The organism is Candidatus Phycorickettsia trachydisci (assembly GCF_003015145.1).
Taxonomy (GTDB): Bacteria; Pseudomonadota; Alphaproteobacteria; order Rickettsiales; family Rickettsiaceae; genus Phycorickettsia; species Phycorickettsia trachydisci.
Genome location: NZ_CP027845.1, coordinates 1,252,501 through 1,367,843, shown reverse-complemented (window position 1 = coordinate 1,367,843; position 115,343 = coordinate 1,252,501). Strand labels below are relative to the sequence as shown.

The following is a 115,343-nucleotide window of genomic DNA, read 5'->3' as shown; positions in this document are numbered from 1 at the left end:
GATATTAAGGCAGCTAAAACCCCTCAAGGCACTACTATTATTCTTTACATTAAATCAAATGATGACAAATTGCGAAAATAATAAAATATTAATCATAGATGATCATCCTTTAGGATGTAAGGTAGCTGCTCGTCTCTTGGAAAACATGGGATGGAATGTCAAAACCGCTTACAATGGATACGATGGTTTGAAAGCTGCCCAAGAAGATTATTGTATGATTTTACTAGATTTAAATTTGCCAGATATCCAAGGTCTAGAGTTGGCTCAAAAATTAAGAGATAAAAATCACCTCAAAGAGACAAAAATCATAGCTGTTACCGGAGATGTAAAGCATGGTTTAGATTATTACGCCCTTTATGGCATAGATGCTATTTTATCCAAGCCTTTTACGGCAAAGCAAATAAGTCAGTTAGTCATTTCTAATTAAAAATTACTTGTTTACAAAGTTAATTCATGTAGAATGTGCAAGAATTAAATTTTTATGACAAAGTATGAATATCATCTTTAATAATCACAAGGAATCTAAGGTTCAAAATCATGTCTCAACTTTCAAGTTAAACTCATTAGAACAGATGTTTCCCCCAGAGCTAGATTATTGGAATATCAACAGCAACACTAACAGCGCTGAGGAGTTTATAGATACTGTTAAGAGAAAACTAGACTCCTTAAATGACCGAGTGAATGTTCTTAAGGACCAACTAGAATCATTAAAGGGATTTACTGAAAAAAGTAGACAATTTGATGATTCGATAGGAGTGACCAACATACTTTATGGAAATGGTGGTAAAAACTTATTCCTGGTGCAAAATGGTCGAGGTTTTTCAAATTGGCAACATGCATCAATGGAAGATTCTGCAGATCTTCACGCAAAAATTCTTGACACAAGATTAGCAGCTGCATTAAGAGAAGTGCAGAAGCAAGAAAAAGTTGTACAAGAGTTACAAAATTTTCTTAAAGATAAAAGATCTGTTGACAATTCTCAAATAAAATATTATATTATGGAAGGTTCGGCCGATTATATTACAGATAGTTTTAATTCTTTTAATATAAATTCGAGCGCAAATTCATCAAACCCCAGCAATATGAACTCTATCTTTTGCCCTAATAAGCAAAGTATTGAGCTTATGGGAGAGGAGTGGATGGATGGGTGAATGTGACATTACAATATAATAAATAAAAATAATAAAATGCTCAGCAATTACGGTAGCATAGTTACTCGTGAGCAAGATATTCTTGTCGAAAACCTAGATTCAAAAAAATCATGTTGGAATAAAGTTAAATACTTATTCCTTTCTTGCTTTAAGCGTGAAGCGAAGAAAACATACTCCGCACTTGATATTAAAAATCATAGTGATGCAAGAAGTTTTGAAACTAGAAAGTATGAGACCTTTGATAAACGTCAGAATGATAACCTCAATGACCAAAAGCGTGATACTGGTCATGAGCAAGAGTTAAACAATAAGGATTCTTTTGGCTCAAAGGCTTACCTCATGATGCTATTTACAATGGACGATGATACAGAATCATCGACTTCAGGTTGTACAGGATCTCCTATAAATTGGTTTTTGGAAGTAGATTTTCCAAAACAAAATAATGCAGATGGGGGTGTTGTAGAGGTGCCAGCAAAGTCCGTATCTTCTGAAGAGTGGTTTATTGGGGCAGATTTGGCAGAGTTGAAATCTTCTGACAACTCGATTGTTAAGGTAAATTTTGCAGAATCGGAACATTCTGAAGAATGGTTTGTTGGAGTAGATCTAGCAGAGTTGAAATCTTCTGACGAGTCTGATGTTAAGGTAGGCCTTGCAGAATCAGAATATTCTGAAGAATGGGTTATTGGAGCAGATTTGGCAGAGTTAGGATCTTCTAAAGATTACTTTATAGGATCAGATTCAACAGGAAAATCAGATGTTACAGCGTATTTATAGCTTGAATCTACTATAATCCCAGAATCGCATCAGATAAATAACGTAAATTTTTAGCATCTCTTTTGAGGAAAGGCAATACACCAAGGTCATTTTTAGTGTAAAGTCTTTTTTCGAGATAAAAATTGCCTGCTAATTTCTTGAGGTAGGCATAAATTCCGACCTCAAGCTCATCCATAGAGATGAAATTAAGACACTGAGTAATAAACATCTCTATTTTTCTCATATTTGACTTTAAAAAGCCATTATAACATAAGCTCAGCAATATAAAGTGCATTACATCCTCTCCTCTGTATCCCATATGAGCCTCTTCAAAATCTAAAATACCTACCAAATTATCTTTTGCATTAAATATCATATTTTGACTATGAAAGTCCCCATGTATCAAACATTTGGGATAGTCCTGAAGATGTTTTTTAGGCAAAGCATCGGCCATATGTCGTTTGATTTGGATTAAATCTAAAACGACTTTATCTATATCTGTACCTTTACTGTTAGACTTTACTAAATATATTAATGCATTTATATCTTCGTCTATTTTAGGTTTGTCTAGTAATTTGAGCTGAGTACTATGTATTTGGGCTAGAGACTTGGCAATAGACTCAAATGATTTGGCGCTAAAGAGATGTTGTTTTACATAATCCCCTTCTATTTTAGGGTACAGGCAAACAACTTTATCTTTTATTTTGAGATACTGGTTACCCTGAATGCATTTGATAAAATTTGGTACGTAAAAATCCTTGTTTAAAAGTAAGTTAGAGATATTTATAGATTTTTGAATTTTTGTTTCATCGCTACAATATTTAATGATAACAGGTTTATCATTTGCCAAAGCAAAATAATTTTCAGATGAAAAGCCTCCTAACTTTTTGAGGATCTTCAGGGATTTAAAACCGTAAGCTTTTTTAAGTACAACTATGGACATAAAAATTTCTGATTATAACCCATTATGGCCTAACATTTTTGAGCAAGAAGCATCAAAAATTAAGCAAGCTTTAAGAAAATGTAAGCTGTATCATATTGGATCTACATCAGTACCTAATTTAGCATCAAAGCCCATAATAGATATTATAGCAGAAGTAAATGATATTACATTAGCCGATGTACTTTTGACTCAAATAGGTTATAGGTATAAGGGGGAATATAACCTCCCACTTCGGAGGCTTTATGATAAAAGTGGAAAAATTTATCTACATGTACATAAGACAGGAAGCCCTGAAATAGAATCAAATTTAGTTTTTAGGGATTATTTAAGGCAAAATAAGGGCGCTAGAGATGAATACGCAGCTTTAAAAATTGAGCTTGCAAAAGATAGAGCAAATGCCCAAAAGGCTCCTACTGGAATAACTAAATATAATTTAGGTAAGCATCAATTTATAGCAGATGTCCTCAATAAAGCTGAATTTAGAGGTTTGTGTGTAAGATTTGTAAGTTGTGAGCAGGAGTATTACTATAACATGACTCATATATTTCCCGATGATGCTTCGTGCAAGCATTTTGTCCTATATGAAGGTGCAAAGTTGATTGCAGCTGCATGTTTAAAAATCCAGGGTAATCACGCCAGTATTATTGCTGCAAAAGGTAAAAACCTAAATTATCTACTTAAATTTATACTTAAGTGGTGGGGCGCAATTACCAATTAAAAGCGCCCCTTATTTGTATTTTTTTGAGGTGAATTTGGAGTGATAGGGGGGAGTTTTGTTTTGGCTATTACTTTCCTTGATTCCAACTACCTTAAATATTTGCTTAACTTTGCAAATAAAGTACGTTCTTATCACTTATAAGTAAATTTAGTCTAAACTTAGTCATGAGTCTCTAAAATCTTGCCTAATTCACTGGGCCAACTAGTTACTTCAAAAGCATCTTCTGCACTATCATCACTGCTATATCCCTCACTATCACTCATTGAGTCTTGCGAGTCATCTTTGAGTAATTTGCATCCTTCATTAATAAATTTATCCATTTTACTATGTCTCCATACTTTAAATAAAGTGACTAATATAGCGAAACTATCCTTTGCCCCCTCCTTTTTACCTAAAGGTCTATAATCTTCTTGAGAGATCCAAACTTTACAATATTTGTCACTCAGCCATATTAGACCTTCTGACTTTGAGTCTTTGGCAATACCTTTTTCTTTTAATACATACTCTACTTTACCTAAAAGGGCAGGACGTTTTTTAAAACATTTTTCTTTTATTTGGACATACACAGAATCTTTAACTACTTGAATTACTTTATCTGAGTTGCTGTGAGTACTTCCCCAATTATGTATTTGTTTAATCCCAAATACCTGTTCTTCTTTTAAGGCCGTTTGTGTTTTTTTTAAGTTTTTTATAGTACTGATCTAAGGCTCGGGCAATCTTTGCGCTTTCATCTTCTGTCTCTTTTGGAATTTAGGTTGAGGTTTCAATCTTATAAACACTAGAAATAACTTTTGATTCTACAGCTGGAATACTAACGAGAGTTTTTACAAGATGAAATGTGGCACTTTATTCAGTCAAAAAAAATAAAAAATGAATCATCAAAGCACTGGATCGTGATAGAAGGAGAACTATTGGATGGGTTATCGTAATGTTAAAACCTACCGAAGGTTGTATGATAAAGTAAAGCATCTAAAATCATGTACTTTTTATACAGATGATTGGATTGCTTTCAAGCAAGTTTTGCCCGCCAAACCTCATATGATAGGCAAAAGACATACTGTAACTATAGAGAGGGATAATAGCAATACTCGCCACCATTTAGGAAGTATGGCTAGAAAGGTCAAGGTAGTTTCGAAATCTGTTGATATGGTAGATATGACCTTAAAAATGCGTTGCGCTTTGACAGATGCAGATATTTTTAAAATCTTTCAAACCAGAGCCTTGTCTATCTTTAAGTAAATACTCTCCATTTATAAACAGTTTGATCAAATCTCCTCTTTACCTCCCCTTGTTAGGCATCTTAGCAGTGCCCCCCATACCCTTTAGGGTGTCTCTTATTTTATTCGTATCATAACCTTTATCTCCCATGAACCCTTTAACTTGATCTTTGTGAATAAGATACAACATTTCTTATACCACCTTGGTATCATGCTTCTGCGCTCCTCTGATTTTTAACACATACTAGCTCTTTTATGCCCGTGATAACATGTATTTTTGAGCCCTTACCAACAGCTTTTTACCCATGCTCCGTGGTCCTACTTTTTTAAGCACCAATACCATGACGATTCACTTTAATAGTACTAGAATTCATAAAAATTATATTCACTTTGACTAACTTTTTTTGTTTTAACTCATCTAAAACGGTCAATAATTAACCTTTTTGAGTCGACCTTTTGAACCTTGTATATATAGTGTGACAAGAACCATATTCTTTAGGGCAATCTCTCCATGGAGTAGATAATTTCAGCATAACACGTGTAATGGCTTAGTTTTAGAGATCTGTCACCTAAGGGAGTAGTAATTGGTAATATTCTCTCATTGAAAACTTCTTGGGGTATAGTGCACATACGCTTAAACATAAAGCTACCTTTTTTACCTAAGCTTATCTCATCTTTAGATTTGTTAACAGTACCTAGTAGACCTTTTTGATAAGATACGTTAAAACCTATCTTATTTTGCTCTGTCTAACATACCAAAACAAGATAAGTGATTTGTGAATAGGCTACTCTTTTGGAGTTTCTTGAGATGATTCAGGAGATTTTTCGACAGTAGCTGGAGCTGCTTGTTCTGCATGATAAGCTGTAAGCTGAGAAGAAGCCTCTATATCATTTCTTGCAACGTTAACTAATACATCAGCAACTAGCCCATGAGCTAAAGAAACCTTTACTTTATATACCCCTATCTTTGTTATAGCCTCAGATAGTTCAACTTGATCGCTTCTAAGCTTGATATCATATTCTTTTTCTAAAGCAGCAGCTATAGTTTTTGATCTGACTGATCCAAATAACTTACCATCTTCTAAAGCTTGCTCTAAGAAAGTTAAAACTTTACCCTCCAGATTAGCAATTTTAGAAGCAGCTAGCGTACTTTCTTTCTCTTGCTTCAGTGCAAGCTCAACTTTAATTTCTTCAAACTTTTGCTTATTGTTCGCAGTTGCGACTAAAGCATATCCTCTAGGTAATAAAAAGTTTCTTGCATAACCTTTTTTTACTTTAACTACTTGACCGATATTTTTGAGTTTTCCTACAGGTTGTACTACAATTAAATCCATAATAAATCTTAATCAAATTTTGTTACAAAAGGCATCAAAGCAAGCATCCTAGCAATTTTAATAGATTGAGTAATTTCTTTTTGATGCTTTGGACAAACGCCTGTTATTCTTGCTCCAAGTATTCTGCCACCTTCAGAGATGAACTTAGACAAAAACTCAGAATTTTTATATGTAATATTTAAGTCTTTATCCTCATGTAAAGGACATCCACTTCTTTTTCTAAAAAAAACTTTTTTATTTGCTCGATCTGCAACTCTTTGTGTTGCTTTTTCAGGTAATGCTTTTAAATCTTCTGACATATATCAAATGTTAAATTGTTACGTTGATAGCTGAAACTTCAGCGTTAGAGCTTTTAAACATCTGAGGGGGAGTTTTATTAATTTCTTCCACTCTTAGAACCATGTGCCTTATAATCTGAGAGGAAATTTCTATACCGCCAAGCTTAATTTTATTTTCTACTTCCTCCTTACATTCCTTAGTCATTTGAACACCTAAGAAAGAATAATGACCTTTTTTATTGTTACCAATTTTATAAGCAAGGTTTTTTAAACCCCAATATTCATTGGCAATTACTTTGCCTGAATGACGCTCTATTATTTCTAAGAAATTAGCCATTAATTTATCAAGCTCAGAAGATGATAAATCTGGACGCACAATAAAGATTAACTCGTAAAAGTTCATAAGTATAAATTTTATAAATTTTTTAATCTGCTCGCACAACTAAAGCCTTGACTTACATACATTTTCCCTAATCAACTGATCTTATGTGCGGCGAGTTACAAATTTGAAAGACTTTTTAGTCTCAAAGCTAGTTACATATGCTATCATAAAATCTAATAAAAACAAAATGTAAATTTGATGATAATAAATATTTTCGATCAAACTCTAACATCAGCGCTTAAAATTAAAGCTTGGACCGCTGCTAGATTAAGAAAAATTAACATCATCACCGTAAGGGATATGCTATTTCATATTCCCTATTCTTATATAGAACGCAAAGTTGAGCCTGATTACAGCAGTTTATCAGAAAATGATCATATAGTAACTACCATATCCATCACAAAGTCTCCCTCAAGCTTCAGAAGACTTAAAGTATTAAAATATGAAGGTATTAATTCTCGTGGTCAAAAGCTGGAGCTTACTTTTTTTCAGATGTCAAAGATCATGATGGCTAAATTTAGAGCAGGCAACAAGATTACTATTTGCGGCAAGGTTACAAACCCGCGCTTTAAACCAGAAATGGTTCATCCTGAAATTGTTTTTACCTCCCCGCACAAAATTCAACCAATCTATCATCTAACCCAAGGTATTAATAACAACCAGATGCATCAGTATGCATTATACTGCCTAAACTTATTACCCAACCTTAAAGATTGGCATAACTTAGCAAACAACATGCCCTCAATTTATGAGAGCTTGCAACAATTACATAATCCTAAGGAGCTCAAGGATCCAAGTATTTACAAAAAACGATTAGCACTAGAGGAAATATTAATAAATCAGATATGCCTAAACAATTTACGTACCTCAAACAAACTTGAGCGATATGGTATCGAAGATATTGCTCATGATCATCATGCAAAAGTTTTTGCTACTCTTGGTTTTATGCCAACAGAAGATCAACAACACTCTTTAGAAGAAATATATAAGGACCAAAAAAGCTCCAGTAGAATGATCAGAATGTTGCAAGGTGATGTTGGAAGCGGAAAAACTTTCGTTGCCTTACTTTCTATTCTAAACATAGTTGCAAGTGGTAAACAATGCTGCCTTATGAGCCCAACCGACATACTAACAGTCCAACATTTCAACTTTTTTATTAAAGCGCTAGATGGCATGGATTTAAAGATTGAGATAATCACCAGCAAAATTAAGGGCAAAAAACGAAAAGAAATTTTAGAAGATCTTGCGGCAGGTAATATAAATATAATCATTGGCACACACTCTCTAATTCAAGAGAATATCAATTTTGCCAACCTTGGATACATCGTAATTGACGAGCAACATAAGTTTGGCGTCAAACAACGCGCAACTCTTTTAGCTAAATCTCAAGACGCCGATCTTCTCTTAATGAGCGCAACTCCAATACCTAGGAGCCTTAGCATGGTATTATATGGCGATATGGATATCTCATATATTACTTCTAAACCTAAAAACAATTTACCAATAATCACAACCGTTTTATCCAGCAAAAAAATGGATGATTTAATCGCCTCATTGCAAAGGATTTTTGATAAAAATCAGCAAGTATACTGGATCTGCCCATTGATTCAGGATAGCGAGAAAAAATCTTTTACGAGCGTAGTAGCTCGTTTTGACTCATTACGCCAGGTTTATCATTATCAAGTAGGCTTCTTACATGGTGCTTTAGCGAAAGATGAAAAAGAACAAATCATGAATGATTTTAAAGACAATCAAATCAAACTTTTAGTCTCAACCACAGTGATTGAAGTAGGTATAGACGTACCTAACGCAACTCTTATAGTTATCGAAGATGCTCAAAATTTTGGCCTTGCCCAACTACATCAATTACGAGGCAGAGTTGGCAGAAGCCATCTGCAGTCTTATTGCATACTAGTTTATGGCGATAGTGCTGTAAGCACTAATACGAGAGAAAGACTCAATATCATGACCCAAAGTCAAAATGGTTTTGAAATCGCCGAAAAAGATTTAGAAATCAGAGGCGGAGGAGATATTATAGGCTTGCGCCAAAGCGGACAAGCTTGCTTTACGTTTATCGACCTATATCAAAACAGAGACCTTATTATTAAAGCAAAAGAATTTTTAGCTAATAACCCAAACTTAAAGCCCGATCAAAAAATCATAGAGTTGTTCGCAAAGCAATTCTTCACTGATGATTTAGGGGCTGCTTAATTTAATTTATTTCTTCATATTGGTAGGTCTTAGTATAAACCTTCTCTCTAATTTGCTTGATCAATGGCAACTTTTTCAACAGATGCAATAAGATCTGATTTAGCTCTAATTAATATATCTCAAGATGCTCTTCCCATACTACGTATTATAGACTCACCTTTTGTAAGGTGATCTGGGGTTGATAAAGAAATTTGTAATGCTTGGTATGCTCGAACTTTTTCAGTATCAATGGCCTTAGACATAGATTCATCAATGGGACCCGAAAAACCTTCACTTACTGCCAACATTTCTTTAGCAGCTTTAAAAGTAATAAGATATGCAACAGTACCGTATACTAAATGAGAGTTAGGTCGAAACTTTATTATATGAGAGTTATTTTTTATTTTAATTTTTTTGGCGGGATCCACAACAGCATATAAATAAATTACACCCCATTCATTAGGTAAATTATTTATTAGGTCGGTAAATTTTTTTTGAAAGTCTGTTGGAAATATTATATCATCCTCTAGAACTAGGGCATATTCTATATTATGGGAAACTATCTTGTGCCATATCTCTCTGTGACTACAATGACATCCAAATTCTCCTGCCGTGAATATTCTGCCACTAGAAAAATAGCTAGATTTACTCGATGGACATAAAATATCGTAGCGTTCATTGGGTAATATGCTTATTTTCATATCTTTGAGATCTTTGCCACAAAATTTATCACCTGTCTTAGAATGAACAATATTGAGATTATATCCATCGACTGCGCTAAATTTTTGATGTATTATGTCATTTGCCTGAAGTTGATTTTTCATTGTTTCATACCTTTCAGGAGTACGATCTAAACTAATAACAAAAACTTGTATGTCTTTCTTAGAAATTGAGTTAAATTTAGTTTGAAAGATCAATTCGTTTTTAAAAATACGAGAAGATATTTTAACTTCTCCATTCATAAAATTGCGGTTTATATAGAGATATATTATTATTGCCATGATAATAGCTGTTAAGCAAATAATAGTTTTAGATAGAAAATTTTTCATTTAATTCAATAGAAATCTGTTAGTATTAAGATAATTTTTCACAGTTATATATAATAACATACATAAAAATATATGTTAAAATCAAGTTTCAACGCAGAAGAAAATTATCAAGGAACACTACCCTTAGACCTAGATAGCCCAACCTTATCTCTTGAACATCAAAAAGATCCAGATATTGAGCTACCAATTATCAAGGTATGCGAAGATGGAACGTTGACAACCAAAATACGCCTTCCCAATGAAAAAGAAGTTTATCTTGGTCTAGAAAGGATAGAAAATCGTGAAGAAAGTAACAAATGGATTGTATATACAAGAGCTAGTGGTAGAATAGGTGCATATTTATCAGATGTCGCGGAGGATTTAGGCTGTTTTTCCGAACAATATCATAGAAAATTGTTAGGAAATTACGGGATATCCACAGAGGAGATCGAAGTATCCGTAAATAAAATCAGAGCAAAATTTTTGAATAATCACATTTTTCAAAAAGATAGTGGTTTTAATGATCAAGATTTTAAACCAGGATTCCAAGAATCTATTGGTTTAGAAGGAGAAAAATTAGATGATTTTGTAAATAGATTTAAAAATGCCTTGAAGAAACGCCCTAAAATACATGAAATTTTACTCAATACTCGTGGCGGAGCAGTTGGTTTTGATTCTAATTGGATAACATATGCGTCAAATCTACCTATAACAGGCAAATTACAAACTAAATCAGATCCATTGCCATATGGTACCTTCAAACTTTTAGCTGAAGATTTTGGTAATGTTATTATATCAGTTGGCACAGCCGAATACCCCAATTTGCCCGTATACCAAAATAGAGGAATTTTTAAAAACCCTTATTGGGTTATCCAGAACGAATATGATCAACTCTCAATGGTACTACATTCATTTACTGGTAAAATAGCGCAAGAATTCTGGAAAGATAAAATATATATGACAGTTGCTCCTTTACCTGGAATGCAAAAGATAATTTTAAAATCTTTGAAAGAAGGACAGCTTTTCATTGGAGACAATAAACACAAACCATATTCTGATTTTCCTCCATTAGCTCATGAGTATAATAGGGTTTTTAAAATAGCAAAAGAGGGACTTGATACCTCAGAATTTTTAGATTCTGAGTTGCCAGATGAACTAACACAATTTTCTCAAATTCTTGATTACACAAGTCCATCACCAAGGCTGAAACCTAATATGGAAGGTACTGGTGGAGATAGTGGTACAGAATATATAAATTATATAAAAGTTAGCGCTCTTGCTGATATCTTTGAAAAGATTTCAAAAACAACGCCTTAATATATAATTCTAATCAATATAATAAACAATGTTATTATTGAGGCAAAGACATACCATAATACGGAACATTAACTTGCAAAGTGGTTGCAGGAAGCTTAACAACTTCCTGAGAATTGCCGTTTTGTACACTAACTTGCCCCTCGCCCGTTTCAAAATCAAAATTAGAGTCTAAAACTTTATAGTACACGGCCTCATTGTATCTAGTACCACCTCCTACATTTATCTCCTTACCCCATATGATACTTTCCTTAAATACTTTTTGGATGTCTGCGGTGAAGTAAGGTATTTTTTGCTGCTTGTAGTTTAATTTTGTACTCTTTCCTAAAAGGTAATTAGTAAAAGTAGTATTATTTACATCCGTAATTAAACTAGTAATTTTCTGTTGCTGCTCATCTGTTAGCACATTACCTGCAGCATAAAAAAACGTCTCAGGCGTAAACTTGCAATACGTCTTATCCTGCTTACACAACTGTATTAAGTTTCTCATAACGCCATCTAGATCAATTATCGAATCAATCTGCCCAGCTATAACGTACCCTTTCGTATAGGGTAAATGTTCAATTTGAGATATCTTGAAAAAATAATCATCAGCCGTCTTATCGTCTAAATAATGGGCTAAGGAAGTAAAGTAATCAGCAGCTTTTGCATTATATAAATCTGTAAATTTCATCCAATTCTGATCAAAATGCAAGTTAATTTTATCTGCATAATACTCTGTAAACCCCTCTACAAACCATTCAGTTCCCGTTAATAATTTACCTATCCTAAAATGAGTATTTTCATGTCTTACTAGATGATCTAAATCGTCTTTACTAGTATTGTCTGGTACTATAAAAAATAAGATCGTACGCCCAATCACCGTACCACCAAACCTTCTGATAATGTTTGAGATTGGAGCTTTGATTATAATAGACAGCTTATGAGCTGGTTCATTGGTAGAAGAGGCTTGCCAAAACTCCTCATGCTTAGCAAATATTGGAGCAGCAACCGAATCAAACATATCCTGCAAAGCTTGATCAGGGGTCCACATAACTATATCAACACCATCTTTATAGTAATATTTCATGTCATTGCTTGCCACTATAATTAAGCGATCTAATTCAGATAACTTAGTGGTCATAGTATTGCTTTGATAAAAGTATGGATGTGTGCTGAAAGCTACATTTGGTATATTGCTCTTAACCTGAATAGTAATGTTGTCATTATAAAGAGGTGGAGTTATAAACAAACCTATACCCATTAGGTAAAATCTCTCGCCACTTATGAAGTGGTCGTAATGATCGGAAAACCTATTTATAAGCTCTTCATTATCAACACATAAAATATCGTATTCTATACGTAAATCAGTTCCAGGATTCAAACCGATACTCTTCGTTTGAGGATCATATGTACCATTGGACCTAATATTAGTAATCTGCTTATTATAAGAGGTACCCCAAATGACATCCGGCACATAAAGGCTAATATTGCCTTCGTTATTTTGCACTTCGTTTTGGTCAAAGGTAGCAGTAATGTGTATCTTATCAATATTATGTTCAATGAGAAAGTAAGATGCGAAGGAGAGATGGTGTATTAAGAAGAAAAAACAGATAAAAATCTTTTTCATATGAGCCTTTTGAATGTTCATCAATTATCTCATATAAAAAATATCTGCTTTAATTCTTTTAACTTCACGCCCAAGGATATTCAATTTGGTTGCATGTTTGCTTCGCATCAAGCCAAAAAACTTAATATCACTTTTTGTAAAAAAGAATAAAAAAGTAACTTAAATATTATTAACAATAATGCATGGTATTTTTACCACATTTCAAGTACATAAATTTAAACTAAAAGATTTATTACAGAAGACTTACCGCGCTCAATATGGTATAATTAAGTTAGGCTCTATCAGAGTCAGAAGGTACGTTTTAACTAATTAAGGTAAGGCTTATGACTAAACTACACAAAATACTTTTACCATTGCTAATCACAACTACAGCTCAAGCTAATCATAACTTTTATTTACATGGAGCCGTAGGAGCTATATCACAACATAAACCCTCACTTCCTGAAATATCAGATGATTCTGTATATAGAATTAAAAAAACTACTCCAGCGCCCGAAATAAGTTTTGGAGTTGGTTATCAATTCAGCCCAAGAACAAGGGGTGAGATAGTTTTCGTAAAACCTTTTTTCAATAAAAGTAGAATGGTTTTAAAAGATGAAAGAACAAATGAATTTACAGATTACGCTATCATTACTCCAAACGTTAATTCACTACAATTAAGAGGATATGTAGATATTTTTGACATATGCGATACATATAAAGTATATCTAGGCGCAGGTGTTGGAGCATCTCACGTAAAAGGCAAACTTAAAATTGATTATGGTAACGAAGCAAATGTATATAAGTTCAAACATAAATATAATTTTGCTTACATTTTTGCAGCCGGTACCAGCTTTAATATATCTAAAGATTTAAAAATCGGTTTAGAATATAATTATAGCTATCATGGCAAGGCGAGAGATGGATTTTATAAAACACCTCTGCGGTCACATGGAATTATTGCTAAAATCAGGTGGGATCTTTAGGATTTAAAAGCATATAACAAGAATTCTTGATTTCCTTTCATGCCAAGCTGGGAGCAAGGTTTGATACCGACAATATTAAAACCTTGCCCCTCAAGCCAATTAGCAACGCTATCACAAGCTTGCTTGTGCAACATGGGATCTTTAATAATCCCCCCTTCTTCTACCAAATGTTTAGGTAATTCAAACTGAGGTTTAATCAAAGCGATTAATTCTCCACCACTTTTAAGTAGACTCAAAGATGGAGCAAGACAATTTGTTAATCCTATAAAGCTCAAATCACAGCATATTAAATCTAAATCTTCAGGTATAAGACTTTTACTTAAATGTTTGACATTTGTTTTTTCAAGCAGGGTAATTTTAGGGTTATTTCGCAGACTATATGCAAAAAATCCGCTAGCAACATCCACCGCATAAATCTTGTACGCTCCATTTTCAAGCAATATCTGGGTAAAACCACCTGTACTACATCCTAAATCTGCACAAATCTTGCTCTTAACATCAATATCGTAGCACTCAATTGCATCCTTTAGCTTTAATGCAGAGCGAGCAACATATTTATGATTCTTAACTTGCTTCACTTTGATATCACTTCTATTTAAGTTCACCTGCATTCCAGGTTTGAGTAATTGACTTGAAGAATCATGAACTAAACCTCTAATACACAAACTCGCGGCTTCTTGTAAATTACTAGCCAAGCCATTTTCAACTAAGTAATGATCTAAACGCACCTTAGACAAATTATTTACCTATACAAAATGATGAAAATATTTCTCCTAAAATCTCATCTGCTGTAATTTTGCCTGTAATAAGGCTTAAACGACGAGCTGAAAGTCTAATATCTTCAGCAGCAAGCACCAAGTCTTTTTCTAAAGAAAAGTTGTTTAATAAACTTAGAGCCACCTCAACGTTTTGCCTATGACGCTCCCTAGTGATATAGGGATTTTGTAAACTTGGTGATATTTTTTTAATCTTATCTAAGATCTTTTCCATAAGTTCTTCCAGATTTATTTTTTGCTTTAAAGATATGTATATAGCATCAGAAATTATTGGAATATTAGGATTTAAATCTACCTTATTTATAACCAGGATTGTTTTGTCGTCTATCAAATCTTTAATGCCTTTATCCAGATTATTCACATCTATTTCAACATCCACAACTAAAAGCTTAATATGCGCCGCTTGAGTTTTAGTTACAGCACGCTTAATACCTTCAAGTTCTATTACATCATAAGTATTATTTCTAATTCCCGCAGTATCCATTACACATACAGGATAGCCTTGTATGTCTATAAAAGTCTCTATGCTGTCTCTCGTAGTCCCGGGCATAGGAGAAACAATAGCTACATTTTTATTTGCAATATAGTTGATTAAGCTTGACTTACCAACGTTTGGGGGACCAAATATACTTAGGTTAATACCCTCTCTAATTACCTCTCCCCTATTGTGGTCATCCAGGTGATTTTTCATCTGCTGCTTTAAAGTTTGGATGTTCCTTTCAATCTCTCCTAAAACTTTAGATGAAATACCTTCTTCGGGAAAATCTATATACGCCTCTAAATAAGACATAACTTTTAACAAAGACTTGCGCCAAGACTCGTATAAACCGCTAAGCAATCCAGATGATTGTTGCATAGCCTGTTTATGTTGCATCTGGGTTTCAGCATTAATCAAATCCACTAATCCTTCAGCCTGGATCAAATCAAATTTACCATTGATATATGCACGCTTGCTAAACTCTCCAGGATTAGCAATCCTTACTCCTTGAATTATAGCTAAAGATTTGTACATAAGCTTAGAAATTGCTAGACTTCCATGTAAATGAAACTCAATAATATCCTCCCCTGTAAAACTTGATGGAGCCTTAAAATATAACACTAAGCCTTTATCAATTAATTCATCTGACACTGGGTCAAACACATCAAGCAAATAAGCTTTTCGAGGCTCAAAAAATGCCTTTTTGGTCAAACATTGTGCAGCATAAAGAGCCCTTGGTCCCGATATGCGATACACAGCCACACCAGCTTTAACAAGTCCCGAACATTGTGCAAAAATTGTAGTCATAAAAATACAGATAGCCTCTTTGTTTAGTTTTTAGTATAGTCTTAAAATATGATTTGATTTTAATTGATTATAACAACTTTTGCTACAAAATATTAATAAATTATGTTTAACAAGTTAATACAAATGTTCTCATCAGATATGGGAATCGACCTAGGCACCGCTAACACTCTAGTTTACGTCAAAAATAAAGGCGTAGTTTTAAATGAACCCTCAGTAGTTGCTCTAATCAGGGATAGTAGTGGTTATAAGCCTTATGCTTTTGGCCAAGAAGCTAAAATGATGTTGGGTAGAACGCCATCTGAGATAGATGCTAAAAGGCCCATGAAAGACGGAGTAATCGCAGATTTTAGAGGGGCTGAAGAGATGATTAAACACTTTATCAGGTCCGTGCACAAACGTCGTAGCTTTGTTGGTCCGCTGATCATAGTATGCGTTCCATCAGGATCTACCCCAGTTGAGCGCAGGGCGATACAGGAAGCAGCAGAAAGTGCTGGAGCTAGAGAAGTGTTTTTAATTGAAGAGCCTATGGCAGCAGCAATAGGAGCAGGACTCCCTGTAACTGAGCCAAAAGGTTCTATGATAGTTGACATCGGAGGAGGTACAACAGAGGTAGCAGTATTATCACTTGGAGGGATTGTTCATGCAAGCTCAGTACGCGTTGGAGGAGATAAATTTGATGAGTCTATTATTTCATACATAAGACGCACTCATAACCTTTTAATAGGCGAACCAACTGCCGAAAGAGTAAAAAAAGAAATAGGCACTGCAAAAGTATCTCCTGAAGCAACTGATAAAAATCATGTATATATAAAGGGACGTGACTTAATTAACGGTATTCCTTTAGAGATTAAATTGGAACAAGAAAGCATCGCCGAAAGTTTATCTGAGCCGATTAATCAGATTATTGATACTGTAAAAAATGTCCTTGAAGTAATACCGCCAGAGTTATCTTCCGATATCGCAGAAACTGGTATTATGCTAACAGGAGGAGGCGCAATGCTGCGTAACTTAGATCAGATGTTAAAAGATGCAACGCAGTTACCAGTATACGTGGCAGAGCAACCATTATTATGCGTTGTTCGAGGTATTGGCCAGGTACTAGAAAATTTCAATACATTAAGGTATGTATTATTTAAACAAGACTAATTTATATGATCTTATTCGAAAATAGAACAAAAAGAAGCTCAAACGTCAATTTTTATCGCAAAGTTTTATTAGTATGTAAAAAGTTTCTAATAGTACTTATTTTAGTCGCTCTATTAGTAAACTATCTACTTAGCAAAAATGCTTCAAGCAGAAGTTTATCAATAGATATTTCAGGAACTTTGCATAAAGCTGTAAATAGCTCATTTGACTATTTTGGTAATTTCTGGAGCAATATTATTGGGTATTTTGGAGATGTTAAAACTTTAAAGTTAGAAAATCAAAAACTCTCTCAAAAAGTCTTGCAATTAACTCAAGAGATAAATGATCTTTCAGTAATCCAAGATCAAAACCAAGAGCTTCGTAAACTACTGAATTTTATTTCTGGATATAAAGCTCAGAGCATCACTGCTCAGTTAATTTCAATTACTACTAACCCTGAAGGACAATACGGCCTTATTAATTGCGGGAAAAAACACTCTGTTTCATTAGGTGATACAGTAGTATGCGACCAAGGATTTATAGGTAAGATAATTCAAGTTGGAGATTACTATTCTAAAGTATTATTAATTACAAACTCAAAACTTCGTATTCCGGTACGCTCATCTTCTGGACAAAAGGGAATACTGAAAGGCGACCCAGATCAACCCTATATTTCATATATCGCACGTCCTGATAAAGTTAACACAGATGAGCTACTATTTACTTCACTTGATTCAGCAAACTTAATAGCAGATATTCCGATTGGTCGCATTGCACACATGAGTAACAAGGTATTAGTCAAGCCAAATACAAAACTTGAAGATTTGCGCTTCATCAGCGTACTTAAAAAACCTTAAGGATAAAACCAATTGTTCATATTTGAAAACTATTATATTCTAACAATATTGTAATTTTTGACTATGAAATTATTATGAAAAAAGCCTATGAATCTTTACCAATTAGTACAGAATATCAAAGCCCTAATTATACTCACAAAATAGAGTGTATAGTACAACACCATACAGTTGCAGATTTTCGAGGAACTTTGGATATCTTTTTAACGCCAGATAAGGTATCTGCTCACTACGTTATAGATAAAACCGGAAATGTTTATAATTTAGTACCTGATACAGTAGCTGCATGGCACGCAGGAGTTGGAGAGTTTACTAAAGGCAGTAAATTTAACCCAAAAGGTCGTATAGCATCACTTAATCTTCACTCTATTGGCATTGAGAACGTAAATACAGGCAATGAGCTTTTTCCAGAGGAACAAATGAGGTCTAATGCTTACTTATTAAACATCTTGCATGATAAATATAAATTTAATCCCTTATTAGTTGTAGGACATTCAGATTGGGCACCCGGCAGAAAAATTGACCCTAGTCCCTTCTTCCCATGGGCTAAATTTGCTCGCGCATCACATTCAGCTGAAGGGTTTGGAACGGAAATGGACTTTGGAGCTTGGGCATTTATAGATAAACGTAGTAATGTGGACATTATTTCTTGGCAACAAATTCTCGCAAGTCAATCCAAAGATGAAGTTGAATCAACCTTAAAAGCGGACATTCAGTCAAAATTATCTACTCTAGGATATGTATGCGACACAGATCAAAAGTTACAAGATGCGATTTTAGCATTTAATATTCACTATGGCAGCGAAGAAATTGTTAAATTACCTCACTTTGAAGACCATTGGAACAAAATATATGAAAGTAATACTTCAGAAAATCGTGAACCTTTAGTGTATTGGTCTGACACTAATGATAAAATTATGGGGGAAATTTTTAATCAATTTGATGCAGCTTAAAAGTTGTGCAATTTGAAAATTACATAAAAGCCTAACAAGCAAGTTTATCTTATCATCTAAATCGTTGACAAAACTTGCTATGTTTGTTACTATTACTCTTTAGAATAATGATAGATTTTGATAATGAATAAAACTTACTCTATAAAAGCTGGCGATATAAGCAAGCCATGGCTTCTAATTGATGCAAAAGACCTGGTTTTAGGTAGACTTGCATCTGAAATAGCAAAAATTCTAAGAGGAAAGCATAAACCTACTTTCACTCCTCATATGGATTGCGGCGACAATGTTGTTGTTATTAATGCAAAAGATATCAAATTAACGGGTAATAAAGCTGCAAGAAAAGATGGTAAGATTTATTACTGGCATACCGGTCATCCAGGAGGTATTAAAGAAACAACTGCAGGTAAATTGTTAGAAGGCAAGTATCCTGAAAGAGTTTTAGAGCTGGCTGTAAAACGTATGATTAGCAAAAACACTTTGCGCAATAGACAAATGAGTAATCTACATATATACGCAGGATCTGAACATCCACACAGCGCTCAAAAGCCAGAAGTATATGATTTTGGTAGCAAAAACCCTAAAAATAAAAGATAAAATATGGAAGCTATACCTCAAACAGAAACAACTAAAATTGCAGACTCATCTTACGGTACAGGAAAGCGCAAAACTTCTATAGCCCGTCTATGGCTTCGTAAGGGATCTGGCTCATTTAAGGTAAATGGCAAATTCATGCAAGAATATTTTACCAGAGAAAGCTATAAGCTTGATATTTTAAAGCCTTTAGAAGTAGCAGAAATGCAAGGACAGCTTGATTTTAACTGCACAGTACAAGGTGGGGGATTAAGTGGACAGGTTGGTGCTATTCGTCATGCATTAAGTAAAGCAATTGATGCACTTCATCCATCTAAAAGAAAATCTCTAAGACAAAATGGTCTTCTTACTCGTGACTCTCGTATTGTAGAGCGTAAAAAATACGGTAAACGTAAAGCTCGTAAGAGTACACAATTCTCTAAGAGATAATATTTATCTCAACAATTTTCTAAGGCCCCTATGTTTAGGGGCCCACAATTTTTTAATAACAATCCCAACCTCAAATACAAATCCAAATTAATTATTACTTCTTTTAATGTATGCGAGATCTTCGTTTAGAATCGAAGAATCTTGACTTGAACAGCTTATTAAAGCATTTGTGGGATTTTCGCATCAAAAAAAGACATTTTTTAATTAATATTGGTTTAAAAATTAAAAATTATTTGATATAGCTAGAATTAGAATATAATCAAGCTCAAAAAAATTTTTATGGATAATGTAGATAATAAATCACTAGCAAAGACTAACAAAACCGTCTTTGATTTCTCTGAAATTAATGAAATTTTAGAAGACGGTTTTATTGTTCCGCAATCTTTAATGCGGCAAAGTAATTCATATAGCAGCACAAAATTTGAAGGATCTAACAGCTTCGTCTCAACAGAATTTTTGAGTAATACTGACACAGAGCCAGGAATCCTATTCCCCTCTACGTATACTCATTGTACTTCCTTTGAAGAAGCATTAGACGCAGCTAATCAACTAGAGATAGATATCGTAGAATTGCTCGAACAGCATACAGAATGCGAATTCATTGAAATTATCAATCACCATCTACAAGATACAAGAAGCACTCCATGTTATGAACCAAAATTACAGGAATTATTCGCTGTAGCTAATGACCTAGGGATTAATACAGATATAATACTCGAAAATGCCAACATGCTAGGAATATTCTTGCATGAGGCTTTAGAAAGTGCAATATTTGAGTCACAAAATTACATGCATCAAAATGTAAGTCCTAAAAATTCTTCAGAAAGTTTCTTAGAATCTAAAAAATCAGCACTACCTAACAATAAAACAAGATATCGCAAAGACCTTATAGATGATATACCCAACAGTTCAATAAATCCTTCCCACCAGTTAAGGAAGAATGCACTAATCAAAGAATTATCTCTTCAAGGAATAGATAAATTAACTGCCCAGGCTATCGCAGAAGCAAAGTTTGAAAATAAAAAATTCACCCCAAAATCAAAGGTAGATGAAATAGAAGATATAAAATCACCCGAACATATTATACTAGAAGAAAACTTAGACTGCTCTGGATCTGATTTGGGTACTTCAGATACGATGGATTAAAATATATCAGTAGCAATAAATCTTAATTAATCAACTCTAAGGATAATTTATTACTAACCTTAGATTGATTAAATAATTATGTCACTCAACTTAAAATTTACTAACGGCTGCCAAATATAATCAATACAAAAAAAGTATTTTTTTAATAGATTTTTAATTTTAATTTTTGTAAGATCATATATAACAGTTGCATTTTTTATCATAATACAACTGTTATGTTTATTGGTTAACCCTCTAAATGTGGTTATAGTTATGACAAACAATATTAAACAAGTTATTAAAGCTCGAAATGATGACCTAAAAATGGGAATCAAAAATACGGCTCTGATTTTAGGAAGTATTTTTCCAAGCTATAGTTTAATTATATTATGGCTAACTTATAGAGTAACACACAATTTAGCCCAAGCAATTATAGTATCTGGATTTATTTCTATACCTTTGCTATGGGGACTGTGCAAAATTTTTCAAGATCGACCGTGATGAAGTAAAACTTTTGAAATCCGCGCATATGCCACATAGGTATACTATGTCTTGCCGTCATTTCTTAAAGAGAATAATTTTGCAATCAAGTTCTTTGACGGCTATTTCATAATTTTGCGCATTAGTCTCCTCTCGTAGTTTTGACAAAGTTTGCTCCTCTATAAAGCCTTTATGCAAGTTAACTGCCTCAAGTAAATCTTGATTGTCCGTATCAATTGCAATATCTATATGTTGACTAATCTCGCACTCAGCATCTTTTCTTGCCTGCTGTATGAATCTTATCAAGTCTCTTGCTAGCCCCTCTAAATAAAGCTCATGCGTTATTGTTAAATCAAGTTTTATAATGCCATTTATATTACTTAGCACTTTAATGCCCTTATCCCCATCTTTCGGTTCAAGTTTTAAATCAAACTCATTTTGTTCTAAAACCACATCCGCAATCCTAATTTGCTGCCCTTCTTGCTTCCAGTTACCCGACCTACTTGCAGCTATTATATCTTTTATTTTAGCTGGAATACGTTTGGCTATTATAGGTAAATTCAGACTCAGTTTTAGAGAGGCAAATTGATCTACGTCGCTTTCAAATGCAATGTTTTTAACATTAACCTCAGCCTTAATAATATCCTCAAATTGCTCTAAGTTATGGCTTTGATCGGATATTATACTTAAAACGCCCAAAGGCTGCCTAATACGAACATTTTGAGAATTTCTTATAAATAGCGCGCAATTGCAAATATCTAATACCGCGTCCATGCTTTCAACTAACTCAGGATCGACTTTAATATCTAAGTTACTTGGGAACGATTCTAAATGAATGCTCTCTGCTTCCTTATGAAGCCCCAAATATATCTCTTCAGAAAGCAGTGGTATAAGCGAACTACTTGCTCTTATTATATGATCTATGCAAGTAAATAAGGTATTATATGCCGTAATTTTATCCTCATCTTTTTCTGATTTCCAAAACCTTGGCCTACTACGCCTTATATACCAGTTATTGAGCACCTCAAAAAAGTCAAATAAACTTTGTGCTGCTGTTTGAGTATCAAAATTATCTAACGCCGATTCAATCTGACCTATTGCCAAAGAAAGCTTAGATAAAATATATCTATCTAAGACATTTTGAGATGAATAATCTATTTCAGCATTTATTTGATCAATGTTTGCGTACATAGTGAAAAAATGGTACGCATTCCATATCGGCTTAATATAAAGCCGCAAAGTTTCGTATATGATTTTGCCTTCTTTATCAATTAAAAACTCTTGACCTTGCATAACTGAGGAGCAAAGCATTGTAAGCCTCATTGCATCTGATCCATACTCAGCAAAAAGCTCCATAGGATCTTTATAATTATTTAGGCGTTTAGAAAGCTTTTGACCGCTGCTATCTAAAATAACGCCATGGCAGATACAATTCAAAAAGGGAGGCTTATCAAAAAGCGCTGTAGATAAAACCATTAAGGTGTAAAACCAACCTCGCGTTTGTGCTACATATTCAACAATAAAATCTGCAGGAAATCTTTTTTCAAATTGCTCCCGGTTCTCAAAAGGATAATGGATTTGCGCATAAGGCATAGAACCACTCTCAAACCAGCAATCAAAGATATCAGGAATTCTACGCATCATTGATTTGCCTGTCGGATCATCTGGATTAGGACGCATAAGGTGATCTACATAAGGCCTATGAAGGTCTGTAATTTTAGTTTTAAAGTCTCTTTCTAATTCAGCGATAGAACCATAGACATCTATCCTCGGGTACTTTGGATCATCAGATTGCCATATTGGAATAGGTGTGCCCCAAAATCTATTACGACTTATAGCCCAATCTTTTGCTCCTTGTAGCCAGTTATGGAAAATGCCATCTTTAATATGCGAAGGTATCCAGTTAATCTGTTGATTTAGCTCAACCATTCTATCTTTAAAAGCCGTCACCTTCACATACCAAGATGGCATTGCTTTATAGATCAATGGAGTGTCAGTCCTCCAACAATGAGGATAGTTATGTAAATACTGCTCTGTTTTTATCCAATTACCTTGCTTTTTAAGTTTGATGATAATTTTATCATTCGCATCAAATACATTTAACCCTTCAAGATCTGGCACTTGGCTAGTAAATTTACCCTCACTATCAACAGGACATACTAACTCTATATTATGCTTTTGACATAACTCATGGTCATCTTCACCAAAACCTGGAGCAATATGTACAATGCCAGTACCACTTCCTTCGGTTACAAATTCAGCTCCTAAAACTCTAAATGAACTTCCATGATCCGAAAAATAATCAAATATAGGCTTATATTCTAAGTTTTCTAAGACTTTGCCTTTAAAGGTTTGAGCAACTTCTGAAATTTTTAGACTTTCTTTAGCAAAGGAAGCAAAAATATAACACGCATCTCCCTGCAAACTAGCACAATATTCAAGCTCAGGATTTACCGCTAAGGCTAAATTGCTAGGTAAAGTCCATGGAGTTGTCGTCCAAGCAAGTATTCTATAACTTTTAGCAGTAACATTAATAAAATCTGGTTTATTTTTTAAGATAAAGCTAACAGTAACAGCATTATCAGCACGCTGGCGATAGCTATTATCAAGCCTTGTTTCAAAATGTGATAAAGGAGTTTGACAAGCCCATGAGTAAGGCATAACCCGCATTGCCTGGTATACGTATCCTTTCTTATAAAGCTCTGAGAAAGCCCACATAACAGATTCCATGTAATCCTTATCCATGGTTTTGTATGAGTTTTTAAAATCAACCCATCTAGCTTGTCTTGTTACGTAATCTTCCCAAAGGTCTGTATATTTTTGTACTTCACGCTTGCAATGAGCGTTAAATTTGTCTATCCCGTAGTTTGCAATTGACTTTTGACCAGATAAACCCAGTTCCTTTTCTACAGGCATTTCAGCTGGCAAACCGTGGCAGTCCCAGCCAAAGCGACGCTCTACTTTCTTACCTTTAGATGTCTGATATCTAGCAAATACATCTTTAATAAAACCTGTTAAAAGATGACCATAATGAGGCAAACCGTTTGCAAAAGGAGGACCGTCATAGAATCTAAATTCGTTACTTTGTCCATTTTTTTCAGCTGGATTCTTATCAACTGATTTCTTAAAAGTTTGATTTTTTTTCCAATATTCTAAAATCTTTTTTTCAAGTTTCGCAAAATCTGGGCTTGAGGATACTTTTGGATAATTCATACAAACATTCGAATAACAGGTAACTTATGTAAAAAATTATATATTTTTTTCGTTGTCTTGGCAGTTTGGACTATTTGATTTAGGGATAAAGAGATAAATTCTCTGGTACTTGCATGATTTTCAGAGTTGTCAAAGTGATAGCGTCTCTGGCTTGCCAGATACACCGAGTGCAATAGTCCTCTTTTAGAGTAATAGTTAAAATCAGTAGAATTATCACCCGCATATCTCCATATTTTATCTACACTGCGCCAAGTGATTTTTGATGCAAAGGCAATATTAGAAGGCTTGCGATAATACTTAAAATTTGCTTCTGCTAAGGCTTTAGAACAAGAAGTTTCACAAATTCTTGCTGTAAGAGCTGCGCAAATTTTGTTCGTAATTCCCCTTATCTCAGTCATGCTTTCGAGCTTATTTAACATTTCTTGATCATATTTTTCTTCCAGAAATGATAAAATCTCTTGGCTACCGCGACTAAACCATATATAATAGTATTTAGGATGTAATTGCATTTTGCTGCATGCAAGCTCTGGAAGTCCATCGCTCCAGCCGCAGGAAATAGATAAATTTTGAAGCTCCTGCAAGAAAGAGTCGCGTAATTTTTCTTGTGAATTATTCATAATGAAAGAAATTTGTGCATGTATGCAATTATATATTTATTGTAGTAAGTGATCAACATATTAATTAAATTAGGTAACTAAATACAAGTGATACAAGTTCAAGTTCAGCCTTATGATCCTAAGAAATCTTTGCTTGATTTAAGGCGTAAATGTCAAAGGGAGGGTTTATATGCTAAAGTCAAATTATGCAAATTCCATGAGCCTAACCCTTTAAAGAAGGTTCGCAAAGAACAAGAATCAAGGCGCAGACGCCGCAAAACCAGAAGAAGCGGAGATTAGTCATACCAATTAATTGCAAATAAACAGTTATAAAAAATTACTCTAGCTAGTTTAAAATTTAAACATTGTATATTTTCAAAACTTGCTATATTGATTGGTTATGTAAGAATAAATAATAAACATGTCAAATAAAGAATCTTTAGTAGAATACGAAGGAGTAGTGACGGAGCTGTTACCTGGAGGAACTTTTAGGGTCAGATTGGCTCTCGAGAATAATCCGGATAAAGAGCACGTCATAATAGCTCACATTTCAGGCAAGATTAGGAAAAATCGCATCAGAATTCTTGTAGGCGACCGAGTTAAGCTAGAAATCAACGTATACGACCTAACAAAAGGAAGAATAGTCCATCGTTATAAATAACCTTGAAACAGAATTTAATAACTGATAGCAGCCTGCAGAAAGCTCTGAGCAAAATAGGCGCTACCCCTAGTCAAGTTCTAGATATACCAACTATATCTGAGGCAGCAGGCGATAGTCCTATTATTGTTTCACAAAATCTTGCTACACAAAGGGCAGAAAAATTGCTAGAAAATCATAATAGCGATGGTATTTTCGTAGCATCTAGTAAAATCGCCGCTCTTGGAAATCGCATTTTACCTGTTGCAACAAATGATGAGTTAGTAAGGCAAAATTTACAAAAAATATCAGGTAGAAGGCACAAGGTTTATGTATCGGTTTGCTTTATTAAAAAAGAAGGGACTACTATAATCAAAAAAATTAGAACTACAACTAGCATTTTAAAAATCAAACGCCTAACAGAAGAAGAAATTGAAAATTATGTCAAAAGCAAGCAAGGCTTAAATATGCCTGGAGGCCATGATTTTAAAAGGATAGCAGCTAGTTTCGTAATATTTTTTTCTGGCTCTCTAGCACCAATACAAGACTTGCCTCTTTATGAAACTCGTAATATGCTTTTATCGTTAGGTTTCGTACTAATGTAAATAGAGCTATTGCAAGATAATTATTTTTGAGGTATTTTTAGGAATAATCGCACGGAAAACCGGATAATACTCAAATGTATTTGAGAATCCCGCGTACGATTATGACAACAAAAGACCCAAAAAGAATTTCTTTGCAATAGTTCTAGTTTATGGCAGGCCATTCCAAGTTTAAGAATATACAGCACCGCAAAGGCGCACAAGATAAAAAAAGAGCTAAGGTATTTACAAAAGTCCTTAAAGACATAATAGTAGCGGCAAAGCAAGGAGCGCCAACCCCAGACTCAAATAGCAAGCTTCGTCATGCAATTGCAGCAGCTAAAAAGATAAATATCCCGAAAGATAGAATTGATAATGCTATCAAGCAAGTAACTAATCCTACAGGACAAGATCAGTATGACGAGATGAGGTATGAAGGCTTTGCACAAGGTGGCATCGCAATTATTGTTGAGGCCTTAACAGACAATAGAAACCGTACTGCATCAGCTGTCAGATCCACGTTTAGCAAATATGCTGGTAACCTAGGCGAAACTGGAAGTGTAAGCTTCATGTTTGATCACATAGGGATAATCACTTACAAAGCAGATGATGTAAAAGCAGATCCTGATAAAATAATGCAAATAGCAATTGAATCCGGCGCCATAGATGTCGTCTCCGAAGATGATGAACATACTTTTTATACTGAAATAGAAAGTTTCTCAGATGTTCTAGATAATATTGTCAAAGAATTAGGAGATCCTGAAGAGTCATACATTGGGTGGAGGCCAAAAAATTTGGTATCCGTTGAAGATGAAGATAAATGCCGCACGCTATTCAAGTTAGTAGATACTCTTGAGGATTTGGATGACGTCCAACGCGTCTTTGGTAACTACGAAGTGCCAGATCATATATACCAAAAACTTCTTAGCTAACTTTTTTATAATCTCATTTGGGCGTTGAGAGAATGTTTTTGATCATCAAGACCCACTTGAATACGCTCAATTCCTGCCCAGGCAATCATAGCAGCATTGTCAGTACACAATTCTTTAGGTGAGGTGATTAACTTAACGGGAGATATAGCCTTTTGAAGCTCGGATTGGAAATATAAATTACACGCAACACCACCAGCCAGAGCTAAATTAGTTCGTAAATTTAACTCTTGTATAGCCTTTTTAGTTTTTAACACTAAGCTCCTGACGATAGAATATTGAAGAGAGGCACATACATCATTTACAAATTCTTCCAATCGCATTTGTGTTAATAGATCCTGAATTAAAAGACGCGCGGCAGTTTTAAGACCCGAAAAAGACAGGTCACAATTATCGCTTTTTAGCATAGGAATTGGTAGAGGATATTTTGTATGATCACCAGATAGTGCCATTTTTTCAACCACAGGACCACCAGGATAACCCAAATCCAGCCTCTTTGCCACTTTATCAATGCATTCACCTACAGAATCATCTAAGGTGCGTCCTATTACTTGATAATCGCCTGTTCCTTTAACATAAATAAATTCGGAATGCCCTCCAGATATAAGCAGAGCAAGATAAGGATAGTCTAAATCTTTATTTGCTAGCCTTGCCGTCAAGATATGCCCCTCTAGGTGATTGATATGCAGAAGCTTTTTTTTGACAATATGACTAAGACCTTGTCCGTACATCATTCCCACAATAAGACCACCTATGAGCCCCGGTCCAACCGTAACACTAATCGCATCAATCTCGTCCAAAGTCAAATTAGCCCGCTCAAGGGCACTTTTAACGCAATAATCCATGTTATCCAAATGCGCCCGAGCGGCAATTTCAGGCACAACCCCTAAATATGGCCTATGCTGTTCATGTTGAGAAACGATAATGTTAGATAATATTTTTCTATCACTTGTAACAACGCTAGCTGAAGTATCATCGCAACTAGACTCGATACCAAGTACTTTAAGCATTATTTTACTCTTTCAACAAAAGATGAATCTTCTGTTTTAACCACAACCTTATCGCCAATATTTAAATAAGGTGGAACCTTTATAGTAATACCATTTTCTAATAACGCAGGCTTATAAGATGAAGCAGCCGTTGCACCTTTAATCACAGGATCAGTCTCTGATATTTCTAATGTTACAGTTGAAGGAAGTATGAAGTTAATTGGATCACTCTCAAAAAAATCTATTTTAATAAGCATCCCGTCTTGCAAAAATGCAAGCATTCCTTTATCAAAATCACTTTTATCAAGTTCAATTTGATCAAAATCTTGGGTACCCATGAAGAACAATGATTTTTCATCTTGATATAAGAACTGATATTCTTTTTGCTCTAAATGAGCTTTCTCAAGATAATCTGATGAACTAACGCGTTGAACGGTTTTAGTTTTTGTTTTAATATCTTTTAATTCAAGTTGAACATATGCAGGACCCTTACCAGGTTTGACGTGCTCTGGAGCTTTAGCAATAAGCATTAACTTGCCATCTTGTACTATAATGTTTCCTATTTTGAGTGAATTAGCAGAGATTTTCATAATTTTTATTTTTTTTCATACAATATACTTTTTACCCAGTAAAGTCAAAAATAAACCTATCACTTGAGCTATACAAATAGTCGCAGCAACGGAGAAATTGAGTAAGAATGCCAACTTTAGACCTAGCAAATTAAGCACAAGAGAAAAAGTTGCAGCATAAATTAGCATTGTTTGAGGCGTTTTGCTAATAAGCCTTGCAAAAAATACAGGAACAATACAAAGACTGCCAACCATCAATCCTCCCACAATTTTTACAACCATACTGACGTTAAATGCTGCAAAACACAACAAAATAGCTCGCCACCTAGATATATTAATACCCAAACTTGCAGCAATATCCTCATTTAAAGCAGCAACTACAATAGTCTCAAACTTATTCCATATAAGCCCAATAGATAGTAATGCACATATACCCAACATCGTCACTTCTCGTATATTTGTAAGCAGTAAATCTCCAAATAAAATACCCTCAATATCAAGATCTATATTCATACTTTCGGCAATAATAATGCTAACAGCAATAAGAGAAGTTGTTGCAACGCTTAAAACTAGGCTATGATCTTGAAAATGCTTCTGCAGATAGCTACTAGTAGCAACAAATAGCATACTTACAAAACAACTGCACCATTCTAAAGGAATACCGAAAATACCATGCAAAACAGCAGCAAGTAAAAGGACGTGGATAATGCTGTCTGTAAGATAGGTATATCTATTCCATACCATTAAACATCCCAAGTTAGAAAGTAGTATAGAGCTAAATATGCACGCAAGTATAAGGAGCATATTTACTTACAATTATGCTTTAACTTTAAATCTTTCACACTTTTTTTCATGTTACTACTTAAATTTTGAAACTCTTTTTCAAGTTTATCAAGGATTTGACAAGATTGCTCTGGTTGCTTTAATTCTCCCAATGACATCGCAACTTTTAAGAGGGCATCAGGCGCCTTTTGTCCTTTTGGATATTTTTGATAGCACTTCAAATAGTATGATGCAGCATTATAATAATCTTTTTCATAAAACAAGGCTTCAGCATACCAAAAAATCATTCTATCAAGTAAGCTACTTTCTGGATAAGTTGCAATTAAATCAGCAAACTTGATTTTAGCAAGATCATATTTTTTATCTTTCAGTGCGCTCAAAGCAATATCATATTGAACTTTTTCATTAGGCTCTTTTGCTTCCTCTACTTTAGATTCCTCTACTAGAGGTTTTACAGAATCTTCTTCAGATTTGACTTCTTCTTTTGACTCAATTTTAGGAGTTGGATTGTCAGGAATTTGGGGGATAGCATTTTTAGCTTGAATTTTTTCTATCTGCTGCTTGAGAATTCGAATGTCATACTTGAGCATCTCAACTTCCCCCGTTAATTTCTTAATTTCATTAATTAGCATCTCGGTATCAGCTAAAGCAGATCCGCTACATGTTAGCAGAATAAGTAATAAGTAAATTCTTCTCATAATTATTTAATAAAAGATTTTCAAAAATATTTTTTACATTTGCGCCAGTTGATTTTAACTTCACTTCGGCGGCCGTCAAAAGCTTTAGCGCATTAAAAATTGAAGTACAATTTAATGTTGCAACAAATTCTTTAAAATGTTTCACATACATAAAAAATACAGGCGGCTTTAAAAGCTTCATAGCTTCATCGACGCTCATTCCAGCTTTTGTATGTAGTTTTACAGTATACAGGTTAGTATAATATTTGACAAGGCTCCTGATAATCAGCATCTCGGGAATATTATTATGCAGCAAGCACTCTATGTCATTTAGATAATTTTTTAAATCACCCTTAACAAAACTTATAATCAACTGATCTAAAGAGACATTCCTCATTGGTACTATAGCTTCATGCACATCTTCAAGAGTAATTTGATCCTTATCATTACAGTAAATCAAAAGCTTATCCAACTCGCTATATAAGAACTGCCTATCACTATTAAGGTTAGCGCATAAATATTCTAAAGCTTTTGGCTCTATCCCCTTACCCGCAAGGTATCTTTTAACAATAAGTTGCAAATCTATGGCAGACTCTGGATAACATGGAACTAACGCTAGGTTAGCTTGCTTTTGGAATAATTGCTTTAAACTTGGAGCAAGATCATCTGCGATAAAAATTGGAAAATTATGCGTCTGAGTTTTTAGCGTCTGTGCAATCTCTTTTGTAATGTTTCCATTAACTCCAGTGATGATGATAATTTCTTTCGTGCTAAAAAAGCTCAAAGCGTTTAAGGTTTCTGATAACGCAAAGTCTTCTGAATAAGTTATTTTACGCACAGGTAATTCTAAAATTTTTTGCACCTGTGAAACGTAGTAATCTATTAAACCCTTTTCAGAGCCATGAAACATTATGCCATAAAGTTTATCACTTTTTATTTGATGTGATACTATATCAAAGTTTTTGGGGTAAAATATCATATGTCATTATTTGCAACCTCGGCTATTTGCTATTATAGTTTAAACTGAATAAATTCAAAATCAGATGATTAAAATTAATAATAAGCATTTTCATAAACCATTGGCGCTAGTTAAATTAATACCCAATTTACTCACGCTGATGTCCCTGACTATTGGGCTTAGCAGTCTTAAGGCAGCTCTTGACGGTAATTGGGAGAAGTCAGTAGTATGCATAATTATTGCAGCAATCATTGATGGTGTAGATGGAAGGGTTGCACGCTTCTTGAATGCCACTAGTCCTTTTGGAGCCGAACTTGACTCATTATGTGATTTTGCAAATTTTGGTATTTTTCCTGTATTTATCCTGTATTTATGGCTTTTACCCATGGTACACCCAGGTCTTCTTTGGAATGCTACTGTGATTTATGCAATCTGTATGGTTATAAGACTTGCAAGATTTAACACCAATCTGGCATCTAACTCTAACGATCCAGCGCAGAAGATATTTTTCACCGGAGTACCAGCTCCTATTGGTGCCGTTTTAGTTTTAATGCCTCTAATGCTGAGTTTTGAATTGATTAGTAAACTTAATATTAGATCTTATGGCTTTATAATTCCTTTTTATGTAATAGGTATCAGCTTGTTACTTGCCAGCAAAATTCCAACCTTTTCTTTAAAGCACATGCACATTTCTAAAGAACAAGTTTGGCTTGTAATGCTTACGTTCGCGATATTTACGATGGAGATGCTACTTTATCCGTGGTATATTATACCATTCATGCTGATTATGTACGTCATGAGCATACCTTTCAGCATCAAGCAAGCAAAGCGGCTAAAGGTAAGCATCAAGGAAGATAAGAAACAAAACCTCGATCTGACACTGCAAAAATACTCTAAAAAAGATGCTTTAGAAGAAAAAGTGAAATAAATTATGCTATGTCAGTGTGAATATCCCCATTAACATTCGTTTAAGATACGCCAACTAACATACCACTCAATGAGCAATCTTCCAATAGGGGTTTCTAAGCAGCGATCCCAGAGGATAAACCAATTAACCTAAAAAGATTTATATAAAGTTGTTATAAGGCCACTTTCGGGTTATCAAAAAGATCAAGAAAGAGTCAAGATTTGTAATTGATCGCCCCTAAATAAACCCTCATCACTAAAGCCAAATACATATTCCTCAGCTATATATTTATAAATGATATAATATGTGATATTTTAGCCACAGTGTTGTAAAAATATCACACTATATTAATCCTAACCGCTTATTTTTTAATATGTTTTGAATTTTTATGGCGCATACCTCCAAGCAGGCGCTGGCTTCCTTTCGTAGCGATATCCTAGTTGCTTAAGCCAATGTCTTATTGTCCACTTGCTAAATCCAAAATATTTTGCTGCTTCTTCAAGCTTCATATGAGGTTTAAGACGTACGTATTCCTCAAGTGCATCCAAATCTATCTTAGCTTTAGAGTTTTTACGTTGAGCAGGAATAAATGTATCTTTTTTATATTCCTCATACCATCCTTCAACAGTCGAGGGGCTAATATTAAAATTCCTAGCTAAATCATTATAGGTTTGACCTTGTCGCAAACCCGCTATAACTCTTTCTCTAATATCATTACTGTAAACTTGTAGTGATACCTTGCTCTTGGCTACAGCGCTTCTTATATCTAGTTTAATGAAGATCGATGCATATGCTACTGTCACAACAGAGCTAAAGAGTATCCCTATTTTAGCTAAGTCTTGACGTACATGATCTTCGAATGCTAAAAAGCTCATAAATAAGCTCATAGTAAATCCAATACCTGCTAAAACCGATACGCCGTATACTTCAAACCAATTACTTTTTTCAGGCATTTCGGCAATTTTGTTTTTCACAGAGAAATAAGTACACGCAAAAATTCCAACCTGTTTACCTAAAAATAGTCCTAAAATTATGCCAAGTGGTATGGGGTTTAATAAATCAGATATGCCCAAATGTAAGAATGACACTCCGCTTGCAACAAAAGCAAAAATAGGCAATATCAAGAAGTTTACCCAGTGATGAATGGTGTGCGCTAATTTTTTTAAAGGAGAAGAACCATCAGCTCCTAACATTGGGATAAATGCTCCCAACAATACTCCTGACATAGTCGTATGCACTCCGCCGAAATAAAAGCATAACCATAAGGGGATACCTAACACTAAATATATGCTCAAGTTAGCTACTTTTTGACGATGTAAGTAAAACATAATACATACAATACCTATTGCTCCAACAATTGGAAGCAAGTTTAATGCATGATTGTAAAAGATTGCTATGATAAGCATTGCAGCCAAATCATCAAATATTGCAATTGATAATAAAAAGATTTTGATTGCATTACTAAAGTTCTTAGCCACTAGGTTAAATATGCATATTGCAAAAGCGATATCCGTTGCGCAGGGTATTGCAAATCCTGATAAATTATCTGGAGTTCTCAGATTAGCTAACCAATAAAAGATAGCGGGAAATATTACTCCCCCAGCTGTTGCAATTAGGGGCAATATTATTTGGCTGCGCTCTTTAAGGCATCCTTCATAAAACTCCAACTTAAGCTCTAGGGCAATTTTTAAAAAAAATATTGCCATAAGTAGATCTTTAACCCATTCCTCAAAACTAAGCGCTCCTATCTGAAAATGACGCAGGGCTTCATATCCACTTACCAAAGGCGTATTGCTAATAGCTAGAGCCAATAAAGCTGCTAAAATCATTATAATTGAGGCCAGTTGATCTAAGTCTAATTTTTTCAACATGTAGTGATTTATAAATTAGTATATGATAGGTTAATATATCATGTATTAATAAGAAAGTTAAAGAGTGATCAAGGACGATTTTTTTTATATTCTGAAACGTTTAGTAAAAAACCATATAAGGCCATATTTTAAAGAGCTACTTTTAGCAAGCATTTTGATGGTGGTTGTAGCCCTTTGCGCTGCAGCTTTAGTACAAATCGTAAAGCCTGCATTTGATAATATATTTTATTCCAGCGATAGGTCGATGCTGTTTATTTTGCCTTTAAGTATTATTGCAGTTCAATGCATAAAAGCTTTGGCAGAGTTTGCTCAAGAATATTTGGTAAGATCAACTGGGCAAAAGATCTTGATAGACCTGCAGGTTTTATTATTTGAGCATCTAATGCATTCTGATTTAAGCTTCATCAGGAGCCAGCCTCCAGGAAAATTTATATCCAGATTTACGAATGACATACAGCTCATGAAGTCAGCAGTTTCTAGCTTACTTGTAGGCATCGCTAAAAACCTTCTGATGGTGGTATTTTTAGTCATCATGATGTTCAAGATGGATCCAACACTTTCTATAATAGTGTTTTTCGTATTTCCTGTTGCAATTTATCCAGTACAGCAAATTGGAAGAAGAATGCGTAATACCGTATACGCTATGCAAGAGAAGTTATCAGACTACACTGCCACTTTGGATGAAGTGTTCCTATCTATCGAAGTGGTCAAATCTTACATGGGCGAAAATTTAGAAATTTCTAAGGCAAAGGAGCACATGAAGGAGATATATAAAATTTCTCGCAGATCTATACTACTAGATTGTCTTACATCACCTATGACCGAAGCTTTAAGTGGAGTTGCTTTGGCCGTGATTTTATTTTATGGAGGATGGCAAATTATTAATCAAACTTCTACGCCTGGAGCGGTAATTTCATTTATCACCGCCTTTGTTGCCGCATATAGGCCTTTTAAGGACATTTTATCCTTAAACGTACGTCTGCAAGAAGGTATTGCAGCTAGTAAAAGGTTATTTGAGATACTTGATACAAAACCTACAATTATAGATATTCCAAGCGCTATAGATGTGAAGTTAGGAAATCCAAATATATACTTTGAAAACGTTAATTTAGAGATAACAGACAAACATATTTTAAATGATGTAACCTTTGAGATACCAGCCGGCAAGATTACGGCTATTGTGGGGCAATCTGGTAGCGGCAAAACCTCTATCATCAACCTGTTACTCAAGTTTTATGAACCAACTAGTGGTAAAATATTATTGGGTAATCACAGTATTAGAGACATCAAAACGGATTCTTTGCGCGCACAGATTGCTTTAGTATCCCAAAGTGTGCTTCTATTTGATACAAGCGTTTTAGAAAATATTCGATACACCATGGATGCTGATGAAGAAGCTGTAATCAAAGCTTCAAAAGATGCGTTAGCAGATGAGTTTGTAAAGCAAATGTCACAAGGCTACGAAAGTCAAATAGGATTTCAAGGCACAAAACTATCAGGAGGTCAAAGACAAAGACTTTCTCTTGCAAGAGCGTTTGTCAAAAAAGCACCTATCTTGATATTAGATGAGGCAACAAGTAGCTTAGATTCACAGAATGAAGAAGCAATTTTAGATTCCATCAAAAACAAAAAGCAAACAATAATCATAGTAACGCATAAACTCTCATCTATAAAGGATGCAGATAACATAATTGTGCTTAAAGATGGAATGGTTGTGGGACAGGGGAAGCATGATGAATTACTCAAAGATAATATCCATTACGCAGAAATGTATAATAAAGTAGAATGAAAATTAATTTTGACCCTAGATCTGAATATTGCGCGATAATTGCTCCATCTTCTCGTATGCATAGTAGTGATGATTTTACACGTCTTGCAAAAGTCTGTTTCAAAACAATGGATGCACACAGCATTAAAACCAAATGTAATTTTCAAGTACTTCATGATACTTCACATCTTTTTTACGCAGCTCCTTTAGAAAAACGCACTCAAAACCTCATAGATTTCTTGGAAGATGATGAGGTGAAATTAATTTGGTGTTGGCGTGGAGGATATGGAGCAAGTGAGGTTGCCCATGAGCTACTTAAAAAAAATTTTGAGCTTAAATCACCTAAGATATTGATTGGATGCAGCGATATTACTAGTTTGCATATATTATTTAACAAAAAATTGGGCATTCCTTCTATCCATGGCGAAGTTTTTAATCAAATTTTGAGAAAATCTGAGAAAATGCCTCCTATCCTAGACTTGCTACAAGGTAAAAGTTCTAGTTTTATTCTTACTCCTTTAAATAAACTTGCAACCAGGGCCATCCAAGGCGTGATAACTGGAGGAAACTTAACAGTTATTACAACCATCATAGGAACAAAACTTCATCCTAATTTTGATAATGCTATTTTGATGTTAGAAGAAGTCAATGAAGCACCATATTCAGTTATGCGCTCTTTAAAGCAAATGGAATATGCTGGATTATTAAAGAAAGTAAAAGCAATAGTGTTTGGTGATATTATTAGCGATGCTGAGCATATGAAAGACGTACTTAATGTATTTGCTAAAGAAATTAAAGTGCCTGTATTTAAAACAGATGGCTTTGGTCACGGTGATATAAATAAGCCTTTTTGTATGGGAATAAAAGGCACAATTGATACAAAGAATTATACTTTAGAGATACCCTCTCCTTTTAGAATGGATATAAAAAGCCAGCCAGAGACATAAGCTCTGGAAGACTTTGGGCAACTAAATTTCAAATCTTAGTTTTGCTAAGATGCTGTGTCCACGAACAGGAGTTCTGTAGAAAACGCTGCTATCTTTTTCAGTTTTAGCTTTACCGTGATCAGAGTAATTATACTCTACACCTAATTTGGTATTATTTGCTACTTCAAATTCACCTCCTACTCCAACAGCAAAAGCAAGATTGTATCTGCCGTTAAATTTGTAGGTATTTGTACCATCTGTTAATTTACCTCTTAAGTAAGATACGCCAACACCGGCACCTACATATAATTTTCCGAAATCTTTAACATCAGTTAAATCGTAGTAACCCCTTAATTGTACTGAGTCAAGGTTAGTTTTAACAGAATATAATTTTGAAAAATCTGCATCACCTGCATCTTTCTTTTGTATTTTACTATTATTTAAAAGAGGCTTTACGTATAATGCTTCAACTCTTAAGTTGTCTAATACGTGATATCCAGCTCCAACACTAAATTCTAAAGCAGTAGAAGCTCTTTTAATTTGAATTTCGCGAGTATCGCTATTTAAGCCTGATTTAGCATACTTATTTGGTATTAAAGCGCCTGCTGAACCAGTTAAATAATAACCACAATCTGCGCTTGCGAAAGAAAGAGCACTTGCAGTTGCTAACATTGATAAAAATATTTTTTGCATTTTTGTCATAAATAATTACCTTTAAATTAACATTTTTTTAAACTTACGGTTTAACTAAGTGGTAGCCACTTATTGATGGCAGGATAACCAATTTACCTTGGATATCTCATCTAATTTGGACTTATTTTAGAAAAGAAAAATATGTTAGAGTGAAAAAAGTCACAATTTAATAACATAGTAATTAATTTATCTTTAATACAATGTGCTTTTCGTGTTAAGAGGTGTTGAAAATATATGACAGACTTTATAGATGTACTTGATGAGGATGGATTTAGAACTGGCGAAGTATTGTCTCGTAAAGATATTCACAGTTTAGGCAAACTTCATCGAGCCGTGCATTTATATTTATTTGACATGCAAAACAATATTCTATTACAGCGCAGGACTGATCTGGTGGATCACTACCCTGGCGCTATTAGTATCTCGGTAACAGGTCATATAATGAGTGGGGAAGCAAGCTTTGCAGCTTTAAAAAGAGAGATAAAAGAAGAATTAAACCTAGATGCTGATAACTTAGATATACAATTTATGTTTTCATTTAGGCAAGATAAGATATTAGATTTTAATTATATAGATAGACAGTTCAACGATGTTTATTTTTGTCAGCACGATTTTAAGCTAGAAGAGATTAAATTTAATGCACAAGAAGTAGCTAGTTTAGAACTAATGCCTTTTCAAGAATTTACCGAACTAGTTCAAAGACAAAATTTGCCGTATAAAAGAGCTGTAATAGATTTGGCTTATTTTTTAGGCTTTGATTAGTAAAGGTATTCGATAAGGTTGATAAATCCTTTGTTTATACCATTATGTTAGATGATCTAAAATTATTCTGCATACTTCAGTAGCATCAATAGGAGCTTCTGGAAGTGCTTTTTTTTTTTGACTAATCAATATAGGATAATCATCTGGATCTTCAAAAATTCTGCCGTGTGAGCCTTTAACAAGAGATGTATCTAATGGAATAAAATTCATCAAATAGCGAAATCCCATCTTTTTTTTCATTAGAGTCGCAAAGATTTTGAATTGACTCCATTTTATTTGAGGATTTATAAAAAGCTCAGTTGGATCGTATCCAGGTTTTCTATGTATATCTACCGTGCGAGCAAAATCAGGTGCATATTTATCATCTAGCCAGTAATAATAAGAAAACCAAGAACCTTTCGATGCAACAGCGACCAAATCACCAGATCTTTCATGGTCTATATAGTATTTTTTTTGAGCTTGTTTATCTAATATGTAATCTATACTATCAATTTGGACTAATGTATCATAAATTTTATTCAGCAAACTTTGGTCATTTACGTAAACATGAGCTATCTGATGATCAGATACAGCAAAGGCAGCACTTGCACCCGCATCTAATATTTCTCCTCCATTTTCATTACGTACTTTTAAATATCCCTTTTCTCTTAAAATTCGGTTAATATGAATAGCTTTATTTACTTCCTCAATTCCATATTCGGATAATATAATGATATTTGCCCCCTTTTTAAGGTAAAAACTGATTAAATCTTCGCAAACTTGATCTATTTCTGTTAAGCTTTTGTAAGTTTCTAAACTATCAGGGCCATTTTTTTGCAAGCAATAATCAAGGTGAGGTAAATATATGAGGGTGAGAGTTGGGTTGAACTTTTGTTCAACAATTTTTGAAGCCTCAGCTATCCATTTTGATGATTTAATAGATGTATTGGGGCCCCAAAAATTAAATAAGGGAAATGGGCCTAATTGTGATTGCAGCTCATCTCGCAAATTGCTTGGGTTAGTGTAGCAATCAGGAATCTTTAAGCCATCCGCAGTGTATATAGGTCTTGGCGTTACTGAGTAATCGACATTAGAGTACATGTTGTACCACCAAAACATATTTGCGCAGGTAAAATTAGGATCACTTTTTTTGGCAATATCCCAAATTTTAGGTGCTTCTACTAGTTTATTAGATTGATGCCAAAATTTGACTTCGCATAAATCCTTAAAATACCATCCATTCCCTACAATTCCATGTTCATTCGGCCACTTACCTGTTAAGTATGAGCTTTGAACTGAGCAAGTAACAGAAGGAAGCATAGGTTTAATTTTGCTAACCTTTCGGCTACTGCTCCATTTTTTCAAAAAAGGAGTATTTGCTCCTATTAACTTATTAGTTAAACCAACTACATTTAAAACTACAGTTTTTTGCATAACTTTTCTATTACCCATTCATATTCTTTTTGGATCGACGATATCAGATCTATCTGTAGATTTTGAGGCAGTACTTGCCAGGTATAAGTTTCGATTTCTAAACAAGAGGTAATTTGATGATTTTTAAGAAAATTAAGTACGTTTACAATATCGTTGTTAGTAGTTAGGAAATTATCGTACTTATCGACAAATACAGGTAAATGAAAATGCACTCTAAATTCATCTTCCGTCTCTCCTTTTGCTTGATCAAGATCGCGAAATTTCTTTAAAACGCCTTGAGAATCTTTGACTACAGTTTGATGCAGATATATATTATCTTTAAATAGATCAATTGCATTGCCTGCTTTAAAACGCAAGGCTGAGCTAATCTGCACTTTACCAATCCTAATTCCTACTTTTTCCAAGATCTCAAAGTTTTTGATATGATCTTCAAATTGAACTGACTGGTGACATATATCATAGCAAATTCGCACATGCCTTCTAATGTGATTAACTGCCTCTGATAAAGTCATTTGAAAGTCATTAGATAAGCTATGTGCTACTTGTCCAAATATGATTTTTTTAAAGAAAGTTACTGTATCTTCCATTGTTTCTAAGAGACAATCTGCCTCTGGTTCAAAATCTATATGGATTATTTTAGTTGTGTCTTGGAAGATTTTTAGTGACTTTTTTATCAGTAACAATAAATGACTACATACTTTAGCAAAGAATTTTTCATCGTCTTTTTTTTCTGACCAAAACTTATAACTTAAAGGAGAAGTAGAAAAACCTAACTCTCCATTTATAGTACATAATTCAGCTGCAATATCTATGAGATGCACATTAAAATTCAATCTTTTACGAGTAGACCAATCCGGCTCATACACCTTTTCTTTAACTGGTTTATTATGAAAATTTCCATAAACAAAACCATTAATTGTAGCAACGTAACAATTTGTTTGAGTCAACCATGATTTAAAAGCATCCAAGTTATCTAAAAGTTCTTTAGCTGACTGTTTAGAAAGCCTTAGGCCGATACCAAAAGGCATATTTGGGGATAATTTGGATTTTAAGATAGGTATATGAGTTTTCAAGTTTTTAAAAACTTTAGACCACGTATTACCTGCAAATATATTGGAGCAGTATGTTAAGTCAAATTGCTTCTCGATTTTCATTCAATTTTTCAGCAAAGTTTTTAAGTTTTTCTATAGCAATCCTATACTGACTTATGTCTACTGTATTTACTTCCTTACCACATCCTATTTTTTCTAAAAGCATGATAGTGAGATTACCTCCCAAATGCTCTTGAAATTCCTCTAACCCTTTGAAAATATCCTCATTTAATTCGGGCACAAATAAATCAAATCCAATATTTGAGATAGTTCGTAAAACTCTTTTCCAAGATTGTTCATCCAAAAGACCACTGATGTAAGAGTAAGTTGTATCTAATGCTATTCCAATTGCTACCGCTTCACCATGACGCAGGTTGTGATTAGTTAAGTGTTCTAATTTATGGGCTGCCCAATGTCCAAAATCTAGAGGCCTTGAAGAGCCCTTTTCAAAAGGATCGCCATATTTACCTATATGATTTAGGTGCAGTTCTGCGCAAGCGTAGATTAGATGCTTCATTGGCTCCATATTATTCTGATCGCGAAAGGAAAAGGCATTTTCTTCAATAAAGTTAAAAAAGTCTTTATCCTTAATTAAAGCAACTTTAACTGCTTCTGCGATACCTGCAATCCAATCACGTTTATCAAGAGTTTTAAGAAAAGTAAAATCATTAAGTACAGCAAACGGTGGCGAGAAGCATCCTAAGAAATTCTTTTTACCAAAAAAATTTATGGAATTTTTTACTCCAATCCCAGAATCATTTTGAGATAACACTGTCGTAGGGATGCGGATTAGCTTTATTCCTCTATGCGATGTAGAAGCGGCATAACCTACCATATCAATAACAGCTCCACCACCAATGACTATAATGTATGAGTGACGGCATATCTTATACTTCTCTATCAACCCATACACTTTATCCAGATGACTTATATCATTCTTTACCAATTCACCGCCTAAAATCTCTACAGGATCATGAACTAACATAGGAAGAGTATTGGCATAATGTGCGAAATATTCTTGAATTTGTGACACTAAATTAGGATGCGCATGATATACACCTGAATCGATAAGCACTAGTGCTTTAGGTAAAAAAGAAGGATTGGGACTAAAAATATTAGCAAATATTAAATTTGACTTTTCAAACAGCTTTTCAGTGAAGTAGACTTTATATGCAAAATTAACTGCAAATTCTTGATTTAAGGTTTTCATACTTTCATGTTACAGCAAAAAATTTAGATAAAACTACTGATAAAGGCATTAGCAAAAGTAGCACTAAACCCGTAGATAAACTTGAAAAGCTAGCAGCAGTAGCAGCATCCATTAAAATAAAAGATAACACCCCCCATTTCACAACCGATTGAATGTTTTCTGCAATAGGATTATCCATAGCTTTAACTAGATAAAATGAATTTAGAGCTATAAATATACTTAAAAACACAAGGCTATTGCCGAGATTGCTTTTATACAGTTCTATCAAAAACCATAAAGTGACTAACGTCATTAAATAAAGCAAAGCAACATAACTAAGCATTACCTTATTGCCACCTTCTACTTCGCTTTTACTGATATATGTAATTGCTATAGTTAGCCAAAAGGGAATAAGACCAATCAAACATAGTTGGCAAGTTGCATCAGGAGCAAAAGTAGTGCCAAGTAACATATTAAAACCACGACACAAAGCTAATGTAAATCCACCTACCCATGGATAATATTTAGTTTTCAGATTATAGATAAAACAGCAAATACAGATAGTACAAGCTATTACAAATCCTGTAAAAGAAACATTCAAAGCCGAAAATAATCCCATACCAAATAATAAGGCTCCTAAAATGCCAGCATATCCTTTTTTTGCTGCTCCGGATGGTATGGGTCTGTCAGGCCTTTCGCGAGCATCAATTTCTGCATCAAAAAAGTCATTAAATACTATCCCTCCTCCATAAAGACCTATAGTCGATAGTATGAGGTATCCTAATGATGGATAATCAAACTTGCTATCTAAAAAATATAAGGCAACTATATAACCTGCTATGACGTTCGATATAGCAGTAATTATGTTTGCAGGACGCATTAATTGAAGATAGGGAAATAGCATATTAACGAATGATTAAACTTGAGATAGATTCCTGACCACGCAAAACTGAGTTACCCTCATAAAATTCACCTTCCTTATGTTGCGTACCATTTAACCAATCTTCTTCTTGCATTTGCTTGCTTTGAGAGTAAGCTTCCAGAGCATTGTGATAGCAAACTTTTTTAACATCTGCCTTAGAAATACCTTTTTCAAGCATTAAAAGAGCAGTTTTAGGAACAGCTAGTGCATCGCTGTATCCCCAATCAGCTGAACTATCGACTATAATCTTTTCGCTGCCGTATTGCCTCACTATTTCTACCATTCTTTCATTACCCATCTTAGTCTTAGGATAAATAGTAAATGCAGCCCAAAATCCCCTATCCAAAACTTCCTTAACTGTTTCCTCATTATTGTGATCAATAACAACCTTACTAGGATTTAAACCATGTTCTATACATATATCCATGCTTCTTGAAGTACCTCGTTTTTTATCCCTATGAGGAGTGTGAACCATAACCAACATATCTAAAGATTTTGCAAGTTCTAGCTGCAAGCGAAAAAATCTTTCTTCTAAAGGAGTTTGCTCATCAAATCCAATCTCCCCAATAGCAACTACTCCTTCTTTTTGTACATAAAGCGGCAATATTTCCATCACCTCTTCTGCTAGCCTCTGATTGTTTGCTTCTTTGGCATTAAGACCGATAGCACAATAATGCTTAATGCCAAATTGACCAACTCTAAAACGCTCCCAACCAATCAAACTGTTGAAGTAGTCCTTAAATGTTCCAACGGATGTGCGTGGCTGTCCTAGCCAAAATGCTGGCTCAATAACAGCAACAATTCCAGCTTTTTTCATTGCTATTAAATCATTCGTAGTTCTAGAGGTCATATGAATGTGTGGGTCAATAAAATATATGCTATCTTGTCTCATAAACAAACCTTTTTAAGTTAATACGTTTTATATTTGCAAAGCTCAACGACTTTCCATATTTCTGGATTCACACGTCTTTTTGCCGCTTGTTTCTCAATCACAAAGTCACTTAACATATCTGCTAAAGTATCATTAGCTCTTTCCCTAAGCCCTATAACTTGATTAATGTCCTCTTCAATAAAAAAAACTTTTAAAATCATTTGATTCCAAACATCTTGATCAAAAAAATTCATGGGGTAGGTATTATTAAGAGCTATTGCCTTGAATATGGAGCTCATATTACTACGCACTCCTTCAGTTGCTCTAAACAAAAATTTTGTTGGCTCTGGTAATAAGTGCAAGCTTTTGTATAGAGATATCAATTCAGAAAGTCCAGCTGTATCAAATAATTGGTTAATAATATCGATATGTTCTTGTTTAAATTTATCGGCAATATTGAGGAGAAAATAAGCGCGAGCTAAATCTAAATTAGTCCAAGTATTTCTGCCAGTTATATGTTCAGTCTCTAGAAGTTGATGATCTGTTAAAGGTGAACTTGTGTAGTATTTAGATAAATTATTAAACGCAATAGAAAATGCTATGTAAGTTTTAGGATTTGTAAGCACCTCAAGATTTCTAGATAATTCTTGATATCCTTCAAGATTATGTCTAACTATAGAGTCCAAAAACAGTTTAGTATCCATTGATAAATCTATCTATCACTAAGTAAACCAATATAACTATATTTTAATTTATTAACTGAAAATGAAAATATGATTCTAGTCTACGATAATTTTCATCAAACTTATACTACTTTTTTAATGGTATTGCTAAAGATTAAAAAATCATAGTCCATAAGGAAGAGTTGTGGAAATGTTGTAAGTTAAAGAAAAACAAATGCAACATAGTCTATCTAATCTATTGTGCAACAATTTATTAATTTATTTTAACTTAATCTTGACAATATTAAAAATAAATATAATATTTAATGTATATAATCTAATTAATCTTAAATTTATGGGCAAAAAACGGAAAGGCACTAAAAAAGTAAATAAAATAAAACTGGAGCCTGAAATTTTGACAGGCACAGCAGAATTACAATCTATCCACTTTAAAACTCTGAAAGCAATCGGAGATGGCAATTTTGACGAAGACGATGCACTTTGGCCATACAAAGGTCCTTATTTAAATATATTGACCGTTCTATTAGTACAGGGAGTATGTAATGAGGATTACTTGAATTTAGGTATTCATATATTTAAGTCTCTTATACCTGTATTAGATGGACAAAATGCAATATCCCGGAATTTAAAAAATAAAATTTTGATAAATATAAAGATAGCCGCTGAAAATATCTGTTACATGGTTAACTACCGTGCAGATGCGAAAGTGGAAAATTTTGTAAGATTATTAAATTTATTACTTGATCAAGCCGATAAGTTAAAAGACCTAGATGAAAGTACTCAAGGAATTGACCCAACCAATGAATTAAAAGCAATTTTTCAAAATAACATCCTGCCAAGAAAAATTGAATTTATTACAAAATGTTATGAGAAATTAGGTATAAATTACGTTAAACCCAAGAATATTAGAGAGATACAATTAATTAATCGGAATATTGAGAAAAAAGAAGATGATCTGAGCAAACAAATGGGACTATACTGTTCTGATATCGATACTAGTATTGCTAATTTAGTTTTTCACCTATCAGTAGGGCATCAACCAAATGCATCAGATATACTTGCACTCTATAATCTATCGAACATAAAACGTTTAGATGGAAGAAAAGAGTATACTCATTCCGAAAAAGTAGAACAACAAAAATATAGATTGAAGCAAATAACTCCTTTTTATCTCTACGAAGCTGATTGGCGTTCATTGAAAACTTTTGCTCAAGTACTACAAGACAATAATATACAAACAGGATATAACGATTCCTTTCTAATAAACGGTCTTAACTCTAGTTCTTATTTTATTATAGACCAGCCTACAACGGAGGATAATATCAAAGAGGCATATGAGATAAGTCAATTAGCATTTGATTGCAGTGCTAAAGATAACCTAAAAGAAAATAATAAAACTGAGATAGCTGAAAGTTTATATGGAATAATACGCTTTTTTTATGCTGCACGCGATATTCCTAAAGCATCTGAGTGCCTTTTCGAAGCCCTACGTTTATGTCCTGATCTTGATTCACCCCAAAAAATACAGGAGTATATATTCAAATTAGCTGAGATAATAAAAGAAGATACCATTAGAGAGTATTGGTTAAAAAAGCTTTGTTTAAAGCTCCCTTTAGAAAAAAGCTTACACGAAGAATTTTATAATTATCTCAAGATGAGTTTGAATCTTGGTGATTCAAGCGATCATGAATATTTGAAAACTTATCAGGAAGTTCACCAAAAACTGGAAGCCGAAATTGATAGTCCAGAAATGAAGACCTTGATAAACTTTATCTTCCACAAGAAAAGCGCTACCTTTTATGCTAGTAATTGTCAATTAGACGAAGCAATTAGAGCTTTATCAGACTTGGAACAAATAAATGGCTTCTCACGTAATACAAAAACAAAGGCTAAGTTGATAGCTTTATATTTTTTATCTTCTTATCCTGAAATAGCTCCACTGGTAGATAATCTAGATACTGATTGGGTAAATTATCCACCATCGTTTAGTTCTGTTATGAGTCATATATATTTTAACTTATCTCAGGTTATACCCGACCAAAATGAAAAATATCTAGCAAAATCTCTTGAATATTTAAGCTTATCTAATACTATACCTGCTCAAAGTGTTCAGCCATATGTAGTATATTTAAATACCGTTGTAATAATGGAGGCTGTGAACCAAGGGGTAGAATATAGCCAACATCTTCAAGCTTTAAAAAGCCTCGATAAAAAGACTTATCATTATATTACAGGGCTAATACGTAAGAAAAAATACTTAGAAGAAGTCAATAAGATACCTCAGAAAGAAGGTGAGAGCGAAAGTTTAGCATCTTGCATTTCTACAGAAAAGCTTGAGGAGAAGAAAACACAGTTGCCTAGCCTACCATTTGAGCCAGAGGAGCAAAGAGCATTAACTGACTTGGGTATAATGCTACAATCAGGTAGTAAAGATGAACTATTAGATAATAGCCCTACCACATCGCCTCTTTCTACTTCATCAGAAGAATATGATGATGATTCGGATATGAGTGAAGCCTTTCATGAAGGCGCTTTAACTTGGGATCAAGTAATGAAAGAATGGAACGAATATCACAAAGCTCTCAAGTTTCAAATAAAATCATCGAAAGAAAAAGAAATTTTTGGCATCGATAACCAAACGACCATTCCTGGTGCTTGGGAGTTTAATGATGATATTATATTAGAACAAGACGTAGAAAAAATACACGATAAAAAAGATTCGTTTGTATTTTTTTATAAGTTAGATAAACTACCAAAGATTACTAAACAGAGGATATTAAATTCGCTTAAAGAAACAACCTGTACTAGTAAAAGTAAAGTAGTAAGAGATTCAAACAGTCTTGAAAAGGCTAAAACCAATACAGATGGAAGAGCCATAATAGAATATAAGATTACGGATGCATATACTAATAAAGAGCTAATAGTGATAACCGAGTTTATAAATCATCCTACAGTAAGTAGATTAAGTCGTAGCAAGAAGTCTACATCAGAAAGCTATAAGAGTTTTGTATCTCTAGAAGATAGACAGCAAGCTATAGGTGAAGATGAGGCTTTAAACATTGTCGATAAGAACGATGCTGCATTTGAAAGTTTTGTGGGGGAAAGGTTTTCACCTGATATATTCAGTAGTAAATTATCGGGTGAAGTAACAGAACATGACGAGGCTTTACCTGTTTAAACTGTTAAAATTACATGTACTGATTAACGTCCTATCGAATCTATTTTGAACTTTATATTTTGCGTCTTTTGCTATTTGGAGGCTTGTTATTTGTTGTTTTAAAGTCAGATTCAATAAGTTACACCTTTATCTAAAGCTAATTTAATACATAATTAGTACTATATAATGTAAACTTGAGGATATTTTATAGGGTTAATATGAATCAGCAAGCTCCTCCAAAAAATCCTCAAAGTAAAAAACCTAGTTTAAAACTTTCCTTAAGTGAAAGTTCTGATATTACCCAGAGCATAGATAAACTTACAGGACAAGAGGAGCAAGATTTAATGCCAAGTATCACTATCAGGAATAAAGTAGGTTTAAATCCTTTGACAAGCCTTGCAAGCACTATAGATAATATAGATAGTTTGGAAAGTCCTAGGGCGTACTCACCTACTCCCAAAGCTTATTTACCCACACCAAACCGTTCTGATCAAGCCACTACCAAAGGTAAGGCTAATAGATTTTTTAGCGAAGAATCTGAGGCTTATTTTAAAGAGATAGAGAAAATTAGATCCGAAATGGATAACTCAACTTTTGCTTTATCTAAAACTTTAAGTAATACAATAAGTGATTTGGATCCTGAAGGCATCCTACACAAAACCATACGAGCAAAAACTCGCATCCCAAACATTTCAGATACGCTGCAAGATCAGAGCTTTAATCCTAAAACAACAACATCTGAGTTATCAGGTTTTAAAATTCTTACACAAGAACAGATAGTAAAGGAATATAATTCTAGATCCGAAGGAGAAAAGGAATTTAATATCTCAGATACGAGCATTAAGAAGCTGCAAGACATTGCCAAAAGTAATGAAATAGTTATTATAACAAGACCTGTCAATTCAACTGCTTTAACTTTAATGAAGGAAGAGGAAGTTGATGCAGTTGGTAAAAATATGTTTGTACACGGCAAGTCTGCAGATAATGGTAGCCTTGCTGAGGGGCTGATTCCCGTAAACTCTGGTTCAAGCAAAGCTGGCAAAGATGATGATGCAGATAAAATTAAAGCTTATAATGCAGAAAATCGTAAATCTCTTGAAGAATCTTTAGAATTATTTGAATTAATTCAAGCTAAACTGCAAATAGTAGCTCCAGAAAGACGGGCTAGGTTAGGAACAGAGTTAGACAATTTAAATAAAAAAACTTCTTTAACAAAGGAAGAAATAAAGCATAAATCAGAAATAGAGATAGAATTGAGAGAGGGGCCAACTCCTGATAAATTACTGCAAGAAGCAAAGATTCCCGCAGAGTATTTTGATCAAATAATTTTTGCCTCTCCTGTATTAGACAAAAATGGTAACCAAATATATGTATTCGAGGATGAGTCTGGTATTGTTAAAAAAGATAATAAAAAGCAGATACACGCAATCCAGGAAAAAGATGGAAAACTATACTTTATAGACAAAAATCATAATCACAATTCTATTCCTCAAGAAATTCCAGCTGGATACAATAAAATTCCACTTCAAGTTATAGGTAAACCGGAAATCATTATCTGCAAAGATGGTTCGTTAAATATCGGTAAGGTAAGACCAATTACGGCAGATATTGACGTCTTAGCTTATGGGGCTAAATTAAATTTACAAGAATTTGATAAGATGCATTCTTATCACGAAGTTGTATCTAAGGAAAAGGAACAGCTACTAAAAGACAGTCCTTTTCAATTAACACCAGAAGCAAGAAATGCTTTGATAAATGACAAAATTGATGATGTTTTAAAGAAGCCAGGAGTAATACCCAGCAGTTTAAAACAAGATCAAGAATTTATGAAGCTTGCAGATACCTTTAAGAGTATCGAAGTGCAGAGGGAAAATCTAAAAGGTATGGGTCATGCGCCTGATGCTATAATAGCTATTACTGGAGCTATGAGAGCTGAATTTAAAGATTCTGTAGAGATCTCACATGCCTCAGAACAGTTTAATACAGTATTTACTCAGCCTTTGGATGATAAATGGGTTTTAATCGATCCAAATGGCTCTGTCAAAAGTATTAAAGGAGAAAAAGAACTGCTTGAAACCTTTAATCATTTTAAAGATCAAGGTTTAAGTATGCCACCAAACCCTAACTGGGGATGGGAGCTAAAAGAAGGAAAATATGAAAAAAATAAAGATTTAGTTGATATCAGCGCTAGTTGTCAGCAGCTATGTTTAAAAATGTATTCTTTAAAAGAGGAACATGAAAAAGCTGTAGGAACACAAAAAGATAAAATAAATCAAGATATTAAATTCGTTTCAAACATTCTTAAGTTACAAACTGAAATCGGTTTAACAGCTCTTACAGAACCTAAGGATGATAAGGAATTTGCTGAGAGTATCAAAAATTTAAAAAGGCAAATAGAAAGAAATTCAATTCTAACGATAGAAGATAGAAATCAAATTAAGAACAATAAAAAATCAAGAGAAAATATTTACGAACCTCAGATACAGCAAGTAGCACAAAAACAAGAAAGGTCCGAAAAGGAGCATAGCCATAATACATTAACATCTTTAAATGATCCTTCCGTAGTCCCAAACCATATTCAAGAAACTGATAAATCCCTTTCGTCACAAAGAAAAATACCATTGCCAGCTGGAGAAAATAAAATTCCAGATAAAGTAAACTCTTATAGAGTGCAAAAATTTAATCAAACTCAAGGCAGCAATATTTCAAGAGATACTCAATCGACAGATGAACCTAAAATACCTCTCAATGCCACCTTAAGGACCGGAAATACTGCCACCATACCTCCATTGAGAAATCAAGGTAACAGTGTGTCACAAGGTAATCAATCCATAGATAAACCCGAGGTACCTCTAAATGTAACTTTCAGGACTGGAAACAATCAACCCTTACCATCACTAGATCGAAAATCAGACATCTCTGATTTACAAGCTAAGAATAGTCAATCCTTAAATCCCGATCAAGATGATATTAATAGAGCCGCTTCTACTATACAAAAATTTCTTATTTCTAGCGGTAATAAATTAAGTGCACCCAGAAATATACCAAGAATTCAAACTCAAAATAAAAATAAAAATCGAGAGCGTTAAATATCATTTAAAAATCCAATTATGCAAGCTTAAAGTTATAATGCAAATTTACTATTGCTTAATACTAAAACCCTCACATATACCTCAAAATCTTTACATCCGAAGCAAAGCTATGTTAAACTTTAAAACAATATATTAGTAAAATAATTAATTATGGATGAAGGGGTAAAAGTTATGGGAGAAGATCCACAAGAGAGAATTCCTGTCGAAGCTTATGCACAATTGATACGAGAATGGGTTGAAGAGGTTGATAAACATAAAGAACAATTCGACTTTTTTAAGTTATTAAATAAAGATCCAAAGGAATTACGAAATGCAGTATACGACAAAATCGATGAACTGAGCTTGAGTGAGACAGCAAGAGAAGACTTACCGATAGCTTTAGAAGCTTTAAGTGCGGCCCTTAGAGGCGAGAAAATATCAGGACTCTTGCCAGAAGGAATATCCAGAAAGCATGCTTCCTCCAAACCTTTTGAGACACGCGAATACGTTAAATGAGAAGTTACTAAAGCCCTAGGGGATAGATTAAAGGATCAATCCAGATCTCGTTAATTAGTAACTCGATAATTTGCTAAAACTACATACCAATTTCCAGAGTGCATTCAGAAACCTTAGACAATCTATAAATTAGTTATAGGACTGTTAACAAAGCATGTGCTGTAAAGACATAACAAAATAACTAAAATAAAGTTCATTTTATTACTCCATAAATATCTCACGTTTGCCTGAATGGTTCGGCTCTGATATGATCCCTTCTTTCTCCATTCTCTCTACAAGAATTGCAGCTCTGTTATATCCTATCCTAAGACACCGCTGAATGTAGCTCGTAGAACATTTGCGATCGCGTTTAACAATTTGAATCGCTTGAGCGTATAACTTATCATCATCTCCACCATCTCCCTCAAAAAACATATCTGCTTCGCTTTCTTCATCCAATGCCGTCACTGCACTGACATATTCAGGAGTGCCTTGAGACTTTAAGAATTCTACCACATCCTCTACTTCCCTATCACCCACAAATGGCCCATGCACCCTAGTGATTTTAGAGCCATTTCCCATGTAAAGCATGTCACCCATTCCAAGCAACTGCTCAGCACCCATTTCTCCTAAAATGGTTCTACTATCAATTTTAGATGTCACCTTAAAGCTAATGCGGCTAGGAAAGTTTGCTTTGATAACACCAGTAATAACGTCTACAGATGGCCTTTGAGTTGCAGTAATAAGGTGAAGGCCTGCAGCACGTGCCATTTGCGCTAAGCGCTGGATGTAGCTTTCTATCTCTTTGCCAGAAACTAGCATTAAATCTGCCATTTCATCGACAATAATTACAACAAATGGCATAGTTTTTAGTTTACCTTCGGGCAAATATTTACCCCCCTCACTCACTAATTCCCTATAATCATTAGAGTTTTCACCTTTGTTTATCGCATCAAGTACTCGTTGGTTATAGTTTGTAATATTTCTGACGCCAATTTGGGACATCAACCTATATCGCTGCTCCATTTCTCTTACAGCCCATTTTAAAGCTTGCACAGCCTTACTTGATTCTGTAACAACTGGCGTAAGCAGATGAGGAATATCATCATACACAGATAGTTCAAGCATTTTAGGATCTATCATGATTAGCTTGCATTCATCTGGTGTATAACGATAAAGCAAAGACATAATCATAGTGTTAATACCAACAGACTTACCAGAACCCGTAGTTCCCGCAATAAGCAAGTGGGGCATTTTTGCTAGATCTACTACGAAAGGTTTGCCGCCTATATCTTTGCCTAAAATAATCGGTAAGGTATTTTTATGATCGTTATATTCAGTGGTTTGTATTAACTCTTTGATACCAAAAAACTGTCTATTTGTATTTGGGAGTTCTATACCTAAAGCATTACGTCCTGCAATGGTGGATATACGGGCAGATACTGCGCTTAAAGACCTTGCAATATCTCCTGCAAGACCTATCACCCTTGAAGATTTAGTCCCCGCAGCTGGCTCAAACTCGTATAATGTGACGACTGGACCTTGGCTGATGGATATAATTTTTCCTTTAACTCCAAAATCTCCTAGAGTTTTTAATAAGTCAGCAGCATTTTGTTCAATCTGAGCTTTAGTTTCTTGTTTATGGTTTTGTGTATCGTGTTCGTGAAGCAAATTTAGATCTGGCAATTGAAAATCTTGGTCAGTGCGTTTCTTAAATGCTTTAGGAGGACCTTTTTTCTCGGCTTGATAAATCTTGCTAATTTTAGTTTCTTTTGGCAATTCTTTTCTTATTGTCGCAAATCGCTCGCTACGAGGTATATAAAGCACAAAGCTTAAAAATAATATAAAATTAAGTAGCGCAAAGTACTTAATCATTAAATCAGAATCTTTGGCCAAGCTGCCAATTAGTCCCCCAGAATTGTACCAGCTAAGCATTACGCAGCATGAAGTCACGCACATTAAAAGCGAAAATAGCTTAAGGGTAAAGTATTGTAATTGCTTATTTTTGAAGACAAAAATACTCCAATAAATGAAAGTAAAAGCGAAAATATATGAGCTTAATCCAAAAAATTGCATAAATATATCTGCAACGCAACTGCCAAAAAATCCTAAGAAATTTACTGGAGGCTGACCAGTTGCTACATTCAAAGAAGGATCATATGGATCGTGCGTCAAGCATGAAATAAGAATTATTACTCCTAAACTAAAGGCAAAAAGCGCTCTTACTAAATGGTATCCCGTAATTTTGTTTATTAATCTAAAAAAATAACTCACGATCGTTATGAACTTTTTGCATTATGGAATTAACAAATGCGACCTCATTTTTTTGTAACATAAGGCCAGCAATATCTGCAAACTCACTTATTATAACTTGAAACGGAGTGTTATTAGTATATAAAAGCTCTCCAATACCTATTCTAATAATCGATAAAAGAGTTAAATGCAAGTTATCTATAGTCCATCCTTCTTTGAGATTGGCCGAAATTCTTTTATCTATAATATCGGCATTACCTAAAAAATTGTTTATTAGTTCTTCAAAATGGTCATGCTGAAGATTGCTCGTAAATATTTCGTGATCACTTTCTAAAGCCTGATTTGGATATAAACTTTTGATATCTTGTTGGACCTTATTTATATCAAAACTTGTAGAATGATAATAGTAAATACACTGAACCGCAGCAATTCTATTTATTCGACGCGCACTTTTAAAGGGCATAATTTTATTTTGTAAAGATTAAATAGTTGGTTATAATACCTCTTAACTCTACGATTTTAACGCACGAGTCTTACTTGTGCTAATAATTTTTTAAACAGGACTATATAAAATGTTCAAATTTAAGTCACTAATTGCCCTAAGCTTGCTTGCGACAAGCGCATTAGCAGAAAAAGTACAATCTATTAAAATAGAAGGAAATTCTCGTATTGAAAAGGCAACAATTAAAAATTATCTAAAAATTAATGTAGGTGACGACGTTACTGATAAAAGGCAAGACAAAGCTATACAAAACCTATATGCTACATCTTTTTTTGAACGCGTAAGTATTAATCTCGCTAAAGGAGTACTAACTGTCAAAGTTCAAGAATATCCTGTTATTTCAGACGTTGTAATCGAAGGAAACGTTAAAATTAGTACGCACGCATTAAAAAAGGAAATATTAACTAACTTTGGTACAACTTTAAGTGATTTTATAATCCATTCAGATATTTTAAAGATCAAAGAGCTGTATAGAAAACAAGGAAGCTTTTTAACCAAGGTTGAACATCAAGTAGAAAGACTTCCTAATGATAGAGCTAAAGTTATCTTTAAAATCACCGAAGGGCCAAAAGTAGAAGTACGCAAAATTGGATTTGTTGGCAATAATAACTTCACGGACTCTTCTTTGAAGTCTAAGTTGGTTACGAAAGAAAAGATGTGGTTGAAATTCTGGGTACAAAATTCATATAGTCCAGAAAAGATTGAGCATGATCAAATGATGCTACAAGCATTCTATAATTCTCAAGGATTTGCTGATTTTCATGTGGTCTCAGTTAATACTCAAATATCTAAAAATAAAGATTATTTCGACATTATTTATGTAATAGAGGAGGGTAATAAATATTCTTTAGGAGATATAGATATCTCTAACAATATAAAAGAAATTAATACAGATGAGCTTAAAAGCTTGCTTAATGTCAAAAGAGGCGACACATATAATGCTGAAGAGTTAGATGAACTGGCAAGGGCTATTTCAAATTACATTGAAAACAAAGGATATCCTGAGGTAAGCGTTTCAGCACAAACAGTCTCAAAAGATCCCAAAAAATCTATTATTAATATATCTTTTATCGTAGAAAAGGCATACAAAGCATACATCGATAAAATTAACATTAGAGGCAATACTAAAACCCGTGACAAGGTCATTAGAAGAGAATTCAAAATTTCTGAAGGAGATATTTTTAATCGCGATCAAATTGAGCAGTCTAAAAGAAACTTAATCAACTTAGATTACTTTGAAGCAGAAAAATTAAAAATATACACAACGCCTTCAGGTAAAACCAATAAATATAATCTGGAAGTTGAAGTAGAGGAAAAATCGACTTCAGGTATTAACTTGCACACAGGATATAATACTGGTTCGGGTTTTCAAGCTGGTATTGGATATAATGAAAGAAATTTCCTTGGCATGGGTAAAACTCTTGATGCTGGTATTACCGGTGGTAGCCGTTACAAACATTACTCTTTAGGTTTAACAGAGCCCCATTTCCTTGACCGTAATATGAGCTTAGGAGTTACTGGATCCATTCACACAAGTAAAACAGATAAAAAGAAGAAATTTGCTGCTTACAGACCTTATGACTTAATTACTTATGGATTGAGAGTAGATCTTGGATATAGTTTATTGGAAGATTTATACCACAACGTATATTACTCATATAAATTTGATAACATCTCTATTAACAAAAATACCCAAGCTTCTAAGTATGTTCAAGAACAAGCTGGTAAGGTTGTTACTTCTGCAATTGGTCATTCTTTATTTTATGATAAGACAGACAATAGGATATTTCCACGTAATGGCTACAGCATTTCGGGAACACAAGAGTATGCTGGAGTTGGAGGGCATAATAAGTACTTAAAACATGAATTTGATGCCAAATACTTCAAATCATTCTTTAAAGACTCTTACAGAATTAAAATTGCTGCTTCTGCAGGTATTATAAACGGAGTTGGAGGCAAAAAAGTAAGAATTCAAGATAGATTCAACTTGGGTGATGCTTCATTTAGAGGATTTGCGTTTGCCGGTATTGGACCTCGTGACAAAACTGGTGATAAAGAGGCTTTAGGAGGACAAAAATACTATGTTCTTACAGCAGAGCTTAATTTTCCACTAGGACTTCCAAAAGAACTCAATTTAACAGGTAATTTATTTGTAGATTATGGTGCTTTATGGAACTTTGATTTAAAACCAGGCAGCTCTTACTCCAAGTCTGATGTATGGGATAGCAAAAGACCTCACTTATCAGTTGGTTGCGGGATACTTTGGATCACAAGGCTTGCTCCTATCAGAATAGACTTTGCCAAAGCTCTTGTTAAAAGGAAATACGATGAGAGACAAAATTGGCATTTAAGCTTTAGTACGAATTTATAGTATGTTAAAAAAATTAATTTTTGTTCTTTTGTTCTTGCATCAAACATGTTTTGCAAACCAGATTGCAGTAGTAGATGTACAAAACATTTTAGATAATTCACTGGCTCTTAAGGATCTCAGCACTCAAGCTGACAAAAAAATGCAAAGTCTGCAAGATGAGAGTAATCAAAAGATACAAGAATTAAAAAAGGAAGAAGAAGCTTTGCTCCAAAGTAAGGGCAAAATACCAGCTGATGATGTCAGAAAAAAGTCCGCTGCTTTTGAGAATAAAATTCAAGATGCAAAAAAATATGCTCAAAGTCAGAAAACTAAACTGGATAAAGCTTATTCTAATGGTATTATGCAAATAAATAATGTTATTACTCAAATAATTGAAGATATCTGTAAAGTTAAAGGCTGCATTGTGGTCCTTCCCACCTCCCAACTTTTATATGCAAATCCCAACTTAAATATTACTCAAGAAGTGCTCGATAAGCTGAATACTACAATTAAAAACATTAACCTAGATTTTTAACGATGCTGTCAAATCTGCGCAAATTACAAGATAGTAATGCAACTAAATTCATTATCTTGCTAATTGTGGCCGCTTTTTTAGGACTCGGTTTATCTGATTTAATTCGTGGAAGCCGTAATGCGTCAAACTCTGACGTGGTCTCTTTTAAACAAGCCCCAAACATCACAAGACAGGATGTTTTTTTAAAGATGCGTTTCTTTGGTGTTGATTCAAATACGAATCCAGCTATTATGGAGCAAATAATTTTGCCAGACCTAATTAAGGAAAAGTTATTACTATCTGTTGCCAAAAAATTCGGATTATCTTTTAATGATCACTCTATTGCTGAATTTATCAAACAAAACCCTGCGTTTCAAAATGAAAATAAGGAATTCGACGAAGCAAAGTTTAAAGAGGCAACTCACCGTCTTGGGTTAAGCCAAGAGCTATATCTAGCACAAATACATAATTTACTCATTCAAAATACCTTACATTTCTGCTTTACAAGCATATATGTACCTCAAATTTTAAGACGCGGGCTTGAAAACTTTTACAGTACAGATAAAAACATAACTCTAGTTAAGGCGGATGCGTCTAAGTTTAAGATAAAATCTTCTCTAAAGCAGGAGGAAATAGAAGAGTTTTTTGATCAAAATAAGGAAAGCTTCACCTTACCTGAAATGCGCGATATATCTTATGTAATCTTAGATAAAGATTTTATCAAGAAACATATGAATGATAAGGTAAAAAGCATTGAAGAGTGCACTCAAACCATTGAAGATGAAATAGATTATAGCGGTTCTCTTGAACTAGCAGCAGAAAAATTTAACTTTAAGCTCATAAAACTAAAGAATCAAAGTTTAGAAGCCTTATCGAGTAATAAGGAGCTAGCCCCCTTAGCAGAGCAGTTATTTACAATCGACATGGTAGATATTCCTGAAGTATTTAAAATATCAAAGGATCAACATATCATCTTCAGTGTCAATAAAATATCACCAAGTCACCTCCCAGAATTAGACATAGTAATAGAACAGGTGAAGGAAAGGCTACATAAAGTAAAGTCTTTAGAAGCTATGGAAAAAGCTTTATCCAACCTCAAAACTAAACAAGAATTACTAAGATTTGCAAAACAAAATAAATTTGAGATCAAGGAGGAAATAATTAATATCAGAACTGAACTAAAACTACCAACTGAACTTGCAACATCTATAATCAACACCCCAAAAGCTGGAACCATCTTACCTCCACTAATTAATGGAGATATGGGATATGTAGCCTATATCAACAGCATAAAACCTAATGCAAAATTAAAAGAAGAAATGCAGAAAGCTATAATTAAAGAAGCACGCACAAGCTATATAGGCGATTTACTATTTTATCTCAACGATATTAACGAGGTCAAAATTAACTATGCAGATCCTATGCTTAAACAGTAATTTTAATAGTTAATAACTGGGAGATAAAAATCGAGCAATGTTATTATAATCATTTTTATTAATTCATCCTTCGTTTTCCATAAAATTCGATACCAAACATCTTACTACGGCACCGTAAAATGGGCGGTAATCTCTCGTTTTGATAAGGTGAAATCCGTTTTTGGGGGCTTTTTTGCTATGGTTTTTGTCAAATTAGAGGTTCACAGTGCCTATATTTTTCGCATCCAGGTTGACCCATTAAGTAAATGATTTTGCTTGTCATAAATACCCAACATTGCTTATTATTTTTATCTAAATCTTCTATATGGACATTATATTTAAAAGATAATATATTTAAATTATATAAAAGTTAAAATAGTATTCTAATGTTTTATTATATTTCATATATCACATCTTATGCCGTAATGTTTACTCTAGAGTTTTTTATTATGCCAACAATAGATGTTATTACTTACATTAGAGGCATAATTAATCCTGATTTTAGAATAAAAACATATTGTACGAAAGGCAAATATGAACAGTGTAAAAAACTGTTAGATAATGATGTAACAGATATTAATTATAAAGATTCCTCAGGAAATAGCCTTTTACATCTAGCTATAGAAGGGGGAAATAAAGATCTAGCAGAATATCTTATCGATAAAGGCGCTTATGTAGATTCAAGAAATGAGGAAGGCAAGACACCTTTGCACTATGCTGCAAGTAAAGGAAAAAATGAATTAATAGAAATGTTAATTGACAAAGGTGCGGATGTTAATGCAAAAGATAATTCAGGAGATACTGTATTAGATTTGGCATCAACGGGTAAGGCTACGTATTTATTGATTGATAAAGGAGCTAAAGTGATTGAACCTATCGATGAAGGGACGGCATCAACAATTCATAAAGCTGCAGCTAGAGGTGTTACCAAAAAAGTTGTGGCCTTAGTGAAAAAATATCCTGAGCTTCTTGAAAGTGTTGACTCGGAAGGTCAAACTCCTTTTTATAAGGCCTCACTATATGGAGAACATGAAACAGCATTAGCATTAATCAAGCTCGGTGCTAAATGCGATATTAAAGATAACAAAGACATAGGTCCTTTAGAAGTAGCCGGAGATAATAATGAGTTCTCTTATGTAGAATATATATTTTTTAGTTTTTCATCAGATGAATATGATCAGTGTAAGACGATCATAAATTTAATAAATTATGGAGCGCAACTAACTCCCCAAAATTTAGATACTTTCATACATAAAAAGCTTATAGGAGGTAAAACGTTGCTTGAGTCATTGATTGATAATGAAAAAAAAGAAATCAAAAAAATACCCTCAGGAGAAAAATTGTTAGCAATGAAGTTGATACAACGCAGCATGGAGGAATCATTAGATCGTGTACATAATTTTGTAGCCCACAAAATAAATCAGTCCTTTAATTTTGAGGAACAATTAGCAAATTTTTGTCTTAGTGCTCAAAAACATATTGATAGCAAAGAAACCTACCTAATTGACATAGATATTATGCGTAAAATACACGAATATTTCCCTCATAATCCACAACTGACGAAATGTATGGAGCATGTAAATAAATGCGCTGCTACCACTGTAATTAAATTTTTTTCACAAAAAGAATTTACCGTATATGATGCACAGTCGGTAGTAGGACAAGGTACAGCAGAACAAAATATTGGAGAATATCTTGAACTCGAGTCTCTTGCATCTCTTTTAAAAGCTTCCACTCAGAATGAAGTAGAACAAAACCAATATTTTAGCTTTAAATCTTTATTGTTAACACCATTAAACTTATTAAAATCTTGGATGCCTTCAGCGGATATACACCAAGTAGATAATGATCCAAAACAAGATGATACGTCCTTAGAACAGACAGGAAATGTCTACGATAAAGGGGAAATATCAAGTTGAAAAGTAAAAAATTGAGGTTAATTGACTGCAAATAATTTTAGAGAAGTGTGTTATAAATGTCCAAAAATTGCTTATTTAAAGCTACGTTATGCACTCTGATGTGCTGTACTTGCTTTTGTGCCACATATAGCGATATAACCCCTGTGGCCGCATCTTTATCATCTATGCCTAATAACTTCATGTAGCTTTTGCGAGAATGCCCTACTAAGAGAGGCAAGTTAAATTTATGTAATTCTGCTATATTTTTAAGTATCTCTAAGGATTGAGATGCTGTTTTCCCAAATCCTATGCCTGGATCCAATATCAAATTTGATGATGACAGTGATTCTAGTTTTTTTTCAAACCACATCGATACCTCTTCTATTACATTTAATCCTTCAGGAATCGTTTTAGATGGATCGGCAGGTACTCCCAAATTATGTATTAATACAGCTGGAAGTCCTGAGTTTTTGACTATATCTAACATTATAGGATCGCTAAAACCGCTTACATCATTGATAATATCAATGTAATTTATCGCTCTTTTAATTATCTCCCCTTTAGTAGTATCTAAACTAATAATCACATCTTTTTTGATTTCTTTGATTAATGGCAGTATATCTTTAATTCTGCTCCATTCTTCCTCAAAACCTAAAACGTTGGCGCCAGGCCTAGTTGACTCTCCCCCAATATCAATCACATCAGCGCCCGAGTCGATTAGATCTTGAGCATGCCTTAAAGCATTCTCTAGAGAAAAATACTTACCACCATCAGAAAATGAATCGGGTGTGATATTAATTATTCCCCATATCTTAGGCTTCATTCTTAATAAATTTCTTGCTGCAGTAAGGACAAATCACTTCCTTTTTTTGTGGATCAATTTTTAAGTAAACCTTAGGATGGTCATGCAAGTTTTCTTTGCCATAGCACACTGTATTGTCGCTATCTATGTAACATGTTTCAAAATTTTTCATCTCTGCCCCTTAGTGTTTGATAGACATATGTATATATTACAGTATATCTAAAATTATCGATTAACTTTTTACTAATATTTTATGTTAAAAACTGCAATTGTGACCGGCGCAACAAGTGGTATCGGTTTAGAAGTAGCAAAAGCTTTAGCTGCAAACGGCAATAACATTATAATTAACGGCTTTGGAAAGCCCGAAGAAATTCAAAATGCCGTAAATAGTATTCAAGAGCATGGCGTCAGATGTAAACACTATAACTGTGACCAATCAGATCCAGCTCAAATTAAATCAATGATCTCTCAAGGTTTAGAAGAGTTTGGTCAAATTGATATTTTAGTCAATAATGCTGGTATTCAAAAGGTATCGCCAATAGAAGATTTTCCCGAAGATAAGTGGGAAGCAATAATAAGAATTAACCTTATTGCTGCATTTTATACAATTAAAGGAGTCATTCCTTCTATGAAAAAAAATGGTTGGGGTAGGATTGTAAATATTGCCTCAGCCCATGGACTTGCGGCATCTCCCAATAAGTCAGCATATGTTTCAGCTAAACATGGTATAGTTGGTTTGACTAAAACTGTAGCTCTTGAAGTTGCAACAAATGGTATTACAGTCAATAGCATTTGCCCAGGATACGTTGATACCCCTTTAGTACGAGGGCAAATTCCAGATCAGGCTAGAGTTAATGGAGTTAGTGAGAAAGAGGCGTTAGAAAACATAATATTAGCTCCACATGCTATAAAGCAGCTCATACATCCAAGTGAAATAGCCAGCTTAGCTGTCTACCTATGTAGTGATGCAGCTAAATCTATCACGGGTACAGCACTGCCAATAGATTGCGGCTGGACTGCAAGGTAATCCTATACCGCTAAATCAACTTTTCCTGTCGCTTCAACTGCTTCATCGTGGATTTTTTCTAGAAGTCTATGTTCTTCAGGAAAAGTTGAGATTTTCAAATTTTGCAAAAGTGGCTCTAAAGCATTATCGCAAAAGTACTCTGTAATAAGAGCATGGAATGTATCATCTTTTAATAATTTTAGATTTTTCATTACATGAAAAGCTAGCATATCTTCATCTTGGATATTTCCTATAGCTCCTATTTTGAATAGGTTATATCTTAGAGATTCAAGTTTATAATTTTGATTCGTCACAATAGATTTTTGCAGATATGGAGTAACCTTTCTTAAAGCAACATATAAATCTGGATATTCTATTTTTAGTTTTTCTTTATCGATATCTTTTATACCTTTGAGTAATGAAATATTGCGATCTATGTCTCCTATTTTGCCCCGTTTAAAAACCTCATCTAATATTTTGTAATCAATATTGAGTATAGTAATTACATTCTTTACCAGAGGATCAACTAACGCACGAACATTATTGATGAATTCCATTATAGTGCTATAAGATTCTAGATGATTCAGTTTCATCTGATCTTTGCAGTGTATATATTCCTGATCTAAATTAGCTATTTTATATATGCTAAGTATGCTATGTCTTATATCTGGTCCTGTTAAACCATCAAAAAGCTTTGTGTGGTTTAGATTGAAATGGCTAATCTCATTAAATAATTGATTAGAGATATTGTGTACTAGTTTTTGCCCCTCAGCACTTTCTGGAAAATAGCTTATTAAGTCATATCCGGCACCAAGAACATGCAACAGACCCATTATTTTTTCCAACATATGGATATTATTGACCTTTGTAATTTCATCAAGATTTGTAGTTAATGCGTTCAGTAAATCTAAATTTTGCCGTAAATTGAGACCTGCTCGGCAACTGCATAATAGGAGAGCAACATCAAAGTTATCATTTTTCACGGAGTATAATACATTATCTATACCACTAAAGTCCGCCATTTTATCATGAAGCCATCTAATTATATCAAGGTTTCGGTTTTCTACAGCAAGACTTAAAGCATTTTTACCATCTTGATCCATAGCATTAATATCTGCCCCTAATGCAAAAAGCATTTCCATTCCTTCGATATTCCCTTGATCAGCCATTAAGGCAAAAGGTGTTTTAAGGTGTATGTTGCGTCTTAGCCCATCGGCACCATTATCTATAAGAAGTTTTAAAGTTTTAAGTTGATTATTTTGAGCTGCCCAAAAACAAGCATTTTCATCCCATCGGTTTAAAAAATGCAAATTTGCTCCTTTTTCTATAAGTAAGGTTGTTGCTTCATAACTAAAGCCAGCAGCATAATGCAAAGGAGTATTACCCTCTGGATTTGATTGATTAAGATCTGCTCCATTATCAATAAGCAGATTCATCATTTTAATATGTCTTAAACGTATTGCAGTTTGTAAAGGTGTAATATTGAACCCTAAATTTACTGCATACACAACATTTGTATTAACTTGAGCACCTTGATCAATTAAGCTTTGGGCTGCTTCAAGGTTATTAAATTGTACAGCTTGACTAAGCTTGAAATTTATTTCATCCATAATTTTATGATTTAAATTAACTTGAATGCTGTTAGCAAATTTTTTAAATTTTTATGCTAAGAATTTAAAAAATTCAAGCTCTTAGAGCACGTGATGAAAATAAAAATTTTAATAGCATCTACGTTGATTATAAATTTATCAAATTATTTAATGTAATACTCGATGTGTTAATATACCAATGAGATTGAATCAGTGATTTTAAAGTCAAAAGTTCTCGTTATATTGGTTAAGCAAAAGAATCTATTTAGTAAGTGGTAGTTTTTATCTTATATGGATCCTAAAATCTCTTTTACTAGATGCATGTAAGCAACTGAACCACTGCATCGATGATCATATATGATAGCTGGTTTACCATAAGAAGGCGCTTCAGATAGCTTAACATTCCTAGGAATTACAGTGTTGAATACTAACTTACCAAGACAATTGCGCACATCTTGTTCTACAAGCTCAGTAAGTTTATTTCGCTTATCGTACATCGTAAGCAAAATACCCATAATATTTAGGGATGGATTGAACTTTGCTTTGATTATCTTGATGATCTCTAGTAGATGACTTAAACCTTCTAATGCTAGAAATTCGCATTGCATAGGTACTAGTATATCTGTTGCAGCAACTAGTGCATTAATAGCAATCATTCCTAAAGAAGGGGGGCAATCTATAATGACGTATTCATGGTCAGTGTTGGCAATTTTGTCTTTAAAAATATATTCTCTATTACGTAAAGATTGAAGCTCGATATCAAGAGCAGCTAAATTAACATTTGCTGGTAATAAATCGAGCAATTCAAAATTTGTCTTTGTTAAGATTTCTTCTAATGTAGTATTGCCCGTAAGCAAGTTATATACAGTGACCGATCTATCAGCAAGGCTATTTCCTAAACTGCTACTTGCATTACCTTGAGGATCAAAGTCAACTAGAAGAGTTTTTTTTCCGATAATACTAAGGGCTGCTGCAACGTTAACAGCCGTAGTAGTTTTACCTACTCCTCCTTTCTGATTTACAACCGCAATGATTTTTTTACTCATTATTATGCTTCACTAACACTATTTTACTTAGAGGACTATACCTACTTTGCTCAATTTGAAAATTAAAATCTTTCGTATCTGGAATTTCGTTAGCAACCTCTGGCCCTTTAAGCAGTAACATAAATTTTTTAAACCTCACATATTTTGTGCACTCAAGAAGCTGATTTATTGATGCAAAAGCTCTTGAGGTTATTATATCGCACTCTATTTGCTGTTTTTCGATTCTATCATTTATTATACGCACAGGAAAGTTACTAATTTTAGATGCTTGCAATAAAAATGCAGCTTTTTTTGAATTAGACTCAATTAAAGTAACATTTTGCATTCCTAAAATAGAAAGAATAATCCCAGGCAGTCCTCCTCCAGAGCCAAGATCTATTAATGAAACATCTTTATTATTAATATACTTCATTAACTCAGCGCATAAAATAATATGTTTATTCCAAATATCAGGTATATCATTTTTGGAAATCAAATTAATTTTTTCATTCCATTTAATCAGTAATGCAATATATTCTTCTAGTTTTGATATTGTTTCACGTGAAACGTTTAGATCTTGTGATAACTTTTGTTTCACGTGAAACATTTTAACAGTGCGTTTTAGCGTGAATAAGAATTGCCATTAGTGCAGCTGGCGTCATTCCTGAAATATATTTTGCAGCGGCAAAAGTTACTGGATTTACTTTTTTTAGCTTTTCTTTTAGCTCTGTAGGTAAAGCCTTGATTGAATCGTAATTAATGTCTTCAGGCAATTTTGCCTCCATTTCCTTTTTTAAGAGCTCAATATCTAAATTTTGTTTTTCTAGATATTTTTCATACTTAGATTCAGTAGTAAGAAGATCTAAGTACTTTTTAGCTACATTCGCTATGTCTGGAAAAATAGAAATTACTGATTCTAAGTCGAAATTTGGAAGACCTAATAATTCGAAAGCAGTTTTTTTACTACCGTCTTGCGCAATTTTAAAACCTAAGCTTGCAAGACGACTTGAAGTTATAGAGTAATTTTTCAATACCTCTCTAGAAGTAAAAAGCTTTTCTTTTTTTTGCTCAAATAATTTATAACGTTCATTTAAAATGCAACCTACTTCAATACCTTTTTGTGTAAGGCGTAAGTCTGCATTGTCTGCCCTTAACGTAATTCTATATTCAGACCTTGAAGTAAACATACGATAAGGCTCTGTTACTCCGGTTGTAATCAGATCATCAATCATTACTCCGATATACGCATCTGATCTATCTAGTATAAACTGTCCTTGCTGCTTTGCTGAAAGAGCCGCATTGATGCCAGCGATAATACCTTGCGCGCCTGCTTCTTCATATCCTGTAGTGCCGTTAATTTGTCCAGCTAAGAAAAATCCTTTAACTTTTTTAGTTTCCAAAGTCATTTTTAGCTCACGCGGATCTACATAATCGTATTCAATTGCATAACCGGGACGAAGCATTTGGGCCTTTTCTAAACCAGGTATAGTTTTTAAAAATTCTTTTTGTGCCTCTTCTGGTAAAGACGTAGAAATACCATTAGGATATACCCAAAAACTATCCAACCCTTCTGGCTCAAGGAAGATTTGATGGCTTGTTTTTTGTGCAAACTTCACAATTTTATCTTCGATTGATGGACAATACCTCGGACCAACACTTTGGATTGCTCCTCCATACATTGCGGATTTGCCAAGATTAGCTCTAATAATTTCATGCGTTTCTTCAGTAGTGCGAGTTATAAAACAAGGTATTTGTTTCACGTGTACTTTTTCTATCATTTCAGAAAAAGGACTCGGGATGCTATCACCATACTGTGTTTCTAGATTACTATAGTCAATAGTTCTGCTATCTATTCGAGGCGGCGTCCCCGTTTTCAGTCTTGCAACTTCAAAACCGCAACTTTTAAGGGTATTGGACAGACCATAGGAAGGCTTTTCATTAATCCTACCTGCTGGAAAATTTGTAAGACCTATATGAATAACTCCAGAAAGAAAGGTTCCCGTTGTAAGCACAACGCTTTCTGCCAAGATTTCAGATCCATCTTCTAATACTACGCCACAAACCTTTCCCGCTTTAATAATAAGATCTTCTACGCTTGCAAAAAGGCATGAAAGGTTAGGGTAATTGCACATCTCTTTTTGCATTGCAGCTTTGTAAAGACTTCGATCAACCTGAGCTCTGGGACCCCAAACGGCTGCTCCTCTGCTTTCATTTAACATCTTATAATGAATACCAGCTTGATCAGTAATCCTCCCCATCACGCCATCTAAAGCATCTATTTCTTTCACAAGCGTGCCCTTACCAACTCCTCCTATAGCGGGGTTGCATGATAGTTCGCCTAAGTTGTTAACGTCTTTAGTAATAAGTAAAGTTTTGGCCTGCATGCGGCTACTAGCAGCTGCTGCTTCAACACCAGCATGCCCTCCTCCTATTACAATTACGTCGTAATGATTCTTATGCATTTATGAGTTTTAAAAAGATGTCTGCTTTATTATAGCATAAAGTTATTGCTATAATTAATTCCAGCACTTAAATAATACTAAATAAAGCCTGCTAAAGCAAGGTGGAAGGTTATTTAATATACTTAAAAGGATTAAATTGAGAAAGAGAATTTTATAGACAGGTCCTACTAGAGCTTGTAAGCCCTAGCAAGATCTGTGATGCAAAATTAGATATCCAATCTTAATTTTGCTAAGATACTATGACCACGTACATTGGTTTTATAAGGTGTCCATCCGTCAGTAGCATCATCAGGTTTTTTCTCCTGCGCTTTTCCATAATCTTTCCAATTATACTCTAAACCTAATTTTATTCTATCTGTAGCATCAAACTCAGCTCCTACAGCAACAGAGTAAGCAAAGTTATATCTATTTTTAAACTTGTAGCTTTTATTGTTTGATGTATATGTTCTTTTACCTTGAACGTTTGCTAAACCGACACCCCCCCCAGCGTACAATCTAGCTGAGTCGGAAATTTCAAACAAATCAACATAGCTTTTTAATTGTAATGCAGCAACCTTCAACTTAACGGTAGCGTAATCCTTAAAACCTGCATTTAACCTATTAAACTGCTGGGTACTCTTGTTTAGAAAAGGTTTGTTAACTGCTACCTCTACTCTAAAGTTATCTAATGCATAATAACCAACGCTAACACCCATATCAAAAGCTGTATTAGGTGTTTTGGATTTATATCTTAAAGAATCGGTATCTCCATTTTTAGAAGCAGCAACTTTATTTTGTAAAAATCCTCCCAATTCGCTACTGAAATAGAATTTACCTTCTTTTACATTTTCTGCTGATGCAGAGAAGGCAACAGCTGTTGCTAAAAGTGCTAAAATTGTTTTTTTCATATGTAATCTTCAAATTAATATTTATTAAGGCTCGTGTGTTTTGCGTACTAATTATCCACCTCGTGCTTAATATATATTATATTTATAAAAATAATTTGTCAAACACATGATATAATATGTGATACTTTAGCCACAGTGTTGCAAAAATATCACACCATGATACTTTTAGCAAAGTTTTTATGGCATTGCGCTACTGCAAAGATAGTTAGGATTCACACGAGAAATAACAAGAAAGTTCAACTATTTCTGCTGATTTTGAATAACAATGAGGCCTTCTTCTAAACGGGCTAAGTAATGTCTGACGTGACGGTTAATACTTTCCAACTACATTTGTTTGTTTCTTGCTTTGAATAAGTTTCCCTTCGGGTATTAAGTCCCTATAAATCTTGCAGTGATCTGTACAAAATGTTCTAATTTTGTACCTATCAAGCTTCGACAGTAGACTCCTTAATGTTTAGAGCCAACTTCAATGGACAGGATCTTTTGCATGGCACGAAAGACAGCAAATCATATCCATATTTTTCTTTATTTTTTTTAGGCATAATGCCACATCTCATCAATTTCAACTACGTCAATCACTTTAATCTAATCAATACTTTGGTTGTTAATAGTTTGTTTAATAACAACAGCTTTGTTCTAAAGTATTTCTGACGACAAACTCACTTTAATTAGCAATAGCTTTAAATGCTATCCCTTCTTTGATTAAAGACAAAGCTTGTCATTTTATGCTAGAATCAATTCCTCTGGACATCAAATCGATGATGAATTGCTAATGATTTAATAGTATTATCATTTAGGCAAAATATACATTCCATATAATTTATCTATTTTATTGTTCTAGTAAAAATTATATGAGTATTGCAGCTATCTTCTAGTATGTAGTGCGAGATGTTTGAGATAATGACTTAATAAAAAGTCATTATCATTATTTTTAAGTCTGGAATCAAGAATTTTAGTTTAAGCAAACAGCTCCTACATCTGAATCCACATGATCTCCCATTACAGGAATATAGTGATGTGATTCTACTGATTTAGCTGGCATATATTCTTTAACTTCATCTACGTGCATAAATTCGTGAGCTAGATTGTTAACAAATGCCAATGCTGTAACAATATCAATCATTTGTTGACCTTGAGGAGAGATTGTATAGCCGAAGGCTTTATTTAAGATATAAATACATCCTTTAAAACCAAGATATGGTAAACTGTAATGAGTTGCGCCATATGCTTTTTTAAATGTATTTGACTGATTGTTTAAAAAAGAACCTTTTATTGTCGTCAATCTCAACAAGAATGAATAAGCACTGCATGTATAAACTGCATTATTGAATTGAGCTGAGCAATTTGCTATTTGAGCAAACATATATTTTTAATTCATAAGTTAATATTGCGGTAACTATGCCATTCTAGCAATTTATAAAATAATTGTCAATAGTTCTTAATAAATTTTTTAAATATATACTTTAAGCATGGTATATTTTATTAAAATCAATAAATAAGTCAAAGTATTTTTGGTTCAGTTTAATTTTGTTAGAACGTTTTTTAAAGTAGCCTAAAAAAACACTTAACTTGGATACTCCTAAACCGATAATATTAAATATCAAACAGATTGTTGAACTCAAAGCTTGGAAGCATTTCCGTAAGAATATAAGATATACAAGATTTTTCTTTGAGAAACGTAAACAGTTTAGATAATGACTTAATAGGGATGTTTAGTTCCATATTGTGATGGTATAAATAATAATGTTATGTTATTAATTGATCCATCTAATAAGGAATCATTAAGGGACAGATTCTACACGCTTGCGCCAAAACGACAGAGGCAGTACGTAAGTATATCCAGAGTAGTAAAGAAAGCATAAATTCTTTAGCTGCCAAATATTCTATTAATCCTAAGACTGTAGCTAAATGGAGGAAACGCAAGTATACATGTGATGCTGCTATGGGGCCTAAAAGCGTTAGGTCTACAGTTCTTTCTGCAGAAGAAGAAGCTGCTTGCATCGCTTTCAGAAAAACAACACTATTGCCTCTTGATGATTGCCTGTATGCTCTACAGGCAACAATACCTCATTTAAGCAGATCCTCTCTTCATCGCCTGTTTCAAAGACACGGTATCAGCCAACTACCTAAAACTGGAGGGGATAAAAAGAACAAGGCAAAATTCAAGTCTTACTCCGTAGGATACTTCCATATTGATATTGCAGAAGTTAGAACCGAAGAAGGCAAGCTTTATCTTTTTGTAGCTATCGATAGAACTTCAAAATTTGTTTATGTCGAACTTTTAGAAAAATCAGGAAAAGTGCAAACAGCTGAGTTTTTAAGAAACTTAATCAAGAAAGTGCCTTATGAAATCCACACTATTCTTACAGATAACGGTATTCAATTTACCAACAGGACTCAAGATAAATATGCTTTTATGCATATATTTGACAAAGTTTGCAACGATACCAACATAGAGCATAGGCTTACAAAAGTGAATCATCCTTGGACTAACGGTCAAGTTGAAAGAATGAACAGAACTCTTAAAGAAGCTACAGTTCATAGGTATTACTATGATAATCATGATCAGCTTAGAGAGCATCTGAATATATTTGTGGATGCTTATAATTACGCTAAACGACTAAAAACTTTAAAAGGCCTTACCCCATTCGAATTTATAATAAAAACCTGGCAATCTAACCCAAAATCTTTTATCGTTAATCCTAACCACCTCATAACGGGACTAAACACTATAGTTTATATTCTTGTTCCGCTAGACCCTGAGCATGCTTATAGTCTGCTTTCTACACTGCCGAGTACACTTTGATCACTATATTCAAGCTGCTCTTCGTGTTGATCAAGAGGGCTTTGTTGGCGTTTGGAATATATAATATCACTTTCTTCTTCATATTTTGCATGCCTTAAACAGAATAGCTTTCCTTGCTCTTTTGTATCAAGAAATTTCCAAAAATGGGCAAATGGATTTTTATCGATCTTCCTAAAATTGGAATTAGGCAAACCTGCTACGACATCATGGGTTAAATCAGAACCAATAGCAGGTATATTAGGTAAAATCTTTTCTATTTTTTTTCGCAGTTTAGTTATATCTTGACGAATTTGTTTATTATGCACCTTATTCGACGTAAAATTTTGACATGCATTTATTAAATCAGGCAGCACAATTTTATCCTTTTCTAGCTCTAATATAACAGCAATGTTGACCTTATCTACAATTGCTCTATGTATCTCTTCTAGCATCTGAATACTAAATCTATGTATCTGGTCTTTTATGTCTAGGTCTGAAAATAATTTCAATGCATTTAAACCTCCGGCAATCTTATAAATTCTGTTCTTGACTTGAAAAATCTCATGCTTTTTTTTAATAAAATAAGCGTTGGCTTCATCAAGTGATTTTGGCAAGACTCCAAAACTATAAAGTAGCAATATAACTTCTCTTGAATATTTTTTAGAGATTGATATATCTAATAAGGATAAGCCTTTATCATTTAGGACATTAAAATTAGCCCCATACTCTCTTAATAGCTTCATAATATCTGTATTATTGTTTTTCAAGGCAGCTTGTATTGGAGTTATACCTTTTAAATCTTTACTATTGAGGTCAGCTTTTTTATGGGATAAAAGCATTTGTGTTACTTTTATATGACCACTACTTGCAGCTCTATGTAAAGCTGTTTCTCCACTTGAATTTTTGATATTCACATCAATCTCTCTACAATCTAAAAGCAACTTTAGTACCTTAATGCGGTTATTTGCTGCAGCCATATGGATAGCGGGAACACCCCAAATTTTCGCATTATTTATCTCAAGCTCATCATATGTTAAAAGTAGCTTGATTATATTATCTTTGCCAAACTCAGCTGTTCTAGCAAAAATAGCACCTAAGGTATCTGAAGTAATTTGAGAAATAGGTAAAAGAAATTTTACTGTCTCAAGATGCTCATTTTTAGCTGCATTAAACAAAATCCTAGGCCAGGTCTCATCGGTAATCTTCACTTTTTGATGAGCTAAAAGTATTTTTAAAACCTCTATATGACCGTTTTGGGCAGCTAAAGTTAAAGGTGTGTTATTATAATAAGTTTCTGTATTGCACTCGATTTCATCATGGCTTAGAAGTAACTTAACTATATTATAATGACCATCAACAACAGCCCCATATAAAGGTGTATTAGAAAAATCTTTGCCTTTGTTTACTTTTATGCCCTTCTGTCCTAAGAGTAGTTCTACTATCTCAGCATATCCATCACATGCAGCTCTATATAGCGGCGTCCCCCCCATACTTTCATAGTTAATATCAATGTTATCATAAGTTAAAAGTAATTTAACAGCTTCGTATTTTCCTAATTTAACAGCTAAATATAGCGGAGTTCGATCACGACTATCCTCTTCTGCGTTAATATCTATCTTACTTAAAGACATAAGTTCTTTAATAACCTCACAATGACCACCTTGAGCAGCTAAGTGCAAAGGCTGTAATCCATCTCTTTCAGGATAAAGCTCAATCTTATCATTCAATAACAATAGATGAACAGTCTCTAACTGTCCTTCTTGAGCAGCTATGTGCAATGCTGTAAATCCTTCGTTTGTTTTATGATTTATGTTAGCGCCTCTTTCTAAAAGTATGTTCACTATTTTGACGTGCCCTTTCACAGCAGCTAATCATAAAGGGGTGACGCCATCTTTATCCTTAGCATCCACAAGGGTTTCATCAAAATCTAAAATAAATTTCACAACATCAATTGCCCCATTTAAAGCTGCCACATGTATAGCCATCCTTCCCCAATTATTTTTCTCATAAATAACTACTTGATTGTAAGCTACGATCACTTTTACAACTTGTAAATGGTTCTTACCAACAGCTAAATCTACAAAATTATGACTATCTTTTGATCTAGCCTCTGTATCTATCTCATCCTGATCCAAAAGAAGCTGCACAATTTGCTCATGACCTTCAAAAGCAGCTAGATGTAAAGGAGTAATGCCTTTCTCATTTTTTACGTTGACGTTAATCCCATCTTGGGCGACAAGAGCTTTTACTATATCCTTATGGCCTTTAAGGATTGCAATATGAAGGGCTGTAAGACCAAGCTTACTTGCTGCATTAATATTAACAAAATCATTTTTTAAAAGCCACTTTACTACCTCCAAATGTCCGTATGCCGCAGCTACCCTCAAAGGGCTTTCTACTAACTCATTAATCGGTCTAGCTCCACTTGCATACAGCTTTGCTAACTCTTTAACATTTCCCCTTTTTGCCACCTCAGACATAGGGTCAGTATAATTAGTATTAGCATCTTGGATGGTTTCTTGTTTCATGATCAAAGAAATTTAAATAAAATTATATAGCACTTCTCCTTTAATATATTTAACTATAACATAAAATGAGTAAATGAAACTATAGAGTAATAGTTTGCATAAAATTTATAGTTTATTACTTTTTATTAAAATACAAGCATCGCTAAAAATTTAAATCATCATTCGAGAATTTTCTCAAGAGAATATAAAATCTTAGTTCATGGCCTCCGTGTTGATTAATTGGGTTCGTGATATTTTTTTGCAGATAGGTAGCGATATTGAATCCCTAAAAATATTAATATAAAATAGTATATATAACTACATATAAATAAAATGAATAAGGACCCTAATAAAAATTGCTCAGACTATTTTGCGTCTTTATTAAGTTCTCTAGCTATTAAAACTGATCCTGCGGTTGATGAAGCCAGTAAGTTAATAAGCGACTTATCTTGGTCTACTTGTTTTAAAAAAAACGAAGTAGCAAGAAGTTTAATCTTAACTATTCTGGAAAAGTTTGGAACCGAGGTTCCAAACCATTGCGGTAGAAGAATTTTGCATTATGCTGCTCGGATTGGTGATGTACAAGCAACACAATTAATTCTAGATAAAAAAGCAAATATAAATTGTAGAGCTAAAGACGGCGAAACTCCCCTAATGGCAGCTGCTGTTAATGGTCGCTCAGATGTTGTACAGCTGCTCTTAGAAAAAGGTGCAAAAGTACATTACCAATACTGGAGTGGTAGATACGATGCTTTAGATCTGGCGATGAGGTCATCATATTCAGATTATAGGTATGAAGATCATATAAAAATCATAAAATTACTCATCAACGCCGGCAGTAATATTAATTCTAATAAACCTGATTGTAAGACGGCTTTAAAGTATGCAGCATGCCATGGATCATTAGAATTAACTAGATTCTTAATAGAAAAAGGGGCGGATTTGAAGCTAGAAGGAAATAAAATAGCTTTAATCATAGCTGCTCAAAAAGGTCATACAGAAATTGTAAAATTACTTTTAGAAAAAGGAGTTGATTCCAGATTTCAAGACCAACATGGAGATAGAGCTTTGTATTATGCATTTAAGAATGGACATAAGGATACTGTAGATGCTTTATTAAGCAATAAGAGAATAAATTTAAGCCATTTATGGTATGCTATCCGTAAGGAACAAGTTGAATTAGTAGAACTGTTATTAGATAGCCAGACAGATATAAATTATCAAGATGTATCGGGGAGGACATTTTTGCACTACGCTGTACTTGCTAAGAGCAAGATGATGGTTGAACTTCTGATTAATAAAGGAATTAGGGTTAATATTAAAGATAAAAATAATGAATCCCCTTTAAGCTATGCCTTAAGAGATTCTAGTTACTTTAAAGTCATAAAGCCCCTTCTAGATGCTAATGCTGATATTCAATTCAAAAATAAAAAAGGAAATAATCCACTTCATATAGTCTTAAGCGAATTTAAAGATCTTACCCCATATTATTCAGCTGGATTCAAAATTTTAAGAATGTTTTTTGATAAAGGTAGTAGCGTAAAAGAAAAAAATAACTATGGCAAATCTGTTTTAGATTTATGCAATGATCCCAAACTACTATTCTTGTTATGTAGCTCACCAGATGTTATTCAGAGTATGGTAAATAAAAAAGCTAATTTATTAATTAAACATGAAGATACTGTTTGTGGATTAATTACAGAAAATTATTTTTGCGATCGCGAAAAGCTAAGAGCTGGAGTGAAAATCTTTAAGGTGTTTCAATCTAATTCAAATAAAGTTAAATCATACAATATTCATCGTTTTGCAAATAACCTTTTTGACATCTTGATCTATTACGACGCTCTAATTGCTCTTGAACCTCACACAATATCTGAAGTAATGTGGTATTCAAGTTTATTAAGCACATTAGGAAAATACTGCTTAAAATCCGGCATTATTAAAAATAAAATAGAGTTTACTATTTTTGACAGAAATGCTAATCAAGAACTAAGAAAATTAGGAACAAAGCTAATTGCTAAAGTTTGGTCGATAGCTCCTGATGAAGAAATGCCCGCTAGAACTTGCGCATTAAATCAAACAGAAGTTATTGAAGCTATATGGAGTTATTTAAATCTGCGTGACCAAGTTAATTTTGCTTCCATCAGACCCCCTAAAACTCAAGCAATCAAGATCAATACCGAAATAACAATTAAAGAAGAGCAAGATATGCTTGAAAATTTAGGTCAAACGGCCTATGAAAAAAATGCTGAATGTCACTTGATGTAGCAAAATGATATTTGGTTAAGCTTTAGCATATATAGCATAGTTTCTCTAAGGCTCCCTATATTAAGCTGGATCATAAGACTCTATAACTTTTTTATCGTCTCCAGATAAATACAAATCCAAAATATTTGCTTCCTCTAAAAAACCTAATATATTTTCTAGCACTCCTTCGTCAAGTTTACCGAATAATTTATTTTGGTTCAGTATAGGTTTAATGAGTTTGCAAATGTATCTAGATGTATCTTTATATATATTCTCTGCTTTTAAAAATAAATTTTCTGTTCCTGCACCTTCAAATTTATCGCATTTAAGAACTTTTTGAGAAAGTTCTAGCCTAGATTTTAAAATTAGGGTTTCTTTTATATCGCCATTTGCTTCAGGTCCAATATTATCCACATATTCTCTAAAAGCACTCTCTAATACCTTTAACAGGCTTTTATCATATTCAAAGATTTTGAGTATATTCATAGTAGCCAGAGGAAAATTGCTAAGATCTTCTAACTCGATTTTTGTAATGTTTGCTAGATTTTTCTTCATGTAGTTAAATAAATTTTCGTATTTACTATTTTCTACAACCTCTTTGTAAGAGCATAATAATTTTACTGTCATCAGATTGCATTTGCTAATAGCTGTATCAAGAACAGTTTCTCCAGAATCGCTTGTTATGTTAACATTTGCTCGTCTTGAGATGAGTAGCTTTACAACGTTATCAAAACCATTTTCAGCCGCTTTATATAAAACCGTTTTACCATGTGGATCTTTTTTGTCAATCTCGGCCCCTTTGTCTAATATCAGTTTTACTAAACCTTCATCTGGATGGTGATGAGACTTTATAGCTAAATGTAAAGAAGTTTGGCCATCATCACCTGATGTATTAACATCTGCACCCTTATTTATTAAAAAGCTTGCTACTCCGATGTTATCGACGTCTTTTAAGGAATCGCTATGCCAATAACTTTGTTTAAATAAGCTTTTTAAAACTAAATTTAGAGGTGTGTAACCCTCATTATCCGGTGCATTAATATCAGCACCCTTATCAATTAAAATACTCACTATATCTTCATCTATATAAGCAGCAAGATGCAAAGAGATACTTCCCTTATGATCTTTTAAATTAACATCTACTTCTTTAGATAATAGAATTTTTGCTGTCTGGCTTCTATTAAAACGATAACAACGTAAAGCAAGATGTAATGGAGTAGAACCATCGTTGTTAACGCTATTGACTTTTGCTCCTTGGTTTATCAGTAACTCAGTCACCTTATCTCCTCCATAAAGCTTCGCAGCTAGATGAAGAGGAGTATTACCATCTTTATCCTGAGCATTGACGTTGGCACCATTGATTAACAATAATTCTACTTGATTTTCTCTATTATCTTCTACAGCCCGATGCAAAGGAGTCTTACCACAACTGTTTTTAATCTGAAAGTCTGCGCCTTTACTTATTAATAACGGTATTAATTCTTCGCTGCGATAAGATATACGGCATTTAGCCGCTAAGTGGATAGGAGCATTACCATAATATTCATTTTGCTTATTAATATCAGCACCTTTATCAATTAATAAGCCCACTACATCCACGTCTCCATTCAGAGCAGCTCGATGTAAGGGGATATCCCCATCTTTTCTTGCAATATTAACCTCTGCTCCATGATTTATTAAAAATTCTATTAGTTCTTTAACGCAAAAATTTCCTGGCCTATAAAGAGTGGTTGCTAAATATAAGGGGGTGTTACCTCTTTCATCTCGGGCGTTAATATCCATACCTTTTTCTAATAAAAACTTTATTACCTCTTCATTTTTTCCTTCTACTGCACAGTGCATAGGCGTTTGCTCCTCTTTGTTTTTGATATTAATATCTACCCCATTAGACATCATATGGTTAGTTAATAATTTAACAGCTTTTATGTGACCTTTTAATGAGGCTAAGTGTAGTGGTGTTTGTCCTTTATAATGATTTTTAATAGTAGTATCAGCACCCTTACTTAAAAGAAATTGTATTGTATCCAGACGATCATATTCAGAAGCTGCTTGCAAAATGGTGTCACCTTCATAAATTACAAGATTAATATTCTCTTCAGTTGCCAACATTTCAACTATATCCGTATGACCATTTTGCGCTGCTATGTATAATGGGGTTATAGATATATCATTCTTGATATCAGTCTCAGCACCTTGCTCTATCAAAAATTCGACTACCTTCTTATAACCGTTTAACGTAGCTAAATGTATAGGTCTCATACCACCCTCATATTCAACATTTACATCTACATCGGAGCCTAAGTATTCTATTGAAGCATCTTGCAATTCTTCTAAGGTCATGCAATAGCCTTCTTGTTGCACTATCAACATCTGCGTTAATTTATCACCCGAACACAAGGCTTTTAATAATTCTTCATTTTCTTCAGTCATATTTGCTTTGGTATAGCTTAATTAATTATATTTTAACCAAAAAATAATAGATTACAAATAAGCATCTATTTAAATATTACTATAATATATTGTTTTTATTAATAATTTTATGCTATTGTAGAATATAATAACTTTAATATCCAAAAATTATGTATAGATTGATGGTAAGGAGTTATGATTCTCCTTTACGCGCAGCTGTAAAAACAAATAATCTAACTGAAATTCAAAAATTATTAGAAGAAAGTGATGATATAAATGATGATATTGGCCAAAAGGATAAATATGGTCATAATGCTTTGCACTTAGCAGCTTTACATGAAGATCATAGGGCTTTAGAGCTTCTCTTAAATGCTAAACCTAATAAAAAGATAGTTAATGCTGGAGATGAATATGATAACAAACCTATTCACTTTGCTGTACGAGAAGGCTGTGTACGTAGCATTGAGCTTTTATTAGATCATGGAGCTGATATTGACGCTATGAATCCTAAAGAACAAATGGCGATACATTTAGCCGCTAAAGATAATAAGTTTGATGCAGCAAAGCTATTAGTAGACCGAGGAGCTGAGCTAGAATGTGGTGATACTGAATATAATACTCCAATGCTTTTAGCAGTCAAGAATCAATCAAAAGAGATTGCCAAACTTCTCTGGGATAACAAAGTTAGAGATTCAGATATTCCTTTTTTGATTATACGTAATTATGCTTACCTAGACATTTTTAAACTTTTTCTAGAAAATTCTACTCCTGAGGATATGTATGAATATCTAGATCTTTCAATAAGATGGGAGCGGAAAAAAATAATAGAACTTGTATTTCAAAAATTCCTATTGGCTATTGAGCATGAAATATTTAAGTTTACAACTCCTTTAATTAAAGCTGCAGAGAGAAAAAATTATGGAATTGTAGAACTTTGTATAAAAAATGGGGCTAATGTTAACGCAAAAAATTCACAAGGTAAAACATCTATAGATTTCCTTATGGACGATTCATCTGAGAAAGCCATGGAGAGTGTTGCTGTGATACTTAGTACTGGAGTTGCCCAATTAACAGAACAGAATATAGAATTTTATGTTAAAAATTTTGAAGTACTTTTGCAGGCTGATTATGGCCTTTTAGCTGGTGCTTACATTTTCTCTCATATTAGCCATCACTACGATTCGCAAAAGCATATTGTTGATGATTTAGCTCTTAAGTTATCTGGTGAGTCCAAAAAAATGAGTGATTATTACAAACAAAGAGAAATTCCACAAGAAATAGATCATAAATTATTTTTTTATTTAAATGATTACATTTTGTCTGTTAATAGATCAAAACTGATACTTAAACAGACTAATCCTCTCGTATATAATCCATTGAGTAGCCTTTTACCTCAAATAGAAAGTCTTAAACAAACTTTAACAAATAAGGTAACAAACGCTATAAGCACAAATTTTATTGAATTACCAGAAAATAAATTGCATAAAATTTGTCAAGGTATTTTTTTACAAGACGTACTTAATTATTTTGCTTGCCCGAAAGATTCTACTACATCTGTTAACAAAGGTTTTAAAGACATTTTATGTGAGCTATTCTCTTATTTTGGCCCTAAGGATTTGGAAGAATTTTACAAAATCAGCCAGGGTTCTATGTATAAAGAAGAAGATACTGAGCATGAAGCTAAACGCGTTAAATTAGAAACCGAGGACGTTAAAACATCAGGAGAGTTATTAACTGATCAAGTGGCATAAGTTATGGATAAAATATATATTAAGGATTATAGATTACATAAAGCTGTCAAGGCAAATAATTTGGATGAAATTCATCAATTATTAGCAGAGAGTGATTGTATAAGCGATGATATTGGCCAAAAGGATAGATATGGCCATAATGCTCTTCATTATGCTGTTTTGCATGAGGATGGTAATGTATTAGAGCTTCTCTTAAATACCAATCTTGATAAGGAAATCATCAATGCGGGAGATGAATATGAAACTACTCCTCTCCATTTTGCTGTGCGTGAAGGTTGCTTGCATAATATTGGATTGCTTTTAAAACATGGCGCTAATATTGATGCAAGGGATTGTAAAAATCAAACAGCTTTGCATCTAGCTTCTAAAGATAATAATTTGTTTGCAGCAAAATACTTGTTGGATAATGGGGCTGATAAAGTACCTCGCGACTGTAAGGAGGATATCCCCATGTATTTAGCAGTCAAAAATGGCTCTAAGGAGACTGCAAAATTACTTTGGGATTATAAAGCATCAAGTTGGGCAGTTTATGATATGATTATAAATGACAATCCGTTGATGGACTTTTTAGAGCTTTTTTTAGAAAATTCTAACGAACATAATCGTGCACATTTTTTACATGCAGCAATCAAGCAAGATAAGCTTGATGCAGTCAAACTTATATGTCAAAAGTCCTCTCCTCCTATTAAAGGTCTTTATGATGATCCCTTATTTGATGCCATAAAACAATCAAGATATGACATTGTAAAATTTTTTATAGAGAATGAAATTAATATATATAATAAAGATCAAAATCGTGATACGGCTTTACATTTAGCCGCGGAACAGGATACTAAATTAGTAAGCTGGTTTTTACAACCAGATTTAATTAATGCTAAGGGTTGCAATGGCCAAACTCCATTGCATGTAGCTCTAAAAAAACGGCATTTTAGTCATGAAGTAATAAAACTACTACTTGAAAATGATGCAGATGCTTGCGCTGTAGATAATTTTCATAGCGCTCCGATTCATTGTTTCATCAGGAGTATATCTAATGAAGATTATTCTAAAAATGGAATTAAAAAAATAATAAAACATCTAGTCCTCCATGGTGCAGATATTAATGCAAAGGATCTCGGAGGAAAGACACCTTTGGATTTGACAATTTATAGTCCTTATTGGAAAGGGACAATTAATACATCAGCTTCGATATTAAGTACGGGACTTGTTAACTTAACAGAACAAATCGTAGAATTAGATAAGCAAAAGATTGGTGCGCTTTTGCTAGCTGAAGACGGGATACTAGCTGGAGCATATATCCTTGCTATAGTTAGAGAGAATTATGATTGTAAGTATATAGAATATCTGTCTTCCAAATTATCTGAAAAAGCACAAAAGTTGATTAATGATTTAAAGCAGAAGGTTATACCAGGTAGAATAGATTATAGATTGTTTGACGAATTAGATGATTGTTTGTGGTTTATTCAGAGAGCTAATCTGATTAGTAAAAAAATAAAAATTGATAATCCTCTTAGTCCTTTGTTGCCTCATGTAGAAAAATATAAATGCATGTTAACAGATAAAGTTGCGTATTCGATAAGCTCGAATTTTGTTGCGTTGCCAGAAAGTAAACTTAGTAAAATCTGTAATGGTATTTTTTTGCAAGATTTACTTAATTATTTTGCTAGCCATAAAGATTCTACCGCATCTATTAACAAAGGTTTGAAAGACGTGTTATGTGAGCTTTTTTCTTATTTTGGTCCTAAGGATTTGGAAGAATTCTATAAAATTAGCCAAGGTTCTATGTATAAAGAAGAAGATGTTGAGCATGAAGCTAAACGCGTTAAATTAGAAACTGAAGGTCTTAAAGTATCAGGAGATCTATTAACTGATCAATTGGTATAAGTTATGAATAAAAGAAAAATATACCTTGAAGATTATAGATTACATGAAGCTGTAAAACTCAATGATATACCTGAAGTTAAAAGGCTTCTAAGAAAAGGGTCTTTCCTAGGTTTAAGGGATAAAGATGGAAGAACTCCTTTACATTATGCAGCCTTACACGAAGATTCGAAGGCTTTAGAAGTATTATTAGACACTAATCCTGGCGCTAAGATCCGCGAAGCATACGATAAAGAAGGAAATAACTCTTTAGGTTTAGCCGTGCAGAAAGGTTTATCCCGGAATGTTGAGATGCTTTTATCAAAAATTGATACGCGAATAGTATTTTACGCCAAGAGAGATGCGTTACATTCTGCAGCTATGGCAAATCAACCTGAAATATTATCATTACTAGCTGGCAAAGATGTTGATATTAATCATAAAAATTCTCAAGATAATACACCTTTGCATGAAGCAGTCAAAGTTGGAGCTGTAGAAGCTATAAAAAAGCTGATTGAACTAAAGGCAAACCTCACTGCAAAAAATGGAGAATATAAAACTCCGCTACATATAGCGATCGAAAAAGGTCGGGCGGAGATTATAACATTACTTTTAAATAAGGGATCAGAATTTGAACAAGAAAAAAGCGAAATGCCTAATTTAGTGATTTTACATGATGCAGCAGAGCGGGGAGATTGCAATATAATAAGGTGCATATTGCAAAAATCACCTGAATTGGTCAATCTTACAACATGGACACATGATACCCCTATAGTTCGTGCTATTGAGCATTACCAGTACGATGCTGTAAAATTGCTTCTAGAGTTTGGTGCTAATTATCATTACTACAGAGGTACTATTCTGCATTGCGCTGTAAGTAAAGGTCGAATAGAAATAATAAAATTAATTTTAGATAAGTATCCTCAATTTATTAATGAAGTTGACGAATGTGGTTGTACACCTTTGTATTATGCTATAGATAATCTTAAAGTAACAGAATTGCTTATTGCACGAGGTGCAGACGTAAATATAGCAAATAAATATGGCAATACACCTTTGCATTATGCAATAAAGCAAAAAAGCTTGAGCTACTCAGTTGATGCAATATTACATGTTTTAGAAATAATGGAAACACTAATTAGTTCAGGAGCAGACATCAATGCTAAAAATAAAAAAGGCGATGTGCCAATGAATATGGTTCTGGAAGCTGATAAGTGGGGCAAAAAGATTCCGCCTGTTATCCTATTATGCAATAAAGAAGCAGAAATCGACCTTGCCAGTAGTGGGATGAGAAGGTTTTTTATTAAAAATACTGCTGAAATCTTAAAGAGTAAGGGAGGCGTATTAGCGACTTTACGTATTTTAGATGCATTTAATGCTTTAACAGAAGATCAAAAAGATTTAGAGTTTACTGAAAAATTATCAAAAGCTTTATCTGGCAGAATTTCAGGATTAAATAAATTCCTAGAACAAGAAATTAAAGATTTACCGACTAGGGATAATATTTTTATATTTGGAGATTTACATGAATGGCTAGATTCTTATTTTAAAGGTATTGCGATTAGCAGCAAGATAGATGTTCCGCCTGAATTTGAAAAAACGTTATTAAATATCAAACTCTTTAATCAAGCAGCAGCAGAAAAAATTGCTTGTGATATAAGTTCAAATTTTTGTGCTCATGAACAAGTAATGCATACAGGTATTTTTTTAGATAATGTTATGGATTATTTTAGCTCCAATGAAGCTTACAAAGAGATTTTGTCAGAGATTTTTTCATATTGTACTCCTGATGATTTAGAGGAATTTTATATAATGAGTCAAAAAGGGGTTGAGATTGTTGCAAAAGAAAATAGTAATTCGGAGATGATTTTGATATAAATAAGTTTATTTTAAGCCTCTTGAGGATTATCTTGTCCTAGTTCTTTAAATACACCAATTAACTTAGCTGGATATATTCCAGAACCAAGGCATACGTTTTGGCACTCAAAAGGTACCTCATGAGTTATATATACATATGGTATTATAAGACCAGTGTAAGAAAAACCTCCTACCAATTCTCTTAGAGTAGGTATAACTCCAGGCTTTGTAGCATCTCCACGTTGAAGCTCTTTGTGTATAGCAATGATTTCTTTAAAGCTATCATGTTCTATGAAAATTTTTATCGTCTCGTAACAAAAAACGTGGTAATTATGAAAGTGCAAATTTGCTACTTCCATCATTGCTGTAATTAATCTCTCTTCCAGCACCGAAGGATATATATGATTTTGCCTTATTTTGATCCTATTTTGGGGGCAAGGTTTGCTTTTTCCAAGGAGCATAATTTTTACCTATTACAATTCTATATTATATCAAAATTTTTATAAAAACTTTAGCTTAATTCGTAATTTAAAGCTATAATTTAAATAAGTCCCTTTTGAAATTTGGCACATGACCCCAGAAGAAACTGATATATTTAACTCTATTATTGAAGATTGCAAAGAAATACTACCATTTCTAGAGGAAAACAAAGAGGTTTTGCATTTTAGCCCTTTGAGGATGAAAAAAATTATAGCTCTTGAAGGCTTCTCTGATGATTATAAAGATTATTATAAAATAGGTAAAGCTTTTAAAGATTTGGATATTGCTCTGTTCAATGCAAAATATAAATTACTTCAAAAAGATCAAGTAAATTATATCGGGAGCATTAACCCTTTTGCACATTTAACCCAATGGATAAAATCTTGTGAGCCAAAACTTAAAGAGTTTTTTACATTAAAACAATCTCAAAATCCTAATTACTTTCGTTATCGCAGTAATTTAGATGAAATAGAGAGCGCAATAAGAGAAAAAGACATAGATTTAGTTAGAGAGCTTTTAGAAGAAGATGAATCGTTGATCTATCGCTGTAACGTGGATGAGTGTTGTCCTATACATTTTTGTGCTAAAGAGGGTAATGCAGAAATAATGAAAATGCTAATAGAAGAGTTTGGAGGTGATGTGAATAGTAAATCTGGAGATTTTTACACACCTCTTCATTTGGCAGCCAAAAAAGGTAATATATCCTGCTTAATAGAACTATTAAAACATGGAGCTGACACCTCTCAAACAAATGTTATAGGCAAGGATGTAATAGATTTTTTAGCTGAAAATAATGATCATTTAAAGTATGTTCTTAGCCTTGCGCCTGATGAGGCTACATTTGAACTTCAATATAAAGACGGAGATTTAAAAATTGTAGGTGATCGTGGCATAAAAATCAGTGAACATATATTTGTGGAACTGTCAGATTCATAATACCCCTTGCATATGTTGTTTAGCCTAAGTTTTGAACTAGGCTTTGCTCTTCCTTGATAATTATTTCAGGATCAATTTATTAATTTTTATATCCGCAAAAATATTTTTCTGTGATTAACCCCGCTTCCTCTCTAATTTTAAATCCGCTTCTTTTTTATTCAGAACTTGGTTAATAAGAAAGAACTACACTCAACTATGCTATTGAGAATTTTGGCTGTGAATTTTATGGCCCTTTATTTATACTGTAGTTATAAGATGATCGAGGCCATTCAAAAGTGGTTTCATATTACGATGAGGATAACAGTAATGAACCAAATGCTTAGTGTTCTATCTGATGACTGCTGGGATCAGTTATCTAAGCAATTAGAAAGTATAAAGTGGAATATATGGCATGGTAATGTTAGCAAAGCCTTAGACAAAATAGAGTCATTCTCTGAAGATTGTTAAGAAGAAGGATTAGACAAAGGCAGCAAAAGATAATGGAAATATGCAGATGAATTTTAGACTTACATAAAATCAAACAGCTGCTATATTACTAATTATGCAGAAAGACACAGATATGGTGAAATCATTTCTACAGCTTTTGTAGAAGCCGCAGTTAATGAGGTAATTAGTAAAAGAATGGTTAAAAAGCAGCAAATGAGATTGACGCAGGAAGGAGCTCATCAGATGATCCAAGTCAGAACTGCTAGGCTGAATGATGACCTAAGGGATCAATTTTGTCGATGATATCCAGGTATGAAGAATGTTAATGATAACCAAGTATTACGAAGTGTTGCATAATATAATTATAGTTTTGAGAGATCAAGCATCTGTTAGATTTGACTATTTTGGTTGTTAAAAAACCATAACCTTAAAGGGATTAAAGATGTTATATTTAGTCTGAGAGTTAAGGAATATACATGCAAGAGCGTCAACCAAAAATCTCTGAGAATCACTTGACAAATTCAAGTCAGTTATATCAAACGAAATGGTTCTGTCGCATCTGCAAAAAAAACATAAGAAATTCTGATAATTTTTGCTCCTGAAGTTGGCATAACGTCGTTATAATTTTTTACAAAATTTTGCAGATGCGACAGAACCAGCTAGCAAACTTGATTACCCACCGCTGTAATGTAGCATGATCTATCCCCCTGATAATAGTCCATTTCTTCTAAATCACGATAACTTAGGAAAATTAAATAATTAGAACTTTATTTTACAAAATGCGTTGCCTTGAATTATACGAAACATACATGTTATAATTGCGACACATGCTAATTTTAGTTTGTTTCTTAAAATAGTTTGCTGTACCTTTTAAGAATAGTGATTAGAGATAAATAAGAATGATGAAAAGAGCACTAGAGCAAAACGAGAAAGATGTAGAGAGGGAACCTCCAACTAAAAGAGAAAAAACGTCTCCTAAATTAGGAATATACTGTGGTGGTGGTTTTGAAAAATTAGTAACAGAAAGTAGTATCTTTGTTGATAAAAGCTTGTTTATTGAAGAAATAATGAATAGCAAAGATGCGGTGACTCTTATAACTATGCCAAGACGTTGGGGTAAATCATCAAATCTTGAGATGCTTAAGAAGTTTCTTGAAATTCAAGTTGATGAGAATGGGAGGGTAATTAAAGATAAAAAAGAAACTTTAAACTATAAGCTTTTTGCTGGTGGTAAAATTCAAATTAAACAAGGCTTTACAGACCAGATTATAACTATCAAAACCTCAAAATTAATAGAAAAGATACCTGAAGCGTTAAATTATCAAGGACAATATCCAGTAATATCGATAGACTTTAAAGATTGTAAAGGTAGTAATGCTAATGATATCAGATCCAAATTATATACTAATATTATTGAAACAGTTAGAAATTTTAGTTATTTGAAAGATAGTGAAAAATCTTATAAGGAAACCACGGTTGGCTTAGAATATAAAAAGCTTTTAAATAAAAAACAAACTGATAATTTTAATACGATTATAAAAGATTTATGCTCATTACTTCATGCTTATCATCAAAAAAAAGTATGGGTATTAATTGATGAGTATGATGCTGCTGCAAATCAAGCCTACAGAGAATTTAGTAGTGAATCAGCTAAAGTAGTAACAGAATTATTCAGAGGTATTTTTGAGGCTAGTTTTAAAGGAAATGATTATTTAGAAAAAGGCCTACTAACTGGAGTTCAGTACATTGTACAAAGTGGTATGCTATCTGGTGTAAACAACCTCTCCAAATATAACATAACAAATAAAAAGTATAGTCAATATTATGCAATAAACCCAGAAGAAATGGATCTGCTATTAGAGCATTTTTCAATAGAAGAACCTAACAGCTCTAAAATCAAAGATTGGTATAATGGTTATCAAGAAAATATAGGGAGTGATGAAGAAAAAAGTTTTATAGATAAGTATAATATTTGGTCAGTTGTTAATTACCTTAATAGACAGGATGATGGCTTCAAGTCATATTGGGAAAAGAGTGGTAGTATTGACTTCATCAGTCATTTGTTTAAGAAGCAAGAATTTAAAGAACAAATAGAGTTATTAGTAAGTGGTGGAAGTGTTCATATCAGCTCTTTAAAAGAAGATTTTACAGTCGATGATTTCAACACATTAAAAGAAATAACTAGCACAGGTAATAACTCAAAGATAAACGTCCTTGGTTTAGAGTTAATATTTTCTTATTTCTTTATTACAGGTTATCTAACTATCGTAAAAGAAAATCCTACTAAATATCAATTACCAAACAAAGAGATAATTAAAGAATTTGGAAAGAAAATCGAAGAATACTATAAAACGATATTTAACATTGATACTAGGAAATTCTTAGACCTTACTGATATACTAAGTAAAGTATTTGATACAGAAGCGCTTCAAGAAATTAAATCGATTTTTAAAGATCAGTTTGCACCAACTTTAGCTGATTTAATCAGAAACGTAAGTTTATACACACAAACCAGTACTACAATAAAAAATAGCGGCTTATTTGCTAATGAAGATTTAATGCACTCATTATTAAATAATATAGTATTGCAGGTGGTTAATAGTAAGTTTGCTAGCGAAAGATATACTACAAAACCAGATGGTACAAAAGGTAGAGCCGATATAGTGATTGAAAAAAACAATATTGGTGTGCTGATAGAGATGAAGTATAACGGCATCGCTGAAGAAGCTCTTAGACAATCAAAAGACTATGAAAGACTTATAGACGAAAGCGCAACAAAGATATTTATAGGTTGTAATATCTCTAGTGAACAGAAGGTCATATTATCAGGAGAGATAGTAGGGAATAGTGAAACAATATCATTTGAATATCCATAGTTGTCACAACTTGATTTCATAATAAGGCTGGGTGAGTAGGCCAGCAGAACTTCCCCGCTAGCCCCTCGCAGAACAGTGCATGAGCTTCTCAACTCACACTGCTCCCATTAGATAACCACAAATCCTTTGCTTTGATACCAATGTGCAAACAATTTTGGATCATTTTGAGCTATTTTCTCAATGTATTGAATAGCTTTTATTTTATGTCCTTTGAGCCTCAGATACTTTCGCATTGCCCATTTGATTAGAATAGAATTAAAGTATCTTGCAATAGGTTTTAATGCCTCAGGGGAATATTTCCCAAAATAGTTAATCCATCCTCTTAGGACTGAATTAAAGTTTTCAGAGATTCCTTCCAAAGACAAATCGCTACGCAAGTGCCACTTATAACTCTTAATTTCTTGTCGTATTGCTTGAATAGATTTCTTACTTATGGCTGGAGTAAATCCTATAAATAAACAATTGTCTTTACAGTTATTCACCAGCCTTGGTTTGAATGTGTATCCTAGAAAGTCAAAGACCTTGTTAGAATATTCCTTATTCTTTACTTTACAACAGATAATTCTCGTTTTATCTGGATGCAATTCTAACCCACATTCTGCAAAGCGTTGTTGCAAATTTTCCAACAATTTCTCTGCTTCTGCAAGTGTATTGCAGTGTACCAAGCCATCATCAGCATATCTACACCAAGGTAATTGAGGATATTTTCTGCTCATCCATATATCAAATACATAATGAAGAAACAAATTGCTTAAAATAGGGCTTATTACTCCACCTTGTGGGGTGCCTTTGGTTCTAGCATTGCTAGTTCCATCTGGCATCACAATAGGAGCTTTAAGCCATCTTTCAACGTAAAGTATTACCCATTTATCATTCGTATGCAGCTTCACAGCTTTCATCATCAATTCATGAGATATGTTATCAAACAGCCCCTTTATGTCAAACTCTAGTACCCAATCGTACTTCCAGCACCTTTGGCGTGTAATTCCGATTGCATCTAAAGCCGACTTATTAGGCCTATACCCATAAGAATCATTCAAGAAACAAGGTTCTATCTCTGGTTCCAGTATGAGTTTTACGACCATTTGGGCTATTCGATCAGATACAGTTGGTACACCTAATATTCTTTGGCCTCCCGACTTCTTTGGTATGGCTACCGCTTTAACAGGCGGAGGAAAGTAACTTCCCGAAGACAACCTGTTCCATAATTTGTAAAGATTGTCTTTTAGTTTCACCTCAAAATCAGAAATTGATTGCTCATCTAGCCCAGCAGCTCCAGCATTAGCCTTCACATGCTTGTAGGCTTTGAATACCAAATCTTTAGGTATATTAAATGGTTTTGTCATCTCTCAATAATTCCTTCTTGTTACAGTTGATTATCAACATTGACTATCTAACTGAGTCCCTTCGCTCCATTTTCATTACAAAGACTTCAACACTACTACGAACTCATCCGCCCTTGTGCTTTGCATCGGTACTCTCATCCTTGTAATTTTAGTTACTTGGATTTCTCCCTTATCATCAAAACGACAAATTCCCGCAGTTCCATAAGAGAGCCTAAATTAGAATCACGCCTTCTCCACACCGAACACCACCTACCCAACGTCCAGAGTTGCCGATAGGTTTATCCCAAAAGAATGAGCCGCCTTTGGTTTTGATGTTATACTAGCAACCTTACGATGCGTCATCGAAGGTTCACTTACGTTCGTCTTTCTAATCCATACCTCGCCAGCTCATGCTGACTTTCCTCATGCGCTCACGACCATTACTCTTAATAACAGCCGCCCAAGGTGGTTTGAAGGCAATTTCTGGTAATCGACTTCGGCAGACCTACTGCCATCTCTCCCATAGCTTCGCTACGGCACACGCTCAGTTTATGTGATTCTATAAAGTAATAAATTCAAAGAAAGTATGAGAGAATCTGATCTTATACTGTGAGATTCACAGACATTGTTTCAACTTTTTAATAGCAGAAAGTCTGCGATAGCCAGGTGCTAAAATTTCTTCTTTGTGAGGATCATATTTGCTACTTAGGGTTCAGGGGTGCAAAGGTACGTAACGCGCAATAGGGTATCTGAAAGTTAACGTAATTGATATATTTGGACTAAGATTTTGCCCCATAGCTATGAAAGTCTGATTGGGAACAAAAAGTTTACTTCTATTGCCAGAATTATCTCTAAGAATCATGAAGTAGCTTTGGTAGGCAAAATTCCACACGAGTCCCTCATCTTTTCTTCTGAAAAATCATACTCACCAAGCATATTAATATGTGCCCATGACATTGGGGAGTGACTTTTAATAGCTTCTACTATTCTGGTCTGTAGCGTAACATCAGATTTTTCAATTTGTTTTTCTAAATACATGTAATTCCAGCATATGATGGAGTTTTTGATTAAACGATTACAACCTTCGGCAATTTCTTGTTCTTCTTTAGTACCAAAAACAAATTCTTTTGGATTACCTACTGCTACAGCTCGTGAAAAGCGGTTTGATAACTCTACTTTGGGTCCAGCGGGACAAAGGAACGAAACGCGCAATAGACTAAAATAATTACAAGGTTATTAGACTAAAATCGCAATGAAGGCTTCAATATAAGTTTTTAAGCTTATTTTAATAGGCTAAGAGAGGTTTTATTCCTAAATCATAAGAAAACATAGCAGTGCAATAAAAATATGCGTAAAACTAGAAAATGATTCATTTACCGAAGTTACGGCATGTTTTTTGACTAAATTTGGTAGGTAATACGATACCTTCTTTCCTGCTACTCTCTCAAGATATAACAGAAATCCTATTGCGCGTTTCGTTCCTTTGTCCCGCTGGACCCTAACGTCAGGATGTATATTATATACTCATTGGGGCATGTGCACCTCAGAAGAAGTGACAAATAACCCTTATAAAGGAGCAATAGTTCTACCCAAAACAAAATATTGTCTGAAACCGGAAGAAAGACTGACGCCAGAAGAAGAGATTGAAAGCAAACGCAAATGCTTTATGGTCGAAAGAAAAATTTCAGAAAAACACAACTTTATAAAAACACACATGATAGTTGAAGATATAATAGCAAGAGAACAAGGTATTCCTAATTATTCTAGCGAATTTTTAATCAGTAAAGGAGATAATCAACTTACATTAAATTTGGCTACATCATTAATATCCGTAGAATTTCATCCAGACACTGTAGCAGCCCGAATGGTTCATGAGCTTAACGGACTGTTTGATGGAATAGAAATAGGATAACAAATCGCGCTAATTTTCATTCTATATTCATAAAATGATAATTAAATATAGTTTTTCTATATAATTTTCATTATTATATGCTATAATGAAATCATAATAGCTATGACTATGTAAAGTTATCAGTATTTTACCTTAAGATGAAATTATTTATGCGCAAAACCGGGCATTACCAATTATTAGGCGATCTAAAGTATTTCATACCCAACCCCCTCCCTCCTTCAGAGCCTAGCTTAAAACTTAATAGCCAGATTATAGACCTATACGGCCAAGCTAGTTTTGCTTTAGGCAGCTTAAATGAAATGAGCGCTAGACTACCTAATCCAAGCAGTTTTATAAAAGCTTATGTAATAAAAGAAGCTTTACTATCTTCAGCCATAGAAGGTATACATACAACTTTAATTGATGTACTAAGCCTTAAATCAGCTAATATAAAACCCAACAAAGATACTTTATCGGTAGTAAATTATATTGATTCTCTAGAGACTGCTATCAGAATGATCCAAGAAGAAAAATTACCCATTTTAATTCGAGTAATCTTAAAGGCACATGAAGCACTTATGTCAAGCAAAGGCGGCTCTCCAGCTTCTCCTGGTCAATTTCGTAAACAATCCGTACAAGTTGGAAACCTCGTACCACCCCCTGCTCCAGAAATTCCAAGATTGATGAGTGACCTGGAAAAATATATTAATGACAACTCAGATTTACCTCCTTTAATTAAGGCAGGACTTGTGCACGTACAATTTGAGACTATACATCCATTTTTAGATGGTAATGGACGCATAGGCAGATTATTGATAGTCTTAATGCTAATTAATAATCAACTATTAAATCTACCAATTCTATATCCATCTTATTATTTCAAGAAACACCATCTAGACTACTATCAAAAACTTGACAAAGTTCGTACCCAAGGTGATTTTGAAGGATGGATCATATTTTATTTACAAGCAATCAGAGATAGTAGCATAGATGCTCTTAGACGCACTAAAGAAATCGAAAATCTCAATAAGGAGCTTAAAATTATAGTAAGAGAGGATGCTAGCCTTAAAAAAATGCGAGATACTGCAAATCTAGTCTTAGATTTTTTATTTGCAAATCCTATTACTAGTGTGAGTGAAATAAGCAATAATTTAAATAAGGTTTACAATACTGTACATAACATTTTAAAAGTATTTATAAAGCTAAATTTTATATCAGAAAAAATTGTAAATAAAAGAAACAGGATTTATCGTTTTGAACCTTATCTCAATTTATTAGAGAAAGAGTATGACATCATTTAATCAACAGATATTTTATAAACATATGGAACTGCACCCCATGGTTAGGACAGAAAATTCACTAAACTAAGAGAGTCATTTGCAACATCCATGTTCTCAGTCAGCATATTATCTGACGTAAGATTACCCGCTAAAACCTCAGCAGGAGTTTTACCCAATAATCTTATAATTTCTACTTACCCTTTAAAAAATAGAGAACAAGGTGGTGTCATATTTACCCAGCAAATTTAGGAAACATATTGGGGTTCGAAGCAGAGATCCCCGTGGATAAACTAATTGACTTAAAAGCTCATGCATAAGGTTAGGAGAAGGCTTTTTTTCTTATCTAAGGATAGCATATAATTTTGCATAGATTTTGAAGATTTATGGTCCTTAAATTATATTCTTTTTTACTTAGCAAACTAGCTCTTTGATTTTTCTTGATTTGATATATTTATTTAGTGATAGATGATTGGGATAACCAAGATATTTAGCGATTTTTCTTACTGATAAGCCCAATTTTAGTAGTTCCTTCAGTTTATCTATATCTTTGTCAAACTTGCTTTTTTGTATGGTGCCAATAGGTTTTCCAAGAATAACTCCTTTAGCTTTTTTGGCTTTTAAAGCTTCTTTTGTTCTAAGGCTTATAAGATCTCTTTCTAGTTCAGCAAACAAAGAAAAAAATGTCACCATGATTTTAGAATTCATGTCGTATTTTTCATGATTAATGGTCAGGTTTTGCTTTATCACTATAAGCTTTATTTTGGCCTTTAACAGGGCTGCAATCAACTCAATGATTTCTGAAGTACTTCGACCTAATCTACTTAATTCAGTAACAATGATTGTGTCAGCGCTATTTAATTTACTGAGTAGTTCGCTTATTCTTCTTTGTTTAGGTGTTTTTCGAGATGAAATTTGAATTTCTACAAATTCATCTACTTTAAGATTGTTGCTGTTTGTATAAGTCAATATCTCATGACGTTGATTTGTCAAATCTTGTTTGTCTGTTGAAGCCCGAATATAGGCAAAAATTTTGGCATTTGTAGGTGTGTTTACCATAAATCTCTAAAATGGTGTATAAGTAATATAATATGCATATTTATAAGCGAGTGTTTTAAATACATAAAATATATATCATAAAACGACCGTTTAATGCTACACAAAAATTTGAAATTTTTTAGCTAATGTCAACAGGATATAAAAGAATTAAAATTTTAAGTGAAGCTGAGATTCATGATTTATATTCTTTACCTAAGTTTACGCTAGAAGAAAGGGTGGCTTTCTTTTCTTTAAACAAAAAAGAAAAAGCTTTGATTGATAAGATCCCAGATATTCCTTCTCAAGTGCATGCAATACTACAACTTGGGTACTTTAAAGCCAAAGGTAGGTTATTTTCTTTTAATTATGAAGAAGTACAAGCTGATCTTAACTATGTCCTAACCGAATATTTTAGTCTTGAACTTAAGAACAAGAGCATATTGCTCAAAGCTAAAAAAGAAGCAAACAATAAAAGTATACTAGATTTACTAAACTTTAAAGCGTTTGATGAAACAACCCGAGAAGAACTAATAAAACAGGCTTTACTTCTAGCTCGCATTCACGCAAATCATATAGATATTTTCAGAGAGTTATTATCACACATGCAAATAAGACAAATAGTTTTACCAGGTTATACGGTGCTGCAAGATATCATTAGCTTATCAATAAATATGGAACTTAGGCGTATAGAGAGCATCTTACTCAACAGTATTCCTCCAGAAATGCAAGAGTTTTTATCGGACATGCTATACTCAGAGTCTTCAAATTTCTCAACTCTTAAGATTCAGCCTAAAAACTTTAAATATGCTGAATTTAAAAATGAGTCTTCCAAGGCTTTAACATATTCAAAGCTTTATAAAGTATCCTTGCAATTAATAGATCAGCTTGAGATTTCACCTAAATGCGTTAGGTATTATGCCAATATTGCTGAAGGTTATAATATTTATAGGTTAAAAGAAACTAATAAGCACCTTCAAAAGCTGTATTTGATATGTTACATCAAACAACGATATCAACAGATTGTAGATAATTTGGTTACTACTTTCATCCATCACAATAATGGTTTTATCCAGGAAGCTTCTGAGTATGCTCAAAAAGAACTTTTGGATCATACAACCCATTATAATGAAATTTTGCCTAAGGTAAGTAAATTACTAAGGTTCATGGGAGAACAAGATGCAGAAAAGGTTGAACACAAAAGTTTTTGGAAGACGGCTTATGGTATTTTGCCAAAGAAAGAGTATGTACCAACCGCAGATTACATAGCTGGTAAGGCTTTTGATTTCGAAGCTGCTAAGTGGGAATTTTACCTGAAGCATGCAAAACGTATTAAAGCCAATCTTAGGGTATTATTTAAAGCATTAGAGTTTCATAACAACAATACAAAAGGTGAGTTGATAGATGCTATATCCTTCCTAAAACAAACCTTTGAGAAGGGGTTATCTTTGAGTAAAATTGATACCGAGCTATTTCCGGACCAATTTATTCCAAAACATATCAAGAAGTATCTCCGTAATCCAGATAGCCAAAAATTTGTCTACCATCCTGATAAGTATGAATTTTACGTTTACCAATCTATCGTTAAAGAGATCGATAAAGGAAATATTTTTTGCAATGACAGCACCAAATACAAAAGCTTAAGCGCCGATCTTTTATCTGACAAAATATGGCAAAATAAAGAAGAGCTGATCCAAAAGTTAGGATATCCTAATATTGACGTAGATATACTTGAAAAGCTTGAAGAGCTAGAGGAGCGGCTACATGATAAAATTTTGGATGTTAATAAAAAAATCGACAGCAAAGAAAATCAATACTTTAAAATTAAGGAAAAAAACCTTTCAGACATCAAATGGTATTTAACCAACCCCAAAGCTCCCGAAAATGATGAGCACTTTTTCGATGGGCTGCCTAACATTAACATAAGTGATTTGCTATATTTTGTTAATCAGCAAACTAATTTTTGCAGAGCTTTTGAGCACAACAAACCCCGTTATGCTAAACAAAAAGCTGATTATGAAGGAATAGTAGCATGCATTGTAGCTAATGGATTTAGTTTTGGGACTTATCTTATGGCCCAAAGTTGTGATATAAGTTATAGTAGTCTTAGTAATATCGAGAAGAACTTTTTTAGTATAGAAAACTTGAAAGAAGCAAATGACACTATCGTCAACAAAATCGCGGGTTTAAAAGTATTTCGTTCATGGAACATCTTTGCAGATAAACTGCTAGCAGGGGTAGATGGCCAAAAATTTGAGACAAAGATTGACACCATTCAATCAAGGTATTCTTCAAAATATTTTGGGTTAAAGAAAGGTGTTGTAGCATTTAGCATGCTATTAAATCACGTACCTGTTAATTGTAAAATTATAGGAGCTAATGAGCATGAAAGCCATTATGTTTATGATATCATATACAACAATACTGCAGATATTGATCCTGATGTGGTATCAGGTGACATGCATTCAGTCAATAGAGTCAATTTTGCCGCATTAGACTCAATAAGCAAATCATTTATGCCCAACTTCACCAGCCCTGCCGAAGAAGCTAAAAACCTTAAAAGTATTAAGCCTTTGAATTTGTATAAAGGATACATGATTAGGCCTACTAAATTAGCAAACAAAAAGCTAATTATAGAAGAATGGGATAACATACAGAGGATCTTTGTATCTCTTGCAACTCAAGAATCAACCCAAGCTACAATTGTTCGCAAACTATCTTCACATAAAAGATATAGCAGGATCAAAAATGCACTTTGGGAATACGACTCCATATTGAAGAGCCTCTATCTATTAGACTTTATCGATAATGGTATTCTCCGTAGCCAAATCCGCAAAGCACTTAACAGAGTTGAGGCCTATCACCAACTACGCAAAGCCATAACAAAAGTCCATAGTGGAAAGTTCAGAGGCATGAGCATCGTTGAAAACGAAGTATGGAATCAGTGTTCCAGATTCATTGCTAACTCGGTCATACTGTATAATGCAATTATACTAGACACACTCCTTGCAGACCTAGAAACCCAAGGCGACGAGAAAGGCATAAAATATTTACAAAGCATCTCACCTGCCAGGTGGCAACATATTAATTTCATAGGCAAATATGAATTTAGACACGTAAAAAAACGTATCAACATTAATGATATTATCTCTCAGCTTCACGATAATCTGAGGGTGACTATATAACTTGCACCAAATTTCCTAAATGAGTTAGTTTATCAATTGCTTGGATAAATTTCAAAACTCTAAATTTAATATTAGCTTTGAAATTCATAGGGCAGTTCTTCAATCTTACCTAAAATTTCATAATTATCTTTTATGTGCATAACACAAGTGTCAGTAACATCTGCCTTCCACCCCAAAGCCTCAGTAAAGGATGAGTCTGATAAATCCTGCGCTAAAGTAAAATAAAAATCTTCAGGTAAAGATGCCTCACATAGTTTATCCATCATTCCCTTAATTTTCGGCTGAGCCGCCTCCCCTAAAAGAGAGGCTTTATGTCCTAAGTACTTCTGTGCGAGATCAACGTTTTCAGCTTTTATTGCTTTAGAAAAAGGAGTTTCATCAAAAGCACATGGAATAAAGGGATCAGCCTTTAACTCAAGCAGCTTATTGATAACTCGCATACTAGGACAATGTAAAGAGGTTGCATGCATTAATATAGTATTACCCGATTCATCCAAAGCATTAATGTCATCCCTCTTCGTACCTACTATTTTTAATAAGTTATCTGCCCAATCATTTTGTATGCATTCAAGCTTTATATCCTCAATTACTTGGTTAAGGTTATCGTTAAAGTTCTTTACACACATACTCAAAGCTTTAAAGTTTGTAGTATCTTGTTCTGAACGCGCTAGAGCTTTTTCTATAGGTTTGATAAATTTTTGAGCATCTTTTAAATTGACTAGATCAAATTCTGCACTCATGTCATATTCTAGCAACTGGTTTTTGATTTGATTAAGATCTTCTTCTTCAAAATTTAATTTGGTTGTGAAATTCTTTAAATTTTTAAACTCATTTAGTAAACCCTTATAAGCTCCTGGATAATTTTTTTGTCTTAACATAATTATAACCTATTTTTTAAGTATATTTTATTATAGCATGTTATAGTGCAACTTATAAAATATTCTGAATTTAATCGCTGCTAAGAATAAATATGGAACAACCAAGAACTACAAACAGCTTTATCATAAAAGATGTATGCGATCATTGGAAGAATGAGAGTCTTTACATAGAGATAGATAAGTAATAATATAACCATTAGATAACTCAAATGGTATAGTAACATGCAATGCAAAAACTGTTCAGAAAACAAGATTGTCAAGAATGGTAATGTACGTGGTAAGCAAAGATTTAAATGCAAAATTTGTGGCTATAATTTCGTTGAAGGAGATGGAAGAATAAGATATGCAACATCCATCAAAAGAGCTTTTGCAGTAATACTTTATGCCCTAGGTAAAGCATCATATGGTTTTATTGCTAAACTTTTTGGAGTAACCTCACCAGCTGTTTTGAGATGGATAAAAAAAGAAGCAACTACAATCCAAGAGCCTCGAATTAATTCCACAATAAGAAACATAGAATTTGACGAAATGTGGCACTTTATCCAGTCAAAAAAACAAGAAATGGATCATCAAAGCAGTGGATCGTGATAGAAGGAGAACCATTGGATGGGTTATCGGCAATCGTGATGTTAAAACCTTCCGAAGATTGTATGATCAAGTCAAGCATCTAAAGACTTGCATTTTTTATACAGATGATTGGAGTGCTTTCAAACAAGTTTTACCTCCAAAACGTCATGTTGTAGGCAAAGAGCACACCTTGACTATAGAGAGAGACAATAGCAATACTCGCCATCATTTAGGGCGTATGACCAGAAAGACCAAAGTGGTCTCTAAGTCCTTAGAAATGGTAGATATAACCTTAAAAATGTGGTGTGCTTTGACAGATCAGAATATCTTCAAAGTTTTTCAGAGTAGAGCTTTATCTATCTTTATGTAAATACTCTATTCATCTGCTTATCATGAAAAGGGGCGTATTTTTTACGATTCTGGCAAATATGATAAGGCTCTGCAAATGTTTGATAAAGAAATAGAACTAAATCCTTACAGCTCAGATGCTTACCGTAGTAAAGGTTTAGCTTTATCTTTATTGGGTAAGTTTGAGGAGGCAATAGATTCTTTTGATAAGGCTATAAAATTTGATCCTAAGAATATAGATGCTTATTTTAAGAAAGGGTTTGCATTATTTAGACTAGGTAAATACCAAGATACCATAGAATTATGCGACCGTGTTATTGAGCTTGATCCAATGCATTCTGAGGCTTATTATAATAAAGCTTCAGCTTTGTCTAAATTAGGCAAGTATCAAGCATCAGTTGATTCATATAATAAATCTATAGAATTAAATCCTTCGGATGATGGGGCTTATTTTAATAAAGGTATGTCTTTATTTGATTTAGGTAAGTACCAAGAGGCCATAAGGGCATACGATAAGGCGATATTTTTATCTCCTCAAAATCCTCTGGCATATTATTATAAAAGTAGTTGTCTTTATAATCTCAAAAGATATCAAGAAGCGTTAAAAGTTTGTGAGCAATTGATAGATATTAACCCTAAATCCCTTAACGCATATGAATTAAAAATCCTAATTCTAAAAAAATTAAAATCTTAAAACTAATAATTATATCTGATGTATGTTTAAAAAAATCCTATTAATCCTCCAAAGTTTATTTTTTGCATCCAGCGCTCCTGTCGCATCTCATCACAATAGGAACAAGGCGCTAGATTATGTCCAAAAAGGTCTTAGTCTAATGGGTCAAGGCAGGCATGAAGAAGCAATTAAGAATTATGATACGGCAATAGATCTATATCCAAATGATGCTAACTTTTATTATGCTAAAGCGATTATCTTCGGTGAGTTAGAGAAACATGAACGGGTTTTGAGTTATTGTGATAAGGCTATAACTTTAAAGCTAAAAAATTCCATGCCTTACTACAATAAGGCTGTTGTTCTTAGTAATTTAGAGCAAAAACAAGAAGCTCTAGAAGTATGTAATAGACCTACCAATACCTATAAGCTCAAAAATTTTGTCATCACAGTTATGGGTCATACTAATTAGAAAGGAAAAACAAATAGAATGGAAATTATTGTGCAAATTAAGTACGGATCTCACTTATATGGCCTAGATACAGCAGATTCTGATCTTGATATTAAAGGGGTCTATATTCCTGAGGTACGCGATATACTTTTGCAAAGGGTTCCCCCGGTTGTCTGTTATAATAGGCCTAAAGGTCAAGGAGAGAAGAATAATTCTAAAGATATTGATTATGAACTTTACAATCTCCAAAAATTTTTAAATTTACTGTCTAAAGGTCATCCGGTAGCTTTAGAAATGCTCTTTGCACCAGATTTTGCTATGCTTTTTCCTCCAAAAAATGAATGGTTTCAGATTAAAAAACTTGCTCCACAATTGCTAACAAAAAAAGGAGGTGCTTTTGTGAGTTATTGTAAGCATCAAGCTAATAAATACGGTCTTAATGAATCTCGTATAGCTGCATCACGTATAGCATTAGAATTTTTGATTGAGGCAGAAAATAGATATGGTGTAAAAACAAAGCTTAAAGTCATTGAGGAGAAACTGAATAATTTATCTAACGTTAACAGATTCTTATCTGTGATTAAAGATCCGGAAGTAAGTCGAAAGGTTGGCTATTACTTCGATATCTGCGGCAAAAAAATTTTTTTAAATTCAAGTATTAAGTCCGCTCGTATTATTGCTCAGCATCTTGTGGACGAATACAATAAAATAATTATGAAGGCAGAAACAAATCAAGATATCGATTGGAAAGTTCTATCTCATGTAGTGCGTTTAGGACATCAGGCAATTGAGCTACTTACTACCAATCACATAACATTTCCAAGACCAGAAGCGAAACATTTGCTTAAGATTAAACAAGGCTGTTTACCATTTAAACAAATCAGCGAAGAGATAGAACGCCCACTTATAGATATCGAGGCTGCAATGATAGATTCGACTCTACCTAATAATTTTGACCCTATAATAATCGACAATTTCATTGAGCATGTGTACGGCACTAAGGTTAAAAAAAGATTATAATATGATTATTACACCTTTAATTAGTCACGAAGCTAAACTACATATTCAAAATAAACTACAACAAGTAGCAAAAGAACAAGATGTGCAAATTTTGCTTGCGGTAGAGTCTGGAAGTCGTGCTTGGGGATTCCCATCTAAAGATAGCGATTATGATGTGCGGTTTATCTATGTGCGTAAAAAAAATACATACCTTTCTGTTAAAAATTATCGAGATGTAATTGAAGTACCCGTGTTGTATGATGAAGTACTTGGTGTGCCTTTCGATTTGAATGGATGGGATATTCGTAAAGCTTTACAACTTGCCCTAAAATCAAACCCAGTATTGATTGAATGGTTGGTATCACCAGTATGTTACATGTCTGATTTTAACATAATCACAAAAATAAAAACTTTTGCACAAAAAATAGCAAATTTACACACGTTTTGCTATCACTATCATAATGTTGCTAAGAATTCATGGCAGCAAATCCAAGAAAGTCCTGAACAAGTAAGATTAAAACTTTATTGTTATGCTTTGAGACCTATTTTAGTTTTGCAATGGATGTTGATTCATCAGCAAACTCCTCCGATGCACATGCAAGCTTTGTGTAATGGTGTTAATGCTGATCATAAACTACTTGAAGAGATTAAAGATTTAATCAATAAAAAATTGATTGCTAATGAAAAAGACTTAATTAAACGCAATTTTATATTAGATAGTTATATTTCTCATATCTTGGAAAATAAAGCAGGGTATAGTAAAGAAATATTGGAAAATACTGAATTTATAGAACAGGCTGATAATTTATTTCGAGATATAGTTTTTAAATCAACTTAATTTTTTATGCTCCTATTGATTATTTTTATAGCAAATTAGCTAGCAATTTGCCATAAAAAGACTATAAAATTTAAACATTATAATAAATCTGTTTATCAATATGAAGAAATATATAGAAACTAAAGAATATGATGACGGGTCTAGAGGACGTTTTGAAAAATTAAATGGCAAGCATGATGGCCTTTGGCAAATTTTCTATCCAAACGGTAAAATTAAGTGGGAAAGGCAGATGTCTAAAGGACTTGATCATGGTTATTCTAGGAAATTTAACCAAGATGACTACCTTGTAGAAGAAAGGTACTATTTTAAAGATGTTTTAGACGGTTGTTCGAAGATTTTTGACGATATGGGCAGATTAAAAGAAGAAACTTTTTTTGATATGGGATACGCCTTAAGAGAAAAAGTTTATGATGCTGAGGGTAATGTGATAAAAGATGAAACAAAAGATAATTTAGTATCATATGATGCAACAAAGTTGCTCAATCCGCAATGGGGTTTCTTAAAGTTAATATAATAGAAAAATATACGATTATCCTTTTGATGGTGATGACTTACTAGATGCAATTATGCACGCTATAGATGAGGGGGATCATTCTCCTTCAGAAGACCATATGGTAATATTTTTAATTAACAAGGGTACGTCACCGTGTGATAATATATTTTATGTTTCTGATAATGTTTCTGAAAATTTATAGCACCTGCTTAATATACACATGGAAAACCGTCACCATGAAAGCGATAATATAAATGAACCTTTAAATACACCAGAAGAACAAGCGTTGGGTATATTAAATCTCTTAAAATCTTGTGGGCAAGGGTTAATAGAAGTAAGTGAGGAAAGTGATGACCAAGAAGGAAGCTATGTCCAAGAGTTAATGAGAGAGTATAACTCAATGTTAAGAGGATTGAAGAATTATGTGGATAAATTAGAAATAGGAAGAATAATAAAGACTTTTACAGAAAAAGGCTAAATTAGAAACCAATCCTGTAAAAGCTTTCCATAGCAATTTATCTTTCAAAAAATTAGATAAATTATACGATGAATTAGGTAAATTATTAGATGATGGAAGTGACACAGAGTATAACTTAGATGATGTAAGTTATATTTTCAAGAAATTTAAATCTTATGCTAATGAAGTAAAGCAAATAGCAAAATGTGCATCATATTCTTACTTGATACGTAACGCAGACAGTCACAATGCACCAGACTATGAGACGGGTTCATTTAGTGGGCTTCAAGGACATTTGGTCTACTTTTTGGACATTAAGGATCAGGGGGTTTTAGGTGATACTTGCAAGAATCCTTTATTGCAATTATCCGATTATATCAATGAAGGCTAAAGTTGCTAGTCATTTAGTTGAAGCAAGACAGCCTAATTATGAAATCAAGCCGCCACCGCCATAGATAATGGAATAAAAATTGATGCTACTACAACAAGTGGCAAAACTGCTTTATATATTGCTACGCAGACTAGTAACTTACTATATAATATTATAAGTATACAAAACACAATTTAGGAGGTACATAATTATGCAAATTTCAAGGATACAATATGCTTTTATCAATGATCAAGCTGAAATTAAAGAAGTTATAGACCTTACAAAACTTATAAACCGCAAAGGGCAACTAGATACAATAACGTACATTTTAACAAAGATATTCAAAGAATTTTTTTTCCTTGAAATCAATTATAAATATGGCGGTAGAAATGGACATTTGCAATTGGAAAACTATAGAGAAAAAGCAGTTTTAACATTGTATTCCTCTGGTTATACATTAGATCAAGCACGAAAATATATAGAATTAGCAAATTTAGTAATTTCAAAACTTGAATACAAAGAATTCTTCCCCAACTTCAAAGAATCGCTCCCAGTATCACTTTACATTGAGATAGGAGCAAAACTGATCTCACAAGGAAAAGATCTCAATTTACAAACAAGCTCAATCCATTTAATGACTGCTATTCTTGAGTATGATAAAGAACGAGTCAACAAATTGAAACGGGCAGGCGCTAAATTAGATATAGATTTATATGAAATTTATTCAAAATTGCCGACAATTTTAGAATATGATTCAATAAGGAAACTCTTTCAGGATGTAATTACAAAACAAATAATAGAAGAGTTTGAAAATCAACGACTCGAAAATCTTAAAACATTGGTACAATCCAGAGAAATATTGCTAAAACTAAAGCCTCTAAAAGATATAATACAACCAATGGAAAAACTCATCATGCAACACATACAACAAAGAGAGTATTTACATAAAGATAGATAAAGCTCTACTCTGAAAAACTTTGAAGATATTCTGATCTGTCAAAGCACACCACATTTTTAAGGTTATATCTACCATTTCTAAGGACTTAGAGACCACTTTGGTCTTTCTGGTCATACGCCCTAAATGATGGCGAGTATTGCTATTGTCTCTCTCTATAGTCAAGGTGTGCTCTTTGCCTACAACATGACGTTTTGGAGGTAAAACTTGTTTGAAAGCACTCCAATCATCTGTATAAAAAATGCAAGTCTTTAGATGCTTGACTTGATCATACAATCTTCGGAAGGTTTTAACATCACGATTGCCGATAACCCATCCAATGGTTCTCCTTCTATCACGATCCACTGCTTTGATGATCCATTTCTTGTTTTTTTGACTGGATAAAGTGCCACATTTCGTCAAATTCTATGTTTCTTATTGTGGAATTAATTCGAGGCTCTTGGATTGTAGTTGCTTCTTTTTTTATCCATCTCAAAACAGCTGGTGAGGTTACTCCAAAAAGTTTAGCAATAAAACCATATGATGCTTTACCTAGGGCATAAAGTATTACTGCAAAAGCTCTTTTGATGGATGTTGCATATCTTATTCTTCCATCTCCTTCAACGAAATTATAGCCACAAATTTTGCATTTAAATCTTTGCTTACCACGTACATTACCATTCTTGACAATCTTGTTTTCTGAACAGTTTTTGCATTGCATGTTACTATACCATTTGAGTTATCTAATGGTTATATTATTACTTATCTATCTCTATGTAAAGACTCTCCAAAATCCATCGTTACTTTTTCTGCGATCTCTTTAGTAATAAGAGGACATGATGAGCCTCCTGGAATTATAGCCTTTAAGTTATCCCATCCACCTCGCACACCACCGGCATGTTTTTCAATAAGTTCCTTTAAAGGAATGCCCAATACTTCTTCAACATTACAAGGTTTATTTACGTGACCTGAAATAGAAAATATCTTTGTACCATTGCTGTTTGGAACACCTAAAGCAGAAAACCATGCAGCTCCCCGCCGTAGTATACTTGGCACAACCGAAATAGACTCAACATTATTAATAACCGTAGGGCAACCATAAAGACCCACCCCAGCAGGAAAAGGAGGTTTAAGTCGCGGCATCCCCTTATTTCCCTCTAAGCTTTCAAGTAGGGCCGTTTCTTCACCACAAATATACGCCCCTGCTCCGTTGTGAATAAAAATATCTAAATCATAACCAATGCCAAGTAGGTTCTTACCGATTAAATTATTTGCATATGCCTCATCTATAGCTTTTTGCAAAATTCCTGACTCATAGAAATATTCACCTCGCACATATATATAGCAAACGTTTGCGTTAATAGCAAAACTTGCGATCAAAGCTCCTTCCACAAGTTTATGAGGCTCATTCCTTAATATGCTGCGATCCTTACACGTACCAGGCTCTGATTCATCAGCATTGACTACTAAGTAATGAGGTTTATCTTTTTTAGGAGGTATGAATGACCATTTCATACCAGTAGCAAAACCAGCACCACCTCGTCCTCGCAAATTTGATGCTTTAATTTCACTGATTATCCAACTTGCACCTTTCTGTAATAACTCTTTTGTACCGACCCAGTCTCCTCTTGCCATACTCGCCTTAAGTGATGGACCATTACTTCCGTTAAGGTTAGTAAAAATACGATCTTTATCCTCTAGCATAAAATAGCCCTTGAAAAACGTTAAATTTTCTTATATAAAAGTACGTGGATGGATGTCCGAGCGGTTTAAGGAACCGGTCTTGAAAACCGGCGTGCATGCGAGTGTACCGTGGGTTCGAATCCCACTCCATCCGCCACTTATCCGCATCACCAAAACTTCTTTCATTTCTTATCCACTTAAGCACATCACACATTCTGATCACCTACTTTAGATTCGCTTCTAAGGGATCGCTATATGCGTTTGCCTTATCGTATATTACACTCATACCTGAGCTATCGATAAAATTGACCGCTGCATAATTAAAGTAAGAATTCTTAAAATTACAACCCTGAATTTGCGTCTTATCAAAACTGCTTCTAACGAAAAAAGAATTAGAAAAATTTGAATCAATTATGCTCCCACCTTTGAAAGTTGAGTTATTAAAGTTACTTTTAGGAAGCTTGAAATGATTTAATGTAGTATCTGTAAATTTTGAGCTACTTAAATCGTTATCGCTGCCAATCGCCTTATCTAATTTGACCTTGTTCCAAGTGCTTTTGCTTAAATTAACACCTAAAAACACATTATTAGCTATTTGAGTATTATCCACAGCTAAAGTTTGCATACTATTATTCTTGAACTTTGAATTTTTAATTAGGCTTTGAGTAAAGACCGCTTTATCTAAATAAGAATCCTTGAAACTGCAATCTTCTATAGTAGAAACTTTAAAAGCTATGCTAATTAAATCAGCGTGAATCAAAGTAACATTTTTCCAAACTGAAGTATCAAATACTGATCCTTCGAAACTTGAGCCTTGAATATTTACCGATTCAAAGTTAACGCGCACAAATCTACTTGCTTCAAGTTTACTATTTTGAATTTGGGCGTTTTGGAAATTTGCACCTGAGAAATCTACTTGTAAAAAGCTACTATTGATTATTTGTACATTGGATAAATTAATATTAGACAAGTCATATCCCTTAATATTTAGGTTCTCCAACACTGAACTGTAGTTGCTTGCAACGTCAAGGGGTTTTTGATTTGCTCTAGCGTTTTTGATGTAATCTATAAATTCTCTACTTTGATCATTTTGAGAATTAAAACTACATCCTGAAATTAAACTTGATATTAAAAATAGGTTTAGTATTGGGCGCATCAGATTTATCCTGATTTTTTATACCTAATACTATTACTTTTAAGTATAAAAAAATAATTAATATTGCACCTGGAAGAAATTTTTACGTTTGTGTGTCGCGCAAGAGATCTTTTGCTTGTTTCGATGGACCTGTATATATTATATTTTTATATCCTTTGCTAAGAGCATAATAAAGTCCGGCTATGTCATCATCTACTCTAAAAGTCTCTGCCTCAATATGAAACTCAGACTTTAAGGTCTTGAAAATGTAATCTATTGCAATAGGTCCTAAGGATCTAATCGTACCTGGCGCATTGATTAAACTAGTACTTTTTGAAACTTTAGATAATTTTTCTCTAGCTTCAATTAGATTGTGAAATTCAATTTGTTCTTGCATGAAAAATAAGATAATTAGACAAATCAATAATAAAATATAATACACACTATGACAAAACAAATTACATGGATAAACAAAACCAGCTGCTTACAGTCAAGTGTTTGTTATCAGTCATAGCGCAGTTTTAAATATCATCCACCACAGGCACACATCCATCTTCGCCTGTTTTTTGTACTCTTGACTCTGGTTGAAACTCGTGGTTTAAGTTTTGGAGCTTGGAAAATATTGGGGCATCTTTACATATCTCTGTAAATACTATCTGCTTTTTCGGTGGTATAAATGACGAAATTAAATTAAGTAGAGGTTGTTGAGGATATATTTTGGATTGAATGTAAGGAAAAGGCATATCACAAATTATGTTTTTTGAAGCCTTTAAATCTTGTTTAAATTTTGTCTTAACTTCATCTACTAAATTATCAGCCAGCCCTTCAAATCCTACTATAGAAACAAATAATTTAATAGCTTCTTTATATTTTTCTAAGCTATCTTCTGCTTGAGAATTTTTGTTTTTTATAATCTTCTCTAATGCCTTAATAATCTTATCATAACCTTGCTTTAAATAATACTTGTGTAAAGTTTCTCTAACACCTTTTTTAATTTTTTCGTTAATGTTAAGTTTGAAACAAGCCGTGGATATATTCATTAAAGCTCCTACAGCCACACTTAAATCATATTTAAAAGCTTGTTCACAAATTTTCGGGACAAGTTTATCGCGATACATGTGAGAAAAGGTAAATATATCTATATATATTCCAGAGTTTAGTAACTTGATAGCAATTTCAAACTCAGTTTGCCCCTCAAGAGCAACTCTTAATAAATCTTTAGGCAAACTAGTCAATGCCTTTCCCTTGTCAATTAAAAAGTTTACTATATCTGGGTGTCTATCTGTGACTGCGATATATAAAGGTGTCTGCTGATCATCATCCATGATATTAACATCTGCGCCAAATTTGATAAGGAGTTGTACCACATCTGCATGGTTTTGACGTGCAGCATAATGCATAGGAGTCTCAAGTAAATTACCTGTTCGGCAGTTAAGATCTAGACCTTTTTCTTGCATAGTGTGTATCGCTTGCTCTCTACCTTGCATTATAGCCTTAACTATATTTTCGCTATCACCTTGCATTACAGCCCAAAGACCATATTTATTACCTTGAATTTGTCTCTCAAGAATATTAAAACCCTTTCTGTGAAATAAATTTATTACTTCTTCATTTTGGCTACACAAGGCATAATCTAAGACGTTGTAGCCATGTGGATCTACATTATTAATATCTACTGCTCTATTTAACAAAGTTTCTATCACCTCGATATTTTCCTTTAATACGGCAGCTTGGATAAGAGTAATACCTTCATGATCTACTCTTTCCAAATCATAACCCTGTTCCACTAGTAACCTTATCTCCTCCTCAGCTCCAAATTGATCTATAGCGATAACGAGAAATTTGTTACTAAACTTAAATTCATCCCTGTGTACCAACAACTCCCTTAAGAAATTCATAAAGCCCTCCGCCTCTAGGACGGGTGTTTCATCTGATTCATAATCTATCGAAGCACCTTCATTAAGGAGATATTCTACAACATTATACTGATCCCATAAAAAAGCATCTGATATAGGTACATCATCATAAACTCCATCAATAGGAAAACCTTTTTCAATAAGCCACTTTACTATCTCAAGATGACCTTTACGAGCAGCCTTTGTGAGAAGATAAGCTTTTTCTGATTTATTAGTGTCAACAAACTCAGGAAGTCCATTTTTCCACAATTCTTTTAATGCTTCTAGTTGATTATAATATATTGCCCATCGTGAAGGTGTTTCACTGTCACTACCGGATTCGTTAGGAATGTCAGGATAGTACCATGTAGCCTTGGCATCAAAGTCAGCCCCATGATCTAACAAACACCTTATAACGTTAATAAGACCTTGTTTGGCTGCATAGTGTAATGGCGTTGGAACAGGATTATTGCCTGGATTTAGGGGTGGAAGTCGATTACCAAAATCAAAACCGCTTTCTCTTATCAAGCGTATTGCTAACTCTTCGTTTCGAGCCTCTATGGCATTAATTATTTCTTGCATAACAATTCCTTATTGATTTAATAATAATTAAATCATATTTATATACAAAAAGCTAGATATCTTAAATGAGAAATTTACTATTCAATGCAATTTTATGCATAGTGTTAATAAAATAGTTATTTTTGAAAAAGTTTTTAGATTAAAGACTAGAAGAAATCAATAGTATTAATCATACATTATCGAGCCTTAACACTGACCACGCAAACTTTCTATCGAAGCCTCTAGTTCTTGCATTTTTTCTTTAGATGCAATTAGTAAACATTCCTTATTACTAATAATAATCGTATCCTGCATACCTACAACAATCGTGACCTTTTTATCATGTATTACGCAGCAGTTCTTAACATTATTTGTAAAAGTATTATCAGAAAGATGGTTGCTGTTTAAATCTTTGCTGATAACGTCTAAAAACGTACTTAAATCACCAATATCAAACCAATCAAACCTTCCTTCAACCATTGCGACATTTGTCATCTGCTCCATAAATTCATGGTCAATACTTCCGATCCCTTGTATTTGGTTATACTTTTCTTCATCTAAGTATATATTGCGGCCTTTTACTTCCTTCTTATTTTCCCAAATTGATTCAGCAAGATCTAATAAATGACTGTGAGTAGTACGTACTATAGATAAAAATTTAGATGGTTGATATAAAAAAATCCCACTATTCCAGAAAAAACCCCTTTGAAAATAATTGCTAGAAATTAGCGCTGGTTTTTCTACAAACTTCGTTACTTCAAATGCTCCATCTTCAATTTTTATGCCCTTTTTAATATATCCATATTTAGAGCTAAACTTTGTCGGCTTTATTCCAATAGTCACTACGTTATGATCATTAGTGTGCGCAGTTGCTTGCAAAACAGTTTGAGTATAAGCATAATTGTCTTTGATTTGATGATCTGCTGGGATAAGCATAACGGTAGTAAAGTCCTTTTCTTTAGCAAAGATAGCTGCAATAATAGCACAAAGCGCCGTACCTTTTCCCGAAGGCTCAACTATTACATCACACTCAATGCCAAGCTCTGCTATTTCCTTTTGTGCAAGGTTTTTGTGTTTGTTATTGACTATTATTGTTGGCCGTCCAAAGCAAGCATTACGAATAATAGCCTGTTGAATAGGACTTAAATTATTATCAACTTTAATAAATTGTTTTGGTTTGCTATTAATAGATAAAGGCCAAAGCCTAGTGCCACATCCGCCAGCCATTATCACTGGTTTTATCTTTTGTTGCATATAATAAGTTTATTAACAATAGATTTAATATATTTATTATTTAGGTAGCATAATATTAAATAATTCATATAACTTGCAGAAATCTAATTTCTTTAAATTAATTTATATCACATAAACAATAATAATGCAACGTTTTGATAATTTTTTCCCCACTAAATACAATTCAACTAGGCTTTCTCAATAATTAGTTCTAGAATAATTGTATTATCCATATAAGATAAATTTATGAACATCCACGAATACCAAGCAAAACAGCTGCTTGCAGCCAGCGGCTTAAGGATTTTACCGGGCGTAGCCATAACTTCTCAAGATCAAATCAAACCTACTATTGAATCATTTGATTCAGATATGTATGTTGTAAAGGCTCAAGTACATTCAGGTGGAAGAGGCAAAGCTGGAGGAATTATTGTAGCTAAAAATAAAAAAGAAGCAGTAGAAGCATGTAACAAGCTTTGGAATAAAACTTTAGTTACAAAACAATCTGGCCCAAAAGGCAAATTGATTAGCAAGCTTTATATTGAGGGTAGTTGCAGTATAGTTCATGAGTACTACTGCAGTATGCTGATTGATCGAAGCAAAAATTTGATTAGTATTATTATTTCTCAAGAAGGGGGTATGGATATCGAAGAAGTAGCTAGCAAATCTCCCGAGAAAATTTTCACGGTCAATATTGATCCACTGATTGGTATTAGCTCTTTTATTTATCGTAAAATTACACTTATGTTAGGGTTGCCTGTAAGCATGATAAGTGAAGTAAAGCAAACAATTGGCGGAATATATTCATTATTCATGCAAAAAGATGCTTCTTTAATTGAGATTAATCCTTTAGTTCTAACTTCAGATGATAAGTTAGTAGTTTTAGATGCAAAAATTGGTTTTGATGAAAACGGATTATTTAGACATAAAGACATACTAGACTTAAAAGATCCAACTCAAGAAGATCCATTGGAAATTAAAGCAGCTCAGCTTGGAATTAGCTATGTCAAAATGGATGGCAACATCGGTTGTATGGTTAATGGTGCAGGTCTTGCTATGGCAACCATGGATTTGATTAAGCTTAAAGGAGGCAGTCCCGCAAACTTTTTAGATGTTGGAGGAGGGGCTGATAAGAATAAAGTTGCAGAGGCATTTAAAATCATATTATCTGATACAGCTGTGAAAGGTGTGTTAGTCAATATTTTTGGTGGTATTTTGCGCTGTGATGTAATTGCAGAAGGAATTATTGCAGCTACAAAAGAGCTAAAAATTAATGTACCTCTTGTTGTAAGGCTTGCTGGTACTAACTTTGAGCAAGGTAACAAAATATTAGATAATGCCGGTCTTAATATACACTCAGCAAGCGATCTGAATGAAGCAGCAAGCAAAATAGTATCACTTAGTAACAGTTCAATTTCATAAATTATGTCTATTTTAGTTGATAAAAATACCAAAGTAATTTGCCAAGGATTTACTGGAGATAATGGAACATTTCACTCCACTCAGGCAATAAATTATGGTACGAAAATGGTAGGGGGGGTGACTCCTGGCAAAGGTGGCCACACACATTTAGGACTGCCTGTATTTGAAACCGTGTATGATGCTGTAAAGACAACAAATGCGGATGCCAGCGTGATTTATGTTCCCGCTCCTTTTGCAGCTGAAGCAATATTAGAAGCAATAGATGCAGAGTTAAAGCTTGTTGTATGTATCACGGAAGGTATTCCTATACTTGATATGCTAAAAGTTCGCAGAGCCATTAATAACTCTAAAACAAAGCTTATTGGACCAAATTGTCCGGGTATTATCACTCCAGAAGAGTGTAAAATAGGTATTATGCCTGGTTACATACATAAAAAGGGGAATGTGGGGATTGTTTCAAGATCTGGCACATTAACTTACGAAGCTGTAGCTCAAACTACCGCTGTAGGACTGGGACAATCTACTTGCATTGGTATGGGGGGCGATCCTATACATGGCTTAGGATTTGTTGAAATTATTGAGATGTTTCTAGCAGATCCAGATACAACATCTATCATCATGATAGGTGAAATAGGTGGTAGTGATGAAGAAAACGCTGCAGAGCTTATTAAAAACAGTAAAATTAAAAAACCAACTGTTGGATTTATTGCAGGCAGGACTGCGCCAAAAGGAAAACGCATGGGCCATGCTGGCGCAATCATATCAGGTAACTCTGGTTCTCCTGAGCATAAAGTTGAAAAGCTAAAAGAAGCTGGTGTGGTAGTTAGTGACTCACCAGGAGAAATTGGTATAACTCTATCAAACTTACTTAAAAATCTTTAATTAAAATTAAATTTATTAAGATAAAGATCTAATCTTCTTAAAATATCTGTTACGGACATAAGTTTTACCGTGTTATAATAAAACAAAAATAGGTAAAACTATGCAAGATTCTCATTTATTAGGAGCTGATTCATCTAATGAACAAGAAGATATAAAAAATGATACTTATTCTAATGGATCTGACTCAATTGAACATTCATCTCAACTATCACATAGCTTTTCGCTTCTATCTATTATGCTATATGGTTCTGATTATGAAAAATGCGAAACGCTTACCGATCATGAAAGTATCACGATTTTAAAAAACTTATCACCACGCGAAGATGATGAACTAAAAATTAAGGAAGAACTTAGAAGATTTAATAGAGATAAACGTGAGCAAGATCACGTTGTCCTCATGAATGATATGTTATACCTGTCGAATGAGGCCTCAAAACAGAGGGATATAAGGCAATTGAGAGCTTATGAGGACATATATAATACTTTACTTAATCTCAATATTTTTCAAGGCCAAATCGAAGAGCAAACTACTTCAGAAATTCAGAAGAGAGTAAGGTTTATTGAAGCTTTTGAACAAGAAACATTTAAGAAGATAGCTGGCAAATACCCTATAATTAATCAAAAATTACAAGATGCGTTTTCGAGGGAAAGCTCAATCCATTTATTTCAACATTTATTGATTCAGCTGTATCCAGGTTTGAAAGAGGCTAAATCTTTTAATCACAATATATCTGAACACATTTGGAAATATTTAGTTACTTCAGATCTAAATATTATGATTGAAAAACTAGAGGCTAAATAGTACTTTCTCAATTTAGATGTAACTGCTTGATTTCATGTAATGATTTGAGACATCAAAATTTTTCTTCATCCTGCTTTTTTAGGGTACAGACTTTAAGAGGTTTTATTACTATGACTTCTAAAACTTCCCAAGTATCTAAAAAAGCAATGAGTTCTTAAATTATTCAACTAACTTTGATCTAAATTTTCTAAAGTTTTAACAGTTATACAAACTGACTTAAAAAATTTTCGCACAAAACTTCATCTCACAAGGGTTCCATAAGAGTCTACAAAAATGTACTTAATTGCGTTATGATTTAAACATAATCAAATCAAAAAATTATGAAAAAAGCATTTTGGGTAGTCGTATTAATTTTTCATGCATTATTAGTTTGCGCTTGTTATGAATACGAAAGAAAGGTAGATGGACGTCACACTATCCATATAGTTACAATAGATCCTAAAAATTTTGATATTGATATTGTCAAAGCTGAATCATCCAATGATAGAGAAACAATTGACTCAATTGCTAAACGCATTAATGCTGAGATAGCTATTAATGGTGGGTTTTTTGAAATTAACCAGCACGCTAGTAAGCCGAGCGGCACTTTGGTGATCAAAGGAAAAAGTTACAAGATTATCAATAGACCACAGCCTTTAATTATAATTGATTCTAAAGGTTTAAGTATTAAATTCGCTAACCCTATTAATTACGTGAAAGAATCCGTTATTTCAGGTATGCCTATTCTTGTCCAAGATAGTAAAATACCAGAAAACATTGCGCAGAGAAATACTGCATTTTATACTTCTGCTCATGCTCGCACGTCTTTAGGGATAAGGGGAGATGGAAAAATTATCATAGTGATAGCTGAACATAGATATGGACGAGATTTAATGAGTATCACTATGGGAGAAATTCAATCTTTAATTCAAGAAAAGAGAGAAGTACTTTCAAAACAGTTTGGTTGCAAGAACCCGGGATCTATCACCTTAAATGAATTAAAAAACATCCTTAAAGCAGAATTTCAACAAGAAGGTACATTTGTAGGACTTAGTATATTAGAGCTTGATCGTTTTATGCAAAGCTTAGGATGTAAGGATGCTATTAATTTAGATGGAGGGGGGTCATCTACTTTATGGATTAAGGATAAAGTTGTAAATCAAACTTTTGGTGACGAAGATGAAGCTGTGGGTCTAAAAGTGTTGCGTCCAGTACATGATGCAATTGTATTTAAGAAGCCAAAGCCCTAAAACGAATACTTATAGTCTTATGATTTTTGATTTTTTTTACCAAAAAATCTTTCAATAATATGACGCTTGGCTTATAGCTAAGCATTAGCATTGGTTCAAATCTTTGACTCTCTATAACTATAAAGGCATAACGTATACAACTAATAGTATTTATCAAGGCATAGTATGTACAGCCGAAAGTGTTTATAAAGGTTTTATCCATTTGGTTGAAGGAGCTGAAAAGATAATGGAAAATCTGTTTTTTTCTAAAGTCGAAAAATTGGAGGAATATGAAAATATTAATAAAATTTTTTGTGATGAGGTTTCAGAAATTACAGGTAGTTCTTTTGAGATAGATGATAATCTCTAAGATATTCGGATCATACTCTCACGAAAGCTTTTGGCTAAAGATAGAAATTGCCCTGGTATGAACATTGTGAATCCACTTTTTGAACTAATAAGATACCATATTTTTAAATTCAATATTTTTGCTAATTCTAGGTTTTTCTATTAAATCAAACTTTTTCTTTAACCATTTAAACACGGCACCCTAAGTTACTCCAAACAAAACCATACAATACTTTGACGAAAATATACGGTACTTTGTTGGTATGACATTTATCTATTTATATGCACGTAGATCTCAATTATCTATAGTTATCTTTGCAGTGGTGCAATGCTTTATATTGTATCATTTACCGCTTCTTTCCTTTCAGCAA

Annotated in this window: 107 protein-coding genes, 1 tRNA gene and 3 pseudogenes (1 of these 111 running past the window's edge); 59 read left to right on the top strand and 52 right to left on the bottom strand. The window is 33.6% G+C overall.

The window, feature by feature from the left end:
* The 4 genes from phytr_RS05925 to phytr_RS05910 form a co-directional block, all read left to right on the top strand.
* Positions 1 to 81 carry the 3' end of a PAS domain-containing sensor histidine kinase gene (locus tag phytr_RS05925; protein WP_106874943.1) on the top strand. The gene continues 1,017 nt to the left of window position 1, outside the view, so only the last 81 of its 1,098 coding nucleotides appear in the window; the start codon falls outside the window, past its left edge; it ends in the stop codon at positions 79 to 81.
* A complete protein-coding gene (locus tag phytr_RS05920; RefSeq protein WP_106874942.1) occupies positions 59 to 427 on the top strand; it encodes a response regulator in 369 nt (122 codons plus the stop codon). Before phytr_RS05925 ends, phytr_RS05920 begins: the two co-directional genes overlap by 23 nt.
* Before the next feature lie 64 nt (positions 428 to 491).
* Positions 492 to 1,151: a hypothetical protein gene (locus phytr_RS05915; RefSeq protein WP_106874941.1), complete on the top strand. Its 660-nt coding sequence runs from the start codon at positions 492 to 494 to the stop codon at positions 1,149 to 1,151.
* Between the two features lie 36 nt (positions 1,152 to 1,187).
* On the top strand, positions 1,188 to 1,925 hold the full coding sequence (locus tag phytr_RS05910; protein ID WP_106874940.1) for a hypothetical protein: 738 nt from the start codon (positions 1,188 to 1,190) through the stop codon (positions 1,923 to 1,925).
* Positions 1,926 to 1,935: 10 nt separating this feature from the next.
* On the opposite strand, the gene phytr_RS05905 is transcribed toward phytr_RS05910, so the two are convergent.
* Positions 1,936 to 2,847 carry a phosphotransferase gene (locus phytr_RS05905; RefSeq protein WP_106874939.1) on the bottom strand — a complete coding sequence of 304 codons (912 nt, stop codon included), beginning with the start codon at positions 2,845 to 2,847 and terminating at the stop codon, positions 1,936 to 1,938.
* On the opposite strand from phytr_RS05905, the gene phytr_RS05900 reads away from it, so the two are divergent.
* The gene (locus phytr_RS05900; protein ID WP_106874938.1) at positions 2,840 to 3,565 is read left to right on the top strand and encodes a GrpB family protein; all 726 of its coding nucleotides are present in this window, start codon (positions 2,840 to 2,842) and stop codon (positions 3,563 to 3,565) included. The genes phytr_RS05905 and phytr_RS05900 overlap by 8 nt on opposite strands.
* A gap of 158 nt (positions 3,566 to 3,723) precedes the next feature.
* Here the strand turns inward: phytr_RS05900 and phytr_RS05895 are convergent, their stop codons facing one another.
* Positions 3,724 to 4,131, bottom strand: coding sequence for a hypothetical protein (locus phytr_RS05895; RefSeq protein WP_106874937.1), 408 nt, complete (start codon positions 4,129 to 4,131; stop codon positions 3,724 to 3,726).
* Between the two features lie 349 nt (positions 4,132 to 4,480).
* On the opposite strand from phytr_RS05895, the gene phytr_RS05890 reads away from it, so the two are divergent.
* On the top strand, positions 4,481 to 4,804 hold the full coding sequence (locus phytr_RS05890) for an IS1 family transposase (protein WP_106874936.1): 324 nt from the start codon (positions 4,481 to 4,483) through the stop codon (positions 4,802 to 4,804).
* 39 nt (positions 4,805 to 4,843) lie between these two features.
* Here the strand turns inward: phytr_RS05890 and phytr_RS06495 are convergent, their stop codons facing one another.
* The 5 genes from phytr_RS06495 to rpsF form a co-directional block, all read right to left on the bottom strand.
* Entirely contained in the window at positions 4,844 to 4,972 is a 129-nt protein-coding gene (locus phytr_RS06495; protein ID WP_267895091.1) for a hypothetical protein, read from the bottom strand.
* Positions 4,973 to 5,277: 305 nt separating this feature from the next.
* A complete protein-coding gene (locus tag phytr_RS06440) occupies positions 5,278 to 5,424 on the bottom strand; it encodes a hypothetical protein (protein ID WP_158706898.1) in 147 nt (48 codons plus the stop codon).
* A 143-nt stretch (positions 5,425 to 5,567) separates the two neighbouring features.
* Positions 5,568 to 6,116, bottom strand: a complete 549-nt coding sequence (gene rplI / locus phytr_RS05880; protein ID WP_106874934.1) for a 50S ribosomal protein L9 — start codon at positions 6,114 to 6,116, stop codon at positions 5,568 to 5,570.
* Between the two features lie 8 nt (positions 6,117 to 6,124).
* On the bottom strand, positions 6,125 to 6,415 hold the full coding sequence (gene rpsR, locus phytr_RS05875; RefSeq protein WP_106874933.1) for a 30S ribosomal protein S18: 291 nt from the start codon (positions 6,413 to 6,415) through the stop codon (positions 6,125 to 6,127).
* Between the two features lie 10 nt (positions 6,416 to 6,425).
* Positions 6,426 to 6,797, bottom strand: coding sequence for a 30S ribosomal protein S6 (gene rpsF, locus phytr_RS05870; protein ID WP_106874932.1), 372 nt, complete (start codon positions 6,795 to 6,797; stop codon positions 6,426 to 6,428).
* Positions 6,798 to 6,974: 177 nt separating this feature from the next.
* Here rpsF and phytr_RS05865 point away from each other — a divergent pair, with 177 nt between their 5' ends.
* Positions 6,975 to 8,987, top strand: coding sequence for an ATP-dependent DNA helicase RecG (locus phytr_RS05865; RefSeq protein ID WP_106874931.1), 2,013 nt, complete (start codon positions 6,975 to 6,977; stop codon positions 8,985 to 8,987).
* Positions 8,988 to 9,106: 119 nt separating this feature from the next.
* On the opposite strand, the gene phytr_RS05860 is transcribed toward phytr_RS05865, so the two are convergent.
* A complete protein-coding gene (locus phytr_RS05860) occupies positions 9,107 to 9,928 on the bottom strand; it encodes a glycosyltransferase family 25 protein (RefSeq protein WP_158706897.1) in 822 nt (273 codons plus the stop codon).
* 159 nt (positions 9,929 to 10,087) lie between these two features.
* Between phytr_RS05860 and phytr_RS05855 the strand changes: the two genes are divergently transcribed.
* The gene (locus phytr_RS05855; RefSeq protein ID WP_106874929.1) at positions 10,088 to 11,311 is read left to right on the top strand and encodes a hypothetical protein; all 1,224 of its coding nucleotides are present in this window, start codon (positions 10,088 to 10,090) and stop codon (positions 11,309 to 11,311) included.
* A 34-nt stretch (positions 11,312 to 11,345) separates the two neighbouring features.
* Here the strand turns inward: phytr_RS05855 and phytr_RS05850 are convergent, their stop codons facing one another.
* Complete coding sequence (locus phytr_RS05850) at positions 11,346 to 12,917, bottom strand: hypothetical protein (protein ID WP_158706896.1); 1,572 nt, start codon at positions 12,915 to 12,917, stop codon at positions 11,346 to 11,348.
* Between the two features lie 323 nt (positions 12,918 to 13,240).
* Here phytr_RS05850 and phytr_RS05845 point away from each other — a divergent pair, with 323 nt between their 5' ends.
* Positions 13,241 to 13,882: an outer membrane beta-barrel protein gene (locus phytr_RS05845; RefSeq protein ID WP_106874927.1), complete on the top strand. Its 642-nt coding sequence runs from the start codon at positions 13,241 to 13,243 to the stop codon at positions 13,880 to 13,882.
* On the opposite strand, the gene phytr_RS05840 is transcribed toward phytr_RS05845, so the two are convergent.
* The gene (locus tag phytr_RS05840) at positions 13,879 to 14,619 is read right to left on the bottom strand and encodes a TlyA family RNA methyltransferase (protein ID WP_106874926.1); all 741 of its coding nucleotides are present in this window, start codon (positions 14,617 to 14,619) and stop codon (positions 13,879 to 13,881) included. The genes phytr_RS05845 and phytr_RS05840 overlap by 4 nt on opposite strands.
* 1 nt (position 14,620) lies before the next feature.
* Positions 14,621 to 15,943, bottom strand: coding sequence for a tRNA uridine-5-carboxymethylaminomethyl(34) synthesis GTPase MnmE (gene mnmE / locus phytr_RS05835; protein WP_106874925.1), 1,323 nt, complete (start codon positions 15,941 to 15,943; stop codon positions 14,621 to 14,623).
* Between the two features lie 102 nt (positions 15,944 to 16,045).
* Between mnmE and phytr_RS05830 the strand changes: the two genes are divergently transcribed.
* The 7 genes from phytr_RS05830 to phytr_RS05800 all read left to right on the top strand — a co-directional run bounded on the left by phytr_RS05830 (position 16,046) and on the right by phytr_RS05800 (position 21,521).
* Positions 16,046 to 17,089, top strand: a complete 1,044-nt coding sequence (locus phytr_RS05830) for a rod shape-determining protein (RefSeq protein ID WP_106874924.1) — start codon at positions 16,046 to 16,048, stop codon at positions 17,087 to 17,089.
* 5 nt (positions 17,090 to 17,094) lie between these two features.
* Positions 17,095 to 17,925, top strand: coding sequence for a rod shape-determining protein MreC (gene mreC / locus phytr_RS05825; RefSeq protein ID WP_106874923.1), 831 nt, complete (start codon positions 17,095 to 17,097; stop codon positions 17,923 to 17,925).
* A 74-nt stretch (positions 17,926 to 17,999) separates the two neighbouring features.
* Complete coding sequence (locus phytr_RS05820; RefSeq protein ID WP_106874922.1) at positions 18,000 to 18,875, top strand: N-acetylmuramoyl-L-alanine amidase; 876 nt, start codon at positions 18,000 to 18,002, stop codon at positions 18,873 to 18,875.
* Between the two features lie 123 nt (positions 18,876 to 18,998).
* Positions 18,999 to 19,469, top strand: a complete 471-nt coding sequence (gene rplM, locus phytr_RS05815) for a 50S ribosomal protein L13 (protein WP_106874921.1) — start codon at positions 18,999 to 19,001, stop codon at positions 19,467 to 19,469.
* Positions 19,470 to 19,472: 3 nt separating this feature from the next.
* Positions 19,473 to 19,895: a 30S ribosomal protein S9 gene (gene rpsI / locus phytr_RS05810; RefSeq protein WP_106874920.1), complete on the top strand. Its 423-nt coding sequence runs from the start codon at positions 19,473 to 19,475 to the stop codon at positions 19,893 to 19,895.
* Between the two features lie 279 nt (positions 19,896 to 20,174).
* Positions 20,175 to 21,041: a hypothetical protein gene (locus tag phytr_RS05805; RefSeq protein ID WP_106874919.1), complete on the top strand. Its 867-nt coding sequence runs from the start codon at positions 20,175 to 20,177 to the stop codon at positions 21,039 to 21,041.
* A 252-nt stretch (positions 21,042 to 21,293) separates the two neighbouring features.
* Complete coding sequence (locus phytr_RS05800; RefSeq protein ID WP_106874918.1) at positions 21,294 to 21,521, top strand: hypothetical protein; 228 nt, start codon at positions 21,294 to 21,296, stop codon at positions 21,519 to 21,521.
* 57 nt (positions 21,522 to 21,578) lie between these two features.
* Here phytr_RS05800 and ileS read toward each other — a convergent pair whose 3' ends face one another.
* Both ileS and phytr_RS05790 read right to left on the bottom strand, forming a co-directional pair.
* Positions 21,579 to 24,713, bottom strand: a complete 3,135-nt coding sequence (gene ileS / locus phytr_RS05795; RefSeq protein WP_106874917.1) for an isoleucine--tRNA ligase — start codon at positions 24,711 to 24,713, stop codon at positions 21,579 to 21,581.
* Entirely contained in the window at positions 24,710 to 25,330 is a 621-nt protein-coding gene (locus tag phytr_RS05790; RefSeq protein WP_106874916.1) for a COQ9 family protein, read from the bottom strand. Before phytr_RS05790 ends, ileS begins: the two co-directional genes overlap by 4 nt.
* Positions 25,331 to 25,417: 87 nt before the next feature.
* On the opposite strand from phytr_RS05790, the gene phytr_RS05785 reads away from it, so the two are divergent.
* From phytr_RS05785 to phytr_RS05770, 4 genes are all read left to right on the top strand, one after another.
* The gene (locus phytr_RS05785) at positions 25,418 to 25,609 is read left to right on the top strand and encodes a 30S ribosomal protein S21 (protein WP_158706895.1); all 192 of its coding nucleotides are present in this window, start codon (positions 25,418 to 25,420) and stop codon (positions 25,607 to 25,609) included.
* Positions 25,610 to 25,730: 121 nt separating this feature from the next.
* Complete coding sequence (infA, locus tag phytr_RS05780) at positions 25,731 to 25,970, top strand: translation initiation factor IF-1 (RefSeq protein ID WP_106874914.1); 240 nt, start codon at positions 25,731 to 25,733, stop codon at positions 25,968 to 25,970.
* A gap of 2 nt (positions 25,971 to 25,972) precedes the next feature.
* Complete coding sequence (locus phytr_RS05775) at positions 25,973 to 26,551, top strand: Maf family protein (RefSeq protein ID WP_158706894.1); 579 nt, start codon at positions 25,973 to 25,975, stop codon at positions 26,549 to 26,551.
* A 149-nt stretch (positions 26,552 to 26,700) separates the two neighbouring features.
* Positions 26,701 to 27,459 (top strand): YebC/PmpR family DNA-binding transcriptional regulator, encoded by a 759-nt coding sequence (locus phytr_RS05770; RefSeq protein WP_106874912.1) that lies wholly within the window; start codon positions 26,701 to 26,703, stop codon positions 27,457 to 27,459.
* Positions 27,460 to 27,464: 5 nt separating this feature from the next.
* Here phytr_RS05770 and tsaD read toward each other — a convergent pair whose 3' ends face one another.
* The 5 genes from tsaD to holA are packed head-to-tail and all read right to left on the bottom strand — an operon-like array spanning position 27,465 to position 31,453.
* Entirely contained in the window at positions 27,465 to 28,466 is a 1,002-nt protein-coding gene (tsaD, locus tag phytr_RS05765) for a tRNA (adenosine(37)-N6)-threonylcarbamoyltransferase complex transferase subunit TsaD (protein ID WP_106874911.1), read from the bottom strand.
* On the bottom strand, positions 28,466 to 29,035 hold the full coding sequence (gene efp, locus phytr_RS05760; protein WP_106874910.1) for an elongation factor P: 570 nt from the start codon (positions 29,033 to 29,035) through the stop codon (positions 28,466 to 28,468). Before efp ends, tsaD begins: the two co-directional genes overlap by 1 nt.
* Before the next feature lie 15 nt (positions 29,036 to 29,050).
* The gene (locus phytr_RS05755) at positions 29,051 to 29,818 is read right to left on the bottom strand and encodes a metal ABC transporter permease (RefSeq protein WP_106874909.1); all 768 of its coding nucleotides are present in this window, start codon (positions 29,816 to 29,818) and stop codon (positions 29,051 to 29,053) included.
* 2 nt (positions 29,819 to 29,820) lie between these two features.
* A complete protein-coding gene (ybgF, locus tag phytr_RS05750; protein WP_106874908.1) occupies positions 29,821 to 30,495 on the bottom strand; it encodes a tol-pal system protein YbgF in 675 nt (224 codons plus the stop codon).
* A complete protein-coding gene (gene holA, locus phytr_RS05745) occupies positions 30,455 to 31,453 on the bottom strand; it encodes a DNA polymerase III subunit delta (RefSeq protein ID WP_106874907.1) in 999 nt (332 codons plus the stop codon). Before holA ends, ybgF begins: the two co-directional genes overlap by 41 nt.
* A gap of 64 nt (positions 31,454 to 31,517) precedes the next feature.
* On the opposite strand from holA, the gene phytr_RS05740 reads away from it, so the two are divergent.
* On the top strand, positions 31,518 to 32,360 hold the full coding sequence (locus phytr_RS05740; protein ID WP_106874906.1) for a CDP-alcohol phosphatidyltransferase family protein: 843 nt from the start codon (positions 31,518 to 31,520) through the stop codon (positions 32,358 to 32,360).
* Between the two features lie 365 nt (positions 32,361 to 32,725).
* On the opposite strand, the gene nhaA is transcribed toward phytr_RS05740, so the two are convergent.
* Positions 32,726 to 34,210, bottom strand: a complete 1,485-nt coding sequence (gene nhaA / locus phytr_RS05735) for a Na+/H+ antiporter NhaA (RefSeq protein ID WP_106874905.1) — start codon at positions 34,208 to 34,210, stop codon at positions 32,726 to 32,728.
* Between the two features lie 64 nt (positions 34,211 to 34,274).
* Between nhaA and phytr_RS05730 the strand changes: the two genes are divergently transcribed.
* Positions 34,275 to 35,999: an ABC transporter ATP-binding protein gene (locus phytr_RS05730; protein WP_234352489.1), complete on the top strand. Its 1,725-nt coding sequence runs from the start codon at positions 34,275 to 34,277 to the stop codon at positions 35,997 to 35,999.
* The gene (locus phytr_RS05725) at positions 35,996 to 36,925 is read left to right on the top strand and encodes an LD-carboxypeptidase (protein ID WP_106874904.1); all 930 of its coding nucleotides are present in this window, start codon (positions 35,996 to 35,998) and stop codon (positions 36,923 to 36,925) included. The genes phytr_RS05730 and phytr_RS05725 overlap by 4 nt, the downstream gene beginning before the upstream one ends.
* Positions 36,926 to 36,946: 21 nt before the next feature.
* Here the strand turns inward: phytr_RS05725 and phytr_RS05720 are convergent, their stop codons facing one another.
* A complete protein-coding gene (locus phytr_RS05720) occupies positions 36,947 to 37,606 on the bottom strand; it encodes an outer membrane protein (RefSeq protein ID WP_106874903.1) in 660 nt (219 codons plus the stop codon).
* 225 nt (positions 37,607 to 37,831) lie between these two features.
* On the opposite strand from phytr_RS05720, the gene phytr_RS05715 reads away from it, so the two are divergent.
* Positions 37,832 to 38,359: an NUDIX hydrolase gene (locus phytr_RS05715; RefSeq protein ID WP_106874902.1), complete on the top strand. Its 528-nt coding sequence runs from the start codon at positions 37,832 to 37,834 to the stop codon at positions 38,357 to 38,359.
* A 42-nt stretch (positions 38,360 to 38,401) separates the two neighbouring features.
* On the opposite strand, the gene phytr_RS05710 is transcribed toward phytr_RS05715, so the two are convergent.
* From phytr_RS05710 to phytr_RS05685, 6 genes are read right to left on the bottom strand one after another with little or no spacing between them, the layout of a single operon-like run.
* Complete coding sequence (locus phytr_RS05710) at positions 38,402 to 39,772, bottom strand: alkaline phosphatase family protein (protein WP_106875051.1); 1,371 nt, start codon at positions 39,770 to 39,772, stop codon at positions 38,402 to 38,404.
* Positions 39,757 to 40,926 carry a metabolite traffic protein EboE gene (gene eboE, locus phytr_RS05705; protein ID WP_106874901.1) on the bottom strand — a complete coding sequence of 390 codons (1,170 nt, stop codon included), beginning with the start codon at positions 40,924 to 40,926 and terminating at the stop codon, positions 39,757 to 39,759. Before eboE ends, phytr_RS05710 begins: the two co-directional genes overlap by 16 nt.
* On the bottom strand, positions 40,904 to 42,073 hold the full coding sequence (locus tag phytr_RS05700; protein WP_106874900.1) for a 3-dehydroquinate synthase: 1,170 nt from the start codon (positions 42,071 to 42,073) through the stop codon (positions 40,904 to 40,906). The genes eboE and phytr_RS05700 overlap by 23 nt, the downstream gene beginning before the upstream one ends.
* 4 nt (positions 42,074 to 42,077) lie before the next feature.
* The gene (gene eboC / locus phytr_RS05695) at positions 42,078 to 42,956 is read right to left on the bottom strand and encodes a UbiA-like protein EboC (RefSeq protein ID WP_106874899.1); all 879 of its coding nucleotides are present in this window, start codon (positions 42,954 to 42,956) and stop codon (positions 42,078 to 42,080) included.
* A 1-nt stretch (position 42,957) separates the two neighbouring features.
* Complete coding sequence (locus phytr_RS05690) at positions 42,958 to 43,866, bottom strand: TatD family hydrolase (RefSeq protein ID WP_106874898.1); 909 nt, start codon at positions 43,864 to 43,866, stop codon at positions 42,958 to 42,960.
* Between the two features lie 17 nt (positions 43,867 to 43,883).
* Positions 43,884 to 44,549 carry an EboA domain-containing protein gene (locus tag phytr_RS05685; protein WP_106874897.1) on the bottom strand — a complete coding sequence of 222 codons (666 nt, stop codon included), beginning with the start codon at positions 44,547 to 44,549 and terminating at the stop codon, positions 43,884 to 43,886.
* Between the two features lie 313 nt (positions 44,550 to 44,862).
* On the opposite strand from phytr_RS05685, the gene phytr_RS05680 reads away from it, so the two are divergent.
* From phytr_RS05680 to phytr_RS05670, 3 genes are all read left to right on the top strand, one after another.
* On the top strand, positions 44,863 to 47,706 hold the full coding sequence (locus phytr_RS05680; RefSeq protein WP_106874896.1) for a hypothetical protein: 2,844 nt from the start codon (positions 44,863 to 44,865) through the stop codon (positions 47,704 to 47,706).
* 197 nt (positions 47,707 to 47,903) lie between these two features.
* A complete protein-coding gene (locus phytr_RS05675; protein ID WP_106874895.1) occupies positions 47,904 to 50,774 on the top strand; it encodes an anthrax toxin-like adenylyl cyclase domain-containing protein in 2,871 nt (956 codons plus the stop codon).
* A 153-nt stretch (positions 50,775 to 50,927) separates the two neighbouring features.
* The gene (locus phytr_RS05670; protein WP_106874894.1) at positions 50,928 to 51,272 is read left to right on the top strand and encodes a hypothetical protein; all 345 of its coding nucleotides are present in this window, start codon (positions 50,928 to 50,930) and stop codon (positions 51,270 to 51,272) included.
* A gap of 201 nt (positions 51,273 to 51,473) precedes the next feature.
* Here the strand turns inward: phytr_RS05670 and phytr_RS05665 are convergent, their stop codons facing one another.
* The 3 genes and pseudogenes from phytr_RS05665 to phytr_RS05660 all read right to left on the bottom strand — a co-directional run bounded on the left by phytr_RS05665 (position 51,474) and on the right by phytr_RS05660 (position 53,967).
* Positions 51,474 to 53,078: a DNA translocase FtsK gene (locus phytr_RS05665; RefSeq protein ID WP_410519432.1), complete on the bottom strand. Its 1,605-nt coding sequence runs from the start codon at positions 53,076 to 53,078 to the stop codon at positions 51,474 to 51,476.
* Positions 53,079 to 53,525, bottom strand: a pseudogene (locus tag phytr_RS06550) (DNA translocase FtsK 4TM domain-containing protein); the annotation flags it as partial. It lies immediately after the preceding gene.
* Positions 53,509 to 53,967: a transcription antitermination factor NusB gene (locus phytr_RS05660; RefSeq protein ID WP_106874893.1), complete on the bottom strand. Its 459-nt coding sequence runs from the start codon at positions 53,965 to 53,967 to the stop codon at positions 53,509 to 53,511. The gene phytr_RS05660 and the pseudogene phytr_RS06550, both read right to left, overlap by 17 nt.
* 109 nt (positions 53,968 to 54,076) lie before the next feature.
* Between phytr_RS05660 and bamA the strand changes: the two genes are divergently transcribed.
* The 4 genes from bamA to phytr_RS05640 all read left to right on the top strand — a co-directional run bounded on the left by bamA (position 54,077) and on the right by phytr_RS05640 (position 60,204).
* Positions 54,077 to 56,377, top strand: a complete 2,301-nt coding sequence (gene bamA, locus phytr_RS05655) for an outer membrane protein assembly factor BamA (protein ID WP_106874892.1) — start codon at positions 54,077 to 54,079, stop codon at positions 56,375 to 56,377.
* 1 nt (position 56,378) lies between these two features.
* Positions 56,379 to 56,891, top strand: coding sequence for an OmpH/Skp family outer membrane protein (locus phytr_RS05650; RefSeq protein ID WP_106874891.1), 513 nt, complete (start codon positions 56,379 to 56,381; stop codon positions 56,889 to 56,891).
* Positions 56,892 to 56,893: 2 nt separating this feature from the next.
* Positions 56,894 to 58,306 (top strand): SurA N-terminal domain-containing protein, encoded by a 1,413-nt coding sequence (locus phytr_RS05645; protein WP_106874890.1) that lies wholly within the window; start codon positions 56,894 to 56,896, stop codon positions 58,304 to 58,306.
* A 428-nt stretch (positions 58,307 to 58,734) separates the two neighbouring features.
* On the top strand, positions 58,735 to 60,204 hold the full coding sequence (locus tag phytr_RS05640; protein WP_158706893.1) for an ankyrin repeat domain-containing protein: 1,470 nt from the start codon (positions 58,735 to 58,737) through the stop codon (positions 60,202 to 60,204).
* A gap of 37 nt (positions 60,205 to 60,241) precedes the next feature.
* Here the strand turns inward: phytr_RS05640 and folP are convergent, their stop codons facing one another.
* Positions 60,242 to 61,006 (bottom strand): dihydropteroate synthase, encoded by a 765-nt coding sequence (gene folP, locus phytr_RS05635; RefSeq protein ID WP_106874888.1) that lies wholly within the window; start codon positions 61,004 to 61,006, stop codon positions 60,242 to 60,244.
* On the bottom strand, positions 60,996 to 61,157 hold the full coding sequence (locus tag phytr_RS05630) for a zinc-finger domain-containing protein (RefSeq protein ID WP_106874887.1): 162 nt from the start codon (positions 61,155 to 61,157) through the stop codon (positions 60,996 to 60,998). Before phytr_RS05630 ends, folP begins: the two co-directional genes overlap by 11 nt.
* Before the next feature lie 81 nt (positions 61,158 to 61,238).
* Here phytr_RS05630 and phytr_RS05625 point away from each other — a divergent pair, with 81 nt between their 5' ends.
* Positions 61,239 to 62,012 (top strand): 3-hydroxybutyrate dehydrogenase, encoded by a 774-nt coding sequence (locus phytr_RS05625; protein WP_106874886.1) that lies wholly within the window; start codon positions 61,239 to 61,241, stop codon positions 62,010 to 62,012.
* 2 nt (positions 62,013 to 62,014) lie between these two features.
* Here the strand turns inward: phytr_RS05625 and phytr_RS05620 are convergent, their stop codons facing one another.
* From phytr_RS05620 to phytr_RS05595, 6 genes are all read right to left on the bottom strand, one after another.
* Positions 62,015 to 63,601, bottom strand: coding sequence for an ankyrin repeat domain-containing protein (locus tag phytr_RS05620; protein ID WP_106874885.1), 1,587 nt, complete (start codon positions 63,599 to 63,601; stop codon positions 62,015 to 62,017).
* 266 nt (positions 63,602 to 63,867) lie between these two features.
* A complete protein-coding gene (locus phytr_RS05615; RefSeq protein WP_106874884.1) occupies positions 63,868 to 64,626 on the bottom strand; it encodes a ParA family protein in 759 nt (252 codons plus the stop codon).
* On the bottom strand, positions 64,619 to 65,203 hold the full coding sequence (gene rsmG / locus phytr_RS05610) for a 16S rRNA (guanine(527)-N(7))-methyltransferase RsmG (RefSeq protein WP_158706892.1): 585 nt from the start codon (positions 65,201 to 65,203) through the stop codon (positions 64,619 to 64,621). The genes phytr_RS05615 and rsmG overlap by 8 nt, the downstream gene beginning before the upstream one ends.
* Positions 65,204 to 65,213: 10 nt before the next feature.
* A complete protein-coding gene (gene mnmG, locus phytr_RS05605) occupies positions 65,214 to 67,067 on the bottom strand; it encodes a tRNA uridine-5-carboxymethylaminomethyl(34) synthesis enzyme MnmG (protein ID WP_106874882.1) in 1,854 nt (617 codons plus the stop codon).
* A gap of 206 nt (positions 67,068 to 67,273) precedes the next feature.
* Positions 67,274 to 67,954 carry an outer membrane protein gene (locus phytr_RS05600; protein WP_106874881.1) on the bottom strand — a complete coding sequence of 227 codons (681 nt, stop codon included), beginning with the start codon at positions 67,952 to 67,954 and terminating at the stop codon, positions 67,274 to 67,276.
* Between the two features lie 952 nt (positions 67,955 to 68,906).
* On the bottom strand, positions 68,907 to 69,317 hold the full coding sequence (locus phytr_RS05595) for a hypothetical protein (protein WP_106874880.1): 411 nt from the start codon (positions 69,315 to 69,317) through the stop codon (positions 68,907 to 68,909).
* A 417-nt stretch (positions 69,318 to 69,734) separates the two neighbouring features.
* On the opposite strand from phytr_RS05595, the gene phytr_RS05590 reads away from it, so the two are divergent.
* A complete protein-coding gene (locus phytr_RS05590) occupies positions 69,735 to 70,760 on the top strand; it encodes an IS481 family transposase (protein WP_234352508.1) in 1,026 nt (341 codons plus the stop codon).
* Here the strand turns inward: phytr_RS05590 and phytr_RS05585 are convergent.
* Entirely contained in the window at positions 70,724 to 72,601 is a 1,878-nt protein-coding gene (locus tag phytr_RS05585) for an ankyrin repeat domain-containing protein (protein ID WP_106874879.1), read from the bottom strand. The two genes, phytr_RS05590 and phytr_RS05585, sit on opposite strands and share 37 nt — an antisense overlap.
* Before the next feature lie 9 nt (positions 72,602 to 72,610).
* On the bottom strand, positions 72,611 to 73,267 hold the full coding sequence (locus phytr_RS05580; RefSeq protein ID WP_106874878.1) for an ankyrin repeat domain-containing protein: 657 nt from the start codon (positions 73,265 to 73,267) through the stop codon (positions 72,611 to 72,613).
* 312 nt (positions 73,268 to 73,579) lie between these two features.
* Here phytr_RS05580 and phytr_RS05575 point away from each other — a divergent pair, with 312 nt between their 5' ends.
* Complete coding sequence (locus tag phytr_RS05575; RefSeq protein WP_106874877.1) at positions 73,580 to 75,514, top strand: ankyrin repeat domain-containing protein; 1,935 nt, start codon at positions 73,580 to 73,582, stop codon at positions 75,512 to 75,514.
* 60 nt (positions 75,515 to 75,574) lie between these two features.
* Here phytr_RS05575 and phytr_RS05570 read toward each other — a convergent pair whose 3' ends face one another.
* Positions 75,575 to 77,923 (bottom strand): ankyrin repeat domain-containing protein, encoded by a 2,349-nt coding sequence (locus phytr_RS05570; RefSeq protein ID WP_106874876.1) that lies wholly within the window; start codon positions 77,921 to 77,923, stop codon positions 75,575 to 75,577.
* A gap of 149 nt (positions 77,924 to 78,072) precedes the next feature.
* On the opposite strand from phytr_RS05570, the gene phytr_RS05565 reads away from it, so the two are divergent.
* The 3 genes from phytr_RS05565 to phytr_RS05555 are packed head-to-tail and all read left to right on the top strand — an operon-like array spanning position 78,073 to position 83,391.
* On the top strand, positions 78,073 to 79,653 hold the full coding sequence (locus tag phytr_RS05565) for an ankyrin repeat domain-containing protein (protein WP_106874875.1): 1,581 nt from the start codon (positions 78,073 to 78,075) through the stop codon (positions 79,651 to 79,653).
* 3 nt (positions 79,654 to 79,656) lie between these two features.
* The gene (locus tag phytr_RS05560; protein WP_106874874.1) at positions 79,657 to 81,537 is read left to right on the top strand and encodes an ankyrin repeat domain-containing protein; all 1,881 of its coding nucleotides are present in this window, start codon (positions 79,657 to 79,659) and stop codon (positions 81,535 to 81,537) included.
* Between the two features lie 3 nt (positions 81,538 to 81,540).
* The gene (locus tag phytr_RS05555) at positions 81,541 to 83,391 is read left to right on the top strand and encodes an ankyrin repeat domain-containing protein (RefSeq protein WP_106874873.1); all 1,851 of its coding nucleotides are present in this window, start codon (positions 81,541 to 81,543) and stop codon (positions 83,389 to 83,391) included.
* A gap of 11 nt (positions 83,392 to 83,402) precedes the next feature.
* Here phytr_RS05555 and phytr_RS05550 read toward each other — a convergent pair whose 3' ends face one another.
* Complete coding sequence (locus phytr_RS05550) at positions 83,403 to 83,831, bottom strand: hypothetical protein (RefSeq protein WP_106874872.1); 429 nt, start codon at positions 83,829 to 83,831, stop codon at positions 83,403 to 83,405.
* Positions 83,832 to 83,940: 109 nt separating this feature from the next.
* Between phytr_RS05550 and phytr_RS05545 the strand changes: the two genes are divergently transcribed.
* The 4 genes and pseudogenes from phytr_RS05545 to phytr_RS05535 all read left to right on the top strand — a co-directional run bounded on the left by phytr_RS05545 (position 83,941) and on the right by phytr_RS05535 (position 88,088).
* Positions 83,941 to 84,786, top strand: coding sequence for an ankyrin repeat domain-containing protein (locus phytr_RS05545; protein ID WP_106874871.1), 846 nt, complete (start codon positions 83,941 to 83,943; stop codon positions 84,784 to 84,786).
* Between the two features lie 255 nt (positions 84,787 to 85,041).
* Positions 85,042 to 85,233 (top strand): hypothetical protein, encoded by a 192-nt coding sequence (locus phytr_RS05540; protein ID WP_106874870.1) that lies wholly within the window; start codon positions 85,042 to 85,044, stop codon positions 85,231 to 85,233.
* Between the two features lie 48 nt (positions 85,234 to 85,281).
* Positions 85,282 to 85,515: pseudogene (locus tag phytr_RS06545) on the top strand (ISKra4 family transposase); the annotation flags it as partial.
* A gap of 596 nt (positions 85,516 to 86,111) precedes the next feature.
* Complete coding sequence (locus phytr_RS05535) at positions 86,112 to 88,088, top strand: AAA family ATPase (protein WP_106874869.1); 1,977 nt, start codon at positions 86,112 to 86,114, stop codon at positions 88,086 to 88,088.
* A gap of 107 nt (positions 88,089 to 88,195) precedes the next feature.
* Here phytr_RS05535 and ltrA read toward each other — a convergent pair whose 3' ends face one another.
* Positions 88,196 to 89,434 carry a group II intron reverse transcriptase/maturase gene (gene ltrA / locus phytr_RS05530; RefSeq protein ID WP_106874743.1) on the bottom strand — a complete coding sequence of 413 codons (1,239 nt, stop codon included), beginning with the start codon at positions 89,432 to 89,434 and terminating at the stop codon, positions 88,196 to 88,198.
* A gap of 837 nt (positions 89,435 to 90,271) precedes the next feature.
* Positions 90,272 to 90,625, bottom strand: coding sequence for a Tn3 family transposase (locus phytr_RS05525; RefSeq protein WP_106874868.1), 354 nt, complete (start codon positions 90,623 to 90,625; stop codon positions 90,272 to 90,274).
* A 322-nt stretch (positions 90,626 to 90,947) separates the two neighbouring features.
* Between phytr_RS05525 and phytr_RS05520 the strand changes: the two genes are divergently transcribed.
* Both phytr_RS05520 and phytr_RS05515 read left to right on the top strand, forming a co-directional pair.
* Positions 90,948 to 91,325, top strand: coding sequence for a hypothetical protein (locus phytr_RS05520; RefSeq protein WP_106874867.1), 378 nt, complete (start codon positions 90,948 to 90,950; stop codon positions 91,323 to 91,325).
* A gap of 149 nt (positions 91,326 to 91,474) precedes the next feature.
* Complete coding sequence (locus phytr_RS05515; protein WP_158706890.1) at positions 91,475 to 92,605, top strand: Fic family protein; 1,131 nt, start codon at positions 91,475 to 91,477, stop codon at positions 92,603 to 92,605.
* Positions 92,606 to 92,995: 390 nt separating this feature from the next.
* Here the strand turns inward: phytr_RS05515 and phytr_RS05510 are convergent, their stop codons facing one another.
* Positions 92,996 to 93,640 (bottom strand): recombinase family protein, encoded by a 645-nt coding sequence (locus phytr_RS05510; protein ID WP_106874865.1) that lies wholly within the window; start codon positions 93,638 to 93,640, stop codon positions 92,996 to 92,998.
* Positions 93,641 to 93,765: 125 nt separating this feature from the next.
* On the opposite strand from phytr_RS05510, the gene phytr_RS05505 reads away from it, so the two are divergent.
* Positions 93,766 to 96,801: a Tn3 family transposase gene (locus phytr_RS05505; RefSeq protein WP_106874864.1), complete on the top strand. Its 3,036-nt coding sequence runs from the start codon at positions 93,766 to 93,768 to the stop codon at positions 96,799 to 96,801.
* A 71-nt stretch (positions 96,802 to 96,872) separates the two neighbouring features.
* Here the strand turns inward: phytr_RS05505 and phytr_RS05500 are convergent, their stop codons facing one another.
* A complete protein-coding gene (locus phytr_RS05500) occupies positions 96,873 to 97,679 on the bottom strand; it encodes a hypothetical protein (RefSeq protein WP_106874863.1) in 807 nt (268 codons plus the stop codon).
* A 222-nt stretch (positions 97,680 to 97,901) separates the two neighbouring features.
* Here phytr_RS05500 and phytr_RS05495 point away from each other — a divergent pair, with 222 nt between their 5' ends.
* The 9 genes from phytr_RS05495 to phytr_RS05455 all read left to right on the top strand — a co-directional run bounded on the left by phytr_RS05495 (position 97,902) and on the right by phytr_RS05455 (position 103,830).
* A complete protein-coding gene (locus phytr_RS05495; protein WP_106874854.1) occupies positions 97,902 to 98,267 on the top strand; it encodes an IS1/IS1595 family N-terminal zinc-binding domain-containing protein in 366 nt (121 codons plus the stop codon).
* Positions 98,257 to 98,616 (top strand): IS1 family transposase, encoded by a 360-nt coding sequence (locus phytr_RS05490; protein WP_158706887.1) that lies wholly within the window; start codon positions 98,257 to 98,259, stop codon positions 98,614 to 98,616. Before phytr_RS05495 ends, phytr_RS05490 begins: the two co-directional genes overlap by 11 nt.
* On the top strand, positions 98,617 to 99,288 hold the full coding sequence (locus tag phytr_RS05485) for a tetratricopeptide repeat protein (RefSeq protein WP_106874862.1): 672 nt from the start codon (positions 98,617 to 98,619) through the stop codon (positions 99,286 to 99,288).
* Between the two features lie 22 nt (positions 99,289 to 99,310).
* Complete coding sequence (locus phytr_RS05480) at positions 99,311 to 99,736, top strand: tetratricopeptide repeat protein (RefSeq protein WP_106874861.1); 426 nt, start codon at positions 99,311 to 99,313, stop codon at positions 99,734 to 99,736.
* An 18-nt stretch (positions 99,737 to 99,754) separates the two neighbouring features.
* Positions 99,755 to 100,735, top strand: coding sequence for a DNA polymerase beta superfamily protein (locus phytr_RS05475; protein WP_106874860.1), 981 nt, complete (start codon positions 99,755 to 99,757; stop codon positions 100,733 to 100,735).
* 1 nt (position 100,736) lies between these two features.
* Complete coding sequence (locus phytr_RS05470; protein ID WP_158706888.1) at positions 100,737 to 101,552, top strand: nucleotidyltransferase domain-containing protein; 816 nt, start codon at positions 100,737 to 100,739, stop codon at positions 101,550 to 101,552.
* Between the two features lie 100 nt (positions 101,553 to 101,652).
* Positions 101,653 to 102,066, top strand: a complete 414-nt coding sequence (locus tag phytr_RS05465) for a toxin-antitoxin system YwqK family antitoxin (protein WP_106874858.1) — start codon at positions 101,653 to 101,655, stop codon at positions 102,064 to 102,066.
* Positions 102,067 to 102,265: 199 nt separating this feature from the next.
* A complete protein-coding gene (locus phytr_RS05460) occupies positions 102,266 to 102,523 on the top strand; it encodes a hypothetical protein (RefSeq protein ID WP_106874857.1) in 258 nt (85 codons plus the stop codon).
* 560 nt (positions 102,524 to 103,083) lie between these two features.
* The gene (locus tag phytr_RS05455; protein ID WP_106874856.1) at positions 103,084 to 103,830 is read left to right on the top strand and encodes a hypothetical protein; all 747 of its coding nucleotides are present in this window, start codon (positions 103,084 to 103,086) and stop codon (positions 103,828 to 103,830) included.
* Here phytr_RS05455 and phytr_RS05450 read toward each other — a convergent pair.
* From phytr_RS05450 to nuoF, 3 genes and pseudogenes are all read right to left on the bottom strand, one after another.
* Positions 103,813 to 104,172, bottom strand: coding sequence for an IS1 family transposase (locus tag phytr_RS05450; RefSeq protein ID WP_158706887.1), 360 nt, complete (start codon positions 104,170 to 104,172; stop codon positions 103,813 to 103,815). The two genes, phytr_RS05455 and phytr_RS05450, sit on opposite strands and share 18 nt — an antisense overlap.
* Positions 104,162 to 104,527 carry an IS1/IS1595 family N-terminal zinc-binding domain-containing protein gene (locus phytr_RS05445; protein ID WP_106874854.1) on the bottom strand — a complete coding sequence of 122 codons (366 nt, stop codon included), beginning with the start codon at positions 104,525 to 104,527 and terminating at the stop codon, positions 104,162 to 104,164. Before phytr_RS05445 ends, phytr_RS05450 begins: the two co-directional genes overlap by 11 nt.
* Positions 104,528 to 104,595: 68 nt before the next feature.
* A pseudogene (gene nuoF / locus phytr_RS05440) lies at positions 104,596 to 105,510 on the bottom strand (NADH-quinone oxidoreductase subunit NuoF); the annotation flags it as partial.
* A 46-nt stretch (positions 105,511 to 105,556) separates the two neighbouring features.
* Between nuoF and phytr_RS05435 the strand changes: the two are divergent.
* A tRNA-Ser gene (locus phytr_RS05435) sits at positions 105,557 to 105,646 on the top strand.
* Positions 105,647 to 105,712: 66 nt separating this feature from the next.
* On the opposite strand, the gene phytr_RS05430 is transcribed toward phytr_RS05435, so the two are convergent.
* From phytr_RS05430 to phytr_RS05415, 4 genes are all read right to left on the bottom strand, one after another.
* On the bottom strand, positions 105,713 to 106,645 hold the full coding sequence (locus phytr_RS05430) for a pentapeptide repeat-containing protein (RefSeq protein WP_106874852.1): 933 nt from the start codon (positions 106,643 to 106,645) through the stop codon (positions 105,713 to 105,715).
* A gap of 82 nt (positions 106,646 to 106,727) precedes the next feature.
* Positions 106,728 to 107,021: a hypothetical protein gene (locus phytr_RS05425; protein ID WP_106874851.1), complete on the bottom strand. Its 294-nt coding sequence runs from the start codon at positions 107,019 to 107,021 to the stop codon at positions 106,728 to 106,730.
* Between the two features lie 124 nt (positions 107,022 to 107,145).
* Positions 107,146 to 109,101: an ankyrin repeat domain-containing protein gene (locus phytr_RS05420; protein WP_106874850.1), complete on the bottom strand. Its 1,956-nt coding sequence runs from the start codon at positions 109,099 to 109,101 to the stop codon at positions 107,146 to 107,148.
* Between the two features lie 186 nt (positions 109,102 to 109,287).
* Positions 109,288 to 110,334 carry a mannose-1-phosphate guanylyltransferase gene (locus phytr_RS05415; protein WP_106874849.1) on the bottom strand — a complete coding sequence of 349 codons (1,047 nt, stop codon included), beginning with the start codon at positions 110,332 to 110,334 and terminating at the stop codon, positions 109,288 to 109,290.
* 225 nt (positions 110,335 to 110,559) lie between these two features.
* Here phytr_RS05415 and sucC point away from each other — a divergent pair, with 225 nt between their 5' ends.
* The 5 genes from sucC (at position 110,560) to phytr_RS06430 (ending at position 114,994) form a co-directional block, all read left to right on the top strand.
* Positions 110,560 to 111,732 carry an ADP-forming succinate--CoA ligase subunit beta gene (sucC, locus tag phytr_RS05410; protein ID WP_106874848.1) on the top strand — a complete coding sequence of 391 codons (1,173 nt, stop codon included), beginning with the start codon at positions 110,560 to 110,562 and terminating at the stop codon, positions 111,730 to 111,732.
* Between the two features lie 3 nt (positions 111,733 to 111,735).
* Positions 111,736 to 112,614 (top strand): succinate--CoA ligase subunit alpha, encoded by an 879-nt coding sequence (gene sucD / locus phytr_RS05405; RefSeq protein WP_106874847.1) that lies wholly within the window; start codon positions 111,736 to 111,738, stop codon positions 112,612 to 112,614.
* A gap of 100 nt (positions 112,615 to 112,714) precedes the next feature.
* Positions 112,715 to 113,416 carry a hypothetical protein gene (locus phytr_RS05400; protein WP_106874846.1) on the top strand — a complete coding sequence of 234 codons (702 nt, stop codon included), beginning with the start codon at positions 112,715 to 112,717 and terminating at the stop codon, positions 113,414 to 113,416.
* A 320-nt stretch (positions 113,417 to 113,736) separates the two neighbouring features.
* Positions 113,737 to 114,645 (top strand): phosphodiester glycosidase family protein, encoded by a 909-nt coding sequence (locus phytr_RS06435; protein WP_158706886.1) that lies wholly within the window; start codon positions 113,737 to 113,739, stop codon positions 114,643 to 114,645.
* A 103-nt stretch (positions 114,646 to 114,748) separates the two neighbouring features.
* Positions 114,749 to 114,994, top strand: a complete 246-nt coding sequence (locus tag phytr_RS06430) for a hypothetical protein (protein ID WP_158706885.1) — start codon at positions 114,749 to 114,751, stop codon at positions 114,992 to 114,994.
* Positions 114,995 to 115,343 lie beyond the last annotated feature (349 nt).

Bases quoted from the DNA above. Each gene is read 5' to 3' on its own strand.
- phytr_RS05470 (WP_158706888.1), top strand. From the start codon at position 100,737: ATGATTATTACACCTTTAATTAGTCACGAAGCTAAACTACATATTCAA.
- phytr_RS05535 (WP_106874869.1), top strand. From the start codon at position 86,112: ATGATGAAAAGAGCACTAGAGCAAAACGAGAAAGATGTAGAGAGGGAA.
- bamA (WP_106874892.1), top strand. From the start codon at position 54,077: ATGTTCAAATTTAAGTCACTAATTGCCCTAAGCTTGCTTGCGACAAGC.
- phytr_RS05800 (WP_106874918.1), top strand. From the start codon at position 21,294: ATGACAAACAATATTAAACAAGTTATTAAAGCTCGAAATGATGACCTA.
- phytr_RS05570 (WP_106874876.1), bottom strand. From the start codon at position 77,923: ATGACTGAAGAAAATGAAGAATTATTAAAAGCCTTGTGTTCGGGTGAT.
- phytr_RS05670 (WP_106874894.1), top strand. From the start codon at position 50,928: ATGGATGAAGGGGTAAAAGTTATGGGAGAAGATCCACAAGAGAGAATT.
- phytr_RS05595 (WP_106874880.1), bottom strand. From the start codon at position 69,317: ATGTTTGCTCAAATAGCAAATTGCTCAGCTCAATTCAATAATGCAGTT.
- phytr_RS05505 (WP_106874864.1), top strand. From the start codon at position 93,766: ATGTCAACAGGATATAAAAGAATTAAAATTTTAAGTGAAGCTGAGATT.
- phytr_RS05620 (WP_106874885.1), bottom strand. From the start codon at position 63,601: ATGGATGAAATAAATTTCAAGCTTAGTCAAGCTGTACAATTTAATAAC.
- phytr_RS05580 (WP_106874878.1), bottom strand. From the start codon at position 73,267: ATGAAACAAGAAACCATCCAAGATGCTAATACTAATTATACTGACCCT.
- ybgF (WP_106874908.1), bottom strand. From the start codon at position 30,495: ATGAGAAGAATTTACTTATTACTTATTCTGCTAACATGTAGCGGATCT.
- phytr_RS05845 (WP_106874927.1), top strand. From the start codon at position 13,241: ATGACTAAACTACACAAAATACTTTTACCATTGCTAATCACAACTACA.
- efp (WP_106874910.1), bottom strand. From the start codon at position 29,035: ATGAAAATCTCTGCTAATTCACTCAAAATAGGAAACATTATAGTACAA.
- phytr_RS05805 (WP_106874919.1), top strand. From the start codon at position 20,175: ATGGATAATGTAGATAATAAATCACTAGCAAAGACTAACAAAACCGTC.
- phytr_RS05550 (WP_106874872.1), bottom strand. From the start codon at position 83,831: ATGCTCCTTGGAAAAAGCAAACCTTGCCCCCAAAATAGGATCAAAATA.
- phytr_RS05725 (WP_106874904.1), top strand. From the start codon at position 35,996: ATGAAAATTAATTTTGACCCTAGATCTGAATATTGCGCGATAATTGCT.
- phytr_RS05640 (WP_158706893.1), top strand. From the start codon at position 58,735: ATGCCAACAATAGATGTTATTACTTACATTAGAGGCATAATTAATCCT.
- phytr_RS05545 (WP_106874871.1), top strand. From the start codon at position 83,941: ATGACCCCAGAAGAAACTGATATATTTAACTCTATTATTGAAGATTGC.
- phytr_RS05755 (WP_106874909.1), bottom strand. From the start codon at position 29,818: ATGCTCCTTATACTTGCGTGCATATTTAGCTCTATACTACTTTCTAAC.
- phytr_RS05480 (WP_106874861.1), top strand. From the start codon at position 99,311: ATGTTTAAAAAAATCCTATTAATCCTCCAAAGTTTATTTTTTGCATCC.
- infA (WP_106874914.1), top strand. From the start codon at position 25,731: ATGTCAAATAAAGAATCTTTAGTAGAATACGAAGGAGTAGTGACGGAG.
- phytr_RS05865 (WP_106874931.1), top strand. From the start codon at position 6,975: ATGATAATAAATATTTTCGATCAAACTCTAACATCAGCGCTTAAAATT.
- eboE (WP_106874901.1), bottom strand. From the start codon at position 40,926: ATGAAAATCGAGAAGCAATTTGACTTAACATACTGCTCCAATATATTT.
- rpsI (WP_106874920.1), top strand. From the start codon at position 19,473: ATGGAAGCTATACCTCAAACAGAAACAACTAAAATTGCAGACTCATCT.
- phytr_RS05645 (WP_106874890.1), top strand. From the start codon at position 56,894: ATGCTGTCAAATCTGCGCAAATTACAAGATAGTAATGCAACTAAATTC.
- phytr_RS05700 (WP_106874900.1), bottom strand. From the start codon at position 42,073: ATGAAAACCTTAAATCAAGAATTTGCAGTTAATTTTGCATATAAAGTC.
- phytr_RS05790 (WP_106874916.1), bottom strand. From the start codon at position 25,330: ATGAATAATTCACAAGAAAAATTACGCGACTCTTTCTTGCAGGAGCTT.
- phytr_RS05905 (WP_106874939.1), bottom strand. From the start codon at position 2,847: ATGTCCATAGTTGTACTTAAAAAAGCTTACGGTTTTAAATCCCTGAAG.
- phytr_RS05445 (WP_106874854.1), bottom strand. From the start codon at position 104,527: ATGCAATGCAAAAACTGTTCAGAAAACAAGATTGTCAAGAATGGTAAT.
- phytr_RS05740 (WP_106874906.1), top strand. From the start codon at position 31,518: ATGATTAAAATTAATAATAAGCATTTTCATAAACCATTGGCGCTAGTT.
- phytr_RS05420 (WP_106874850.1), bottom strand. From the start codon at position 109,101: ATGCAAGAAATAATTAATGCCATAGAGGCTCGAAACGAAGAGTTAGCA.
- phytr_RS05675 (WP_106874895.1), top strand. From the start codon at position 47,904: ATGAATCAGCAAGCTCCTCCAAAAAATCCTCAAAGTAAAAAACCTAGT.
- phytr_RS05820 (WP_106874922.1), top strand. From the start codon at position 18,000: ATGAAAAAAGCCTATGAATCTTTACCAATTAGTACAGAATATCAAAGC.
- phytr_RS05715 (WP_106874902.1), top strand. From the start codon at position 37,832: ATGACAGACTTTATAGATGTACTTGATGAGGATGGATTTAGAACTGGC.
- phytr_RS05660 (WP_106874893.1), bottom strand. From the start codon at position 53,967: ATGCCCTTTAAAAGTGCGCGTCGAATAAATAGAATTGCTGCGGTTCAG.
- phytr_RS05520 (WP_106874867.1), top strand. From the start codon at position 90,948: ATGTGCACCTCAGAAGAAGTGACAAATAACCCTTATAAAGGAGCAATA.
- tsaD (WP_106874911.1), bottom strand. From the start codon at position 28,466: ATGCTTAAAGTACTTGGTATCGAGTCTAGTTGCGATGATACTTCAGCT.
- phytr_RS05400 (WP_106874846.1), top strand. From the start codon at position 112,715: ATGCAAGATTCTCATTTATTAGGAGCTGATTCATCTAATGAACAAGAA.
- phytr_RS05515 (WP_158706890.1), top strand. From the start codon at position 91,475: ATGCGCAAAACCGGGCATTACCAATTATTAGGCGATCTAAAGTATTTC.
- folP (WP_106874888.1), bottom strand. From the start codon at position 61,006: ATGAAGCCTAAGATATGGGGAATAATTAATATCACACCCGATTCATTT.
- phytr_RS05615 (WP_106874884.1), bottom strand. From the start codon at position 64,626: ATGAGTAAAAAAATCATTGCGGTTGTAAATCAGAAAGGAGGAGTAGGT.
- ileS (WP_106874917.1), bottom strand. From the start codon at position 24,713: ATGAATTATCCAAAAGTATCCTCAAGCCCAGATTTTGCGAAACTTGAA.
- phytr_RS05430 (WP_106874852.1), bottom strand. From the start codon at position 106,645: ATGCGCCCAATACTAAACCTATTTTTAATATCAAGTTTAATTTCAGGA.
- phytr_RS05425 (WP_106874851.1), bottom strand. From the start codon at position 107,021: ATGCAAGAACAAATTGAATTTCACAATCTAATTGAAGCTAGAGAAAAA.
- phytr_RS05510 (WP_106874865.1), bottom strand. From the start codon at position 93,640: ATGGTAAACACACCTACAAATGCCAAAATTTTTGCCTATATTCGGGCT.
- phytr_RS05540 (WP_106874870.1), top strand. From the start codon at position 85,042: ATGATCGAGGCCATTCAAAAGTGGTTTCATATTACGATGAGGATAACA.
- phytr_RS05910 (WP_106874940.1), top strand. From the start codon at position 1,188: ATGCTCAGCAATTACGGTAGCATAGTTACTCGTGAGCAAGATATTCTT.
- mnmG (WP_106874882.1), bottom strand. From the start codon at position 67,067: ATGCATAAGAATCATTACGACGTAATTGTAATAGGAGGAGGGCATGCT.
- phytr_RS05680 (WP_106874896.1), top strand. From the start codon at position 44,863: ATGGGCAAAAAACGGAAAGGCACTAAAAAAGTAAATAAAATAAAACTG.
- mreC (WP_106874923.1), top strand. From the start codon at position 17,095: ATGATCTTATTCGAAAATAGAACAAAAAGAAGCTCAAACGTCAATTTT.
- phytr_RS05600 (WP_106874881.1), bottom strand. From the start codon at position 67,954: ATGAAAAAAACAATTTTAGCACTTTTAGCAACAGCTGTTGCCTTCTCT.
- phytr_RS05460 (WP_106874857.1), top strand. From the start codon at position 102,266: ATGGAAAACCGTCACCATGAAAGCGATAATATAAATGAACCTTTAAAT.
- rpsR (WP_106874933.1), bottom strand. From the start codon at position 6,415: ATGTCAGAAGATTTAAAAGCATTACCTGAAAAAGCAACACAAAGAGTT.
- rplM (WP_106874921.1), top strand. From the start codon at position 18,999: ATGAATAAAACTTACTCTATAAAAGCTGGCGATATAAGCAAGCCATGG.
- phytr_RS05890 (WP_106874936.1), top strand. From the start codon at position 4,481: ATGGGTTATCGTAATGTTAAAACCTACCGAAGGTTGTATGATAAAGTA.
- holA (WP_106874907.1), bottom strand. From the start codon at position 31,453: ATGATATTTTACCCCAAAAACTTTGATATAGTATCACATCAAATAAAA.
- phytr_RS05770 (WP_106874912.1), top strand. From the start codon at position 26,701: ATGGCAGGCCATTCCAAGTTTAAGAATATACAGCACCGCAAAGGCGCA.
- phytr_RS05920 (WP_106874942.1), top strand. From the start codon at position 59: ATGATGACAAATTGCGAAAATAATAAAATATTAATCATAGATGATCAT.
- rplI (WP_106874934.1), bottom strand. From the start codon at position 6,116: ATGGATTTAATTGTAGTACAACCTGTAGGAAAACTCAAAAATATCGGT.
- nhaA (WP_106874905.1), bottom strand. From the start codon at position 34,210: ATGTTGAAAAAATTAGACTTAGATCAACTGGCCTCAATTATAATGATT.
- phytr_RS05830 (WP_106874924.1), top strand. From the start codon at position 16,046: ATGTTTAACAAGTTAATACAAATGTTCTCATCAGATATGGGAATCGAC.
- phytr_RS05555 (WP_106874873.1), top strand. From the start codon at position 81,541: ATGAATAAAAGAAAAATATACCTTGAAGATTATAGATTACATGAAGCT.
- phytr_RS05560 (WP_106874874.1), top strand. From the start codon at position 79,657: ATGGATAAAATATATATTAAGGATTATAGATTACATAAAGCTGTCAAG.
- sucC (WP_106874848.1), top strand. From the start codon at position 110,560: ATGAACATCCACGAATACCAAGCAAAACAGCTGCTTGCAGCCAGCGGC.
- phytr_RS06440 (WP_158706898.1), bottom strand. From the start codon at position 5,424: ATGTTTAAGCGTATGTGCACTATACCCCAAGAAGTTTTCAATGAGAGA.
- phytr_RS05850 (WP_158706896.1), bottom strand. From the start codon at position 12,917: ATGAAAAAGATTTTTATCTGTTTTTTCTTCTTAATACACCATCTCTCC.
- phytr_RS05690 (WP_106874898.1), bottom strand. From the start codon at position 43,866: ATGAGACAAGATAGCATATATTTTATTGACCCACACATTCATATGACC.
- rpsF (WP_106874932.1), bottom strand. From the start codon at position 6,797: ATGAACTTTTACGAGTTAATCTTTATTGTGCGTCCAGATTTATCATCT.
- phytr_RS05415 (WP_106874849.1), bottom strand. From the start codon at position 110,334: ATGCAACAAAAGATAAAACCAGTGATAATGGCTGGCGGATGTGGCACT.
- phytr_RS05710 (WP_106875051.1), bottom strand. From the start codon at position 39,772: ATGCAAAAAACTGTAGTTTTAAATGTAGTTGGTTTAACTAATAAGTTA.
- phytr_RS05685 (WP_106874897.1), bottom strand. From the start codon at position 44,549: ATGGATACTAAACTGTTTTTGGACTCTATAGTTAGACATAATCTTGAA.
- mnmE (WP_106874925.1), bottom strand. From the start codon at position 15,943: ATGACTACAATTTTTGCACAATGTTCGGGACTTGTTAAAGCTGGTGTG.
- phytr_RS05475 (WP_106874860.1), top strand. From the start codon at position 99,755: ATGGAAATTATTGTGCAAATTAAGTACGGATCTCACTTATATGGCCTA.
- phytr_RS05650 (WP_106874891.1), top strand. From the start codon at position 56,379: ATGTTAAAAAAATTAATTTTTGTTCTTTTGTTCTTGCATCAAACATGT.
- phytr_RS05855 (WP_106874929.1), top strand. From the start codon at position 10,088: ATGTTAAAATCAAGTTTCAACGCAGAAGAAAATTATCAAGGAACACTA.
- phytr_RS05625 (WP_106874886.1), top strand. From the start codon at position 61,239: ATGTTAAAAACTGCAATTGTGACCGGCGCAACAAGTGGTATCGGTTTA.
- phytr_RS05575 (WP_106874877.1), top strand. From the start codon at position 73,580: ATGAATAAGGACCCTAATAAAAATTGCTCAGACTATTTTGCGTCTTTA.
- phytr_RS05915 (WP_106874941.1), top strand. From the start codon at position 492: ATGAATATCATCTTTAATAATCACAAGGAATCTAAGGTTCAAAATCAT.
- sucD (WP_106874847.1), top strand. From the start codon at position 111,736: ATGTCTATTTTAGTTGATAAAAATACCAAAGTAATTTGCCAAGGATTT.
- phytr_RS05465 (WP_106874858.1), top strand. From the start codon at position 101,653: ATGAAGAAATATATAGAAACTAAAGAATATGATGACGGGTCTAGAGGA.
- ltrA (WP_106874743.1), bottom strand. From the start codon at position 89,434: ATGACAAAACCATTTAATATACCTAAAGATTTGGTATTCAAAGCCTAC.
- phytr_RS05720 (WP_106874903.1), bottom strand. From the start codon at position 37,606: ATGACAAAAATGCAAAAAATATTTTTATCAATGTTAGCAACTGCAAGT.
- phytr_RS06435 (WP_158706886.1), top strand. From the start codon at position 113,737: ATGAAAAAAGCATTTTGGGTAGTCGTATTAATTTTTCATGCATTATTA.
- phytr_RS05860 (WP_158706897.1), bottom strand. From the start codon at position 9,928: ATGAATGGAGAAGTTAAAATATCTTCTCGTATTTTTAAAAACGAATTG.
- phytr_RS05900 (WP_106874938.1), top strand. From the start codon at position 2,840: ATGGACATAAAAATTTCTGATTATAACCCATTATGGCCTAACATTTTT.
- phytr_RS06495 (WP_267895091.1), bottom strand. From the start codon at position 4,972: ATGTTGTATCTTATTCACAAAGATCAAGTTAAAGGGTTCATGGGAGAT.
- phytr_RS05500 (WP_106874863.1), bottom strand. From the start codon at position 97,679: ATGTTAAGACAAAAAAATTATCCAGGAGCTTATAAGGGTTTACTAAAT.
- phytr_RS05565 (WP_106874875.1), top strand. From the start codon at position 78,073: ATGTATAGATTGATGGTAAGGAGTTATGATTCTCCTTTACGCGCAGCT.
- phytr_RS05495 (WP_106874854.1), top strand. From the start codon at position 97,902: ATGCAATGCAAAAACTGTTCAGAAAACAAGATTGTCAAGAATGGTAAT.
- phytr_RS05630 (WP_106874887.1), bottom strand. From the start codon at position 61,157: ATGAAAAATTTTGAAACATGTTACATAGATAGCGACAATACAGTGTGC.
- phytr_RS05455 (WP_106874856.1), top strand. From the start codon at position 103,084: ATGCAAATTTCAAGGATACAATATGCTTTTATCAATGATCAAGCTGAA.
- eboC (WP_106874899.1), bottom strand. From the start codon at position 42,956: ATGCTATTTCCCTATCTTCAATTAATGCGTCCTGCAAACATAATTACT.